General features: G+C 42.5%; 93 protein-coding genes, 1 tRNA gene and 1 riboswitch (2 of these 95 cut by a window edge). Of the genes, 49 read left to right on the forward strand and 45 right to left on the reverse strand.

Going from position 1 to position 115,343, the window contains the following annotated elements; all coding sequences use genetic code 11:
* Window positions 1-2,519, reverse strand: the 5' portion of a protein-coding gene (locus CQ839_RS04100; RefSeq protein WP_103667014.1) for a lipopolysaccharide assembly protein LapB. Its footprint begins 595 nt before the window's first position; the window shows 2,519 of its 3,114 coding nt (coding positions 1-2,519); its start codon is at window positions 2,517-2,519; its stop codon lies beyond the left edge, outside the window.
* 144 nt (window positions 2,520-2,663) lie between these two features.
* On the opposite strand from CQ839_RS04100, the gene CQ839_RS04105 reads away from it, so the two are divergent.
* Together CQ839_RS04105 and CQ839_RS04110 are read left to right on the forward strand one after the other, a co-directional pair.
* Window positions 2,664-2,918, forward strand: a complete 255-nt coding sequence (locus CQ839_RS04105) for an AbrB/MazE/SpoVT family DNA-binding domain-containing protein (protein WP_103667015.1) — start codon at window positions 2,664-2,666, stop codon at window positions 2,916-2,918.
* The gene (locus tag CQ839_RS04110) at window positions 2,912-3,286 is read left to right on the forward strand and encodes a type II toxin-antitoxin system PemK/MazF family toxin (protein WP_103667016.1); all 375 of its coding nucleotides are present in this window, start codon (window positions 2,912-2,914) and stop codon (window positions 3,284-3,286) included. The genes CQ839_RS04105 and CQ839_RS04110 overlap by 7 nt, the downstream gene beginning before the upstream one ends.
* Window positions 3,287-3,330: 44 nt before the next feature.
* Here the strand turns inward: CQ839_RS04110 and CQ839_RS04115 are convergent, their stop codons facing one another.
* On the reverse strand, window positions 3,331-3,774 hold the full coding sequence (locus CQ839_RS04115) for a gamma-glutamylcyclotransferase (protein WP_103667017.1): 444 nt from the start codon (window positions 3,772-3,774) through the stop codon (window positions 3,331-3,333).
* Between the two features lie 144 nt (window positions 3,775-3,918).
* On the opposite strand from CQ839_RS04115, the gene CQ839_RS04120 reads away from it, so the two are divergent.
* Window positions 3,919-5,814: an AAA family ATPase gene (locus CQ839_RS04120; RefSeq protein WP_103667018.1), complete on the forward strand. Its 1,896-nt coding sequence runs from the start codon at window positions 3,919-3,921 to the stop codon at window positions 5,812-5,814.
* A 128-nt stretch (window positions 5,815-5,942) separates the two neighbouring features.
* On the opposite strand, the gene CQ839_RS04125 is transcribed toward CQ839_RS04120, so the two are convergent.
* The 4 genes from CQ839_RS04125 to CQ839_RS04140 all read right to left on the reverse strand — a co-directional run bounded on the left by CQ839_RS04125 (window position 5,943) and on the right by CQ839_RS04140 (window position 10,290).
* On the reverse strand, window positions 5,943-6,233 hold the full coding sequence (locus CQ839_RS04125; protein ID WP_103667019.1) for a hypothetical protein: 291 nt from the start codon (window positions 6,231-6,233) through the stop codon (window positions 5,943-5,945).
* 104 nt (window positions 6,234-6,337) lie between these two features.
* On the reverse strand, window positions 6,338-7,162 hold the full coding sequence (locus tag CQ839_RS04130) for a hypothetical protein (RefSeq protein WP_103667020.1): 825 nt from the start codon (window positions 7,160-7,162) through the stop codon (window positions 6,338-6,340).
* 349 nt (window positions 7,163-7,511) lie between these two features.
* Window positions 7,512-8,228 carry a DUF3386 domain-containing protein gene (locus tag CQ839_RS04135; protein WP_103667021.1) on the reverse strand — a complete coding sequence of 239 codons (717 nt, stop codon included), beginning with the start codon at window positions 8,226-8,228 and terminating at the stop codon, window positions 7,512-7,514.
* 343 nt (window positions 8,229-8,571) lie between these two features.
* Window positions 8,572-10,290 carry a DUF3352 domain-containing protein gene (locus CQ839_RS04140; protein ID WP_258040619.1) on the reverse strand — a complete coding sequence of 573 codons (1,719 nt, stop codon included), beginning with the start codon at window positions 10,288-10,290 and terminating at the stop codon, window positions 8,572-8,574.
* Between the two features lie 403 nt (window positions 10,291-10,693).
* On the opposite strand from CQ839_RS04140, the gene CQ839_RS04145 reads away from it, so the two are divergent.
* Both CQ839_RS04145 and CQ839_RS04150 read left to right on the forward strand, forming a co-directional pair.
* Entirely contained in the window at window positions 10,694-11,935 is a 1,242-nt protein-coding gene (locus CQ839_RS04145; protein ID WP_103667022.1) for a response regulator, read from the forward strand.
* A 297-nt stretch (window positions 11,936-12,232) separates the two neighbouring features.
* Complete coding sequence (locus CQ839_RS04150) at window positions 12,233-13,543, forward strand: plasmid pRiA4b ORF-3 family protein (protein ID WP_181016093.1); 1,311 nt, start codon at window positions 12,233-12,235, stop codon at window positions 13,541-13,543.
* Between the two features lie 29 nt (window positions 13,544-13,572).
* Here the strand turns inward: CQ839_RS04150 and CQ839_RS04155 are convergent, their stop codons facing one another.
* The gene (locus CQ839_RS04155; RefSeq protein ID WP_103667024.1) at window positions 13,573-15,363 is read right to left on the reverse strand and encodes a proline--tRNA ligase; all 1,791 of its coding nucleotides are present in this window, start codon (window positions 15,361-15,363) and stop codon (window positions 13,573-13,575) included.
* Window positions 15,364-15,617: 254 nt separating this feature from the next.
* Window positions 15,618-17,075 (reverse strand): serine/threonine-protein kinase, encoded by a 1,458-nt coding sequence (locus CQ839_RS04160; RefSeq protein ID WP_103667025.1) that lies wholly within the window; start codon window positions 17,073-17,075, stop codon window positions 15,618-15,620.
* A gap of 146 nt (window positions 17,076-17,221) precedes the next feature.
* On the opposite strand from CQ839_RS04160, the gene CQ839_RS04165 reads away from it, so the two are divergent.
* Window positions 17,222-17,293 (forward strand) — tRNA-Lys (locus CQ839_RS04165).
* Window positions 17,294-17,493: 200 nt separating this feature from the next.
* Here the strand turns inward: CQ839_RS04165 and acsF are convergent.
* Window positions 17,494-18,573, reverse strand: a complete 1,080-nt coding sequence (gene acsF, locus CQ839_RS04170) for a magnesium-protoporphyrin IX monomethyl ester (oxidative) cyclase (RefSeq protein ID WP_103667026.1) — start codon at window positions 18,571-18,573, stop codon at window positions 17,494-17,496.
* A 196-nt stretch (window positions 18,574-18,769) separates the two neighbouring features.
* Entirely contained in the window at window positions 18,770-20,437 is a 1,668-nt protein-coding gene (locus tag CQ839_RS04175; RefSeq protein ID WP_103667027.1) for an alpha/beta hydrolase, read from the reverse strand.
* Window positions 20,438-20,857: 420 nt separating this feature from the next.
* Between CQ839_RS04175 and chlP the strand changes: the two genes are divergently transcribed.
* Window positions 20,858-22,078, forward strand: a complete 1,221-nt coding sequence (gene chlP, locus CQ839_RS04180) for a geranylgeranyl reductase (protein WP_103667028.1) — start codon at window positions 20,858-20,860, stop codon at window positions 22,076-22,078.
* Between the two features lie 72 nt (window positions 22,079-22,150).
* Here the strand turns inward: chlP and psbM are convergent, their stop codons facing one another.
* The 3 genes from psbM to CQ839_RS04195 all read right to left on the reverse strand — a co-directional run bounded on the left by psbM (window position 22,151) and on the right by CQ839_RS04195 (window position 23,872).
* Window positions 22,151-22,270: a photosystem II reaction center protein PsbM gene (gene psbM / locus CQ839_RS04185; RefSeq protein ID WP_009625880.1), complete on the reverse strand. Its 120-nt coding sequence runs from the start codon at window positions 22,268-22,270 to the stop codon at window positions 22,151-22,153.
* A gap of 135 nt (window positions 22,271-22,405) precedes the next feature.
* Window positions 22,406-23,299, reverse strand: a complete 894-nt coding sequence (locus CQ839_RS04190; RefSeq protein WP_103667029.1) for a S1 RNA-binding domain-containing protein — start codon at window positions 23,297-23,299, stop codon at window positions 22,406-22,408.
* Between the two features lie 174 nt (window positions 23,300-23,473).
* Complete coding sequence (locus CQ839_RS04195; protein ID WP_103667030.1) at window positions 23,474-23,872, reverse strand: hypothetical protein; 399 nt, start codon at window positions 23,870-23,872, stop codon at window positions 23,474-23,476.
* Window positions 23,873-24,185: 313 nt separating this feature from the next.
* Between CQ839_RS04195 and ftsH the strand changes: the two genes are divergently transcribed.
* Window positions 24,186-26,078: an ATP-dependent zinc metalloprotease FtsH gene (gene ftsH / locus CQ839_RS04200; protein WP_103667031.1), complete on the forward strand. Its 1,893-nt coding sequence runs from the start codon at window positions 24,186-24,188 to the stop codon at window positions 26,076-26,078.
* 76 nt (window positions 26,079-26,154) lie between these two features.
* Here ftsH and CQ839_RS04205 read toward each other — a convergent pair whose 3' ends face one another.
* The gene (locus tag CQ839_RS04205) at window positions 26,155-26,931 is read right to left on the reverse strand and encodes an MBL fold metallo-hydrolase (RefSeq protein WP_103667032.1); all 777 of its coding nucleotides are present in this window, start codon (window positions 26,929-26,931) and stop codon (window positions 26,155-26,157) included.
* Between the two features lie 699 nt (window positions 26,932-27,630).
* Between CQ839_RS04205 and CQ839_RS04210 the strand changes: the two genes are divergently transcribed.
* The 4 genes from CQ839_RS04210 (at window position 27,631) to CQ839_RS04230 (ending at window position 32,465) form a co-directional block, all read left to right on the forward strand.
* A complete protein-coding gene (locus tag CQ839_RS04210) occupies window positions 27,631-29,085 on the forward strand; it encodes an ammonium transporter (protein WP_103667033.1) in 1,455 nt (484 codons plus the stop codon).
* Window positions 29,086-29,683: 598 nt separating this feature from the next.
* Window positions 29,684-30,358 carry a GAF domain-containing protein gene (locus tag CQ839_RS04220; protein WP_103667035.1) on the forward strand — a complete coding sequence of 225 codons (675 nt, stop codon included), beginning with the start codon at window positions 29,684-29,686 and terminating at the stop codon, window positions 30,356-30,358.
* A 197-nt stretch (window positions 30,359-30,555) separates the two neighbouring features.
* Window positions 30,556-30,672, forward strand: a complete 117-nt coding sequence (locus tag CQ839_RS04225; protein ID WP_071590106.1) for a photosystem II reaction center protein I — start codon at window positions 30,556-30,558, stop codon at window positions 30,670-30,672.
* A gap of 74 nt (window positions 30,673-30,746) precedes the next feature.
* On the forward strand, window positions 30,747-32,465 hold the full coding sequence (locus tag CQ839_RS04230; protein ID WP_103667174.1) for an ABC transporter ATP-binding protein: 1,719 nt from the start codon (window positions 30,747-30,749) through the stop codon (window positions 32,463-32,465).
* A gap of 33 nt (window positions 32,466-32,498) precedes the next feature.
* Here the strand turns inward: CQ839_RS04230 and smpB are convergent, their stop codons facing one another.
* Window positions 32,499-32,957: an SsrA-binding protein SmpB gene (smpB, locus tag CQ839_RS04235; RefSeq protein WP_103667036.1), complete on the reverse strand. Its 459-nt coding sequence runs from the start codon at window positions 32,955-32,957 to the stop codon at window positions 32,499-32,501.
* A gap of 19 nt (window positions 32,958-32,976) precedes the next feature.
* Complete coding sequence (locus CQ839_RS04240; protein ID WP_103667037.1) at window positions 32,977-33,327, reverse strand: hypothetical protein; 351 nt, start codon at window positions 33,325-33,327, stop codon at window positions 32,977-32,979.
* A gap of 298 nt (window positions 33,328-33,625) precedes the next feature.
* On the opposite strand from CQ839_RS04240, the gene CQ839_RS25025 reads away from it, so the two are divergent.
* A complete protein-coding gene (locus CQ839_RS25025) occupies window positions 33,626-35,395 on the forward strand; it encodes a protein kinase (RefSeq protein ID WP_181016094.1) in 1,770 nt (589 codons plus the stop codon).
* A 178-nt stretch (window positions 35,396-35,573) separates the two neighbouring features.
* A complete protein-coding gene (locus CQ839_RS04250; RefSeq protein WP_103667038.1) occupies window positions 35,574-36,335 on the forward strand; it encodes a hypothetical protein in 762 nt (253 codons plus the stop codon).
* A 28-nt stretch (window positions 36,336-36,363) separates the two neighbouring features.
* Here the strand turns inward: CQ839_RS04250 and pheA are convergent, their stop codons facing one another.
* The 3 genes from pheA to CQ839_RS04265 all read right to left on the reverse strand — a co-directional run bounded on the left by pheA (window position 36,364) and on the right by CQ839_RS04265 (window position 43,182).
* Entirely contained in the window at window positions 36,364-37,200 is an 837-nt protein-coding gene (gene pheA, locus CQ839_RS04255) for a prephenate dehydratase (protein ID WP_181016095.1), read from the reverse strand.
* A 294-nt stretch (window positions 37,201-37,494) separates the two neighbouring features.
* The gene (locus CQ839_RS04260; RefSeq protein WP_103667040.1) at window positions 37,495-40,503 is read right to left on the reverse strand and encodes a transporter substrate-binding protein; all 3,009 of its coding nucleotides are present in this window, start codon (window positions 40,501-40,503) and stop codon (window positions 37,495-37,497) included.
* A 261-nt stretch (window positions 40,504-40,764) separates the two neighbouring features.
* Window positions 40,765-43,182, reverse strand: coding sequence for a hybrid sensor histidine kinase/response regulator (locus tag CQ839_RS04265; RefSeq protein ID WP_103667041.1), 2,418 nt, complete (start codon window positions 43,180-43,182; stop codon window positions 40,765-40,767).
* A gap of 268 nt (window positions 43,183-43,450) precedes the next feature.
* Here CQ839_RS04265 and CQ839_RS04270 point away from each other — a divergent pair, with 268 nt between their 5' ends.
* The 3 genes from CQ839_RS04270 to kaiC all read left to right on the forward strand — a co-directional run bounded on the left by CQ839_RS04270 (window position 43,451) and on the right by kaiC (window position 46,396).
* Window positions 43,451-44,332 (forward strand): circadian clock protein KaiA, encoded by an 882-nt coding sequence (locus CQ839_RS04270; RefSeq protein WP_103667042.1) that lies wholly within the window; start codon window positions 43,451-43,453, stop codon window positions 44,330-44,332.
* A 203-nt stretch (window positions 44,333-44,535) separates the two neighbouring features.
* Window positions 44,536-44,835, forward strand: coding sequence for a circadian clock protein KaiB (gene kaiB, locus CQ839_RS04275; RefSeq protein ID WP_009626105.1), 300 nt, complete (start codon window positions 44,536-44,538; stop codon window positions 44,833-44,835).
* Window positions 44,828-46,396 carry a circadian clock protein KaiC gene (gene kaiC / locus CQ839_RS04280; RefSeq protein WP_103667043.1) on the forward strand — a complete coding sequence of 523 codons (1,569 nt, stop codon included), beginning with the start codon at window positions 44,828-44,830 and terminating at the stop codon, window positions 46,394-46,396. The genes kaiB and kaiC overlap by 8 nt, the downstream gene beginning before the upstream one ends.
* Before the next feature lie 31 nt (window positions 46,397-46,427).
* Here kaiC and CQ839_RS04285 read toward each other — a convergent pair whose 3' ends face one another.
* Window positions 46,428-46,919, reverse strand: coding sequence for a pentapeptide repeat-containing protein (locus CQ839_RS04285; protein WP_103667044.1), 492 nt, complete (start codon window positions 46,917-46,919; stop codon window positions 46,428-46,430).
* Window positions 46,920-47,096: 177 nt separating this feature from the next.
* Complete coding sequence (locus CQ839_RS04290) at window positions 47,097-48,119, reverse strand: phosphotransferase (RefSeq protein ID WP_181016096.1); 1,023 nt, start codon at window positions 48,117-48,119, stop codon at window positions 47,097-47,099.
* Window positions 48,120-48,284: 165 nt separating this feature from the next.
* On the opposite strand from CQ839_RS04290, the gene trmB reads away from it, so the two are divergent.
* Window positions 48,285-48,995: a tRNA (guanosine(46)-N7)-methyltransferase TrmB gene (trmB, locus tag CQ839_RS04295; RefSeq protein ID WP_103667045.1), complete on the forward strand. Its 711-nt coding sequence runs from the start codon at window positions 48,285-48,287 to the stop codon at window positions 48,993-48,995.
* Window positions 48,996-49,038: 43 nt separating this feature from the next.
* On the opposite strand, the gene CQ839_RS04300 is transcribed toward trmB, so the two are convergent.
* The 4 genes from CQ839_RS04300 to CQ839_RS04315 all read right to left on the reverse strand — a co-directional run bounded on the left by CQ839_RS04300 (window position 49,039) and on the right by CQ839_RS04315 (window position 52,462).
* Window positions 49,039-49,419, reverse strand: coding sequence for a VOC family protein (locus tag CQ839_RS04300; protein ID WP_103667046.1), 381 nt, complete (start codon window positions 49,417-49,419; stop codon window positions 49,039-49,041).
* 216 nt (window positions 49,420-49,635) lie between these two features.
* Entirely contained in the window at window positions 49,636-49,800 is a 165-nt protein-coding gene (locus CQ839_RS25030) for a hypothetical protein (RefSeq protein WP_181016097.1), read from the reverse strand.
* A 735-nt stretch (window positions 49,801-50,535) separates the two neighbouring features.
* Entirely contained in the window at window positions 50,536-51,534 is a 999-nt protein-coding gene (gene trpS / locus CQ839_RS04310; protein ID WP_103667048.1) for a tryptophan--tRNA ligase, read from the reverse strand.
* Between the two features lie 268 nt (window positions 51,535-51,802).
* Complete coding sequence (locus tag CQ839_RS04315; RefSeq protein ID WP_103667049.1) at window positions 51,803-52,462, reverse strand: hypothetical protein; 660 nt, start codon at window positions 52,460-52,462, stop codon at window positions 51,803-51,805.
* Between the two features lie 218 nt (window positions 52,463-52,680).
* On the opposite strand from CQ839_RS04315, the gene CQ839_RS04320 reads away from it, so the two are divergent.
* Window positions 52,681-53,052 (forward strand): ferredoxin-thioredoxin reductase catalytic domain-containing protein, encoded by a 372-nt coding sequence (locus CQ839_RS04320; RefSeq protein ID WP_103667050.1) that lies wholly within the window; start codon window positions 52,681-52,683, stop codon window positions 53,050-53,052.
* Between the two features lie 35 nt (window positions 53,053-53,087).
* On the opposite strand, the gene CQ839_RS04325 is transcribed toward CQ839_RS04320, so the two are convergent.
* The 3 genes from CQ839_RS04325 to CQ839_RS04335 form a co-directional block, all read right to left on the reverse strand.
* Window positions 53,088-54,092: a late competence development ComFB family protein gene (locus tag CQ839_RS04325; RefSeq protein WP_103667051.1), complete on the reverse strand. Its 1,005-nt coding sequence runs from the start codon at window positions 54,090-54,092 to the stop codon at window positions 53,088-53,090.
* A gap of 17 nt (window positions 54,093-54,109) precedes the next feature.
* Window positions 54,110-54,628 carry a chemotaxis protein CheW gene (locus tag CQ839_RS04330; RefSeq protein ID WP_103667052.1) on the reverse strand — a complete coding sequence of 173 codons (519 nt, stop codon included), beginning with the start codon at window positions 54,626-54,628 and terminating at the stop codon, window positions 54,110-54,112.
* 61 nt (window positions 54,629-54,689) lie between these two features.
* The gene (locus CQ839_RS04335) at window positions 54,690-56,261 is read right to left on the reverse strand and encodes an ATP-binding protein (RefSeq protein WP_103667053.1); all 1,572 of its coding nucleotides are present in this window, start codon (window positions 56,259-56,261) and stop codon (window positions 54,690-54,692) included.
* Window positions 56,262-56,622: 361 nt separating this feature from the next.
* Between CQ839_RS04335 and CQ839_RS04340 the strand changes: the two genes are divergently transcribed.
* From CQ839_RS04340 to CQ839_RS04370, 7 genes are all read left to right on the forward strand, one after another.
* On the forward strand, window positions 56,623-57,078 hold the full coding sequence (locus tag CQ839_RS04340; RefSeq protein WP_219817714.1) for a ubiquinol-cytochrome c reductase iron-sulfur subunit: 456 nt from the start codon (window positions 56,623-56,625) through the stop codon (window positions 57,076-57,078).
* Between the two features lie 282 nt (window positions 57,079-57,360).
* Window positions 57,361-58,065, forward strand: a complete 705-nt coding sequence (locus CQ839_RS04345) for a response regulator transcription factor (protein ID WP_103667054.1) — start codon at window positions 57,361-57,363, stop codon at window positions 58,063-58,065.
* Window positions 58,066-58,083: 18 nt separating this feature from the next.
* Window positions 58,084-58,368, forward strand: a complete 285-nt coding sequence (locus CQ839_RS04350) for a type II toxin-antitoxin system Phd/YefM family antitoxin (protein ID WP_103667055.1) — start codon at window positions 58,084-58,086, stop codon at window positions 58,366-58,368.
* Window positions 58,355-58,636, forward strand: coding sequence for a Txe/YoeB family addiction module toxin (locus tag CQ839_RS04355; protein WP_103667056.1), 282 nt, complete (start codon window positions 58,355-58,357; stop codon window positions 58,634-58,636). Before CQ839_RS04350 ends, CQ839_RS04355 begins: the two co-directional genes overlap by 14 nt.
* Before the next feature lie 228 nt (window positions 58,637-58,864).
* Window positions 58,865-60,997 carry an adenylate/guanylate cyclase domain-containing protein gene (locus tag CQ839_RS04360; RefSeq protein WP_103667057.1) on the forward strand — a complete coding sequence of 711 codons (2,133 nt, stop codon included), beginning with the start codon at window positions 58,865-58,867 and terminating at the stop codon, window positions 60,995-60,997.
* A 45-nt stretch (window positions 60,998-61,042) separates the two neighbouring features.
* Window positions 61,043-62,479 (forward strand): mechanosensitive ion channel family protein, encoded by a 1,437-nt coding sequence (locus CQ839_RS04365; protein WP_103667058.1) that lies wholly within the window; start codon window positions 61,043-61,045, stop codon window positions 62,477-62,479.
* 236 nt (window positions 62,480-62,715) lie between these two features.
* Window positions 62,716-62,925: a chlorophyll a/b-binding protein gene (locus CQ839_RS04370; RefSeq protein ID WP_103667059.1), complete on the forward strand. Its 210-nt coding sequence runs from the start codon at window positions 62,716-62,718 to the stop codon at window positions 62,923-62,925.
* A 262-nt stretch (window positions 62,926-63,187) separates the two neighbouring features.
* On the opposite strand, the gene CQ839_RS04375 is transcribed toward CQ839_RS04370, so the two are convergent.
* Window positions 63,188-63,640, reverse strand: a complete 453-nt coding sequence (locus tag CQ839_RS04375) for a MarR family winged helix-turn-helix transcriptional regulator (RefSeq protein ID WP_103667177.1) — start codon at window positions 63,638-63,640, stop codon at window positions 63,188-63,190.
* A gap of 80 nt (window positions 63,641-63,720) precedes the next feature.
* Here CQ839_RS04375 and CQ839_RS04380 point away from each other — a divergent pair, with 80 nt between their 5' ends.
* Window positions 63,721-64,419 carry a glutathione S-transferase family protein gene (locus CQ839_RS04380; protein ID WP_219817715.1) on the forward strand — a complete coding sequence of 233 codons (699 nt, stop codon included), beginning with the start codon at window positions 63,721-63,723 and terminating at the stop codon, window positions 64,417-64,419.
* A 76-nt stretch (window positions 64,420-64,495) separates the two neighbouring features.
* Here the strand turns inward: CQ839_RS04380 and CQ839_RS04385 are convergent, their stop codons facing one another.
* Complete coding sequence (locus CQ839_RS04385; protein ID WP_103667060.1) at window positions 64,496-64,945, reverse strand: hypothetical protein; 450 nt, start codon at window positions 64,943-64,945, stop codon at window positions 64,496-64,498.
* 26 nt (window positions 64,946-64,971) lie between these two features.
* Window positions 64,972-65,120, reverse strand: a riboswitch (cobalamin riboswitch).
* A gap of 358 nt (window positions 65,121-65,478) precedes the next feature.
* Here CQ839_RS04385 and CQ839_RS04390 point away from each other — a divergent pair.
* From CQ839_RS04390 to rph, 4 genes are all read left to right on the forward strand, one after another.
* Window positions 65,479-66,771: a P-loop NTPase fold protein gene (locus tag CQ839_RS04390; protein ID WP_103667061.1), complete on the forward strand. Its 1,293-nt coding sequence runs from the start codon at window positions 65,479-65,481 to the stop codon at window positions 66,769-66,771.
* Between the two features lie 11 nt (window positions 66,772-66,782).
* Entirely contained in the window at window positions 66,783-71,558 is a 4,776-nt protein-coding gene (locus CQ839_RS25620) for a WD40 repeat domain-containing protein (protein ID WP_103667062.1), read from the forward strand.
* Between the two features lie 422 nt (window positions 71,559-71,980).
* Complete coding sequence (locus CQ839_RS04400) at window positions 71,981-72,967, forward strand: IS110 family transposase (RefSeq protein ID WP_103667063.1); 987 nt, start codon at window positions 71,981-71,983, stop codon at window positions 72,965-72,967.
* Window positions 72,968-73,264: 297 nt separating this feature from the next.
* Window positions 73,265-73,981, forward strand: a complete 717-nt coding sequence (gene rph / locus CQ839_RS04405) for a ribonuclease PH (RefSeq protein WP_103667064.1) — start codon at window positions 73,265-73,267, stop codon at window positions 73,979-73,981.
* Window positions 73,982-74,015: 34 nt separating this feature from the next.
* On the opposite strand, the gene CQ839_RS04410 is transcribed toward rph, so the two are convergent.
* Window positions 74,016-74,429: a cytochrome c gene (locus CQ839_RS04410; RefSeq protein WP_258040622.1), complete on the reverse strand. Its 414-nt coding sequence runs from the start codon at window positions 74,427-74,429 to the stop codon at window positions 74,016-74,018.
* Window positions 74,430-74,805: 376 nt separating this feature from the next.
* Between CQ839_RS04410 and hemE the strand changes: the two genes are divergently transcribed.
* Window positions 74,806-75,843: a uroporphyrinogen decarboxylase gene (gene hemE, locus CQ839_RS04415; RefSeq protein WP_103667065.1), complete on the forward strand. Its 1,038-nt coding sequence runs from the start codon at window positions 74,806-74,808 to the stop codon at window positions 75,841-75,843.
* 49 nt (window positions 75,844-75,892) lie between these two features.
* Here the strand turns inward: hemE and CQ839_RS04420 are convergent, their stop codons facing one another.
* From CQ839_RS04420 to CQ839_RS04460, 9 genes are all read right to left on the reverse strand, one after another.
* Window positions 75,893-76,441 carry a hypothetical protein gene (locus tag CQ839_RS04420; protein WP_219817716.1) on the reverse strand — a complete coding sequence of 183 codons (549 nt, stop codon included), beginning with the start codon at window positions 76,439-76,441 and terminating at the stop codon, window positions 75,893-75,895.
* Window positions 76,442-76,538: 97 nt separating this feature from the next.
* Window positions 76,539-77,414, reverse strand: a complete 876-nt coding sequence (locus CQ839_RS04425; RefSeq protein WP_103667066.1) for an S-methyl-5'-thioadenosine phosphorylase — start codon at window positions 77,412-77,414, stop codon at window positions 76,539-76,541.
* 144 nt (window positions 77,415-77,558) lie between these two features.
* The gene (gene hslO / locus CQ839_RS04430; RefSeq protein WP_103667067.1) at window positions 77,559-78,494 is read right to left on the reverse strand and encodes an Hsp33 family molecular chaperone HslO; all 936 of its coding nucleotides are present in this window, start codon (window positions 78,492-78,494) and stop codon (window positions 77,559-77,561) included.
* A 238-nt stretch (window positions 78,495-78,732) separates the two neighbouring features.
* On the reverse strand, window positions 78,733-81,546 hold the full coding sequence (locus CQ839_RS04435; protein ID WP_103667068.1) for a cyclic nucleotide-binding domain-containing protein: 2,814 nt from the start codon (window positions 81,544-81,546) through the stop codon (window positions 78,733-78,735).
* Window positions 81,547-81,636: 90 nt separating this feature from the next.
* On the reverse strand, window positions 81,637-82,089 hold the full coding sequence (locus CQ839_RS04440; RefSeq protein ID WP_103667069.1) for a fasciclin domain-containing protein: 453 nt from the start codon (window positions 82,087-82,089) through the stop codon (window positions 81,637-81,639).
* A gap of 78 nt (window positions 82,090-82,167) precedes the next feature.
* Window positions 82,168-83,484: a CO2 hydration protein gene (locus CQ839_RS04445; protein WP_103667070.1), complete on the reverse strand. Its 1,317-nt coding sequence runs from the start codon at window positions 83,482-83,484 to the stop codon at window positions 82,168-82,170.
* Window positions 83,485-83,497: 13 nt separating this feature from the next.
* On the reverse strand, window positions 83,498-84,112 hold the full coding sequence (locus CQ839_RS04450; RefSeq protein WP_103667071.1) for a Uma2 family endonuclease: 615 nt from the start codon (window positions 84,110-84,112) through the stop codon (window positions 83,498-83,500).
* Window positions 84,109-85,662 carry an NADH-quinone oxidoreductase subunit M gene (locus CQ839_RS04455; RefSeq protein ID WP_103667072.1) on the reverse strand — a complete coding sequence of 518 codons (1,554 nt, stop codon included), beginning with the start codon at window positions 85,660-85,662 and terminating at the stop codon, window positions 84,109-84,111. The genes CQ839_RS04450 and CQ839_RS04455 overlap by 4 nt, the downstream gene beginning before the upstream one ends.
* A gap of 14 nt (window positions 85,663-85,676) precedes the next feature.
* A complete protein-coding gene (locus CQ839_RS04460; protein WP_103667073.1) occupies window positions 85,677-87,512 on the reverse strand; it encodes an NAD(P)H-quinone oxidoreductase subunit F in 1,836 nt (611 codons plus the stop codon).
* 202 nt (window positions 87,513-87,714) lie between these two features.
* Between CQ839_RS04460 and CQ839_RS25035 the strand changes: the two genes are divergently transcribed.
* The gene (locus CQ839_RS25035; protein WP_181016098.1) at window positions 87,715-87,879 is read left to right on the forward strand and encodes a hypothetical protein; all 165 of its coding nucleotides are present in this window, start codon (window positions 87,715-87,717) and stop codon (window positions 87,877-87,879) included.
* Window positions 87,880-87,926: 47 nt separating this feature from the next.
* Here the strand turns inward: CQ839_RS25035 and clpS are convergent, their stop codons facing one another.
* Complete coding sequence (gene clpS / locus CQ839_RS04465) at window positions 87,927-88,235, reverse strand: ATP-dependent Clp protease adapter ClpS (RefSeq protein WP_103667074.1); 309 nt, start codon at window positions 88,233-88,235, stop codon at window positions 87,927-87,929.
* 229 nt (window positions 88,236-88,464) lie between these two features.
* Between clpS and ldpA the strand changes: the two genes are divergently transcribed.
* The 11 genes from ldpA (at window position 88,465) to CQ839_RS04520 (ending at window position 100,818) form a co-directional block, all read left to right on the forward strand.
* Window positions 88,465-89,517, forward strand: a complete 1,053-nt coding sequence (gene ldpA, locus CQ839_RS04470; RefSeq protein WP_103667075.1) for a circadian clock protein LdpA — start codon at window positions 88,465-88,467, stop codon at window positions 89,515-89,517.
* A gap of 101 nt (window positions 89,518-89,618) precedes the next feature.
* On the forward strand, window positions 89,619-91,361 hold the full coding sequence (locus tag CQ839_RS04475; protein ID WP_103667076.1) for a R3H domain-containing nucleic acid-binding protein: 1,743 nt from the start codon (window positions 89,619-89,621) through the stop codon (window positions 91,359-91,361).
* A 163-nt stretch (window positions 91,362-91,524) separates the two neighbouring features.
* Window positions 91,525-93,327, forward strand: coding sequence for an ATP-binding protein (locus CQ839_RS04480; RefSeq protein WP_103667077.1), 1,803 nt, complete (start codon window positions 91,525-91,527; stop codon window positions 93,325-93,327).
* 430 nt (window positions 93,328-93,757) lie between these two features.
* Window positions 93,758-94,141, forward strand: coding sequence for a response regulator (locus CQ839_RS04485; RefSeq protein ID WP_103667078.1), 384 nt, complete (start codon window positions 93,758-93,760; stop codon window positions 94,139-94,141).
* Complete coding sequence (locus CQ839_RS04490; protein ID WP_103667079.1) at window positions 94,138-95,679, forward strand: response regulator; 1,542 nt, start codon at window positions 94,138-94,140, stop codon at window positions 95,677-95,679. Before CQ839_RS04485 ends, CQ839_RS04490 begins: the two co-directional genes overlap by 4 nt.
* 167 nt (window positions 95,680-95,846) lie before the next feature.
* The gene (locus CQ839_RS04495; RefSeq protein ID WP_103667080.1) at window positions 95,847-96,587 is read left to right on the forward strand and encodes a phycocyanobilin:ferredoxin oxidoreductase; all 741 of its coding nucleotides are present in this window, start codon (window positions 95,847-95,849) and stop codon (window positions 96,585-96,587) included.
* A gap of 819 nt (window positions 96,588-97,406) precedes the next feature.
* The gene (locus CQ839_RS04500) at window positions 97,407-97,925 is read left to right on the forward strand and encodes a phycocyanin subunit beta (protein ID WP_103667081.1); all 519 of its coding nucleotides are present in this window, start codon (window positions 97,407-97,409) and stop codon (window positions 97,923-97,925) included.
* An 84-nt stretch (window positions 97,926-98,009) separates the two neighbouring features.
* Window positions 98,010-98,498: a phycocyanin subunit alpha gene (gene cpcA / locus CQ839_RS04505; RefSeq protein WP_103667082.1), complete on the forward strand. Its 489-nt coding sequence runs from the start codon at window positions 98,010-98,012 to the stop codon at window positions 98,496-98,498.
* Between the two features lie 165 nt (window positions 98,499-98,663).
* Window positions 98,664-99,482 carry a phycobilisome linker polypeptide gene (locus tag CQ839_RS04510; RefSeq protein WP_103667083.1) on the forward strand — a complete coding sequence of 273 codons (819 nt, stop codon included), beginning with the start codon at window positions 98,664-98,666 and terminating at the stop codon, window positions 99,480-99,482.
* 95 nt (window positions 99,483-99,577) lie between these two features.
* Window positions 99,578-100,441 (forward strand): phycobilisome linker polypeptide, encoded by an 864-nt coding sequence (locus CQ839_RS04515; RefSeq protein ID WP_103667084.1) that lies wholly within the window; start codon window positions 99,578-99,580, stop codon window positions 100,439-100,441.
* Between the two features lie 149 nt (window positions 100,442-100,590).
* Window positions 100,591-100,818 (forward strand): phycobilisome linker polypeptide, encoded by a 228-nt coding sequence (locus CQ839_RS04520; protein WP_103667085.1) that lies wholly within the window; start codon window positions 100,591-100,593, stop codon window positions 100,816-100,818.
* 138 nt (window positions 100,819-100,956) lie between these two features.
* On the opposite strand, the gene CQ839_RS04525 is transcribed toward CQ839_RS04520, so the two are convergent.
* Window positions 100,957-101,403 (reverse strand): hypothetical protein, encoded by a 447-nt coding sequence (locus CQ839_RS04525; RefSeq protein ID WP_103667086.1) that lies wholly within the window; start codon window positions 101,401-101,403, stop codon window positions 100,957-100,959.
* Between the two features lie 145 nt (window positions 101,404-101,548).
* On the opposite strand from CQ839_RS04525, the gene pyrE reads away from it, so the two are divergent.
* The gene (gene pyrE, locus CQ839_RS04530; RefSeq protein WP_103667087.1) at window positions 101,549-102,109 is read left to right on the forward strand and encodes an orotate phosphoribosyltransferase; all 561 of its coding nucleotides are present in this window, start codon (window positions 101,549-101,551) and stop codon (window positions 102,107-102,109) included.
* Window positions 102,110-102,311: 202 nt separating this feature from the next.
* On the opposite strand, the gene CQ839_RS04535 is transcribed toward pyrE, so the two are convergent.
* Entirely contained in the window at window positions 102,312-103,121 is an 810-nt protein-coding gene (locus tag CQ839_RS04535) for a prohibitin family protein (protein ID WP_103667088.1), read from the reverse strand.
* A gap of 192 nt (window positions 103,122-103,313) precedes the next feature.
* Window positions 103,314-108,281 carry a WD40 repeat domain-containing protein gene (locus CQ839_RS04540; RefSeq protein WP_103667089.1) on the reverse strand — a complete coding sequence of 1,656 codons (4,968 nt, stop codon included), beginning with the start codon at window positions 108,279-108,281 and terminating at the stop codon, window positions 103,314-103,316.
* A 199-nt stretch (window positions 108,282-108,480) separates the two neighbouring features.
* Between CQ839_RS04540 and CQ839_RS04545 the strand changes: the two genes are divergently transcribed.
* Both CQ839_RS04545 and CQ839_RS04550 read left to right on the forward strand, forming a co-directional pair.
* A complete protein-coding gene (locus tag CQ839_RS04545; RefSeq protein WP_103667090.1) occupies window positions 108,481-108,972 on the forward strand; it encodes a DUF4079 domain-containing protein in 492 nt (163 codons plus the stop codon).
* Between the two features lie 213 nt (window positions 108,973-109,185).
* The gene (locus tag CQ839_RS04550; RefSeq protein ID WP_103667091.1) at window positions 109,186-111,624 is read left to right on the forward strand and encodes a hypothetical protein; all 2,439 of its coding nucleotides are present in this window, start codon (window positions 109,186-109,188) and stop codon (window positions 111,622-111,624) included.
* A 173-nt stretch (window positions 111,625-111,797) separates the two neighbouring features.
* Here the strand turns inward: CQ839_RS04550 and psb32 are convergent, their stop codons facing one another.
* Entirely contained in the window at window positions 111,798-112,502 is a 705-nt protein-coding gene (gene psb32 / locus CQ839_RS04555) for a photosystem II repair protein Psb32 (RefSeq protein ID WP_258040623.1), read from the reverse strand.
* 965 nt (window positions 112,503-113,467) lie between these two features.
* On the opposite strand from psb32, the gene dnaN reads away from it, so the two are divergent.
* Both dnaN and CQ839_RS04570 read left to right on the forward strand, forming a co-directional pair.
* Entirely contained in the window at window positions 113,468-114,622 is a 1,155-nt protein-coding gene (gene dnaN / locus CQ839_RS04560; protein ID WP_103667093.1) for a DNA polymerase III subunit beta, read from the forward strand.
* A 470-nt stretch (window positions 114,623-115,092) separates the two neighbouring features.
* Window positions 115,093-115,343, forward strand: partial view of a DUF3769 domain-containing protein gene (locus CQ839_RS04570; RefSeq protein ID WP_103667095.1) — the 5' portion only. 1,777 nt of this gene lie beyond the right edge of the window; the window shows 251 of its 2,028 coding nt (coding positions 1-251); the start codon lies at window positions 115,093-115,095; its stop codon lies beyond the right edge, outside the window.

A 115,343-nucleotide genomic window follows, 5' to 3' on the forward strand; every position in this document is an offset into this window, starting at 1 on the left:
AATTGAAAAGCATAGCCCAAGCTGTTGTAAGCTAATGCAAATTTTGGGTCGAGGTTGATCGCCTGTTGATAGGATACGATCGCTAATTCGTATTCTCCTTGTGCTTTGTAGACACTGCCCAATCCGTTGTGGGAATTGGCATATTTTGGGTCGAGGTTGATCGCCTGTTGATAGTATGCGATCGCTAATTCGTATTCTCCTTGTGTTTGGTAGATATAGCCCAAATTGTGGTGGGGAGTGGCATATTTTGGGTCGAGGTTGATCGCCTGTTGATAGTATGCGATCGCTAATTTGTATTCTCCTTGTGTGTGGTAGACACCGCCCAAATTGTTATGGGGATAGGCATGTTTTGGGTCGAGGTTGATCGCCTGTTGATAGGATGAGATCGCTGATTCATACTGTTCCAACTTATAATAACTAACACCTAACTCTCGCCATCCAAGGGAATTGTCAGGATTTAATGTAACAGAACTTTGATAAGCAGTCTGAGCTTCAGTCGATGCAACTGGTTCTCCTTCTTTCCAAAGAAATTTATAGCCAATTGCGCTAAATTCTTCTGCTAAATCTTTTTGTAAATGGGGTGCAGTTTTAGGAAGTTGCTTTTCTACTTCAAGATATATCTGTAGAGATTCTGAATATTTCTCAAGTTGACGAGACAAACTGCCTTGTTGGAGTGAGAGAATCAACATACATTCAGTTTTATGATCGCCATCAAGCCAACCCCGTTTTGCTAACCTCTCCAACTCATCCAGCAAAACCTTCCGACTATCAGGATCGAACGAAGAGTAACCCAAATCTTTGCTAAAGATTTGCAATCGCTTCTTGCTATCCCCATCAAACCGCACCTGAAACGCCTCAATAACCCCCAAAAGTTGCTTTTGCCAATCGCGGTCATATTGCCAACTCTCCACAAAAAGCGGCACAGCATAGCGCCAGCCAACCTCCACATCTTGCCAAAACTTAAACTGCACCAAATCCAACAAACCATTCGCAATCCGATCCGACTCGAAATAATCCGCCGTATCCGTAAACTCCTGAGTCCATTCACCCAAACGCGGTTCCAAATAAGCCACAGCCCGATCGCTCAACTCCCGCACCATAGATGACTGTCCCGCCAACCCACAACGCAGATAATCTTGCAAAAAGCTCTCTAGCTTGTCATGCAACCTAATGCCCTTACCCTCCAACAACACAAACGAATGCCTTGCCTTCAGCGATCGCATCTCTGGCTCAAGGTCATTCACCCCCAGCATCGCCTTTAAAAGCTCATTATCAGGACGGCGCATCATCGCCATTGCATACACCGCCTTTTGGTCATGCTCATCCAAGCAATACCGCAAAAAGCGATCGCTCGTTGCCCTGACCACCGCCTCACGGGGCGACTCATCATCCCGATCCGCCGATGGAGCGCTGAGAATCGTTGCCAGCTCGATCCCCTGTTGACGCATCGCCGCAATTTGCTGCACAACAAAGGGAATCCCCAAACTAAACTGCTTAACCGACTCCGCCGCCTCATCACTCAGAGGCACATTGATCTCAGGATGTGCGAAATATTCACTCACCTGCTCCCGACTAAACTCACTCATCGGATAAACATAGAGATTTTCCGAAAACACATCCCGATAGCCCTGAAAATAATCCTGAAATACTTTTTTGCTATCCGCCAGATTTTGCCGACCCGCGATCGCCCAAACCACACGCCGCCCCGCCGCCTTAATCACCATCCGCAATACGCGATCGCACTCAAGGCGATCGACAATCTCATAGGTATCCAACAAAAGCACCAAGGGTTTCTGCGCGGAAATCGTCTGTAAGCCATGCCCCAAAGCCTCAGCCAATTGTCGATGGGGAGTCGCAAAAATCCTGCGTTCCTCCAAGGACAACTTCTTTTTCATCAAACCCACCAAAGCACTCACCGCCCCATCTGCGATCGCCTCATCCACCTTGCCATCTCCTGCCCCCAGAATCGCCTCCACCTGTGGCAATTTCCGCAAAGCGCCCAATGACCAACTCAAACCTTTTTTCAAAATCGGCGCATATTCCGCCCCCTCTCCCTGCCTTGCTTGCAGTTCCTTATCCACCTTCTCCTCAATTTGCTTCAGCGTTTTCTCCACCTGCCGATATTTCTCAAAAATCCCCTCGCGTCCCTTACTTACCGCCAAATAAATCGTCTCCAACACCGATTCAGGACGAATTGATTCATGTCCCACATTCAGCGATGGATACTCATTCTTTGCCTCTTCCCAATCCAATCGCAAAACGTCAAAGCAATTAGGAAACTCTTTCGCAGCCAATTCACAAAACCGCCTCCCCAAACTAGTTTTCCCCATCCCCCCTTCGCCATAGAGCAAGAAAATATGCGGCGAGGTGCCAACCGCTTCTTTCTTCGCAGATAAAAGTTTTGCTGCTGTGGGAAAGTTCTGCGAGAATAACCGCGAAACAGCATTTGGTTGAAGCGATCGCAACACCTCCCGAAATCTTTTCTGCTCCTCAGTCCTCGCCAAAAAGATTCTTGTCATAGCTCGGCATCCTCCACATCTGTTGCTATTCTAACGAAAACTTTTACCGATCAAGCTAATTGCAGTTTTTCTAAATAGATCTACAGATCGCACTGCAAAATGTTTATACTTATGTTTAAACATAGAAATATAAGTATAAACCTCATGACCGAAGCAATACTAGATATCAAAACATGGGGAAATAACTTAGGAGTACGCTTACCCGCCGCAATCGCCCGTGCCGCCCACCTAAAAGTCAACCAGCGCGTGCGCCTCTCCGTAATTGACGGAGTAGTAATTATTGCCCCAGTTCCCAATCCTCCATTAACCCTCGAAGAACGCCTCGCCCAGTTTGACCCCGCTCGACATGGCGGCGAAGTCATGACAACCGCACAAAAGCTAGGCGCAGAAGAGTGGTAAAAGCCGCCAAAGATTGGATACCCGATCGCCAAGATATTATCTGGATTGATTGCAATCCACAGGTCGGCAAAGAAATGCGAGACATTCATCCTTTTTTGGTGCTATCACCACGCATATTTAATGACAAAACCGCGATCGTGATTGGCTTACCAATGACGACGGCTGCATACAATGCTGACAACCCCTTTGCCATTGCTGTAGGTAAAGCTTCACGCAGTAAAGCGAGTAAAACTAGCTATGTTCTCTGTCATCAGCCCAAGTCCTTTGGCTGGCGGCTCCGTGGAGCCAAGCCTCATCCACTGAGCAAATTGGATAACGATTTGTTTACGCAAGTATGCGATCGCCTAAATCAAATCATTCAACTATAGGAAATCAAAACCCAAATAAATAAAGGCGGCGCAGAGCGCCGCCTTTATTTATTTGGGTTTTGATGTGTTAGACCACTCCAACATCCATCAATTTGAGCAATACCTCCAAACTTGGTGACTTGTTCTAAGGTCATCAAATAGGCCCACGAAAAACCTAGTGAATTTCCTTCCACATCAAAAACTTCTATCTGTTGACGATTATATACATTCTCAGCAGCAGCGCGATCGCACTGATAATCTTCCAAATCATCAAGTGATTCCAAAATGCTGATATCTGGAAATGAGAGTAAATATCCATGAACTTGTTGATCACCCAAAATCATCGCAGGATAGCCCATCGGCAGCGCGAATAATTCACCATAGGCGATCGCCTGTTGCTCAGCGATCGCTTTACCCGCACAATATTCTGCATAATTTGCTTCATTGGGTTTGAGTGTGCCATAGACAAAAACATGGCATAGGTCGGAAGTTGGAATATTTGCTGTCATAATATTTTCGTGTTCGTGGGCTGAGCGAAGTTGAAACCCGCTTCTACTTTATGCTGATGCGATCGCGCCTGAATCAACGTTAGAATCAGCGCTAACATAGAATGTAACCGCTGCCCAGAAGATTATCAATAGGAAACTGCATCGATGAGTAATGACAAAGATAGTTTTAAGGACAAATTTGCCTTTAAAGTCGAGGGCTTGGAATCTCTAGTGGATGAGGTCAAGCAGTTACTAAACCTCGATCAACTCATCGATCTGGCGCAAAAATTAGACGAAAAGCAGAAAGCTGGCGAAATACATACAGAAGTAAATGTTACTTCACGCCCATTATCGAGTATTCCCCGACGCGGTAATATTCCTCGATCACCTCGTGCTGCTACGGCAACAGGTGGGAGTAGCGAAGTTACATCTCCCGATATCGTCAAACCCGAACCAGCAAAAGATAATTCTCAAAATGAGAAACCACTAGCGATCGCAGAGTTAGTAGGCGGTTTAGGAGATACCTTAGCGCAGTTACGTGATTTAGTCGAAATTCCCCTAAAGCGTCCTGACATTCTAGCTAAACTGGGACTAGAACCACCTAAAGGCGTTCTGTTAGTTGGTCCCCCTGGAACTGGCAAAACCCTCACGGCGCGATCGCTTGCCAATTTGTTAGGCGTAAATTACATTGCGATCGTCGGGCCAGAAATTATTAGTAAATACTATGGTGAAGCGGAAACTCGCCTACGACAGGTTTTCGAGAAAGCGGCAAAATCCGCACCATGTTTGATTTTTATCGATGAAATTGATGCTCTCGTTCCCAATCGCGCCAATGTGGAAGGAGAAGTGGAAAAGCGACTAGTGGCGCAGTTGTTAGGCTTAATGGATGGATTTGCCGAAACTAAGGGCGTGATTGTCTTGGCGGCAACCAATCGACCTGATGCGATCGATCCTGCATTACGTCGCCCAGGCAGATTCGATCGCGAGATTATTTTCCCGATCCCCGATCGCAAGGCTCGCCGTGAAATCCTCGAAATTCATACGCGATCGATGCCTTTGACTAGTGATGTCGATTTGGAAGATATCGCCGATCGCGCCTATGGCTATGTGGGAGCCGATATTAAGGGACTCTGCCAAGTAGCGGCAACTAATGCACTACGGCGACAAGTGACAAATGTTGCCGATATTCCCGACAATCTAGATGTGAATCGGGAGGATTTTGAATTTGCGCTCAAGCAAGTCCAACCCGCCGTATTGAGATCGCTACAAATTCAAGTTCCCAAAGTGCAATGGTCAGAGATTGGTGGACTCACCAAAGTTAAGCAAACTCTCCAAGAAGCGGTCGCTGGGGCATTGGTCGATCCTGCACTCTATGCCCATACTCGCGCCAAGGCTCCTCGCGGTGTGTTGCTCTACGGTTCTCCTGGAACTGGCAAAACTTTACTCGCCAAGGCGATCGCAACTCAAGCCCAAGCGAATTTTATCTCCGTTGCAGGTTCAGAACTATTGACAAAATGGGTGGGTGCTTCCGAACAATCAATCAGACAGTTATTTTCCCAAGCGCGTCAGGCTGCTCCCTGCGTCATCTTTATTGATGAGATCGATACGCTTGCACCTGCGAGGGGCAGCTATCAAGGCGATAGTGGCGTTAGCGATCGCGTGATTGGACAGTTACTTACAGAACTTGACGGATTGCAATCTGCCGAGGGACTATTAGTAATTGGCGCAACTAATCGCCGTGATTCTATTGATCCTGCTCTATTGAGATCGGGGCGTATCGAACTACATATGATGGTAGATTTACCCGATCGTGATAGTCGGAGTTCGATTTTAGAAGTGCATAACCGCGATCGCCCCCTTGCAAACAATCTCAATTTAGACATTTGGGCAGAAAGAACAGAGAATTGGAATGGAGCCGATCTTGCTTTCTTAAGTAATCGTGCTGCCATTTTTGCGATTCGTCGTCATCAGCGTGATGCTAGTGATCTATTAGAAAATTTGCGGATTACAAATGAGGATTTTGAACAGGCTTTTGCGGAACTTGTAGAACAACGAGAATAAAAAGACAGAACACAGATTTAGACGGATTAGAAGATGACGCAGATTTTTATGGCTGTAGATATAGCGCAAAGCGCTGTAAATAAAAATCAGTGAAATCTCAAAATCCGTCTAAATCTGTGATTCTGCCTTCAATATTCAAATACCCAAATTGCCCAACCTTTTTTGATGACCGTAATCACGTAGGCAGCCGAAAGACGACTCGTTATTTTTTCTACTTCTGTCCAGTCAAAGCTAGTACGAAATAAGCTGTAGGTCAACCCGTTATAGGCGATCGCAGCTACGGGCTTATCCAAATCTTCAACCTTAATATGGTGATATCGAACTTCCGCAGGTGTAATCACAAAATTTGACTTTTTCCCTCCCAAACGAAATAACTCATCTTCATCTAAAGTATTGTTTTCATCTTTGTTATCTTTCATAGAGGCATTTAATCACTTGCAGGTATTCTCCTACTTTAACTTACTTGTCCTTGAGTCTGAGGTGAAAAACAGATTTTCATTCAAAGTAATTCTAAGCGACACTTTTAATAAAAATCTGAGGTTGATTCTTGCAATTCAGTCATTGCCTTCTGGACATCGATCGCTATTTGTACAGTTGCAGCAAAAATGCGTCCATATTCCTTTGCACGATTATTGATCTGGATGGATTCAAACGCATTTAAATCAATATCAAAACGCTCGGGATGAAAGTCTGGATGTTCTCGTAAAATCCGTTCAGTTTTCAATGCCCGCACAATATCATTGCGTGTCATTCTCAAAGCTGCGATCGCTGATTCTCTAGACTCTAATTTAATCGGATTTCCTGCATCTTGTAACTGATCAAATATGTCAATATCACGGATAGTCTTATTGCATTTATCAACCTCAACAAATAGCCGTAAAACAACTGATGGAATACCTTTTCGTCGATGAGAATCTTTTGACTTTCGCCATTGTTGAAATATTAATCTGATCAGCAACAAAGCCAAAATTCCACTAGCGATCGCAAATCCAAGGCATAGCAGAACTATACCTAATGGCGCTCCTGTCAGAACATATAGCGAAAAAATAGCTGAGCCTATGGACACACTAAAGAAAAGTACAGTTACTTCAACAAATTCGATCGCTAAACTCAATGCCCCCAATGTCAAACTAATCAAAAAGATAATTCCCATGATCCGTAATGGTGGCAAAAAAATACTGGCAAATGAGATAAAGTTAAGCGCGGCAATTCCCAAGGCAATCGCGCGATGGGTCTTGATCTGGCGGGGGGTTAACTCCATTGATGGCAAAATCTGTTGGCGATTAAACCCTGTCAAGTCTAATAGTTCCGCTTCCGAAATTAATAACCGTTCTAGATCTGCTCTCATAATTATCGCCACCATTGTTGTTCTCAGAACAGGCGAGGGGCTATATTTAGCCCCTTTTTCAATCTTAAAGAAACCATTTAAGAACTTCTTGCTGTGGTCAAAAGCTCTAAGAAACCATTTAAGAATTACTTCTTACGTTCAAAAGTTCTAAGAGATCCCCCTCAATCCCCCTTAAAAAGGGGGAAGAATTTAATTCTCCCCCCTTTTTAAGGGGGGCTGGGGGGGATCTAGACAATTCTTAAATGGTTTCTAAAAGATCATCCTGAATCCCCATTTGTAAGGGAGCTAGACAATTCTTAAATAGTTTTTAAAAACCTAGCGGAGCAAGGTTTTTTAAAAAGATTAAACTCTAACCTAGTAGATGAATATTACTAAAAGCAATTTCATAGTTTTTGGTTTGACCTTGTTCGTTAGACTGTACGATTTGCTTGGTCATCACATAGTAATTGCCCATCTTTTCGTAGATATCTTCAAAACGAGCTTGACGAACGATCTCATCATTCATCGGATTACGGAACACCGCAGTATAGAGAGAAGAAATATAACCTTCGCCAGTATCCAAATGTCCGAGGTGATTAATCACAAAGCCAATGCGTCCCATAACACGGCTAACCATCGAGATCTCTTTGCCACGGACTTTGTAGTTTGATCCCATCGAGTCCCCAGTAACCAAGATCTCCACGGCTCCTGATTCATCGGAGGCACCAAGGTTAAACGCTGATTTACCATGAGCTTCTTCAAAGGTTTTACGCTTGCGGTGAGTTACCACATCGCGCAGTTGGTTATATAGCCATTCTTGACCTTCGTCAACAGAAACCGTTTTTTCTTCGCCGCTAGGGGTGCGGGTAGTGCGATCGATTAGTTGTGGCTCATCCATGCTAACTTCAACGGATAGATCTGGATTGATACTTGCCTTGCCAGTACGGGCTACGCCATCGATCGCAACAGAGACATCGGCAGTTAATCCTGGGAAATTGCTGTCCCATGTATAACGATTTTCGTAAGCAGCCTGAAATAGGTCGCGGGCGCTAGTATCGGAATGAGTATTTGGTGCAGTTGTAACCATTTTTTTAAAGGCAATATTGAGTATCTTTAATATTTTACGTTCTGCTAGCCTTGAAAAAGTGATATTTTTATGACAGACCACCAGTCAGCAAGAACTCAAGTTCTTGGCTAAAATCTAAAGTTATCTAAAGATAACTGAACGAGCTAAACCCATTGAAGCTGATTTTAGCAGCGATTCTCATTATGCAACCAATTTTGGTGTTTCCAGCGCCTTCGGCGCTGGAAACACCAAAATTGGTTGTTTGAAAGCCCGCCAACGGCGGGCTTTCAAACAACCAATTTTTATAATGAGAACTGCTGTAGTTTTAGCTCTTAGCCCGCGCACTTGATTACTGGGCAGTATCCTAGTTACCTGGGGTGGGTTTAAGCGTAAACAAGAAGTCTAGGCGAGTAGTCTTGGCATCAACATTCGTGGATGTCACAGCAATACCGTTAATTGCATCAAGTACAGAACGAATTTCCGTAAAACTAGGGTTAGATTTGACTTCAGGCGGTAAAAGGCGATCGGCAAGGGAGAGCGCAGTAGTCATATTCAGATAGAAGTAACCACCATTGGACTTAGGAATATCTGTAGTTAGAATTTTGAAAGAACTACTTTCAGGTAAATTGTTGGCAGGTTTAGGAACAAAGGTATCGGCAAGATCGCCCATAGACCAAAAAACAAAATTATTATCTAAGGTGCCGCGTGTTGCCCAGTTAGTATTGCCGATCGCCCAAGCAATTACCGATTTATCACCAATTTGTTTTGGTTTTAGATCTACTCCTTTAGGCAACAGTCCTCCAGAATTTGTTTGAGCGACCTTATCAATTTTGTCAAGCGCAGTTTTGGCAGCATTCTGATCACTAGCTTGGGCGATCGCGACAAATCCAAACCCAGGATTTGCCAAAATGCCCTGATTGTTGGGAATAGCCGCGATCGCAAATTCACCATTCATCCATTTGAGAATATCTTGCTCAAGATCGAGTTTCGTACTATCTTTTACAGCCTTACGAATTTGCTCGATTAGTTGCGTAGAACTTGCATTCCCTTTAGCTTGAGTAACTAGCGATTGCCAAGATTGATAAAGATTTACACCCGAAACTAATAAAAAGGTTTCCTGTGGCAAGAGATTGAGAACCTTTGCATCGTTATTGGCGAGGGGATTAGAATTATTATTTTTGAGATAAGTGTTAATCTCAAAACGCAAACCTTCTTTCTGAGTACCACCTGTCAAAGTCATCGCATCCAGTTCTCGCTTTGACTGTGCGATCGCCGCTTCGTTGAGATTGAGATTAGCTTGAGAGCCAATAAACTCTAGTGCAACATCGCCATCTAAATACACTTGGAGCAGTGGCTCGACAATTTTGGTTTGATTGGTAGCACCATAAATCTTGGCAAAAATCGGCTTCTTAGCAAGGGACGGATTGCTGCCTTTATAAGTGTCGATCGCTTGTTGAATTAAGAGTGGGCTAGTAGCGATCGCTACATACTGCCCACCAATATCCGCAGTTACCACACTGTTATTGGGATCGCGGGTGGGTGACTCGTAGTAAGTAAAATCTTTGTATTGCTTGGCGGTAAACTTCGCCCCCTGTTGCGCCAACGCTCCACGATATTTTGTCAAAAAGGCATCGGATTTGCTTTGATCACGGGTTGGGGCAATTACTAAAGTTGCCGCAGGTGCTTGTGGCTGCGCGGCATTAGGCACAAGCGCTGTAATGATGTAACCCTCTAGCCAAGGTTGCACATCGCGACTATATTCAGTTTTACTCTGGACTAGTAAAGAATTTAACGGCGATTTGGTAATGCCGTCACCAATCAGCTTTTGTGAGGCAGGCGTACCAAATTGCGCTAGTTTATTCCAAGGCTCAGATTTGGTATTAAAAGCCATTACCACTTGCGCCTCTTGGGGGATCACTGCCGCCGCACCTAAAATGCCTTTAATTGACTGCGATCGCTGAGTAAAATAGAAATACGCACCCCCTGCTCCTGCGGCAATCACAGCCGCTCCAATACCGATATACATCAGCATTGTTGATTGTTTTTGTTTAGCAGATTTATTGATTTTAGATGACTTCGACATGGGTATGGAATAAACCTAAAAGTTGCAAGATGTTGAGCGCCAAGTCTCAATCAAGATACTACAGAATCGGGCATAAATAATAAGAGCGCCAATCGCTATGTAAAATTAGTTTCTGATAAAATCAGTTGACATATAGCTTTTTATCAAGATTATTTTGTTTTTTCAGATCCTGCCACATTAAAAGCCCAACTTAAATCTAAATTACGAGAGTTGATGTCTGAAAATTCAAAAAACGATTTGACAATGAGAATTGCTGTATTCTTTTGAATATAGCCTTGTCGAAAATAAACTTTTAGGAATAAGTGAGTTTTGTAATAGCAAGCTCATCTTGATCTTTAAAAAGCAGACTTTTTCCGATTTAAAGCTAAAAAGCTCAACTTTATTTAAGACGCATAGATGACACATGGATACAGATAATCTAGCCGTTTATAGCCTTGTTGAACAGTTGCGCGGCTATGGTCGCAAACAGTTTACTGGCAAGCTGGAACTCCATAGTGTCAAAGATTACAGATGGAGCATCTATTATTGTCATGGGAGGTTGGTTTGGGCTTCGGGGGGAGCGCATCATCACCGACGTTGGCGCAGACTGATGGCACAATACAAGCTACAAATAGACTTTAATAAAATTTCTTTCCGCTCTATCGAGGAAATTCGACTCTGGGACTACCATGTGTTGGTAATCCTAATGAAACGAATGGTCTTAACCCGTGAGCAAATCACACCAATTATTGAAGGTTTTGTTCAAGAAGTATTGTTTGATATTATCCAATGTGCTGCGAATGAAAAGATTACCTACTACTGTGATTTTGAGGATGAGATTACGCCAGTGATTTCGCTGATCCATGCAGAAAATGCGATTGATAACGCCCATCAAGAATGGTTAGCTTGGCGCAAATCTGGAATTGCCGATTTTTCACCAAATCTTGCACCTTGGATCAAACGCCCATCCCAGCTAAAGGAAGAAGCTTCAGAACTCACTTACAAAACACTGATCACCATCCTTGATGGTAGGAGATCGCTTCGAGAGTTATCGACCTGGATGAAGAAAGACCTATTTAATCTCGTACAGTCGTTAATGGCATATTATCATCGAGGCATGATCGGACTTGTGGAAGTTGCGGATATTGAATCTCCAGTTTCGAGTTTTTCACCAAATGAATCTTTAGGAAATAAATCTACTCAGTTGGTTGAGGAAACTCAAGCTCCGACTAAGCTAGATCAAATCGCAAGACCTCTCATTGCCTGCGTGGATGATAGCAATCAAGTCTGTGCAACAATAGAACAGATTGTTGGAGCATTTGGATTTGGATTTCTAGGAATTCGAGATTCTATTAATGTATTACCATTGCTAGTTGAACATAGGCCAGAGCTGATTATTTTAGATTTGGTGATGCCAATTGTTGGTGGTTATGAACTATGCACTCAAATTCGCCGTATGCCAGAGTTTAAGGATACGCCTATCCTGATTTTGACTAGTAATGATACATTTGTTGATCGGATTAGATCGAAATTTGTCGGCGCAACAGCCTTTATGTCGAAAACCGCTGGTAATGACAAAATTGGGGAGCAAATCAAGAGATATCTACTTCCTTTTGATAAGGATCTAGAAGAACCATCCCCAACTGATTCAACAGATACTTATTAGCTGATGTTATGTGGATGGAATTCCTGCGATATCTAAATTATTGGGTAGGGGAATGTTTCCCTATAACGATAGCAGTAAGAGATTCATCATCTGAGTTCCGCATAGCATCAGTTATAGCAAAACACAAAGTGGCGCGGCCATTTTGTGTTTTTAAAACCCTTACAGAGTTTGTTTTTTAATTCGCAGAAATGTTGTCACACTTTTGTGAATTGGTATTACTAGCTAGTTTATTAAGGATAAGAATCTATGTTTAATTTGTTTGATCTCTTCCCAATTGAAAATCAAAAAAAGGAGCCTTTGTCTGAATCATCAAAGCAGTTGCTGAGCCAACAGATATTCACAACCAATCAACCAAACGCAATTGTGCAAGATTTTGAGGCGTTTATAGAGTTTCTGCAACTTCATAAGGTCGAAGTCAGTGCTGCTCAAAATGCGATCGCGCCGAAATACCTCGCAGATATCAATGAACGCCTTAGTCACCCAACCAAAATCGACTTTCAGCGACCTAGCCAAAAATCTTATCCTTATATTCATGGACTCTATTTGCTTTTGCGTAGTTCTGCGATCGCACAGGTGCAATTAGACAAAAAGAAGAATATACTGCGCATCGATCCGCAAATTCTCCAGTCATGGCAAGAGCTAAACGACACCGAAAAGTATTTCAATCTTCTTGCCACATGGATCTTCTACGCTCATGAAGGCATTATGGACAATGCAAGTAGATCTTTGAACGATTGGTGGTATGTATTTAATTTTTGGAAAGAGTTGCCTACAAAAGGTTTGAATTTCACCAGTTCTAAAGATGAAGACTGGCTGAGACGGTTGAAACTGCATAATGTAGCTTTGTTGAATTTATTTGGATTTATTGAGGTAAAAGATACTGAGCCTTTAGAAGGAAAAGGATGGCGAATTACCAAGGCTGAACCACTCCCTTTTGGGACAGCCATGATGCATTTGTTGCACTCAACTGATTGGCAGAGAGGAATGTTTCTCGAATATGAAGAAGAACTTGAAGAAGAGCGATCGCTTGGCATAGATGTTGTTGTTCAGCAATCTACACCCACGGAGATATTACAAGAGGAATTTCAAGCCCTAGATTTATTTACAGCATGGCAGAACAATTTGCAGTTGCCTGAACCTAAATCTCAAGATGGTATCTTCGTTTTTAAAGTGTCCATTCAACTGCATATTCAAAAATCCAAGGATAAATTTTCTACAGAGACCGTCTGGCGTAAGATTGCTATTCCTTCTCATCTCACAGTCTACGATTTTAGCTCGGCAATTCTCAAAGGTTTTGATTTTGCAAACGATCATCTACATCAATTCACCTATAAAGATCGTCAAGGCTTCATCAAGAGTATTTATCATCCTTATACTCAATATGAAGAAGATGCCATCTTTACCGATAAAGTTTTGCTGAGAGATTGGCAAATTAATATTGGCGATCGCATTACCTATGTATTTGATTTTGGCGACTGGTGGGAGTTTAATGTGGTCTTAGAAAGTATTGACGAGCCTGATCCTAAGATTAAGAAAGCAAAGGTGATCGACAAAAAAGGCAAGGCTCCAGAGCAATATCCTGATTCTGATGATGAAGAGAATGAATAAAAGAAAGCGGCGCTTTGCGCCGCTTTCTTTTATTTGAGTTCGTTTTGTAAGTATTCGACAACTGATTCGATTTCTACTAAAGTCGCAACCTTTGTAGCGCGATTGACGATTTCGACCTTGCCATCTGCGATCGCTTTGCCAGTAACCACACGATAGGGAATACCGACAAGATCGGCATCCTTGAACTTAACGCCAGCTCGTTCATCGCGATCATCAAGCAATACTTCGACACCCGCAGCATCAAGAGCCGTGTAAAGCCTTTCGCCAACATCCATTTGCTTAACATCGCCCACATTCGGCACAGTGACGATCACATGGTAAGGTGCGATCGCCTTATTCCAGATGATGCCATCTTTGTCGTAGGACTGCTCAACGGCGGCTTGCGCGAGGCGAGATACACCTAAGCCATAGCAACCCATAACTAAAGGCATTTCTTCACCTTGCTCGTTGGTGAAGGTCGCTTTCATAGCCTTGGAATATTTGGTTCCCAATTGGAAAATATGACCAACTTCGATGCCTCTGGCAGTTTGTAAGATTTGCGAAGGATCATGAACAGCGCGATCGCCAGCTTTTGCTTTATCAAGATTCACCACTGTGGGTAATGTAAAATCCTTACCCCAATTTGCGCCGACAACATGATAATCAGCTTCATCTGCACCCGTGACAAAATTTTGTAAATACTCAACGGTGCGATCGGCTAAACGCAGGAACTTATTTACAACATTTGAGGTTGGATCAATATAGGAGTCTTTAAGACTTGGTGCGATAAATCCTACAGGAAGTTGAGAATGCGCCCATTTCTGTTGAGATTCAGCATCAGCAACTTGGAGGTTAATAATTGCTTTACCGCCATAATTGTCTGCCAGCTTGGTCAGTTCATTTTGCAATTTCACTTCATTAACATCGCGATCGCCTCGAATGCTGACTAGCACTAAAACTGTTGTGCCATTGTCATAGACAACTTGATAGAGAACCTGCTTGACAACTTGTGTGGGGTCGCATTTCAGTAACTTGCACACAGTCTCGATAGTTCCCTTTTTCGGGGTATGCACTTTCTCAAATTTATCAAAATGCGAAGGTACAGCATCAGGTGGTAAAGATACTGCTTTCTCGACATTAGCGGCGTAGCTGCTATCTTCGGTAAAGAGAATGTCATCTTCTCCAGCTTCAGCAAGCACCATAAATTCTTGCGAACCCGAACCACCGATCGCACCTGAGTCAGCCTCGACTGCACGGAATTTCAAACCACAGCGATCGAACATCTTGCGATAGGCGCGATCCATTTCGTAATATGTTTCTTTGAGGCTTTCTTCAGTGCTATGGAACGAGTAGCCATCCTTCATGATGAATTCGCGCCCACGCATCAATCCAAAACGAGGACGAATCTCATCGCGGAACTTAGTTTGGATTTGATACAGATGCTGCGGCAGTTGGCGATAGGAGCGAATCATATCTCTAGCGATCGCCGTAATAATTTCTTCATGGGTTGGGCCTAGACCGACTTCACGATTTGCGCGATCGGTGAGGGCAAACATGATCCCTTCGGCTTTGGTGTAGGTATCCCAACGCCCTGACTCTTGCCATAGTTCCGCAGGTTGTAGTTGCGTTAATAGGCATTCTTGCGCCCCTGTGTCATTCATCTCTTCGCGGACAATCGCAGAAATCTTTTGCAGGACGCGCCACATAAGCGGTAAGTACACATACAAGCCTGCTCCCACGCGCCTGATATAGCCTGCGCGGAGTAGTAATTTATGACTTGTGAGTTCTGCTTCGGCGGGATCTTCGCGTAGAGTGACCCAGAGCATTTGAGATAGACGCATATTGCTGGAGATGTTCGCTAGGGATAGTCGCTAGAATTTCGTTAATCTATATAACGGTGATTCTGCCTGTCGATCATATCAGGACTTGTATCCTTGGTGTTGTGGGCACTGGACTGTTAAAGAGGTATGAGTCGCTCACAGTATGTCTGAGCAAGTTTTTCACGGCTTTGCACTCAATTACCATAAATCCTGACTGGATAAACCTTGTAGCTATTCATCACTTCTTTAGAAACCAGTACCTATATCAATACCGACTATTTTTTCTTGTCGCCCTTTTTAGAGGGAAGTTCGCGCTGTATAGGCAAAATTGGACGTTCATTAGGGCTGAGTTCAATTGCCTTGGAAAAAGCGGCGATCGCTTCTTTCTCTCGTCCCATACTTCTTAGTAATAATCCTTTCGCTCCCCAAGCGTCGGCACTGTTTGGCTCTAATTTTATCGCCTCTTCTACCTTTGCCAAGGCTTCTTGGGGTTTGTTATTGCGATTGAGGATCAGCGCTTGGGCAAGTAATTCTTCAACGGATAAGGGAGTTGGGGATGCGGTTGGGGAAGGCGTAGCTTTTGGAGGTGTTGGTGGAGAGATCGCAGGTGGAGTCGCTGAATTGATCACGACAGGACTATTAGGAACTTCGGGTGCATTCTTTGCAGTTTTGCTAATGATTGCCATGACGATTAACAGTAACAAAGCCACTCCACCTGTAATCCAAATCCAGAGCTTCGGTGACTGGCGATTTGTTGCTGCTAAAGGGACGGTATGGGAAGAACTCGGATGATTTTGTGTCTCTGACAATTTTGTTGCAACTTGCGGGGACGTGATGAGAGTTTCTGTATTATTGGAGAGATGGTTGCTATTACTAATAACTGTTGGTAAATCATGTTCTGTAACTTTAGGCAAAGACTCGATCGCCTCTAGCACTTCTGAGGCAGTCTGATAACGCTGGCGGAAATCATAGCGCACCATTTTGTCGAGAATATCCAGAAATTGTGATGAATAAGTGCCCTGAATGCGATCGCGCCAGACTAATTCGGCAGTATCAGGATGCTCATCAAACAAACGTGGCTCCGCACCAGTAACTGCTTGGATTGCCATCATCCCTACAGCATAAATATCACTACTAAAGCGCGGCTTGCCATTGAGCTGCTCAATGGGCATATACCCAGGGGAACCGATCGCGATCGTCAGATTTGTATTTCCTTGCGGGTCAACTGCCAGACTGCCAATTTCTTTGACTGCACCAAAATCGATCAGGACAATTTTGCGATCGCTATTACGTCGGATCAAGTTAGCAGGCTTAATATCACGGTGGACGACATTGCGATCGTGGACATATACCAGTATTTCTAAAACTTCATTGAGCAAGGCGATCACGACGGATTCAGGCGATCGCTTGCCACTACTGATCTCCTGTGTAAGATCAGTGCCATCAGCAAATTCTTGGACTAGATAAAATTCTTCGCCTTCTTGAAAGTGGGCGAGTAAACGCGGAATGCGATCGTGGGAACCCAAGGAATAGAGCATTTCTGCCTCTTGATCAAATAAGCGCTTGGCGGTTTCCAGCACAAAAGGCTCGTTGGATACAGGCTTGAGTTGTTTTACCACACAGGTAGGATGCGTCGGCAAATCAATATCTTCAGCCAGATATGTTTGCCCAAAGCCACCCCCACCAAGGTGACTAATAATTTTGTAATGCCCTCTAAGTATTGTGTTTAGCACATTTTCTCTGCGGGTTATCGCTAAAAATTTACAGTCATTATCGCAAAGACTTACCAGCTACAGTTTTATTATTGCAAATTTTATTATGAATTTATGCAAACATTTGCTAGTATATAAATCGCTCTTTGAGCAAACGAGTAAATTTAGGGTGACTGGCGCAGTGGTAGCGCATCGGACTCTTAATCCGCTGGTCCTGGGTTCGAATCCCAGGTCACCCATTATCAAAAAAAGAGTTGTAGCACTTCGCGCTACAACTCTTTTTTTTGACCAGATCCCAACAAAGAAAAGCGAGTGCTTTGCACTCGCTTTTCTTTGTTTAGGGCTTAACCAAAAGAACGCAACGTAAGGGCAATTCATGAATTGCCCTTACGTTGCAGTGCGGGTTTCAAGTCATTTTGCGTAAGTCCTATTTTTGTGATTAGAGAACTACACCCTTAGGAGCGGGAATAGAAGGTTGTAAATACATCGTCAAGAACTGTACGCCATTATTTAAAAGGTGAGGCAGCTTCTGAATCTTTTTCATCCATTCAGGAGAATTGGATTCATCGATTTTTACTAGCTTGGCATTGTTCTCTTCGCACTTTTTGAGACAATTCCAGAACTTAGGATTTTCCATGTTGATGATTACAGGGAAAGCCTTCGCAGCATCGCGATTGGTTTCACGCAATACTTCATCAACATATTTTCTCGTATCCATGCCGATGGATTCATAGAACTCATTACGGACACAGATATCATTTAGATACATCGTCGCAAATACTGATAGCAAGAAGAACTTGCTCCAGAGCTTAGCTCTAAGCCCGTTAATATTTTTCTTGTCGCTACGAAGCAGTAAACTACAGAAATCACCATGACGGCTCTCGTCTTGGCACCAATTTTCAAAGAAATTGAAGATTGGATAAATCCGATATTCAGGATGAGCAAGGAAATGTTGGTGAATCTTGATATAGCGCCAGTAGCCAATCTTTTCGGATAGATAGGTGGCGTAGAAAATAAACTTCGGTGCGAAGTAGGTATATTTCTTGGTTTTGGATAATGTCGAAAGATCGAGTTGGAGATCGAAGTCTGGCATTGCCTTGTTTAAGAAACCAGCATGACGGGCTTCGTCACGGCTCATCAGGCTGAAAATTTCAGCCATGAGTGGGTTCTTGTCTTTGATTTTGACAGCAATTTCTTTGTAAAGGAGAAAACCAGAAAATTCTGAGGTGCAAGATCCTTCGAGGAATACACGAAAATGCTCTCTCACTTTTGGATCGATATGATCCCATGACTGATTGAAATCAGCAGTGCGGACAAAGTGACGACGATTGTAGTCAAATTTGAATTCTTCGAGGATCGCTTCGTAATCTGGTGTGAGATCGAAGATTTGCATCTTCGCCATTGCTTCAAAGTCTGTAGTGTAGAAGCGTGGGGTCAAGATACTATCACGTCGGCCAGTCCCATTAACCTTTTGTTGGTTTGACTGGCTTACATCGGGTTTAGAAGGAGTAGCTACCATAGTCTTGTGCTGTTCTCTTTTACTTTATTTGGGGCTGCTAAAGGATTTTGTTGATAAATTGCAGTTTAAATACCTATCTGACTGCCTATTTTACGACTAGTCTCTAATTTATGGGTAGTTATATCTAGAAAATAAGGTTTGCTTGTTAAGAAAAATTAAGCAATTCAAGTTCGGGCAAAGCCCGAACTTGAATTGCTTAATTTTTGATCGCTGCGTCAATTGTTTCGATGGTGAGCGATCGCAACAAACTCACCTGTGCTGAAGGCGTGGAAATATTGGCAAAATATGCGGGTGTAAGGTAATCAGCAAAACTAGTTTCTTGAACTAGATGGGTTTTGAAAAAGGCAACACTCAGCATCTTGAGATAATCCTGCGACTCGATCGCACTTGAACCAGCCAAAACATTACTGACTTCAGGACTGAGGCGATCGCTTGATGTTATTGCCGTAACCGCAGTATGACCAGCTTTATTTAGCAATACTAAATATCGATTTGGAGCAGTCAACCATGTAAAAGGCACAATTTGCTCGGAAACCACAGGGGCAAAGGTATCATCTGAACTGCCAACTATCGCGATCGGGACAGTGATTTTGCTCAAAGCCGCTTTACCCAAAACATGACTAGTCACAGGGTTAACAGAGATCGCAGCTTTGATACGTGAATCCCCTAATTTGTAGGTTTGGTTTGGTAAACCTAGTGCCACGCATTGCAATAACAGCGAAGCATTCCACTTATATTTACCTTGACAAGCTTCCGCCAGATCAGCGAACTGGATTTGGGCATCACTGACTAAAGCGAGAGCCGCATAGCCACCAAAAGAATGTCCAACCATGCCCACGTTTTGCCAATTGATGTTAGTTGCCTGTGGAGACTTCTCTAGGTAATTTAGTACCGCAGTTATATCCTGTGGGCGCTCAATAAAGCTCTCTGGTGGCGCAATCTCACTTGCTGCACCAATAATCAATTTATCTAACTGCTCCGCACTACTATTTGGAGAAACCGTCAGTACCACCGCAAACCCATAGGATGCAAGATGTTCGGAAAGATAGAGCAATGGCTCGCGGTTAGAGATTAGCCCAGGATAGATAACGATCGCAGGTATGGGTTTAGACTTATTAGTAAGTTTTGGGACAAATAAATAAAAGGGGATTTCATAGCGATTATCCAGTGCTGGCGCTTTGAGGCTATAACGTTCCCATGGATCTTTACCTTGATCCCGCAAATCAGCTAACTCAATCGGTGAAGGTACTGGCGTTACCGCTCCAGCTTGCTTGGTGGCTTCAGCATTAACCATTTGCACAACTTTTTGGGTGTTTTGCAACAAGTCGCTCAATTCACCAACTGTTTGTAGCCCTTCTTGAATATCGAAATAAATATCTGATGTGGGGAATTTTCTCAGGAAGCTGAGTAAAGATAAACCGTTCTGTTTGTCGGCTGTTGCCAAAACTGCGGCAGCACGGATGGCCCGATTACCCGATAGATTTGGACCAGTTTTAATAAAGTTTCCTAAGATATCTAATGCTCTTTCCCCTTGAGATGTGTATAAGAATCTCGACAATAGTGAGACAGGTACATCGGCTCTCTCTGTGAGGATGCGCCGAAAGTTTGCCATGTCTGGTGCAGAAATATAACGCGATGCCATGTCCAGTGCACCACGTAACTCGCCAGTTTTAGAAAAATTCTCTAAGTCATCAACAGATACAGAAACTTCAAAAATATTAAATCGGAAATTGACGGTTTCTGCTGCTTCACTAGGCTTAGCGATCGCCCCTGCCCCGATCGCACTCAGCAAAATCATTAGAGCCGCTGATCTAGGAGCCAAGCGGCGTGAAATATTTGTGATCTTGTCCGTGAGATATTTCATATGTAGGTTTATCAGTGAGATATCTCCTAGAAACTAGCACAACATTCACAAAACCCAGAAAATAGCGGTAATGATCTAGCTATTTAATTACTACGTTGCAACCTCAACCTCGAACATAATAAATTTCATCAAAGCGTTTCTTTGCAATGCTTTGATGTAATACCAAAGCACAAAATGGCTACGACATTTTGTGTTTGTAAAACCCTTGCTGGGTTTGGGTTTAATTCACAAAAGTGTCTTCACACTTTTGTGAATTGGGATGAAGGAGTAAGAGGAATACTGAGCATTCCTCTTACTCCTTGGCAATACATAAAACAATACAAATGTTAATATTCATCAATTTCGCCCCAAACCCTCTGGTGGCAATGCTAACATCCAAAGAAGTTAAACCTCGATTAAATAAAGCTTTAGGAGCGCATTTTGACATTACGAGTTGCTGTTGTAGGCGGCGGGCCTGCGGGTTCATGTGCTGCTGAAACACTTGCCAAAGCAGGAATTGAGACCTACATATTTGAGCGTAAACTGGACAACGCCAAACCCTGCGGTGGAGCAATTCCTCTATGTATGGTTCAAGAGTTTGATCTGCCTGACGAAATCATTGATCGCCGAGTCCGCAATATGAAGATGATCTCTCCCAGCAATGTGGAAGTAGACATCAAGCTAGATAATCCCGATGAATATATCGGTATGTGCCGCCGCGAAGTTTTAGATGCATTTTTACGCGAACGCGCCGCTAAACTTGGTGCAAATCTGATCAACGGTCGCATTCTTGATATCAAAATTACCGAAAATGGTAAAAAGCCTTACGTTCTCAGCTATTCAGACTTTGCTGAAGGCGGAAACGAAGGGATCATGCGTAGCCTCGAAGTCGATCTGATCGTCGGTGCTGATGGTGCGAACTCAGTTGTCGCTAAAGCAATGGATGCTGGCGACTATAACTATGCGATCGCTTTCCAAGAACGTATTCGCATTTCTCCAGAAAAAATGGAGTACTACAAAGATTTAGCTGAGATGTATGTTGGCGACGATGTTTCGCCCGACTTCTACGCATGGGTATTCCCCAAATATGATCACGTTGCGGTTGGGACTGGCACAATGCACAAAAACCAACGCATGATCAAGAAGCTTCAAGCAGGCATCCGCGCCCGTGCTTTGCCAAGGATCGAAGGTGGCGAAGTGATCAAAGTCGAAGCGCACCCAATTCCTGAGCATCCAAGACCTCGTCGTGTCGTTGGTCGGATTGCTCTCGTTGGCGATGCGGCTGGCTATGTCACCAAGTCGAGTGGCGAAGGTATTTACTTTGCCGCTAAGTCGGGTCGGATGTGCGCCGAAGCGATCGTGGAGTTTGCCGAAGCAGGCAAGCGCATTCCTACCGAAGCTGATCTCAAAGTTTACATCAAGCGTTGGGACAAGCAGTATGGCTTGACCTACAAGGTTCTCGACATTCTTCAGAATGTGTTTTACGCCACCAACGCCACCCGCGAAGCCTTTGTGGAAATGTGTGCCGACAAGGATGTGCAGAAGCTCACCTTTGACAGCTATCTCTACAAAACCGTCGTGCCAGCCAATCCTTTCACACAGTTGAAGATTACCGCTAAGACGATCGGCAGTTTGCTCAGAGGCAATGCATTAGCTCCCTAACTTAAAAAGGAGTCGCAAAGCGACTCCTTTTTAAAAATAGAAAAAATCACAGCTCTAGGGCTGTGATTTTTTCTATTTGCTGCTTTGACCTTCTTCGCGGCTAGATGTTTGAATATATAGCGTCAGCAAGAAGACGGTAGGTACAAATACTGCTAGAACAGTTGCGAGAAGACCGAGAAAATTAGTTTCCATAAATTTGACTTTAATTACTTAATTTTAAATATTTCGATGGCTGCTAATATTCTAAGTTCAAAATTGATTAGTCTTACGAAAAAATTAAAAAAGCCAAAAAGAAGGTGACGCAGAGCGTCACCTTCTTTTTGGAGATTAGGCTTCCCAGAGTTTGCTGATATTTTTTTCGAGACGCTCTTCGGCTTCAGCAAATACTTGCGCTGAGTTATCGAGCATTTCACCTGCATGAAGCTCAAGGATTTTAGTAGATAGAGCAATGCGATCGCGTGACTCATCGATATCGACCACTACAGCCTTGATCATGTCATTGATTTGAAATACACGAGTAGGATCGCTAACTGGCTTTTGGCTCATTTCCTTAACATGTAACAGCCCTGAAACTCCAGCAAACTCCACAAATGCCCCAAAAGGACGAATATTGGATACTCGACCTGTAATCAGTTGGCCCTTAGCAAGTTGGTTCATCGCCGCAAGTTTGGCGGCTTGGCGGTTAGATAGCACCAGCTTTTTACGGGTTTCGTCAGCTTCTAAAACCATCACAGGCAACATTTTGCCAATCAGTTTAGCGAGATCTGAGGTGTCAGAAAGATGCGATCGCGGTACAAAGCCTCGTAAACCAACAGAGTCAACGATTACACCGCCGCTGTTTGTGCCAATTACTCGACATTCAAAGACTTTCGACTCTGCTTGGTAATCACGGAGAGTTTGCCAAGCTTGCTTGAATAACAAACGGCGAACTGATAGCTTCACTTCACCATCAGCATTTTGACTACTAATGATCAGAAATTCGTACTCATTACCGATCGGGAAAGCATCACCATTAGAGCGCGAAGCACCACTAAGAGTTGCTTCTTCGATGGGAAGGAAACCTAAAGACTTTGCGCCAATATCGACATAAATGCCACTACTTTCAACTGACACAACCTTGCCCTTCACCGTTTGCCCAACGGCAAATTCGTAGTTATGTTCGGCGAGGGCGTTGGCAAAATCGTCGGCAGAAAATGGCTGAATATTTGTTGTGGCGTTCATGGATATGAATATGCGTAGCGTTGCTTGCGTGTATTTTATTGTAATTGTCTCATAGCGCTATAGAGAATATGAAGTAAATCTATCTTTCTCTAGAATTGCTACGCTTCTTAACATTAAACCCCAAAAAATAGAGCGGCGCGAAGCACCGCTCTATTTTTTGAGGTTTATCGATCGCTATATTTTATTGGTGACTTTTTGGCGATCGCTGATCATATAAATGATAAACAGTATGACTATTACCAAATCAATGATCACCGCAGTTCCTGCTTGACCAAGATATTGTCTACCGTAAATCAGCACCAAACTAACGAAGGTCAGCTTGCTAATAATTGAAATAGCCACAATTAATGAACGATTTATGGAGTTAAATGCCCCATATATTTGCATCACTCCCACAAGAGTTATTAAAGCTCCCCAATTACGGACAATGATTTCAGAAAGCTGACCTTCAAGAGAAGCGCCAAAGAAAGAATTCAGTGCTGCTTGTGGTGCGATCGCGGCATAAAACAATGTACAAGTCAGCAAACCAGACACAAGCATAATCCACTTAATCTTGTCAGCAACCCAATTCATTGTTTTTCCTTTCTAAATAAAGTTTTCATCTAGCTGTCGCCAGTTAATCTTGCACTAAAACCCAGAAGAATAGTTACGGCGCAACTATTCTTCTGGGTTTTAGTGCAATGCAGATTTTACTTAGGACATAAAACCCAAATAAATAAAGGTGGCGCAAAGCGCCACCTTTATTTATTTGGGTTTTGCTTTGTCCAAGCTATCTCTTGCATTGATATATCCGTATAACAGGTATTGAGCTAATGCATTAGACTAGATAAATAGTTAAGTCAACCGATTACCGCATCGACGGGGCAATAAGGAGCGACAGGCAGTGATGTCTTCTGGAAAAAAAATCTTTTTGGCAAACTTTTGGCGGCGCGTCAAAACAACGGTCGTAAGTTTAGCCATATTGCAAAGTGTAGCGACAACCTTACCAGTATCTGCACAAACTACTGATACTGAAAGCACTGTGACCATCGGCTACACCGAACTGCTTGCAAATGTGAAAGAAAATCGAGTTCAAAAAATCGATTTAGAAAGCAATGGTCTAGCGGCGGAAGCAGTTTTGAAAGATGGGCGCAAGGTCAGGGTTGACTTACTTGCCCGTGATGGCAATACCGAGTTAATGAAGGCATTACGCGAAAATGGTGTCGATACAGCAGTGAAAGCACCACAGCAGCCAACCTTAATTTGGCAACTGGTGAGTACATTTTTTGTGCCCATGCTTTTGATCTTCATATTGCTAATGGTGTTACGTCGCCTCAGCAATGCTCCTGGAGGGCCTGGGCAAACTCTCAGCTTTGGCAAGACTAAAGCAAGATTCTCGCCCGAAGCAAAAACGGGGATCATGTTTGAGGATGTGGCGGGGATTGATACGGCAAAGGAAGAATTACAGGAAGTCGTTACATTTCTTAAACAGCCCGATCGCTTTACGGCAGTTGGCGCAAAAATCCCCAAGGGCGTATTGCTAATTGGCCCACCAGGGACAGGTAAGACTTTATTAGCCAAGGCGATCGCAGGAGAAGCGGGGGTTCCTTTCTTCTCTTTGTCAGGTTCAGAATTTGTAGAAATGTTTGTGGGCGTGGGGGCTTCCCGCGTCCGCGATTTATTCCAAAAAGCCAAAGATAATGCTCCATGTATCATTTTCATTGATGAAATTGATGCAGTCGGTCGGCAACGTGGATCGGGCATCGGCGGCGGCAACGATGAGCGTGAGCAAACTCTAAACCAGATGCTCACGGAAATGGACGGATTTCAAGGTAATTCAGGCGTGATTGTGGTTGCTGCAACTAATCGTCCTGATGTGCTAGATAGCGCTTTACTAAGACCAGGTCGTTTTGATCGCCAAATTACGGTGGACTATCCCGACTATAAAGGTCGTCAAGAAATCCTCAAAGTCCATGCCCGCAATAAAAAACTTGAGGAAAGTGTCTCTCTTGAATCAGTAGCTCGTTTGACTCCTGGGTTTGCAGGTGCAGACTTGGCTAACCTGTTAAACGAAGCAGCAATCTTGGCGGCACGTCGTTATAAAGAGGCGATTGGGGAACTAGAAATTGCCGACGCGATCGATCGCATTACCATTGGTTTAACCATGAAGCCAATGCTCGATAGCTCCAAAAAACGTCTGGTTGCTTATCACGAAGTTGGTCATGCCTTGGTAATGACCTTGCTTAAGAATGCATCTTTGCTCGACAAAATAACCATTGTGCCCCGCTCTGGCGGTATCGGGGGATTTGCTAAAGGTGTGCCCGATGAAGAGTATGGACTGGAATCGCGATCGCAGATTCTGGACACAATTACGATGATGCTCGGTGGTAGAGCTGCCGAAGAAGTAGTCTTTGGCGATGCCGAAATTACTACAGGCGCATCGGGCGATTTCCAGCAAGTCGCAAGGCTGACGCGATTGATGGTGACTCAATTTGGCATGTCAGACTTGGGTTTAGGCGCACTCGAAAGCGAAAGCGGCGAGATCTTTTTGGGACGCAATATGATGCCTCAAAATGATTATTCGGTCAAACTAGGCGATCGCATTGATCGTCAAATCCGTCAGATTGCCCAAAACTGCTACTACACTGCCAAGCGCTTAATCGAAGAAAATCGTGACTTGTGCGATCGCCTAGTCGATATTCTGCTAGATGTAGAAACTTTAGACGGCGAAGAGTTTCGCAAAATCGTTGCGGAATACACGAAGATACCCGAAAAGAAGACTGCTTCAGTCAAGTTCTAAAACAAAAAAAAGAATGAGCGCTGGGCGCTCATTCTTTTTTAAAGAGATTTAAAGGGAGCGCTAAGCGCTCCCTTTTTTATGTGACGGCTAATTTTTGGAGCTTTACTTCAAAGCGTTCCCAAGGTTTAGGCTCGATCACCTGTGTGGAAATATTATTTTCTGTAAATAGCGATCGCAGAGAATCCATCGTTCCTTCTGCCTTCAGGATATTTAGCAAGAAACCGCTATAGGTCAAATCACCACCTGCGGCAGTTGGCAACATCACTTGAGGCTTGAGCCATTTTGCAACCTGTACAGCACCTTGCTGCCCTTTGATCACCGTACCAATCAGAGGCAATTTCAAATCAATTGTGGGTGTGATCACCACGTCCACAGGCGCAAATTCCTGAATTGCAGCCGCATGATAGCCATGTGGTTCGTAATAAATAGAAGTTCCTTCTACGAGATCTTTCAAAATATACCCATTCTCAAAAGTATTTGGGCCAATGGGCGAACCCAGAACGGCTCTAATTTCTAAAAGATTGGGAATGCTAAATACTTCACCATGGGCAAGAGCTGTAACTTGCCTATAATCCAGCCCCCTAACCAGCTTGGCAGCACTCGGTGAAGCTATTACAGGAATTTGGCGATCGAGTTGTTTAAGTGTTGCGGGGTGAGCGTGATCTGGCAAGCCCTGCGACAGCAAAATCAAATCAATATTTTTTGGGATTTCTCTTGGTGTCCGTCGCTCAGATTTGAAAAACCACGCAGCATTACCAAACATCAGTGCATCAACTAGCCAAGGATCAAGCAAGATCCGTTTGCCTGCAATCTCGATCAGCCAAGAATTACTGTCTAGCCATGTTAGGTACATAGTTTTTTGCGTTCGTAAGTTTCTAAACAATATTGTAACGAATTGTTTACGATCCAAAAGATAGAGACTTAGCAAAGCGCAGTTTCTATCTTTTGACATAAAAAACCCGCAGGAGGCATTCTTGCGGGGAGAAATTATGTAGATACGTCGCTAGTGAGTAGAGTATCTTCCTTTTTTCTGCTTTTAGTGGTGACTCAAGTCACATCAAGACTGCGATCATTAAAAATCATTCTTGTGACATCGATCACACATACTGGTAAAAAACTTAGCCACTCGTTACAGACCCATAAGGTTGACTGTACTTATCGACACTTTTGCAGATCATCCTTTAAACGTATAAGAAAGTAGGGCTAAACTTACGTCTATTTGCAAAATCAACTTTACTGTTATTTCTCTAGCGATCTCTAACAATTTGATTAAGGGGATAAGCGATGGATTACCAAATTTTAGGGGAATAAAGCTTTATAAAAAGCATCAACTGATCGAATCGTCATCTTAAATGATTAATCTCGTTGATGTTTTCAGTAGCAAGGCACAATTAAATATAAAATCCCAAAACCTGCCCTGACTGCTATACAGACGGGATAGGTTTTGAATCTGTTTATTTATTATGCCGAGGTACTTAGCAGCCAATCTACAATCTTCAAGACAAGATTTAAATGCTCAGCAATCTAAAATAGTGGTGTATATATCTAAATCATGGCAAAAGTCACAACAAAAAGAAAAAATTATTTGGCGCGTTTTTTAGCGATCGCCATTGGAGCAGCAATATTTGCCGCATTTACGCCGACGATTGCCCATGCGATCGAATCTCCCACGCTCGAATCTTTGAGCAAAACGACTAATGAACTGCGATTGTCAGTTGACACGGGTTGGGTATTAATCACTGGGTTTCTAGTGTTTTTCATGCAATGCGGCTTTGCCATGCTAGAGGCGGGACTAGTCCGACAAACGGGGGTTGTGAATACATTAGCCGAAAACTTTGTTGATGCTGCAATTACACTCTTGGCATGGTGGGTTACTGGTTTTGCGATCGCCTTCGGTACAACTAGCAATGGTTTTTTTGGGACAGACGGGTTCTTTTTAAATAACGCATTAACGATCAGTAATGGCGCGATCGAATATGCAATGGGGGCGGGCGGTTCGACTGCGCCAGTTAGTACATTCACCCTTTTCTTTTTTCAGTTTGCTTTTTCCGCAACCGCGAGTACGATCACCACAGGGTCAATGGCTGAGCGGACTGATTTTAAAGGCGACTTAATTTACGCCTTTATCATGGGAGCTGTAATGTATCCAATAGTCGTGCATTGGGCTTGGAACAATGGTGGTTGGTTATATAAACTCGGTTTCCATGATTTTGCAGGAGATGCTGCCGTACATACTGTAGGCGGCTGGACAGCTTTAGTTGGTGCATATATTCTCGGACCTCGCCCTGATCGAGTATGGGGGCAAATCCCACCAGCACATAACCTTGGCTATGCGACCATTGGCACGATGATTTTGTGGTTTGGTTGGTATGGGTTTAATGCTGGTTCAACCCTGACGCTTAGTAATCCTGGACTAGCGGGATTGATCGTTGTCAATACGACTCTAGCGGCGGCGGCTGGTGCAATGACTGCATTTCTCTACATTTACTTTCGCATTCGTCAGTGGCACTTATTCTGTGGACTAAATGGCTCACTCGCTGGTTTAGTCGCGATCACGGCAGGCTGTGCTTATGTCATGCCTTGGGCGGCAGCTTTAATTGGCGCAGTAGCTGGTGTGATTGTACTTATTGCTGTAGATGTTATTGAATGGTTTGAAATTGACGATCCTGTTGGCGCATTTGCGGTGCATGGCGTATGCGGCATGATGGGCATAATCTGTGTTGGCTTATTTGGACACCCAGCATTAACGATGAATAAAAAAGCTGGTCTATTCCTAGGAGGTGGCTTTGATTTGCTAGGAGTACAACTCGGTGGTGAAGTAGCGATTATCATCTTTGTTGTTATATTCTCATTTTTGATGTTTGGCGCACTCAATGCTGTTGGAATGTTACGAGTCAATCCTGAAGCCGATCGCATCGGTATTGATGTTTACGAGCATGGTGCATCGGCTTGGCCAGATGTCTATCCCATCGACGATTTGCAATTTGATGACGAAGAAGAAGACTAAAGAAAATAAAAGCCACCGTTTCGCGATGTCTTTTATTTTCTGTCGGCAATTCTCATCATAAAAATCTGTTTTGCTGCTCTAAAAAAATTAATACCAATCCTCAAAATGGCAACATTTTGAGGATTTAAGAAACCATTTAAGAATTGTCTAGATCCCCCCCAGCCCCCCTTAAAAAGGGGGGAGAATTAAATTCTTCCCCCTTTTTAAGGGGGATTGAGGGGGATCTCTTAGAGATTTTGACCGCAGAAAGTAATTCTTAAATGGTTTCTAAAACCCTTACCGAGTCTAATTATTAATTATCGAAAGTGTACTCATACTTTCGATAATTAATAATTAGATTCACAATTAGAAGCCATGACTTTCTGTTTTTAGTATTTTTCTGATGTGATTTTGCTAGTATTATTCGGAAAGCTTGTGCTGCTAAGACTAAATTCCCAAAACTTTGTTTTATACCAATTATCGAAAGCGTAACTACACTTTCGATAATTGGCATAACCAACCCAGTAATTTTTTTGGACGCTCAAAATGGCAATGCCATTTTGAGAATTGATATCATTTTTGCTGAGTAGGACATAATTTAAAGATATTGACAACATCCATGAATCCTGATTTAGGTTCGCAACCAGAAACATCTGAAGAGAATTCCCCCTCAGATCCTCAGGGCTTAGTAGAGCAACTGCATTATTACAAATGCTTGCTCAATGATCTGTTGTCTTTATCGATGTCATTATCCAGTACTAATGACTTAAGAGCTTTTTTCGAGTCAGCCTTAGCAACAACTCGAAAAATGACAGCAAGTGACGCAGGTAGCATTTATTTAATTGATCGCTCTGCCCCAGTCCATACAGTCTGCTTTGAAGTTGCTCAAAATGACTCACAGCCTGATCGTTCACTAGTCAACTTTGCCGTACCGCTAAATCAAGATAGTATTGTCGGCTATGTGGCGATGACAGGCGAGGCACTGAATCTATCCGATGCCCACAATTTACCAGATGATGCGTTATATCAACACCACAAGACTTTTGATTATGATATTGAATATCGCACCCGCTCTGTTTTAGCAGTTCCCATGTTTGATTCGCAAAAAAGCACGATCGGGGTTTTTCAGTTAATAAATCGTAAAGTTAAAGATATTTCTATTACAGTCGAGAATGTTCAAGAAATCACTCTTCCTTATTCAGCTTTAGATGAAAAACTATTAAAGGCGATCGCCTGTCAAGTATCTCTATATATTGAGCGATCGCAGCTTTTAGGACAAGTCTTTCCAGTTTAAAAGCATCATTGCAAATGATTTCTTTTGATCGTAAATTGCTAAGCTCCGCCAGAATCATTTCGCTTAATCATCAATTTTAAGTATTTATACTCAAAAGCAAAGAGCTGATCTTAAGGAAGTATAAGGAATTCCCATCTTTTCCTATAAGATTGAACATAGGATAAATTCTTAGATATTTATACGGAGATTATTTATTTATGCTCACTTTAAAAATAGTGGTCTACATCACTGTCATATTCTTTATCAGCTTGTTCGTATTTGGCTTCCTCAATAGTGATCCATCTCGCAACCCAGGTAACAGGGATCTCGAATAGTGATCAACACTTCCAAAGCTAGCTCTGCCAAATCTCAACCTTTAAAGCTTGTCAAAAGTAATGACTGGCGATTGATGTTGAGCTTATTGCCATACGCAAAACAAAATTCTAAACAGCTTGTCATATCGCTGCTTTTACTTGTGCCCTTATCGATCGCTAGTGCCGTTCAGCCAATTCTGGTACAGCAAGCTATCGATGGGCCAATTAAAAGTGGCGATTTGTTGGGTTTGCGATGGGTTTGCTTAGTTATTTTAGTAACGATCGCAGTCCGTCTTGCGTTTCAGTCTTGGCAGGGCTACTTGGTGCAAGAGGTCGGACAAAAAATCACGGCGGATATTCGCACTGATTTGTTCCGTCACGTTACGTCCTTATCAACTAGCTTTTTTGATCGCACACCCGTTGGCAAATTGATTACACGCTTAACTAGTGATGTCGAAGCGTTAGGTGATGTATTTGCTACTGGGGCAGTGGGTGTCCTTAGCGATTTTGCTGCGATCGGGACAATCGCGATATTTATGTTTTTGTTGCGATGGGATTTAGCGCTGCTGCTTTTAGCAATGGTTATCCCAGTTACAGCATTAATTGTTTATTTTCAGTACGAGTATCGCAAAGCCAATTTCAAAGCTCGCGATCGCTTGTCGGAACTCAACTCAATTCTCCAAGAAAATATTATTGGCGCGAGTATCGTTCAGCTATTTCGTCGCGAAAAGTTTAACTCCGCGCAACACCTCAAAGTCAATCAGCAATATGTAGCTGAGGTAAACCGCACGGTTTTTCATGACTCAGCCGTATCAGCAACACTGGAATGGATCGCTTTAGTAGCGATCGCAGGTGTTCTTTGGTTAGGCGGTGGACAAATTGTCCAAAAGAATCTTACATTTGGTGAGCTTTCTGCTTTTGTCTTGTTCTCGCAGCGCCTTTTTGACCCAATTCGTCAACTAGCCGAGAAATTCACTACAATTCAAGCAGGATTTACGGCGGTTGAACGTATCAACGCTATTTTGCAAGAACCGATCGAAATTCGCGATCCTGAATATCCCAAAACTCTTCCCCTTGATGGCACTGGCGAAATTTGCTTTGACCATGTGTGGTTTGGCTACAAGCCTGATGAATATGTCCTTAAGGATGTTACCTTCACCCTCAAAGCAGGTGAAAAAATTGCCCTCGTTGGCCCCACAGGTGCTGGTAAAAGCTCAATTATTCGGCTGTTATCGCGTCTTTACGAACCAACTAAAGGCAGAATTTTAATTGATGGCATCGATATTCGCGAAATTACCCAAGCGGAATTAAGACGTTGCGTTGGTGTAATTTTGCAAGATGCCTTTTTGTTTTCTGGCGATATCAAAGACAACATTACATTGGGCGAAGACTATGCGATCGAGCAAGTGGTTGAAGCTGCCGAACTGATGAATGTTGATCGCTTCATTCAAGATCTACCCGAAGCCTATGCAACGCAAGTCCGAGAGCGCGGTACAAATCTCTCTGGTGGACAAAAGCAATTATTAGCTTTTGCCAGAGCCGCCATTCGTGATCCTAGAATTTTAATTCTAGACGAAGCAACGGCTAGCCTTGATGTCAGTACCGAATTCTTGATTCAACAAGCCTTAGATAGACTTTTGATTAATCGCACCACAATCATCATTGCCCACCGTCTATCGACGATTCGCAATGTCGATCGCATTCTCGTACTCAAGCAAGGCGAAGTGGTTGAAGCTGGCTCTCATGAGCAACTAATCGCCAAACAAGGTTTGTACGCAAGTCTCTACGAATTAGAAATGATGGCAACCCATTAAAAGCAAAAACGGCGCATTGCGCCGTTTTTACTTTTAATGATTTTTCATGACTCGTTCAATTTCGCGTTTATCATCGCGCTTTTTCATGTCTTCGCGTTTGTCATGCAATTTTTTGTTGCGCACAACAGCCAGATCAACTTTAATCCAGCCTTCTTTTTGGTAAACCTTGAGCGGTACTAAGGTTAGACCCTTTTGCTGGACTTCAGCAATTAACTTGCGGATTTCATCTTTATGTAATAGTAAGCGGCGAGTGCGCGTAGGCTCATGATTAAAATACACACTAGTAGTGCGGTGCGGGGGAATATACATATTTAGCAGCATGATCTGCCCCTTACGCACAATCCCATAAGCGTCTCTTAGATTTGCTTGCCCCCCCTTGACTGCTTTTACTTCAGTACCAAGTAACTCGATACCCGCTTCATGGGTTTCGAGAATTTCGTAATTAAATCTAGCTTGCCGATTCTCGGCGAGTACACGATAGTAATTTGCCATTTATTCCCATTGATACTGTCTAATATCCTGATGTAACTTCTAATAGCTTCCATTCTGGACTGTCACAGAATGCTTTAGAAACAAGATCAGAGATACTGTGACAGTGATTATTAAGCCGCAGAGGCAACTCGGCATTTTTGGTGACGCTAGTTAATTTTGCTTGATTACCTTCAATCTCAGAACGGTGTATCAAGACTTCTACCGTTACCATTTTAGCAAATGAGGCATTAGTCTCTATTTCTTGCGCAATTACATAGTCGTCGGTTTCATAGGTAATTACCAAACTACAAGATTCCAACGTTTTAATAATCGTTGAGTGTAGGTTCTCGGGAGCGATTTCAACTAAGAAATGTTGAGTATATCTAGCCATAAATCATCAAAACAACTGGTTCGGCTAGCAGTTTACTAGTCCTTGTCTACAAACTATCTCTAAAAAGCTATATGTCTATTCTGTGCCATGCCATTTTTTGACATTAACACCTTAATTTCAGTTATTAGGCATTACAGCTTATCCATCATAAACCAAGGTGTCGTTAAATCGTGAAGCATGAAATTTCTGAGTCTGCTGAAAGCCAAAAATAGAGGTATCACAAACACCTCTATTTTTTGGCTTTTATGTCCTAACCGCCTTGGCGGTTGCTATATTTATTGCAGAGATGGAGTCAAGCATGATTGGTCAATTACTTGATGGACGCTACCGCATAGCTAGCAAGTTGGGTGAGGGTGGATTTGGTCATACTTATCTAGCCCACGATACGCGCATCCCGAATGAGCCGCTTTGTGTGGTCAAGCATCTCAAACCTGCCAGTAGCGATCGCGAATATCTAAAAATCGCAAATCGATTATTTACCAGTGAGGCGCAAACCCTTGCCCAGTTGGGTAATCACGATCGCATTCCGCGTTTACTTGCCTATTTTGAGGAGGCGAGTGAATTTTATTTGGTAGAGGAATTTGTCGAGGGGCGATCGCTAGAGTTAGAACTAGTGCGCGGCTATCGGCTTAGTGACCAGCAAGTTTTTCAGATATTGGATGATTTGTTAAGCATTGTAGAATATACCCACAGCCACGGCGTAATTCATCGCGATATCAAGCCAGATAATATTATTCGTCGTCGATCTGATGGCAAGTTGGTGCTGATCGATTTTGGCGCGATTAAGCAAGTGCAAACGCAGATCAATCAAGAGGGGCAGACTGCGGCGACGGTGGCGATCGGGACTTTGGGATATATGCCCAGTGAGCAAGCTCAAGGTAAACCGCGACCGAACAGTGATTTATATGCGATCGGGGTAATTTGTATTCAAGCCCTGACGGGTTTGCCACCTCGTGAATTGCAAGAAGATTATCAAACAGGGGAATTAATTTGGCAGCATCTTGTCCCCAACAAGTCGGGATTAGTCGATGTGCTAGCCAAGATGACTCGCTATCACTACAAAGACCGCTATGAATCAGCGACTGAAATTCGCAAGCTTTTGGCAACATTAGGCGATCATCAATTACCAAATCAACCAGTAAGTAACGCAGCAAATGGTCTCCAGTCCACCATTGTCAGTGTAAATAGCAATAACAACAGCGATTTGGGTACAGAATTATTGTCCAATAGTCCGCCGACTGTCCCTCCAACAGAAGTCTATAAACCGATCAAACCATTACCAGCTCCAACTCCTCCAATCCCTACTGTTGCTGTAAATCGCCATCCTGCACCTGAGCAGCTATCTCCACAAACTGTGCAAGCCTATGCTCCACAAACCAATAGTAATGATGGTAGTAATCGCAGTAAGAAAGGTTTATGGATTGCGGTTTGGAGTGGAGCTTTTGCCACAGCGATCGCGATCGGTGTGGTGCTTGCAACTCAAAAGCCAAATCCTCAACCAATTGCTGAGAAGACCTCTACTAATTCTTCTAACAATGCTGCTATTACCCCAAGTCCTAGTGCGACAACTGCTATACCTAGTCCACAAGCATCTATTGAACCTACGGCTAGTCCTACGCCATCTCCTACAGCCAAAGCTTCGGTTAGTCCTACGCCCAAAGCTTCGCCAAAAGTGCCGATCGAGCCTTTGTCTGAGGCTGATGCCGTTGCGATCGTGAATAATTTGGTGGCTAGTAAAAATCAAATATTTGCCCCACCTTTTGATCGTCAATTGCTAGCTGAACTAACTACAGGTGAAGCCTATGAAAAGCGCAAAGGGTCGATCGATTGGTTGCAGAATAATAATGCTTTTTATAGCTATGGGGAGTTTACGGTCAGTCGAGCAGGATCGTTTGGTATTCAAGATAATCAAGCGAATATAACTGTGGAGATCTTTGAGAGTCCGACACTTTATGTCAACGGCAAAATCGATCGCACGCAGTCCCAGCCATCAAGAGGTAGGTATATTTGCACGCTAATTTTTGAAAATGGCAAATGGAAAATTGCGACTCTGACAAAAGCTAATTAAAAGAGAATGGGACGCTTTGCGTCCCATTCTCTTTTATAAAGATGAAAAGAGACGCAAAGCGCGGTCTTTCATCTTTTTTTGTAATTAATTTCCTAGAGCTTTATGGGAATAGTAATAGAAGGGTAGCGAAAAGAAGTTAGCTTTCTGAATATTTCGATTTAAATGTTGGAGCTTTGCTATGTTGTATGCATCAAAAACTGTGATATCTGTGAAAACTAGCGATCGCGAAGGTTTAATAGGAGCGATCGAACAATCAACACTGCCATTGCAAAATACTGTTGGCGTAAGTTTACTATTGGTCTTGCTATGGGGAGCGCTCGGCGCGACAGTCTTTCACTACTGGCAATTGCGAAAAACCCGACAGCTATTGAAGATTGAAAGGCTTAAGAACAACGAACTTGGCAAAAAACTCAAACTAGCACTGCATACTATTGACGAGAATGAGCGTAATCCTGATTTGATTCATTCTCGCGATTTCAATCTTGACTATCTCAGCATGAGAATGGAGGAGCCGCATTTTTGTGAAACTATCTTGGCTCAGATGAAATTAAATCTCCGTCAAAAAGTTACACCCGCATTGATGCCAAGCGAAGAAGACAGTGGCAATGCCCGCAAGGTCGATGTTATTTTTGATGTGGCTTATCAACCTGAAAATCACGAGGATTCGCAAATTCGCACACTTTTTCGTATCCATGTCAAACTAGCCAAAATCCCTACTAATGGCTCACAAAGTATTCTCAAGGAATTAGCAATAGGTTTGGAAAATTTTGTGGTTGCCTCGGACGCTAATCGAAATTGGCAGCCTACGATTCAGGGACGACTAGCGGTGATTAGTTGGGATCAAACGGCTAAGCCAACACCGTTATTAGTAATCGAGCAAACTAATGAAGGCACAAATGTGTTGATGCGAAATAAGCGACTTGCCCAATCTAGAAAATAAAAAAGTGGGCAAGAGCGTCCTTCTTTTGTTAGGTAATGACATAGCTACCAAGAATTTTAAGATTTTCGGTAACAGCTTGGAGATCTTGTAAGGCTTCACTGAAGTTAGGATCGTCGATCGCGGCTTCGATGTCGAGGAAGAAAATATATTCGCCCAGAGATCGCTTGGTGGGACGGGACTCGATGCGGCTCAGGTTAATTTGGCGATCGGCGAATACTAATAGAGGCTTGACTAAGGCTCCTGGCATATTGCGTTTGAGACTAAAGGCAAGCGATGAATGTGTGCCTTTAGTCGTCGGTGCAGTGCGCCCTAAGACTAAAAAACGGGTGCAATTATCGGGTTGATCGTTGATCGGAAATTTCAGAACTGGCAAGTTGTAAATTTCAGCGGCGCGTTGTGATGCGATCGCAGCCACAGTCACGTCTTCAGCGACAATATGTAATCTATCAGTGTTGGAGTCAGTGGCAATTTGTTGAACATCTGGTAAATGGAGTTCGAGCCATTGTTGGCACTGGGCAAGGCTTTGTGGGTGGGAATAGACAACTTTGATGTCTGTAAGAGCTTGAGCACGGGTTATCAGTGCATGGGCGATCGGCAAGACGATCGCTTGTTGGATTTGCAAAGATTCCGATTGCCAGAGACTGTCAAGGGTCATGGTTACACCACCTTGGATCGAATTCTCCACAGGTACTACCGCAATATCAACATTGCCCTGCTCGGCAGCATTAATTGCATGGGGGATGGTGTGATAAGGACACATCTGCGCAGGATCATGCTCTAAGTCTGGATGACTCAGCTGTAAATATTGCAAAGCTGCTATTTCCGAATATGTACCTGCGGGACCAAGGTAAGCAACCGTTGTCATGATTAGTTCAGATAAAATTTAACCCCAAACATATACGCCGTCGTAGACGACAGCGTATATGTTTGGGTCTTGATTATATAAGTACCTCGGCGTAATTAAAACCTAGTCTCAAAACCTGTGCCGCCTGCATAGCAGGCGGCGCAGGTTTTTGGGATTTATATTTAATTGCGCCAGCTTATAAGAATTCCCAAAAGTGTCGGCACACTTTTGGGAATTAAAAGAACAAGTCCAGCAAGGGTTTTAAAAGCACAAAATGGCTATACCATTTTGTGTTTTGGTATTACTTAGCGATCGCTATACTGAAGAAGAGACGCTTTGAGTGCCCTCTTTGCTTAATTCCAATATTTCTGGTCTTAGTTGAGACTTACTATCAAGCAACATATAGGTATCCATTTCACCCCTACCCTTGATAAATATTTTGCCACGATGCCAGAAAGTATACTTGTCTTTGAGTAACTCGTAGGTTGTCTGCGTGACTTGAATGCCTCCTGCTAAACCATGAGATTCCATCCGACTAGCGATATTGACAGCATCCCCCCAGAGATCATAAATAAATTTACGGATACCTATTACGCCTGCTACAACTGGCCCAGTGTTAATTCCAATTCGCAAACGGAAGATAGTATTATCTCCTCGTTTAAAATTGGTAATGGCTTTTTGCATAGCTAAAGCCATCTCTGCGATCGCTTCCGCATGATCGGATCGAGAAGTAGGCAATCCTCCAACGACCATATAGGCATCACCAATAGTTTTGATTTTTTCTAATCCAAACTGATCGGCAAGCATATCAAAAGAAGAGAAAATGCCATTGAGCATAGTCACTAAGTCATTAGGAGAAACTTGCGAAGAGAGGGCTGTAAAGTCCACAATATCCGCAAACAATATAGAGACATTTTCTGATCTTGACGCGATCGCATTATTATTAATCTTCAGTTGATTGACAATCTCTTTTGGCAAGATATTGAGTAACAAACTTTCAGACTTTTCTTGCTCAGCTTTGAGAGCTTGTTCCGCTTTCTTTCGCTCTGTAATATCTTGAACAAGTCCTTCAAAAGAAATAAAGTTTCCTTGTCCATCATAGTTAGCTTTAGCATTAATCAAAACCCAAATGATACTGCGATCGCTTTTATAAACCAAAGCTTCAAAGCTATTTACTGAACCATAAGTTTCAATTTGATGTAGAAATTCTTGATAACGATGTGATTCAGTAAATAGCCGATATGGATCGACCGCCACTTCAGCCATTAGTTGTGTAGGCGTTTCATAGCCATAGATATGCGCAAGCGCAGGATTAGCGTTGATATAACATCCATCCGTTTGCGCCTGAAAAATCCCCTCGATCGCATGTTCAAAAATGCTGCGATACTTCTCTTCCGCTTGGCGAAGGGATTCTTCGATCTGTTTTTGATGACTAATATCAATAATCACGCCATCCCACACCGTATCACCATTTTGATTGCGATGGGGCTGAGAAATAATTCTCACCCATTTAACTTTCTTAAAGAAACTAGAAACTCGATATTCATGCTCAAAAGTCGTCATATTTTCGGCTGATATTCTTACCATCTCACTGAGTGCTGCACGATCTTCAGGATGAGCCATATCAAATACCCATTCCAAATGCTCAGTAAACTCTTCAACGGATATACCAAATATTACTTGAGTGCGAGGGCTGATATAAGGCATCGATACTCTACCATCAGGATGTAATACCGCGCGATAGACCACCCCTGGCACATTGTCAGCGATCGCAGAAAGTCTTTGCTGACTTTCTCGAAGAAGTACTTCTGCTTGCTGACGATCCGCCGCCTCATTTTGTAAACGTTTGATCGTCTTTTGTAATTGGAGCGTGCGTTGCTCGATGCGCCGTTCCAATAATTCATTGGCATCTCTCAACTCGCCTTCAAGATTTAATAGCTCAGATTGCGCTTTGAGTAAGCGCTGATTCGCTTTAAACATTTTGGACATTGCTGCGCGAGTAATTTCAGGAGCAAGTTGGTTACGACCTTTACCCTGACCACGGCTTAATAAACGTGTAATTGTAAATTCCAGATCTTGAGCTTCTTTTTCAAATTTCCAACCTCGCTGAATACCTTGGGCAATTTCCGTAAGCATCTCAATAACTACAATTGATTGGTTTGGATTTAACTCCTCTGCTCCCAACCAAGGCAGTGGATTAATCGGATCGACTGTGTATAAAATTTCAAATTTTCCTGTCAAATTAACTTCTGCAACCCGACAGGCAGTGGCAATATGATGGTTGAGAGACATCATCATTCTGCCAGCAGGAGCTGAACAGATCTGAGCATAGACAGCATTACGAACTGGTAACACATCAAAGGTTTGGGCAGTCTCAACTGCTTTTTTCCACAAAAATACTTGAGTGTAGGCGGCTTGCATTACCGCATTAACTGCTAGCTGCTCCTGCTCAACTCCAAGCCAAATAGCGGCTTTACGCAAGAAATCTTGATTTTGGGATGATTCTAAGCTTTGGAAATAATTGGCACAAGCAAGATGACCTGAGATCAAAGATGGGTCGATATTTTGGATGAGTTGCTGTAGTTCCACATCCGTGAATCGCATTGATAAAATAGGAATATCTTGGGCTTTAATTCCAGCTTCGGCATATTGCTGTAAAAAAGCTACTGACTTTTCTGCGCCCAATGTACTAATGACAGCATCAGGACTAATATGCTTTATTTTGGCAATAATATCGCCATAATCGGACATATTGTGAGGTACAGAATCTTCACACAATATCAAGCCATTTTGCTGCTTGATTTGAGCGTTAATAATCTTATTAACCGTACGCGAATAAATTCCGTCGGTTCCGAGTAAGTAAATGTTATTCCCTTTGTTTTGGAACAACCAATTAACTGCTGGTTGTACAACCTGATTGGGGCAAGCACCAGTATAAAATACATTCTTATAAGATTCTAAACCTTCGTAATAATAGGGATACCAAAGTTGAGCTTGATGCTTTTCTAGAATGGGAATAATACTTTTTCGAGATGAAGATGATCCGCCACCAAATAAGTTGCTAATATTCAATTCTGATAGCAGATATCGAGCTTGTACCGTAATGTTGTAGTCATTAGAAGCGATATCTACAACAATTGGTTCGACAAGTCTTCCTAATATGCCGCCCGATTGATTAATCTCTGCGATCGCCATCAAGGTTAAATCTTTAACCAGATCGTCGCCATTGCCAAGACTGGCACTCGGAAAGTGCATCACGCCGACTCGTATGACTTCAGTCCTACTATTACTCTCAATATTTAAGGACTTAGCCTCTCGATTCATTTGTCGATACTCCCAACCTTAAACTTGATATATCTACTGAGAGGCAGCACTTAGCGCCGCCTCTCATTTACTCATTTTTGATTTCTATAAAGAAATTGACGATCTCTCTTTCATTCTTAGCTAAACAATCATGAAATAAGTTAATAATAGCTAAATAATATAATACCTCTTAAATCTAGCTCGATCTATCACCAGATATGTTCCGCGAAATGGCTCAAGATCTACATATAACAATCATAAATCTACAGTCCATTTACAAAATCAGCGATCGCGGTTAGCGCTTGCTGTATTCACAAAAGAATGTGGAACGACATAACATATAGCATTAGTAATCGACTGATGTAAAGACAATAAAATCTCGCTTCTAGCTGTATCGGCATTGTCTAAATCTAGGCTCATGCAGTCATGTAAATTCAAGTTTATAAATCGATTTTGGAGCCAATTAATTTCAGTGAGCGCTGACTTGGTGATGATCAAGATTGGCAAATTGGGCAGCAACTCTAAATGGCTAAGCTCTTCTAGATACTGCAACAAAAACTGATTGTCGCCATTAAGAAGAACCAAATCTGGCTGCCAAATTTTGGATAATGCATCCCCCTGAGGCAAGTCTTCAGCTTCTAGTAGACAATGACCAATCTCTTGGAGTAAGCCAATTACAGATTCGTCCAGATTGTGGTTTAAGTATAATAATTTGAGAGATTTCGGAGCCGCCACATAGTTGGGCAGAAATGCACTAAGTTCTTCCGCTTTGATCGGCTTGATCAAAATTCCATCTGCTTGATGAGAGTTAATCTTTGGTTCATTAGCATGTTTCATCATCACTACACGAATATGCTGCGTTATTGGATCACCCTTGAGTAAAACTAAAACATCCCATCCCGATAGCATTGGTATATTTGAACTTAACAAAATTAAGCAAGGCTGCAACCGTCTTGCTTTTTCTAAAGCTTCAGTTCCCGATCTCGCAATTACTACTTGATAATTGAAATCCGCCAGAGTATTTCTCAGCCAATCCAAAGCATCTGAAGAAGTTTCCACAAGCAATACTAAGCGTCCATGACTAATGTCAATACGCTTTTCAAGCTGCTCCAATTGAATATGCTTACGACTAGTCTCAGGAGGCAACAAAATTGTAAACTGGCTGCCCACATCCACCTGTGAAACAAAGGTAATATCTCCACCATGCAAACGAGCTAGATGTCTGGTTAATAGCAAGCTTGATCCTGTCCCTTCAAAGCGTCGAGTTAGGACATTTTCAACCTGTTGAAATTTTTGAAATACTAAGCTTTGTTTATCTTCAGGAATGCCAATCCCTTGATCCCAGACAGTGATTGCAAGCCAACCTTCCCACCATCGCACCGTAACCCCTATTTTAGGAGTGATAGATGGGACATCATCAACTAATTCCGATGGGAAAAAACTAAATTTAAAAGCATTGGAAAGCAGGTTTACGAGCATTTGCTGCAACCTAGTTTCATCCGCATAAATTGTTTGCACCGTTGGATCCATATCTAAATGAATGTCCAGTTCCCAATCTTCCTCAAAGTTATAGTTTCGGAAAATTGTGGAATCTTGTTGGACGAGCTTTTTAACCTGTTGGATACTTTTTTGGCAAATATCTTTTACCAAAACAGTCTCGGCATATAGTTCTAGCTGTCCAGACTCGGCTTTGGCAAGGTCAAAAATATTATCGATAATCGAAACTAATTGCCGACCGCTTTGATGAATCATCTTCACATAGCGACTTTGGCGCTCATTCAGCTCTCCAAAAGTGTTATTACTCAATAAACTCGCAATCCCAATCACGGAGGTTAAGGGCGTTTTTAACTCGTGATTGATACAGGTCAAAAATTCATCTTTGACTCTACTTAGCCCTGCTAGCTCTTGAGCCAGATTTTTTTGAGCCGAGATGTCGTAGGCGATCGCTAGATCCATGCCTTTCAGACTGCCTTGTAGAGCCACACTAATTACTTGCCAAGTGAACGATGAACCATCAGTAGTACAGAACTGGTGAGTTACTGGTACATTTGGTGCGAGTACTTGGGGACTATTATCAACATGCTGATTAGTCGATATTTTGCTAGTAGTCTCAGCTATTGGAAATATATATGTCTCAGCATTGTTAGGTAAACTTTCGTGTAAACTATTGCGCCATGCGGAATTCATACCCACAATCGCCCCATCGCGATCGCTGACCATCACGGGTAGGGGTAATTGATAGATCAAGGGTAACAACAGAGAGATTATAGTTGGGCTTTGACTTTGCTCAGATTGCATCAGCGATCGCAATAATTTTGAGACTTCCAAAAGCGCCGTAAATTTGCCATTGTCATCAACTAAAGCCCATATTTCCGCAGAATGTCGATATTGCGAAATTCTTTGCAAAAAGTCAGATGTAGTCATCGAAATCGAGATCGCAGGTAATGGCTCAAGATCAATATCTTCTAATGCGATCGAGGGCGCAACAAACGCGCAATTATCTGTCTGAGATTGCCAATTTAATAAACATCTTGCATTAAATAAACCCTGCGGCAAATCGTTTTGATCTAACACCACAACATTAGACCATCCTTTTTGAAGAAAGCTTAACGCCTCAGCAGTATGTGTGGGCAGTCGGCAAATTGCTACCAGCGACTGTCCATATATCTCTAAAGACTGATTTAAGATGAGGGAGTCCATATGCTGAAACGCCTACGGGTTATAGTTAGTACAGCACTTTCTGAAAGACCGAACTAATAAACATCTAGGAAGTGTTGCTTTGGAACACTTCCCAAATGTTTATTAGTTCGGATTTTAGCGAAAATTACTCTAATTGTCATTGATCACTAACAGCTTATAAATTTCTATATAGTTACGATCATCAATTTCACATGGTTTCGTCATTTAAGTGCGAAAATAAAGCTTAAGATAAAATCCCAGCCATTCTAACCACCAATACCAATAGCCAGTGCCTGTTATTTCTAATCTACAAGTATGCTGTTTGGTGGATCAAGCTAATGTAAGCCAAACAAAAACTACTCTTGCAAAGTTTTTGCCAGAAGATCGATACACCGTTACAGTTGTTTGCGAATTAGAAGCACTTGTAAGTTTATTAACAAAAACTCCAAATACTCAAGATTGTCTAGTTATATTTAAAAATGTTATTCGAGATGTCGAGACTGTCATCGATCATCTTGGGATGTTAAACATTTTTATGCCTACCATCCTAATACTAAAAGATCTTTATGAACAAGGCGAACCTCACTATGAACAGAGCGAATCAAAAGACTTTTATCGGGCGAGTATCAGTATTAATCTTGATCAACTTCAAGATCTACCAACAATTATTGATCAAGCGATCAACACTTTTATTAAGATTTCGCCACAAGTTAGACACCAAGTCTATGTCAATATTCCGCGCAGTGATGCTTCCGAATCTTTAAGTGTTCAACAACAAAGGTTATCTAAAAAGCTGAATGAGAGATTGGGGTATTTGGGGGTGTATTACAAACGCGATTCACGATTATTCCTGCGCAACTTATCTCCTGAGGATAGGAAAGAGTATAGCGATCGCTTAAAAAATATATATCGATCAATCATCCTAGAATATTTTTTAGAAAAGAATGAGGGGCTAAATCAAAAGATTGATGAATTTGTTAACCTCTCATTTTTTGCTGATATTTCAGTATCACAAGTTCTAGAGATTCATATGGAACTGATGGACGAATTTGCCAAGCAATTAAGACTAGAAGGTCGAAATGATGAAATTTTACTAGACTATCGAATTACGCTAATTGACATGATCGCCCACCTATGTGAGCTATATCGTCGATCTATTCCCCGATCCTAAAAAAATCATTGTATAGCCACATTAAACTTATAAAACATCTTTAAGATTAATATCCTTGGTCTATTGCAACTCTTGAAACTCTACATATCTTTTGTCTAAACTTTGCTTATGTCCCCCTATACCACAAGAGCAAATGCAAAGATTTATTCTATAGAAGTTTAAGAGATACGTTATAAATAGCCGACGCAACCACAATTAATGAAATGATTCGTAAAACTTACGTCCTAAAACTCTACGTCGCAGGCAACACGCCAAATTCGGTGAGAGCACTGAAAATGCTCAACGATATCCTTGAGAAAGAATTTCAAGGAGTTTATACATTGAAAGTCATTGATGTGCTTAAAAATCCGCAACTAGCTGAAGAAGATAAGATCCTTGCTACTCCCACCTTAGCAAAGGTTTTACCGCCACCAGTTAGGAAAATTATTGGTGACCTGTCTGATCGCGAAAAAGTTTTAATCGGACTAGATCTACTATATGAGGAATTAATTGGCAATGACTAGCCCATCAATTGAAAAAAATAACGATAGCAGCGAGACGAAAAGACAAGAGCTCGGTGTGCAAAAGTTGCGCACCATGATTGAGGGGTTAGATGATATCACTCATGGAGGGCTACCCAAAGGGCGATCGACTCTTGTCAGTGGGACATCTGGTACTGGAAAAACTCTTTTGTCAATGCAGTTTCTCTATAACGGCATTACGGGCTTAGACGAGCATGGCGTATTTGTTACTTTTGAAGAATCACCCTCTGACATTATTAAAAATGCCCATAGTTTTAATTGGGATCTCCAAAAACTGATCGATGAAGGGAGATTATTTATACTTGATGCTTCTCCTGATCCTGAAGGTCAGGAAGTAGTTGGAGACTTTGACCTATCAGCACTGATCGAGCGCATTCAATATGCAATTATCAAGTACAAAGCCAAGCGGATCTCCATTGATTCGATGACTGCTATCTTTCAGCAATATGACTCTCTAGGCTTAGTTCGTCGCGAAATATTTAGGATTGTCGCCCGACTCAAGTCTCTGGGCGTAACCACTGTCATGACCACTGAGCGCGAATTAGAATATGGGCCTGTAGCAAGATTTGGCGTAGAAGAATTTGTTTCCGATAATGTAATTATTTTAAGAAATGTCCTTGATGGAGAACGTCGCCATCGTACTGCCGAGATCCTTAAGCTACGTGGAACAACCCATATGAAGGGCGAATTTCCATTTACGATGACCAGCAAAGGAATTAATATATTTCCCTTGGGGGCAATGCGTCTCACTCAAAAATCATCTAATACCAGAGTTTCTTCGGGCATTATTACTCTTGATGAAATGTGCGGTGGTGGCTATTTTAAAGATTCGATCATTCTTACAACTGGGGCAACTGGTACGGGTAAAACCCTGATGGTTAGCAAGTTTATTGAAAATGGTTGCGAAAATGGTGAACGGGCGATTTTGTTTGCCTATGAGGAATCCCGCCAACAGCTTACGCGCAATGCTTCATCTTGGGGAACGGATTTCGACAAATGGGAAAGTTCTGGCTTATTAAAAATTATCTGTGTTTACCCTGAGTCCTCAGGATTGGAGGATCATTTACAGGTAATTAAGTCGGAGATTGAGACATTTAAGCCCTCTCGTATTGCGATCGACTCACTCTCAGCATTGGCTAGAGGTGTAAGCAATAATACATTCCGTCAATTTGTAATTGGGTTAACAGGCTATGTCAAGCAAGAAGAAATCACGGGTTTATTTACAAATACCACTGATCAATTCATGGGTTCACATTCGATTACAGAGTCACATATTTCTACAATTACAGACACGATTATTCTGTTGCAATATGTAGAAATCCGTGGACAAATGTCGCGAGCAGTGAATGTGTTTAAGATGCGGGGATCGCGCCATGATAGCCGTATTCGTGAATATGTCATTACCGATGAAGGTGCACAAATTAAGGATTCATTCCAAGGATTCGAGCGGATTTTGAGTGGATCACCAACTAGGGTATCTGTGGATGAAAAATCAGAGCTATCGCGGATCATTCGAGGTGTGTCAGTTGAGCCTTTAGAATAAAAAAAAGGAGCGCGTTGCGCTCCTTTTTTTATTAACAACCTAGAGATTCGCGAGTATCAATACCTGTTTTTGAGTTTGTGCCAGATGCGTTATTACAGAGTTTCTTTAATTGTTGAACATCTAGCAGGGCATTGGTGAAATCTGCACCAGTGACATCAACATTATCAAAGGTCGATCGCAGCATATTGGTATCAGCTAAGATTGCGTCACTCAAATCAACATTCTTAAATCTCGTCACATAAGCTATTCCCGAGCTAAAATCACTTCCATGTAGATTGGCTCCATCTAATAAAACGCCATTGAAGAGTGCGCCTCGTAAATCAGCATTTGTAAAATTTGCATCTTTTAAGGTGACGCTAGTAAATTCAGCCCGAATTAAGTTTTTGCCAGAGAAATCTTGACCTTCTGCCTTATTGAGGATTGAACCAGTGACACTAGAGGAGCTAGCGGCTTGGACTGACAATGGCATTAAAAATATGACTGTCGCTAAGATGATGCTGGTAATAAATCGCCAATATTTCATGATTTATTGAGAATAGTTTGGGATAGTTTTTCTTTTGTTAATAACTATTAAATCTCAATTATAGTCAGCCTTGTTAACTGTTCCTGCATAAAACCCAAAAGAGAATGGCGGCGCTTCGCGCCGCCATTCTCTTTTGGGTTTTAGCGCAAAGCGCTTTAATTCGAGCATTGTTATAAATTAAAAAGGTTTCCAGTCGGGCGATCGCAACATCTTAAAATGCTCAAAACGTTGGTGGAAGTAACTAGCATCGAGTTTGCTGTGATTGTGCACGATCGCGGATTTGACACTGATCGCCCATGACCAAATCTGCGCTACTTGCATCAAGGGTTGCATACATTTTAATTCAATATCTTCGAGAGTCTGAGCCGACTGATAGCCATGCAAAAAAGCCTTGCGAACGCTAGGACTAATACCAGCTTGTAAAGTCACTTGTAAAAACTTGGCTATGTCAAATGATCTCCAACCATAACCACATTGATCAAAATCAAATAGGGTGATTTCGTTGGTGTCAGTAAAATGCACATTGCCGCTGTGGGGATCACCCCAGCAGATACTCCAGATCGGGAAAGTTTGTGGAAGATGTCTGATTTGTTCTTTGATTTGGGCGATCGCATCATTCATATACGATCTTGCTGAACTATTCAAAAACGGTGATAAGTCATGTAATGAGTCATCAAGTAAATATGCGATCGTCAAATGGGGGCGATCAATATGACAGTGAAAGTTTTGGGCAGTGCCATGGAGCTTTGCTAACGTCTCTCCTAATTTTTGCGCTTGAACTTTATTAAGATCTCCAATAGCGACTTGACCTGCGGCATAAGTAAATAAAGCTGCATAGCGTTTACCTTCAAGGGCTGGAATCTCGATCGCTAGTTGACCATCATCAGTTGTGAGTGGGTAGGCAACAGGAATATAATTTCTATGCAAAAACGCTAATAATTCTAATTCAAATTCGATTTCCGCTTTAGAGCGCCAATGGGCATGGGAAACTCTCAGGACATAGCGGCGATTACCTGCTTCCACCAGATATATGTCGCTCAGTCCCCGCATCCAGAATACACAACTGGTAATTTCGCCCACATCATATCGGCATAACACTCTATCTACCAATGCTTGAGGTGCAAGGGTGGAATAGGTTATGGGGAAAAGATGGTCAGACATATTGGCGACATGCTTTAGAGACCAATCTGCGACAGGCATAGCATCGATAATTTGATGAATTTTTAGCTTTATTCAGATATATCGCAGACTAGGGATCAAAAGTGTTTACCAAAAACCAAAAGTCGTTTTTTGTCAGTTACTTGGACAAGATAGCAGCTGCGGCGCAAAGCGCCACAGCTTCCATCTGAGGTATTCTTAAATACTATGCAAAATTCCTCAACGCCCCCACCCAATCCATCCGCAAACGAAATCATTGTCAACATTAGCAATGAAAATGTGTCGCGGCGAGCGCGTGTACGTGAACACGTTAACCCATTAGCCAAAAAATATAGTGTTGCGATCGCCCCACCAATCTGGGCAGAAGTTTATGCTGATTGCTCGAAGCCACTCAGTTTAGATATTGGCTCGGCTAGGGGACGCTATATTTTGCAAATGTCACAGCTCAAGCCTGATTGGAATTTTTTGGGTTTAGAAATTAGGGAGCCGCTAGTCGATCGCTGTAATGAGGTTCGTGACGAATTGGGGTTAAAGAATCTGCATTACATTTTTTGTAATGCTAATGTGTCGCTATCAGGGCTATTAACTAAAGGATCATTGCATGAAGTCACAGTCCAATTTCCTGATCCTTGGTTTAAGCGTCGCCAACAGAAACGCCGAGCCGTCCAGCCCGAATTAGTGGCGACTTTAGCAGAGTTACTTGTGTCTAATGCCGATGTATTTTTGCAGTCAGATGTTTTGGAAGTAGCTGAAGATATGCGTCAACATTTTGATGCAAATGATAGTTTTATTAATCTGGCTGGGGCAGGAAACTTTGCCGATGATTCGATTTTCCCTGAGCATATTCCCACTGAGCGCGAAAGTTCAGTAATTTCGCAAGGTCTGCCAGTTTATCGCGCTTATTTCAAACGGAAATAGACTGTTTCTCATAAAAAAGCGGTGCTTCACACCGCCTTTTTTGTTATTCAGCTGGTTTCGGTGCATGAAGCCCAATGGAATTCCCTTCGGTATCGAGAATTAGTCCAATAAAACCTGGGTCACCAATATCGGTTGTGGGCATACAAACTTTGCCGCCACTGGATTCTACCCGTTCGAGTGCTTGCTCTAGGTTCTCAACAGTACCCAAATTTAGGTAGATCAAAGCACCAGTTGTGGAAGGCGTTAAGCGATCGCTTTTGACAATCGCGCCACCAACACCTTGGAGATCGTTAGGGAACATAGCTTGTGGTTCTCCCATAAATTCCGATTTATGGAACTCTGTTGCCAACACTGTGCTGTAAAAGTTTACGGCCCGATCAAAGTCAGTTGAGGGGATCTCAAACCAGTTAATTACGTTATGCATTTAAATTCGTCTTTAATATTAGACCTTATACAGGTTAATGCAGCTCCTATGGAGTAACAAGTGTTTTCAATACAATTTAATATTTGAAAAATGTACGAATATCATTTAATAAAGTGGTAAATTTTATCGCGCTTATTTCAAATGTAAATAGGTTTCATATTTCAATTGCCTACTTTACATGGCTTACTGAATCTTTAAAGAATCGGTTTGAATACTTTAAATAAGAAAGATCACACTGAATTCTATTTCACCTAGTTGAGCCGTTAATGCGTCTAAAGCTTGCCCCGCAGTTTTCCCTTCAGAGTGTTTATCACCTGCAAGGTCGCGATATGATTTTTCACCTTTAGGATCAGAAATTGGCAAAATTGATACGGTAGCCATACTTTCATCTCAAAGTTACTCCTATAATTTTAGTCTATTTGCTTCGACAGTCCCACCCAGTTAGACAGCCTCCAGTTAGTAAAACATAAATTATTAGACTAACAAAAACAATATTAAAATTGTAAAGGACTATTATGTAAATTGATGACAAGCCAAATGTTGAAGCTAACACCCATTGGATTTTCTGTTCAAGACTTTGATGAATGCACAAACATTGCATACAGCCAATTGGAAGAGTAATAAAAACTACAGTAACGGCATTGTATGCATAAATATACGGCAAAAAAAACACGATCAGTAAACTGATAATTGCGCCTCCAGCAGATGCTAGTGTCCACCATTTCAACCCAGTAAAAAATCTTTTTAACGCTAGCCACTGAGCTAATGGAATAATTGAAACCAAGAGGATAGAAGCAACAAAATAAAAGGGATAGTAGTAAGGACTACGACTAGAATGAAGCGCCCAAGATACAGTCATACTAAATGCTGCAAATATTATAGATAATACAAATCCCAAAAAATTATTTAGTATCCACGTTCTTAAGATATCTAGTTTAGATTTGGACATTATTTTGGTTAACAAATAATTTGTTGGGAAGTTTTTTGTCGCTATAAATTGGGCTTTGTTTTGAATACCAATTCGTTCTAATTAGAAATATTTAAACATTGGTTTAGTTTAAAATCATGTTTAAATATTTCTAATGTAAAAGGTTTTTAAAAAGTGGTTTGACAAACTTACAAAGGGGGTAAATAACCCATTGCATCTTTGACAGAATTGAGGGTTTTAAAAGCAGTTTTAAAAGCTTTTTCACGACCTTCTTTTAATACTTGATCTAAATAGCCAGACTCTTTGACCACTTCATTATATTTAGCTTGAATTGGCTCAAGATGAGCGATCGCAGCATCAGTCAGCACATTCTTAAAATCACCCCAACCGCGCCATGTCGCTGCTTCGGCTTGCACTTGCTCCTTAGTTTTATTCGCAAAAATCGCGTATAAGCCGAGTAGATTATTTGCTTCAGGGCGATCGCTATCATCAAAAGCTAACTCACGCACTGCATCGGTTTTACACTTCTTGATTTTCTTGGAGATCTCATCGGGTTTGTCGAGCAAATGAATCCGACTCATTTCTGAAGGATCGGACTTAGACATTTTTTTTGTGCCATCGGTGAGGCTCATCACCCGCGCCCCTTCTTTGCGAATTAAGGGATTAGGAATTTTAAACACAGGTTGAAAGCGATCGTTAAAACTTCCTGCAATATCCCGCGTTAGTTCCAAATGTTGCTTTTGATCTTCACCGACAGGCACTAAATCTGCTTGATACAGCAAAATATCGGCTGCCATCAGCACAGGATAGTCCAACAGCCCCACGCCCACATTTTCGCCTTGCTTGATCGCCTTCTCTTTAAATTGGATCATCCGCTCCAACCAGTTCAGCGGTGTGATGCAGTTAAGCAGCCAAGTTAGTTCAGCATGTGCCGAAACATGGGACTGCACAAAAATCGTAGAAATACTTGGATCAATACCACAGGCGATATATAGGGCGGCAATATCGCGGGTATTGCTAGCTAGAGTCTTTGGATCATGGGGAACCGTGATCGCATGTAGATCAACCACACAAAAGAAATTTTCGTAATCAGCCTGAGTCTCTACCCAGTTGCGAATTGCCCCCAAATAATTGCCAATGTGAAGGTTGCCAGTCGGTTGTACGCCAGATAGAACTCGTTTTTGCATGGGATTTTCAGATCATAGAGAGAACGCAAAGCGTTCTCTCTATATATTTAAATTACAGGTTGATAATGTATAACACCATAGAATGAACGCGAAGCGCTCCCTCTATATATTTACAGAAATTTCCGATCAAACGAACTACAAGAAATTTTTTAAAAGTGTTGCTTCGCAACACTTTTAAAAAATTTCTTAGTTTGGGTTTGAGAGCAAAGCGCTGTAGGTTACAGGTTGATAATGTATAACACCATAGAATGAGCGCGAAGCGCTCATTCTATATATTTAGGTTACAGGTCGATAATGTATTTACAGGAACAGGGGAGGGGAAAACGACTGCTCGACAAAAAGGCAAACTGACTTTTCCTAAATCCTGCTCAAAAGCTTTTGGTATTGTACCAATTAGCGTTTCGACTATACTTTTGCGCGGATCGGATGGCGCGACTTGATAGATCACACTCAGGACATCATCAGGAAACCAAGCCCGAACGAGATTCAGTAACTCTGGTGCAGTCAGGGCGCGATCGCGATTATCAGGAGTTAATCTAATCCCCACTAAGCGATCGCTTTCAAAATAAATATTGGCAGTAAAGCCCCTAACATAAACCAACTTGCGATCGGGCAATGCATACAAGCCCTCGCCACCTGGTTGCAACTGGTGCATCGTATATTCATCGCGATGAATCGTCGCGATCGCAGCCCAGTTATTATCCTGAGCATACTTAAAAAACTGCGGTTCTAACATGCCCAAATGTAGAGTATCAGGCTGTAAAGGTGGATGTGCTCTTGTCTGGAGACTGGGTAATGTTCTTATTGTGCCTAATTTTTGATTGCCAGCATCATTTGATCTCGCCACAGGAGCAAAGGCGATCGCACTGAAAAAGCTTGCCGCGATCGCGCTACCAATTGATATACAAAAGTTAACTCTAGTTGCCATACATGCACCTAATACAGCATTACTGAAAATGGCTTGTTTTTTCTGTTTCTACTTTAGCAAAAATTCTTGTTTGTTGTGACAAAAGCAAGACAAATTAACCCTAAGAGATAGAGTTAATGCTTTGGATTATCTCTACCTCTTAGGGTTTTAAGATAAAGTGGTGTAGCGGTTTCATGCTATAGGTAGTAACTAATAGTTTCTTGGTATTTTGTTAGATCATGTCCCTTAACCCAGAGTCAGAGTCAGATCGTGGGAAAAATAAAGCATCCTCTAAAAGTTTTGAGGCAATGCGAAAATTCTCCGAAAAATACGCAAAGAATACAGGCACATTCTTTTGTGTCGATCCTAGCGTAACTAATGCCGTTATTGAGGGCTTGGCTAAGCATAAAGAAGAGTTAGGCTCTCCTCTATGTCCCTGTCGCTATTATGAAGATAAGGAAGCTGAAGTCAAAGATACCTACTGGAACTGTCCTTGTGTGCCAATGCGCGAACGCAAAGAATGTCACTGTATGTTGTTTCTGACCGAAGATAATCCTTTTGTTGGCACGAAACAAGAACTAGAATTAGTTGAAATTGTCTACGATGCCTAAATCCTAAAAAATAGAGGTGATGCTTTGCATCACCTCTATTTTTGATTGCTCGATCGCACCCAACATTCCTTTCCAGATTGAGCAAGTTCTAGAGATTTGGATACAGTTTCACCCAGATTCTGCCATGTCACTTTCTGATCAAAAAGTAATTTACTGACTTTAGCTAAAGCTTGCTCTCTTTCATAACGAATTTTAGAGAACATCAGGGAATCGATGTTTTTATAACTGGCATTACGCGCTTCTAGCATCGACTCATGCACAATAATGGCAACTTCCGAGCCGATATTCATTTGTGCATGATAGCGCAAATGACCAAGTCCTTTTGTTGATGTGGCATACAAGGGCGGTAGACGATTTAAAGTTCGTGCTAGTACATCTTCTAGCCGAATAAACCTCAGATCGGATGGAGGAAAACTTTGTGCTCGGTTTTGCGCCATTCTCATCACCAGTCGTTCTAAAGAATGGACTAACTGATGAGATTCCAGCATATAAACGTCATATTCTTTTTGTTTAGATTCAGGGGCTACACTGCTTTTTTGCTTAGACTTAGATTTACTAAGATACATTTGTGAACTCGTCTGTCGCTGCCCAAAAGAGCCATATTTACTTACACGCGGCGATAAATTTCCAGAATTATATTTAGCGATCGCATTTTCTAAATTATCTTCTAATGCCTTGGGCAAATCACACCACATGAGATTTGTCCAACCTAGCTTGTTTTGAGCATCCAGCAAAGCATAGGGTGCATTGGCTACTTCAATATCTTCCAGCGGTTGAGGCTCCCGCAAAGGATCGCGACGCACTCCTAACAATGCTTGACGAGTTACCTTAGTAATATCGGCTTGAATAGCAGTACATTCTTCTCTCTTGTTTCGCAACCCAATCTCTGTGGATGCAAACATAGATGGCAGACGATTTAAAGCATAGGCAATCACCTCGTCAACATTATATTTATGTCTAATCCCACTGCCTAAGCCCTGAATTTGAGCAATAGCTTCTCTATAAACAAATTCAAGCAGAACATTGCGGCAGGATTCCATTTTTCGGATAGATATAATTATGAATGTAAAATTGTAGATTGCACAATATTTTCAGCTTTTAGTAAATAAGAAAAACCTCCCTTCTCACTAATATATCCTTTAAGATATGGTCTCAATGTATTTGGTACAAGGCTAATATTTTGCTCAAAGCTGCCATTTGGGATATGAACAACTCCCAAAATTTTAGGCACGATCAAAGCCAGCGAGAGTTGTTGGGCTGATGTCAGAATTACTTCATAGAGTCCAATATTTTGATCTAGTGGTTGCAAACCCAATAGCATTGCTAAATCGATCGCCCAATAAACTCGGCGACGACGGCTTAATATACCTAAGATGCAAGATGGTTTATTTGGCACAGGCATAATGTGAGATGCCTTGAGCGTCAAAACTTCTTGAGTAAATTCACTTTCAAGTAAGCCAATAGTTTGCGGATCGATCACAAATTTCAGACAAGTATCAAGCCCTGACTCTTGCTGGACACTCATCTTTTCCTCTTGAATGTGATCGACACTTTGTGGAAGTGTTTGCATGGACATATGTCAACTTTAGTAAACATTAACCATGTATAGCGATCAGAGTAATCGTTTGTATTCAGCATTATGGCTGCTTGCGTCCCCATCTTTCGATCGCAGTCTGAATTTGCTCGACCTTAAATGGCTTGGCAATGAAATCATTCATCCCTGAGGCAAAGCATTTGTCGCGATCGTCCTGCGTCGCATTAGCAGTAATTGCAATAATTTGAATAGATTGGTTTGACGAAGTTAGGTTAGATAATTCAATTTGCCCACTTTCCTCCATAGCTCGAATTTGCCTAGTTGCCTCTAAGCCATCCATCTCAGGCATCTGCACATCCATGAAAATAAAATCATAGGATTGTTTTTGGATGGCTTCTAATACTTCGATTCCGTTTGTAGCAATATCAATACCATAACCCATCTTCTCAAAAAGACGATTTGCCAATTTCTGATTGACAGGATTATCTTCAGCAAGCAAAATCTTGAGGGGAATTTGTGCAGCTAATTTGGGGATGTTACTAGATAAAGCTTTGTTCTGATTACTCTCGGCTGGGCGCTCTGAAGACACATCTAATCCATGATCAACAATTTCTATGGCAGGATATCTTTTCGTTGCAACGGGATAATAGGGAATCGCAAATGAAAATGTTGTACCTTGATCCAAAATGCTCTCAACCCAAATATCACCACCCATTAAGCTGATCAGCTTTTGACAAATGGCTAATCCTAAACCAGTGCCTCCAAACTTACGGGTTATAGAAGAATCAATTTGCGAAAACGGTTTAAATAATTTATCTAATTTGTGAGGTGGAATGCCGATGCCAGTATCTTTTACAGCAAAAACAAGTTGATTGTCTTGATACTTTCTGATATCAATAGTGACTTCGCCCCCAGAAGAAAATTTAATTGCATTCCCCACCAGATTGACTAAAATTTGCTGTAAATAGTTAATATCTCCTTCAATTAGTGGAGAAACCTGCGGATCAATTGAGTAGTGGACTCTTAAGGATTTTTCCCTAGCCATGAAGTCAACTAAACTGAGCACAGTCTCAATACATTCTCTTATTTCAAAAGGCTGTAATTCCAAATCGACTTTTCCTGATTCAACCTTGGAAAAGTCCAAAATGTCATTAATCAGCATTAATAGCGCTGCACCACTAGTATTGATTGTTTCCACATATTCGCGTTGCTCTGGCTCTAGGTGAGTATCTAGCAACAGATTAGTCATACCAATCACGCCATTCATCGGGGTGCGAAGTTCATGGCTCATTGTGGCTAAAAACTCAGATTTCGTTCGGGCGATCGCTTCCGATGTCTCTTTTTGTTGTTGAAGTTCTATTCTTAAAATATTAGTCTTGATCAAGTCTTGAATGGTGAGAAAGCCAACTTTGACCACCATGTAGACAAACAAAGCGCCAAAAAAGAAGATAACTCCTGTGAGAACCAAGATGAGCCATTGGATTTTCAAATAGAACAGTATTAATACCCCAAAATAACCGAAGAGGAAGAAAACCATCAGCGATCGCAATATGTTCCAGTTCTGGCGATATTTATTGTCTTGAATCAAAGCCAAAATCTTTCGTGTTTCTTTAATCGCAAGAAACATCACAAATCCGCCAAGGACGATTAAGACAATAGTAAAAATATCGCTCATGCTCTTACAAACTTAGGCAGACACAAGTATATACTTACGACCTATCACAAACCTTAATCTAATACCAAAACACAAAATGGCGTAACCATTTCGTGTTTTTAAAACCCTTACTGGACTTGTTTTTTAATGCCCAAAAGTGTGACGACACTTTTGGGCATTGGTATAAATAGCAAATTTTAAATAGCGATCGCTATACTAGTTATACCAAAACACAAAATGGCTGCGCCATTTCGTATTTTTAAAATCCTTACTGGGTTTGGTTTTTAATTCACGAAAGTATTGCCACACTTTTGTGAATTGGTATTATCTAGACTGAGTTAATGTTTGCACTAAATATTTAGCTAACGCACAGAGAACACATATGAATCTGAATCGCCGTAAGTTACTTTCTTGGTTTGGTTTAGGCTGGTTGGCTAGCCTTCTGCCTTCGTCGTTAATTGGATGTAGTGAAGCTGCTCCTCCTACTGCGTCAGTACCTACATCAGCACCTGAAAGTGTAGCTGCTGCACCTAGTGGTAATTTCAAAGCGATCGGTACAGTTGCTCAACTGGACAAAGACAAGGTTTTGGTTTCCTCAGACAAAAAAATTGCTGTGGTACGCAATCCTAATGATGCAACAAAGGTCTTGGCTGTTAATGCTTCATGCACTCATAAAGGCTGCACAGTAGTGTGGAAGTCGGCAAGCACAGAATTTGTATGTCCTTGTCATGATGCTAAGTTTGCCGCTGACGGTGCTGTACGCCAAGGGCCAGCTGATAAACCCTTACAACGCTTTACTGCCAAAATTGAGAATGGACAAGTACTGGTTAGTGCATAACTAGTTAAAAGTTCTGCTTTACGAGACTTTTAACTAGTTTTTGTTTTTTGTCTTGTGTCAAAGCGCCGTAATAGAGCTATAGAAAATAAAATCCAAAGTTGTTGCGAATTCGGTTACAACTTTGGGTTTTTTGATTTCTCTCAGTATTATTCAGTGAGTGGTAGCGCTCCGCGCTGCTACTCGTTTCTTGGCGTTTTACGGCAACGGCATAAATGATTTGGGATTGCTATATATTGGTAGATATTGCGATCGCAAAATAACAGCATAACTATAAGGATAACTATGTCAGGACATATCCTGCTTGTGGATGATGAACCAGGTCTGAGAGAGGCGGTGCAAGCCTATCTCGAAGATAGTGGCTTTGCAGTGCAAGTTGCTAACAATGCGCGAGACGCATGGCAACTACTAGAGCAAACCACACCAGATCTCGTGATTTCGGACATCATGATGCCGCAGGTGAGTGGGTATGAATTTCTAAAGCAAATGCGTGAAGATGTGCGCTTTTTAAATTTGCCTGTGGTGTTTTTGACAGCCAAGGGCATGACCAAGGATCGCATCGAGGGCTATAACGCAGGTTGTGATGCCTATTTGTCTAAACCTTTTGATCCTGATGAACTAGTAGCGATCGCGGAAAATTTGATCGCCCGTCGAGCGATCCAAGCAGTTACAGCTAATAGTAATACTTCAGAAATAACAGATCTGGCAGGTCAGCTTGCAGAAATCAAGGAATTGCTGAAAGAGAAGGCAGCGATCAAGGTTAAGGTGACCCCACCACCGATCAAGATTGAGTTTACACCTCGTGAACAGAGTGTTTTAGAGCTTGTAGTTGAAGGCTTGATGAATAAAGAAATCGCTAAGCGCCTTGGTACAACTATTCGGAATGTTGAGAAATATGTCAGTCGTTTATTTAGTAAAACTGGTACTAGCAGCCGTACCGAGTTGGTTCGCTATGCGTTACAACATGGCTTGATTGAGGCTTATTCATAAAAAAGCGAGGAAATAAAGATGATTACTGAAACAACTCAGGCGCAGATTAATGCAGATTTAAACGTATTACTGGATCGTGTTGTCAATGATAGAGAGATTATCTATGTCAAAAGTCAAAGTGGAGAAAATGTTGCTTTGATTGCTGCTGACGAATTACAAAGTTTATTAGAAACTATGCATCTTCTGCGATCGCCCAAAAATGCAGAACGTCTTTTAAATGCTATTAATCGTGCTAGAACCAGTTCTCATTTTCCTCAGTCACCTGATGATTTACGCAAGGAGCTAGGACTTGCCAAAGAATAATTCGCCTTTACCGAGAGAGGCTATTTTCGATCAGGATTTCCGTGTAGATTTAACGCATTGGATATCTGTTGATCGCAAGGTTGCTTTGAGAATAATGGATCTGGTTGATGTAGTCATGCGAGATCCATTTAGTGGGATTGGTAAGCCAGAGCCTTTGAAGTATCTCGGTTCGGGTATATGGTCTCGCCGTATTAATCAAGAACATCGCTTGGTGTATTTAGTTGAGACTAACTATATTAAATTTTTGCAATGTCGATATCACTATTAGCAAGCGCTTTGCGCTCCAATCCTAACCAACACATTTTTTAAAAGTGCTGTAAATAAACACTTTTAAAAAATGTGTTGATTCATTCGATTAAAAATTGTTGTATGTCCAGTGAGTTATCCACTAACATTTTTCTAGAAATTTCTAACCTAAAATACATTGCTCTTAATATTGAACTTAGGGATGAAAAGTACTAGATACTGTTCATCCCTGAGCTTATAAATTTTTTATATGCAATGGTTTAAATTTAACTGGCTGAGTATTAAGTCGAAACTGATTGTAATGCTGCTAACCGTGAGCAGTAGCTCGATCCTCGTGACTGCATATCTGGGTTATCAAAGCGGGAAGTCCAATTTGACCGATCGCGTATTTAATCAGTTAACCAGTGTGCGGGCTTCTAAGGCTTATCAAATCGAATCCTATTTCAAAACAATTCGCAATCATATTCAAACGCTGAGTAATGATCCTTCAGTGGGAATAGCGATCGCCGAATTTACGAATGCATACCGACAGCTTGAAACTGTGCCATTACCAGTCGATGCATCGTCAAAACTTACTGCATATTATCAAAACGAATTTCTGCCCAAGTTAGCGCAAACAGAGCAAGGTTCTCCTGTTCTGAATTCATTTTTACCTGAAGCGATCGCGAGTAATTATCTGCAATATCATTACATCGCCAATAATTCTAATCCTATTGGCAAAAAGCATCTCTTAGACAAAGCCAATGATAGTAGTGAATATAGTCGCCTCCACGGTCGTTATCATCCGATCTTTCGGAATATTATTGAGAAATTTGGTTACTATGATTTGTTCCTAATTGATCCTGATGGCAGAATAGTTTATACAGTTTACAAAGAGACAGATTTTGCTTCTAGTCTCACTGTTGGTGCTTACAACGAAAGCAATCTTGCCCGTCTATTTGCCTCAGTACGCCGTTCTAAAGAAAAAGACTATGCGCGGATTATCGATCTGGAGTCTTACGCTCCTTCCTATGGTGCTCCAGCCGCTTTTATTGCCGCTCCTATTTATAATCAAGATAAATTTATCGGCGTTCTCGCGATTCAAGTACCTGTTGATGAGATTAATAATGTGATGACAGGTAATCGCAAATGGGAAGCTGATGGCTTAGGCAAAAGTGGTGAAACCTATCTAGTTGGGCCAGATTACTTAATGCGATCGGTTTCGCGATTTTTGATTGAAACACCTGAAGAATACTTAAAAACTCTAGTTGCTTTAGGGGTAAATAACGAAACAATTAATCGGATTCGCCAATACAAGACCTCGGTTTTGGCTCAAGCTGTCAAGACTACTGCTGTTGAGGAAGCGATGATGGGTAAGCAAGATATTAAAATTATCCGTGATTATCGTGATATTCCTGTCCTGAGTTCTTACTCGCTGTTACAAATAGAAGGATTAAAATGGGCAATTCTCTCAGAAATAGATTTAGCAGAAGCCTATGCTCCGATTTATGATTTTGAAAGACAGTTAGTAATTTCGGCAACTTTGCTAATGTTGTTAGTAATTTTATTGGCAATGGTGATGGCTTCTTTATTTGTGAAGCCGATTAATCAATTAATTACCAGCGCTCGTAAAGTGGCTGCGGGGCAATTGGATGCGATCGCAGTTTTAGAAACTGAAGATGAATTTGGAGAACTCGCGCAATCTTTTAATTTAATGGTGTCGAGTTTGCACGATCAGACCGAATTAGTCGAAGAAAAAAATCGCGAAAATGAGCAATTGTTGCTAAGCATCTTTCCTGCGGCGATCGCTAAACGTCTAAAACAAGGTGAAAAGAATATTGCCGAAAGTGCTTCTAATGTGACGGTGCTATTTTCTGATTTGACGGGCTTCTCGAAGTTGTCAGATTCTCTTACAGCTTACGAAATTGTCAGCATTCTCAACGATCTAGTCACTAGTTTTGATGAAACCGCCGATCGCTTTGGCATGGAAAAAATCAAAACCATTGGTGACAGCTATATGGCAGTCTGTGGTCTGTCGGTTCCCTATCTCGACCATGATAAACGAGCGATTGATTTTGCGCTAGAAATGCAAGCGATCGTGCGGAGGTTTAGCCAAGAGCGTGGATTCAAATTGAATATCAGCTTAGGGATTAACTCAGGCGATATCGTTGCAGGCATCGTTGGCAGAAATAAATTTATCTATGATGTTTGGGGCGACACGATTAATATTGCTAGCGCTTTAAAGTCCGCCTGTCCTGAAGGTGCAATTTTAGTTTCTCGAGATATTTACAATCGTCTATGTGACCTCTACGAGTTTGCGCCACTAGCCACCAAAATCGAGGATGGGGAAGTTATTTTGGAAGCGTGGCATCTCAAAAGCACGATCAAAATTAAACCAAGTTAAAAACATGACAAATCCATGTTCTTAACTTCAATTGGAAATCTCAACATGTTGCAACCTAGTACCAATCATTTATTTATTTCGGCGATCGCTTTAATTGTCGGATTGGCTCTGTCAGTAATTATTCTGGGCGAAGTCATCTATCGCCTACAACACCGCCGCCGCCCCCTTGCAGCCACATTACAAGTAGTGCGAAACTTGGTACTACCAATGCTCGCGTTCATGCTGTTTATTCAGTATGTGTTGCAACGTCCTGCTGATGATGACATTGTTAAAAGTGTCCAAACTCTATTTTGGATTTGTGTACTGCACGCGGCTTTATCGTTACTGAATGCGATCATTTTTGAGCAAGCAAAAGCTGATACTTGGCGGGCGCGAGTTCCTAAACTCTTAATTGATTTATTTCGATTGTTTTTAGTACTTTTGGGAGTAGCGATCGTCCTTGCGAAGGTCTGGAATGCTGATCTCGCAGGATTAGTCACAGCCTTAGGCGTTAGCTCGATTGTGATTGGTTTAGCACTTCAAGATACTCTCGGCAGTGTCATGTCAGGTATTGCATTGATATTTGAGCGGCCATTTTCTGTTGGTGATTGGCTGGAAGTCGATGATTTGACGGGACAGGTGATAGATATCAATTGGCGAGCCGTGCGGTTGCAAACCTTCGAGCGCGAAATGGTGATTATTCCCCACAAGCTGATTGGCAATGCGATTATTCGCAACTTTAGCCGTCCAATCCCTATTCATGCAGAACGAATTCGTCATGGGTTTTCCTATAATGATCCGCCCAATTTAGCAAAACATGTCCTATTGACTACGGCTCTGGAGACAGAAGGCATTTTAAAAGACCCAGAGCCAGAGATTTTTACCATTTCCTACGATGACTTTGCGATTACCTACGAAGTAAAATTTTTTATCGATGACTATAGCAATATTGAAAGTATTCGCGATCGCTTTATGAGTCGGATCTGGTATGCCGCCCAACGTAACAACCTGACAATTCCTTTTCCCATTCGGACTCTTTATCATTTCAATGGGCCAACCTTACAGGCTAAGGGAACTACCAAAAAATTTACTGAAAGCCTGCAATCTGTACCTGCCTTTGTACCATTACAAAACCCTGATTCTGTTGCCGATGGTATTGATTTACAACATTTTGGCGCGGGTGAGAAAGTAATCTGGCAAGGAGTCAACAATAATGCGCTGTATATTGTGATCGCTGGTACGGCGATCATGTCCGTCAGCGATCGCGAGCATATCGAACATGAGCTATTAACAATCAAGACTGGCGAGTTTTTTGGTGAGATGACGCTTTTTTCTGGTGAGCTTAGTCCGATATCAGTAACTGCGATCGAGGATTTAGAAGTGATGATGCTGTCTGCTAATGCTGTTAATCAAATGATCGATCGCCAGCCTAGTTTTGCCCGTGAAATAAGCCAGATCTTAGAAACTCGCCGTCGTGTGGTAAATACAATTCAAAAATCGTGAACCCAAGAATTTATTGGCGGTGCAAAGCACCGCCAATAAATTCTTGGATTTTGACTTGACTACTAGCTTCCAAGCCAAGAATAAATGGTGCAGGGCTTTGCCCTGCACCATTTATTCTTGGCATACCTCTTTGTATAGGCAAAGTAAAGCTTCTAAGCATACCTTTAGCTAGATTCACACTTTGAAACACTTTGTTATATTTCTTTACATAAGGAATTCACACATAGGACAAAGCAATGAGCAACAGTTATAGAGTCGATGAGCGCGGTGTTCTCAACAATTTCGCAGTTGAGCCTAAGATGTATGTTGAAGAAACCCAAAAAGCTGGTTTTACACCTTACGCAGAATTGTTGAATGGAAGATTGGCGATGATTGGTTTTGTATCTTTGCTAATCCTTGAGTTTTCTACGGGGCATGGGTTGGTTTGGTGGCTTGCTAACGTATAAGCAATGACCGTTCCTAATCAAAATGTTTGAGATAAAGTAAAAACGATTATTCGACCCTACCTTTTGGTAGGGTTTTTTATTGCAAAAACCAAAAGAGAGTTGCGGCGCAAAGCGCCGCAATTCTCTTTTGGTTTTGAATTTATTACGAGAGAGTTTAGCCACACTTTCGGGAATTGGGATAAGTAGCTAAGCAAAGTTAAATTAAAAACCCGAACATCTGTACCGCCCGCTACGCGGACGGTACAGATGTTCGGGTTTTTAATTATGCTAATTTACTTAATAACCGATCGCAGATTTGCTGTAAGGTTCTCGCTTCATCATCTGAGATGTGGCTAGCAAAATACTCGGAAATCCCCTCTGCATAAACTATCCACATTTTTTGTTGCATTGCTAGACCTGATTCTGTTAAGACAGCATAAGTTCCCCGTCGATCATTGGGACAGGACTTGCGATAGAGAAAGCCTGCATTTTCAAGGCGATCAACAAGGCGGGTTAGATTGCTGCGACTTAATAGAACTTTTTCAGCTAACTCACTCAATCGCAAGGAGTAATCAGGAGCTTCTTTTAGTGTGAGCATTACGTCATACCATTCCAACGGCGGCAGCTCGGCTTGAGTGATTTTTTCGGCAATGCGATCAAGCAACTTGCTATGGACGGTCAAAAGCGATCGCCAAGCTAAATTTCGTAAAGGATCTAAGGCTAAATTAGTTGACATGTTAACAGTATGAGAAAAAATCGTTGCAATTGCAATTAAATATGCTAAATTAATATTAGTTGCAATTGCAATTAATGCAAATGCAACTATATTCAAATATTAATAACACTCTTGTCATGTTGCCTAAACTCAAACTGATTAGCCATATTCTTTGTCCCTATGTACAGCGATCGCTAATCACCGTCATCGAAAAGCAAATACCTTGCGATCGCGAATATATTGACCTTGGCAATAAACCAGACTGGTTTCTTAAAATTTCGCCACTCGGCAAAGTTCCTCTTCTACTCGTTGATGGCGAAGTCCTATTTGAATCTGCTGTAATTTGTGAATATCTTGATGAAATCACCCCAAATTCTCTACATCCACTAGATCCTTTAACAAAAGCTAAACATCGCTCTTGGATTGAGTTTGGATCAAATCTACTTGCAAAAATTGCGGGATTCTATGCGGCTAAAGACCAAGAGACTTTTGAAACAAAACGTTTGGATCTAATCGCAAATCTAGAAATCCTCGAAGCTCAATTAGATGCATCTCCATTTTTTGCTGGTGAAAAGTTTTCACTGATCGATGCAGTCTATGCGCCCATCTTCCGATACTTTGTCACCTTTGATCGCTATCAAAATTTTGGCTTTAGCGATCGGACTCCCAAGATTAATGCTTGGCGCAAAGCCTTGTTGGAAAGACCATCTGTACAACAAGCAGTTTCTGAAAACTATTACGATTTATTAGATGAGTTTCTCAAAAAGAGAAATAGTTTTTTAAGCGAGTTGATGAATTAGTAAGGTGGGCAATACCCACCCTACTAAATTCTTGTTCCCTCCCTTTTGCAAGGGGAGGGCTAGGGTGGGGTAAGTATTATCTAATGTATGTTTCTAAGGAAGGTTGAAACTCTTCCCAACGGCGGCTGACTTGCTCGTAACAGTCGGGTGGAAAGATTTTTAGATTTTGGAATAGATTTATTTCGAGATGCTGTTCCATTTTCATGAGCAGAACAAGTTCTTGGGCTGGGGCGTAGTTACCAACTGCATGTACAAGAACTGTGATCAATTCTTGATCGAGAGAAAAAGCTTGAATTGAAGTGATTAATTCTTGTTCAGCAATAAATTGGGATTTAAATGGAGTAACTTCTAAGCCTGTGTTACTGGGAGCGATCGCACTGCGATCAATATCACAAACTACGACTCCTCGACCATTCTGCAAAAAGCCTTGCCATGCCGAATAGCCGATCATCATTAGGTTTGCGTGAATAAAGCTTTTTTGCCAATAGCCAAAATTGCCTTGCCAGTCGCTATCTTTTAACTTCATCTATTACCTCGTAGATGTAGATTTATGGATTTGAAATGAGCTTCGGCGGGCGTTCTGACTCTTTCTGCTGATCAACAGAAAATCACAGTTGCGGGACAGCGTTGGATTTGCACCAATCTTTCCCCATTACTTTTAGTGACTGCTCCTCACTAAAACCGAAAGCTGAAGTAAAAGTATAACATTAGGACTTACATAGCCCTGCACTCAAGTGCGGGCTAAAAGCTCAAACCCGTTGAAACGGGTTAATTTAAACTATTCTGTAGTCCACTTCAGTGGACTTGAGCTTTGAGCCAAGAACTTGAGTTCTTGGTTTATTTGCGTAAGTCCTAACATCTATGGGGATTGGCGATTTTTCATAGGCTGGTTTAGACAAAAACACAAAATGGCTTTGTCATTTGGTACTTTTAAAACCCTTACTGGGTTTGGTTTTTAATTCGCAAAAGTGTTAGCACGCTTTCGTGAATTGGTATTGCATCCGCTATATTAGGATAGGCGGCATTTGATATGGCTCATCCTCATCCTAAAATCCGACTATGGATCTTGAACTTTCGCGATTTTATAAGGCTTGCAACCCGACGCATCCTCTTGATTCTAGTAATGAAGAGGATCGCAGCTATTATGTTGATCTCTCAACGGTGCGGGGTGAAAAGTTAATTGAAAGTTTATCTCGTAAGATTGTGAGGATTTCACCCGATGAGTCAACCTGTCAGTTATTTACAGGACATATCGGCTGCGGCAAATCGACAGAGCTTTTGCGGCTGAAGCATGAACTGACCGAGAAAAAGTTTCATGTCGCTTATTTTGAATGCGATCGCCAGTTAGAACTGAGTGATGTCGATGCGAGCGATATTTTGTTAGCGATCGCAGGACAACTCAGTAATGGGTTGGAAAAGGAAGGGATCAATATCATCCCAGAATATTTCAAGAAATTGTTTGGCGAACTGAAGGATATTTTGCAAACCAAGCTCGATCTGAGTGCAAACTTTAAGCTGTCAGTGGGGATTGCCGAGATTACGGCTCAAGCCAAGAATAGCCCGTCATTGCGTCGGCAAATGCGCGAAAGATTGGAATCACGCACCAATAGCATTATTACTTCCATTAATAAGGAGTTACTGGCTCCTGCAAAGGAAAGACTGCAAGCTGCTGGCAAGAAAGGCTTAGTAGTGATTGTGGATAATCTCGATCGCATTGAAAACCGCATCGATCTTAAAGAACAGTCAAGGGCGGGATATTTATTTGTCGAACGGGGCGATCAGTTGCGGGGTTTGGATTGCCATGTAGTTTATACGGTTCCATTGTTGCTAACTTTTTCTAATGATGCTGCGATCGTGACGAGTCGATTTGGAACCGATATTAAGACTTTGCCAATGGTTCCTGCAAGATTAAAGGACGGCAGTGAGTGTGAGGCAGGAATGGCGCTACTCAGACAAATTGTGATGGCGAGGGCATTCCCAAAGGTTAATTCCGTCCAACGAATTAATAGTGAATTTGTGAACAAAGTATTTGATTCACCTCAAACTCTCGATCGCTTATGTCAAGCTAGTGGTGGTCATGTTCGTAATTTATTTCGACTGCTATATGGTTGCCTAGAGCAGGACGATCCACCGATTACGTCTAAGTTGGTCGAGAGTATCATCGCTAAGGAGCGGAATAATAAAATCAAAACAATTACTGAAGATGAATGGGAACTAATTGCGAAAGTAAAACAGGATAAGAAGGTAAGAGGTGAGTCAGAGTATCAGACGCTGATCAAGAGCCAGTTTGTGTTTGAGTATGAATATCAAGGTGATAGTTGGTTTGATGTAAATCCAATTTTGGATGATTAGAGGAAAGTTCGATGAGCGATCGCACCGAAATAATTGCAGATAATAATCGCGATGCATTACGTCGATTGACGAGAATTGTGACGCGATCGCAGGGATTTTCATTGTCGATCGCTTTGTGTAACTATCGCGTATTGCAGGAGCGCGTATTGCAGGACTTGCGATCGCAATTAGCAGAAAACAACTTACCAGAAACTGCGATCGCCATACTTGAACTGAAACCTGATGCTAAGACTTTACTTGCACCGATTCAGGTATTGATGGGAGAGGTGAATCAATTGCCAGCCGAGCAGAAGCCCAAGGTATTAATGGTTTTGGGATTGGATGCGGTTACGGAAATCGAAGTGGTTTTGAAATCGGCGAATCGAGTACGCGAGGAATTTGCTAATTGTTTAGAATTTCCGATGCTACTGTGGCTGAACGATCGCACTCAGGATATTTTGACCCGAGAGGCGAGCGATCTGGCGAACTGGACGACAGCAGGGGCGATCGAGTTTCAGCTTGAGACAGACGAACTAAAGATACTGCTCCAAGAGTCAACGGAGGAGATGTTTGAGCTTTTTCTGAATCTTAGCAATCGTAAATCGCTACAAACTGCGATCGCAAGTGGTTTACAACAGTTTGAACTAAGAACTGCGGTGACAGAATTAGAAACAGAAAGTATTATCGATCTAGAACTGATGGCAAATCTCGATTTTGCTTTTGGTTGTATTGCTTTTACGGAATCGCAAATAAATCAGGCAAAGGAACTGTTTCAAAAGAGTTTAGGATTTTGGAAAGGTGGAAATCAGCTTAAACAAGCAATTTGCCTATTGCAGTTAGGGATGTGCGATCGCGCGATCGCTTTTCGTAGTCGCTTCAATAAAGAGCCATTTTATCGGACATCGCAGCAATATTTTACGCAAAGTATCACCATTTTTCGACAAATAGAACGCTGGGATCTCGTTGCCGAATATATTAATTTTTTGACAGTAACGGTAGAAGAGCTAGCAAGTTTAGAATTCTCTACCCTATCGCATCACAATCAAGTAAATGATAACTTGTGGGAGGAACTAGAATCCCTTGCTAATGAGGCATTAGTACTACATCAGACTTATCCCAATCAATTACGAGAGGCTAGCGATCGCGGTATTCTTGCCGCAGTCAGACTAGTTAATGCTGACTATGCATCTGCAAAACAGTTTGCCGAGTCAGCACTGGCTCTCTATCAGGATGCGGAATCTCTCAAACTCCCAAATCTACCATTTTCAGAACGCTATATCTATGGAAAATATGAGCTTTGGCTAGCCAAAGCCTTAGCAGGAATGGATGACAGACAAGGTGCGATCGCTAGATTAGAAGGGGTACGCGATCGCTGGCGACATCAGTATGACGCTAGGGTATATGTGGCAGTCTTGGAGGAATTGCGATCGCTCTATACATCGGCAGGACTATATCTCGAAGCCTTTGAAACGAAGCAACATCAGCGATCGGTGGAGCAGCAATATGGGCTACGTGCCTTTATTGGGGCAGGAACGCTAAATCCTAAAAGGGAAGCCAGTAATCCTGATATGTATGCTTCTGTATCGTTTAAGAATGATGGCATTGCTCAAGAGATTGAGGCTTCAGGTCGAATGCCAGATGTGCAGAACTTAGCCGATCGCATTGGTCAGGCGAGATTTCCCTTGACGGTGATTCATGGTGATTCAGGGGCGGGGAAAAGTTCGATCCTTAGTGGTGGCTTGGTTCCTGCGTTACGCACAAAGGGAACAATTGATGGGAGGAAGGTTTTAGTTTTTGCAATCAAAAATTATAAAGATTGGAGTGCGGAAGTCAAACGCAAGTTACAAAAGTATTTTGGCGATCGCCGTCCCGATCTCGATCCGATTCAGCATTTCAAGCACAATATTGATGAGAATTATTTGACAGTTTTAATATTCGATCAGTTTGAGGATTTCTTTTTTAAGAAGGAAGATTTTCGCGATCGCCTGCCGTTTTATAAGTTCCTCAAGGCTTGCTTGCATACGGATTTTGTGCGGGTGGTGTTGTCGCTGCGGGAGGACTATCTGCATTATTTGTTGGAATGCGATCGGGCTGTGGATTTGGAAAAAGTGGAGAATGATATTCTCGGTAAGCAGGTGCGGTACTATTTGGGGGATTTTACGCAGGTTCAGGCGCGGCAGGTGATCGAGACTTTGACTAGGCGATCGCAGTTACGTTTAGAGCCTGAGTTGATCGATCGTCTTGTGACGGATTTGAGTGGTGAGCAGTTGCGGATTTTGCCAATTGAGTTGCAGGTGGTGGGGGCGCAGTTGGAGTCGGAGAATCCGCCTATTTCTACTCTTCAGCAATATCTGGCTCTGACGGGTAATGCTGCTGAGAATAAGGGACGTAAGCCGAGTGAGGTTTTGGTGGAGCGGTGGTTGGAGAATGTGGTGCGGGACTGTGGGGTGGCGAATCAGGTTTTGGCGGAGAGGGTGTTGCATGCGTTGACGGGGAATGAGGAGAAGCGTCCACAAAAGACGCAAGCGGAACTTGCGAGTGAGTTGTTGGGGGTGGATTCTAGTGAGAGTTTAGAGGTTAGATCCCCCCTACCCCCCTTGCAAAGGGGGGCTTTGGATTCTTTAGGCAGTGTAGATAACTCAGTCCCCCTTTTTAAGGGGGATGCCGAAGGCAGGGGGATCGAGCCTCTCAACGAAGCAGAAAATCTCTCGCTGGTACTAGCGGTTCTCGTTGGCTCTGGGCTTGCTTTTCGGGTGAGTAGTTCGCCTGATGACCGTTTTCAATTAATTCATGATTATTTGGTGAGCTTTATTCGCAAGAAGTATGAATTTGGGGTAGAAAAAGAGCTAAGACTAACAAGGGCACAGTTGCAGATAGCGCTTGCAGAAAAGGATCAGGAACTGAAACGGGCGGAAATTGCGGAAATAGAAGCGATGAGCATCTCCTGCGAGGCTTACTGGCTGGCGCATAAAGAGTTAGAAGCGATGATTGCAGGTGTGAGAGCCGTGAAGCGGATCTTCGAGCTTGATATTCATAAAATCGTTCCTAATTACACTCAAGGCAGAACCTTCGGGCGGCTTTGGGACGTTGTTTATAATATCCATGAATCTAACCGCTTAGAAAGGCATAGCAACGTGGTTAGGAGCGTTGCCTTCTCACCAAATGGCAAAACTATTGCTTCTGGCAGTTTTGACAACACGATCAAATTATGGAATCTGGAAGGTAAGGAACTGCTTACCATCACAGGGCATAGCGGTTGGGTTATGAGTGTTGCCTTTTCGACCGATGGCAAAATCATTGCTTCTGGCAGTTGTGACAACACGATCAAATTATGGAATCTGGAAGGTAAAGAACTGCGGACTCTATCGGGACACATCAATAGCGTTTTTAGTATTGCTTTCTCACCTGATGGCAGAACCATTGCTTCTGGCAGTTGTGACAACACGATCAAATTATGGAATCTGGAAGGTAAAGAACTGCGTACCCTCACGGGGCATAGCGGTTGGGTTATGAGTGTTGCCTTTTCGACCGATGGCAAAACCATTGCTTCTGGTAGTCGTGACAACACGATCAAATTATGGAATCTGGAAGGTAAAAAACTGCGGACGCTATCAGGTCATAGCAATGGGGTTATGAGCGTTGCTTTTTCGACCGATGGCAAAACTATTGCTTCTAGCAGTTATGACAACACGATCAAATTATGGAATCTGGAAGGAAAAAGAATGAAAACACTATCAGGTCATAGCAATGGAGTTGTGAGTGTTGTCTTTTCGACCGATGGCAAAACCATTGCTTCTGGCAGTTATGATAACACAATCAAATTATGGAATCTGGAAGGTAAAGAACTGCGGACTCTATCAGGGCATAGCAATTGGGTTTGGAGCGTTGCCTTTTCGACCGATGGCAAAACCATTGCTTCTGGCAGTCGTGACAACACAATCAAATTATGGAATCTGGAAGGTAAAGAACTGCGGACTCTATCGGGTCATAGCAATTGGGTTTGGAGCGTTGCCTTTTCGACCGATGGCAAAACCATTGCTTCTGCAAGTAATGACAAGACGATCAAATTATGGAATCTGGAAGGTAAAGAACTGCGGACTCTATCGGGTCATAGCAAAGAGGTTACGAGCATTTCCTTCTCACCTGATGGCAAAACCATTGCTTCTGGAAGTCATGACAACACGATCAAATTATGGAATCTGGAAGGTAAAGAACTGCGAACTCTATCGGAGCATAGCGATGGGGTTTTGAGCGTTTCCTACTTTCCTGATGGCAAAATCATTGTTTCTAGCAGTAATGACAACACGATCAAATTATGGAATCTGGAGGGGAGAGAACTGCGGACTCTATCGGGGCATAGCAATGGGATTTTGAGCATTGCCTCTGCACCTGATGGCAAAACTATTGCTTCTGGCGGTCGTAACAAGACGATCAAATTATGGAATCTGGAAGGTAAAGAACTGCGGACTCTATCTGGGCATAGCGATGGGGTTGCGAGTGTTGCCTTCTCACCTGATGGCAAAACCATTGCTTCTGGAAGTTTTGACAACACGATCAAATTATGGAATCTGGAAGGTAAAGAACTGCGGACTCTATCTGGGCATAGTGATAGGATTTTGAGCGTTGCCTTCTCACCCGATGGCAAAACCATTGCTTCTGGAAGTGGGGACAACACGATCAAGTTATGGGATGTCGATCCAGAGTTAGCGATTTCTGAAGCCTGCGATTGGCTACGTCCTTACCTTACCAATAACCCTAATGTTTCTGAAAGCGACAGACAACTTTTGGAAAGTCCCTTAGGGGCGTAGCATTTGCACCACAATCTTGAACACCAACAGATAACTCCAATCCGCAAATGCTACGCCCTCTCCGCTTTCACCGATAAATTGTCCCTGCGTTGTGAGGTTTTGGGCAGAGCATTCCCGAAGGAAAGTTGTCCCCAAATTTTATAAATCGCTTCGGGAATGCTCTGCCCCTTGTATCTAGGAGGAAAGTTAAAGGATAACATCTTTGCTAAACTCCAAAAAAGCAAAAGCAGAGATAAACTCGTTCTGCCCCTAGGGACACCAAGCCCGTAACGTAGATAGAGTCGTCTCTGCTCTAACAGTGGAAACAAGTAAAAACTGGACAGTATCAGAGGTCGCCCCATGGGTAAACCTGCATTCACAAGGATAGTTCAATACCACTGATTGCTTGATAGACAAATCTAGCAAGAGGACTGCAACCCCCAATGAACAATAATAATGAAGTATATGATGTTTTAGGAATAGACATCAGCAAAGCCAAATTTGATGTTGCACTAATTCAAGGTAACGCCAAAATCAAGAACAAAGTATTTGCCAATAATCCTGAAGGATTTGCTGAATTACAAGAATGGCTCAACCTTCAAAGTATCACAAATTTACATGGCTGCATGGAAGCCACCAGCACTTACGGCAATGCTTTAGCTAGATTCTTAGTAGGATTAGGGTACAAAGTAAGTATCGTTAATCCATCACGCCCCAAAGCCTTTGGCAAGAGTGAGTTAAGTCGCACAAAAACAGACCGTGCTGATGCCAAAGTTATTGCTAGATTTTGTGCTGCCTTAAAACCTGCACCATGGACACCACCAGCATTAGAAATTGAGCAACTCCAAGCATTGGTACATCGTTTAGATAGCTTAACTGCTATGCAGCAGCAAGAGCAGAATCGTCTTGCTACGGCTGACCCAATTTTGGTTGAAGCAATTAACTCTCACATTGATTTTCTCAAAGAGCAAATTGAGATGACCAAGAAATTGATACGTCAGCACTTTGATCAATATCCTCATTTGAAATCTCAACGGGATTTGTTGACTTCCATTCCTGGTATTGCTGAACTGACCGCAACTGTATTACTGGCGGAAATTCGTGATATTTCTGCTTTTGATACTGCCGATCAATTAGCTGCTTTTGCGGGTTTAACTCCCCGTGAGTTCTCTTCTGGTTCTTCGATTCATGGTAAACCACGTTTATCGAAAATTGGTAATTCCCGTTTGCGTAAGGCTTTGTTTATGCCTGCGATTGTGGCTCGTCGTTATAATTCGCCGATTGCTGCTTTCTGCGATCGCCTTACGGCTAAGGGTAAATCTAAAATGTCTGTCATTGGTGCTGTCATGCACAAGCTGTTACGACAGGTCTTTGGCGTTCTCAAGTCTCAGCGTTCTTTCGATCCTAATTTTGTCCAAATTCCCTCTTGACTTTTTGATACTCAAGACAGTATCTACCAAATTTTCCCTTTTTCCATTTTCCTTTAATTTGTCCCTACATTGCAAGGTTAAGGGCAAAGAATTCCCAAAATAAAGCGATCGCAAAGTTCTATCTATTTGAGATTCCGTCATCCACAAAATCGGGTCGTCCTAAAAAGGCAAAGCTGTAGGCAAATATCCAGAAGGCTGTTGAAGAATAAAGCAATGCCTTTTTAGGACGACACAACCGATAGAAGCAACTGCTTACGATATGATTGGATAGATTTTACAAACAGTCAAACCGTGATCATGAGTGATTTACCGATTATCCAACGTCCTGACGGGAGAGCTTGGGATCAACTGCGTCCTGTGCAGTTGCAGAGGCACTTTACCAAAGCACCTGCGGGTTCAGTATTGGCAAAATTTGGTGATACCCAACTGATCTGTACCGTTAGCATCGAAGAAGGCGTACCCAAATTTCTCACTGGTAGTAATCAAGGTTGGCTGACTGCCGAATATCGGATGATGCCTGCGTCAACAATTCCGCGTCAACAGCGTGAATTTATGAAACTATCAGGACGCACTCAAGAAATTCAAAGATTGATCGGTCGCAGTCTCAGAGCTGCGTTAGATATGACCGCGATCGCAAATTATACATTTACCGTGGATATTGATGTGCTGCAAGCCGATGGTGGCACACGCACAGGTGGGATCACAGGTGGATTTGTGGCTTTAAAAGCAGCCTGCGATCGCCTACTCAGTGAAGGCAAAATCACCAGATCTCCTATTAAGAAAGCAGTAGCGGCTGTATCGGTTGGTTTGTTAGATGGTTTGCCAATCTTGGATCTAGATTACAAAGAAGACGTTGCTGTAAGCGTTGATCTCAATGTGGTCATGGACAGCACAGGGAAATTGATCGAGGTGCAAGGCACTGGCGAATCTGATACATTCTCGCGATCGCAGCTTAACCAAATGCTAGATGTCGCCGAAAAGGGGATTGGGGAATTGCTGAAAATACAACTATAAAAGCTATAAAAAAGGGGCGCAAAGCGCCCCTTTTTTATAGCTGCTTGAGATAACTTAATAAATCTGCCATATCCTGCGGACTTGGCTGAAACTGCGGCATTGGTGGAGTTTCACCACTTACAACTTGCTTAACTATACGTGCATCAGACTTACGATCGGATACACCATGCAGATTCGGGCCCACTTTGCCATTAGCCCATTGCCCATGACAAGCCACACAGTTCATCACAAAAATCGAACGTCCCTGCACGGGATCTCCTGATAGATTTAAAACTGATTGAGTATACTGATCGATTGGCGGTCTCAATATCCAGAAGATAATTGCGATCGCGACGATAACAAAAGTGACAGCGATCGCTATGCCAGTTTTTAGAGACGACTTTGCCTCAGACGATTGCAAGGCTTGCTCTGATGTCGTATCTGCAACCACATCAGTATCCTTTGTCAAATTTGCCCCTTCATTAATCACTGTTTTTAAACCTAGCCATTATTTAGCCAAAACTTTTACTTAGTAAGGTTTAATCAAGAATTAGTTTTTTGGTAGCGCGGCTTCGTCGCGCTACCAAAAAACTGATTCTTGATTTTCATAGCTTAAGTATTAATAACATATCTTAAAGAAAGTATAAGTAATCAAATCGCGATCAGAGGTTAAATAAAGCCTAAATTTGGACATGAACCGATGGCTATCTCTAGGATTTGGCAATGACGAATAACCATCGGGGCGACAAGTGCCCCACTTGTCTTTATTGGTGTCTGGTACGTCACGTTCTATAATTCAAAGGCACAATCATAAAAAAGTTTAAAAACACAGGAAAGAGTTGATTATGGGAGGAAATGATCGCTTGCTAAGGGCAGCAAGAGGTGAAGTACTGGATCGTCCACCAGTATGGATGATGCGCCAAGCAGGAAGATACATGAAGGTGTATCGTGATTTGCGCGACAAATATCCAACGTTTAGAGAGCGATCGGAAATCCCTGAACTCGCCGCCGAAATTTCTTTGCAACCATTTCGCGCTTTTCAACCCGATGGCGTGATTATGTTCTCCGATATCCTCACTCCACTTACAGGTATCGGCATTAACTTTGACATCATCGAAAGCCGTGGTCCAATTATCGAGTCGCCAATTCGGACTCAAGCTCAAGTAGACGCTCTCACCGAATTTGATCCCGACACCGCCGTTCCCTTTATTCGCAAGATTTTAAGTGCGATCAAAGAAGAAGTTAAAGATCAAGCAACTATTCTTGGCTTCGTGGGTGCACCTTGGACATTAGCCGCCTATTCAGTTGAAGGCAAAGGCTCTAAGGATTATTCTGTAATCAAAGCTTTGGCATATAAAGAACCAGCAATCATCCATAGCTTTTTGACTAAAATTGCCGAAATGGTCGGTACTTATGTGATCCACCAGATCGAGTGTGGGACTCAAGTCGTCCAAATGTTCGACTCTTGGGCAGGACATCTTTGCCCAACTGACTATAAAACTTTTGCACTGCCTTACCAAAAGATGGTTGTCGATAAGGTCAAGGCTAAGTATCCCGATACCCCACTGATCCTTTACATTAGTGGTAGCGCGGGTGTCCTAGACCTAATGCCTAAGTCTGGTGTGGATATTGTCAGTGTTGACTGGACAGTTGATATGGCAGACGCGCGCGATCGCATTGGTCATCACGTTCCTGTACAAGGCAATCTCGATCCTTGCGTTTTATTTGCAGAGCAAAGCTATATTCGCGAACGCATTCTCGAAGTTGTCGCTAAAGCTGGAAACAAGGGACATATCATGAACCTCGGACATGGCATTTTGCCAACCACTCCTGAAGACAATGCCCGTTTCTTCTTTGATACAGTCAAAGGACTTGGCTCTTAAAAAAGTATCTCTAATAAAAAAGCCTCGCTTTGCGAGGCTTTTTTTGTTTTTAATTTGGATGATCGCTACTAGGTAAACTATAAGGATCAATACCATTTTGTTTAAGCACGGACTCAAAATAATCGCGCTCACGACGGACATCATCATCTAGCGCAAAGCCTTCACCCAAAACAGCTAGAGCCTTTTCTAATTGCTGATTTATTTGAGATAAGCGAGCATTTCTTTCCTGCTCAGTACGTGTGATCCCAAAAGCATTATCAAAACGGCGTTCTAAAGATTCAGTGGTTAGAGTCACTGTCATCATTAATGCCAAACGATTACCGCGAAAGCTTTCCCAAGACCAATAAAGTACAACTAATTCTAAAGGTAATCCTCGAATTCGGGTCTGACCTTGCGAACTGCCGTCACCAATTTCAACAATAAAGTTTTCTGGTTTATAGTCATCAGGAAAGTCGCTAGGCAAAAAGTCGAAAGTGCCTTGCACCTCTCCTAGTAAGCGTTTAAACACTTTTGATTGCAAAAAATCGAAAGTGCCTCTGGCAGGTTTGCCAATACATTCATTCAGCAGCTTGACTGAGAGACATCCGATAACTACCATCGGGTAGCATAAAGGCTTCAACAGATAAACTCCCGATCGCTATAATTGCACGAGTTGCTTTAATTGATTCGCTCATAAAATTTATCGTTGTCAAGCTTTACAGGTACTTTTGCAAAATCACTTTTAAGCGATCGCGACTTGCGTCAGACACCTTACTCAAATCCGTCAAGATCGAAGTTTTCAAAGCATGATGCGCTTCAGATCTTGGGGGATTAGCCGCAATTTTTGCTACAGCGTTTTGAATTACGGTTTGTGCATTGACCGCATTTTTATGTAAATTTTGGATGATCATCTCCACAGTTACACTTTCATGATCATCATGCCAACAGTCATAATCAGTGACTAATGCGATCGTGGCATAGGAAATTTCTGCCTCGCGGGCAAGCTTTGCCTCAGTGACATTAGTCATGCCAATGACCTTAGCTCCCCAACTACGATGGAGTAGAGATTCTGCCTTAGTCGAAAAAGCTGGCCCCTCCATACAAAGATAAATTCCCCCTTTATGTACCTTGTTGCGCCCTAAATCTACTGCTTCTGCGGATGATGCTAATACTGCGAGAAGAGATTTGCAAATTGGCTCAGCAAAGGCAACATGGGCAACAACTCCTTCCCCAAAGAATGTAGAGATACGGCTAGTGGTGCGATCGATAAACTGATCGGGTAGGACAATATCTAGAGGTCGGGCATATTCTTGTAAGGAGCCAACTGCTGAGGCAGAAATGATATATTCCACGCCTAAACTTTTAAGAGCGTAGATATTGGCGCGATAGGGGACTTCTGTGGGGAGCAAATGGTGCGATCGCCCATGTCGTGCCAGAAACAGCACAGGAGTTCCAGACAATTTGCCATAGATAAATGCATCTGAAGTTTTGCCAAAGGGAGTATCAATATTAATTTCTTGAATATCAGTCAGAGCCGACATTTTGTAGAGTCCACTGCCGCCAATAATGCCAATTTGTGCGTTAACTGTCATAGTTTTTTTTAAGATTATGCGAATTGATAGATGACCGTAGGGTGCGTTAGCCACAGCGTAACGCACCCTATTCAACCTTTGATGGTGCGTTACGCTGAGCTAACATACCCTACAAGAAGGATTTTGGACTTCTTCGACAAGCTACTAGGTATTTACAACCTGTAAATCAGCAATTAAATTGCTTAACTGCTCGGTAGTAGCATGATAAACCTCACCACAGAAATGACAAGTTGCTTCTGCACCTTTGTCCTCGGCAATCATCGATCGCAAATCTTCTTCACCAAACATTTTCATCGCTGCTAGCACTCGCTCCATCGAGCAAGGACAACTAAATGTGACATCTTTACTCATTGGCAAAATATCGAGATGCATATCGGCAAATATCTCAGTCATCACCTCTGTGATCGCTTTGCCTTGGAGTAGCAAGTCCATGAATTTTTGCGTATCACTTTTGGCATCCAGTTGGCTCAGCAAATCTTCTTGAGAAAGGTTGGCTGTCTTCGCTGCCCGAAGCGTGGCTTTAGGCATAATCTGCAATAAGATTCCAGCGGCAACCTTTACGGGAGCGTCGTCACGATCTTGCTCAATTACTTCCGTAAGCATGAGCTTAGAATAAGTTTGCTCAGACGAAGCTAAGTACCATGCAACATCATTGGCGATATCACCCGCAATTAATTCGACGGTGCTGCTGTAGGGTTCACCATATCCAACATCGCGCATAACTTTGAAAAAGCCTGTATGCCCAATGCCTTGGCTAACGTTTTGTTGACCATCAGCAAGGGGAGGTAATTCAAATTTGGGGTTGGTGACAAAACCGCGTACTGTCCCATCAAATCCTGCATCGGCATAGACTAAGCCCAGTCCACCATCACCCGCAATTCTGACATTGACTCTGGCTTGAGCTTGCTTCATATTTGAAGCAAGCAACAAGCTGGCACTCATGGCACGACCAAGTGCTGCCGTGGCAACCGCTGATAACTGATGGCGGCGATGAGCCTCATTAAGGGATTGGGTAATATTCACGCCAATGACACGGACTCGTCCGTCGGCGGTGAGGGCGCGAATTAAGCGATCGTTCATGAGATTTTTCTAACGGTTGAGTATTCAATAGAGCAGCACAGGCATTACCTGATCTAGATCTCCATGTTATATCAAAGCTCAAAACAGCTATGCCATTTTGGGCTTTTAAAAATCTGAAACAGCTAAATACTCCCTTCCCACCAAAGAAATAGACATCAAAAACCAAGAATTAGCGTTGCGGCGCTTCGCGCCGCAACGCTAATTCTTCACTGGGAAGGGAGTAGCTCTATGGAGAACTCTATATAGACTGGAACGATCGCATAAATTTTTGGAGTTGGCGGCTTTCTAGCTCTAAAACACGACGGGCAAAATCTCGATCGCGATCTAGAAAAGCATCAAAGGCATCCACAGGAACCGCCAAAATTCGCGTAACCTCACTATCAGCAATAATTGTATTTTGAGAATCACTATGGGCTAAAACCTCTAGCTCATCTAGAGTTTGTCCAGACTTAAGATGCTCAACACGCACTACCTCACCCTGCGAATAGAAATTAATCTTCGCCGAGCCAGTGATTACCAGCAACAACTCACGACAAGTATCGCCTGCTTCCGTAATCACCTCATTAGTCGTAAAGGCTCTCACCTCAGCGCGATCGGCAAGTCCCACCAATGTCTCACCATGCATTCGATGGAAGAAATCGCTATTAAAGAGATGCGCTACTTTCTCTAACATCGGAAATGCCGTGAGCGGTGGGGAACTCTCAGACAGCGAGAGTACGATCTTAGCCGTCTCCTGCACTAAGCTCGAAGTTTGCAGACTGTAATTACGGGCGATCGCCTTGCTTTTCTCAAGATTCAGTTGGGCGGTGATATACAAACAAGCAGCTTGCATCAAAGGATTTTGATCATCCAGTAAAGGCTCTAGCGATCGCAAAATCTCCTCAATCGAATAATCGATCTGGCAGACAGTTGCTTGTCCCTGCGATGGATGTAAACATTGAAGTATCTCTAGAGATAAGCGATCGCTCCAGTTCTCAGATTCTAAGGCTTCCACCAAAACTGCTGGCGCTAATTGCCCTAACTGTTGAGCAATTGCGATCGCATTGGCATCATTTGGAAAAGTCTCTAGAGTTCCTAAAATAGTGCGAATAATTAATTCCTTTTTGTGAGTAATGCTATCCCACAAAAGTCTCAGCACAGTCTGATGCTCTTGGATGATCGGCTGATGTAAAGCGCGATAACAGAAAATCAAAGATGGCAACTGAGCGACTAAAAACTCGGCTCTACGCAGGTTTCCTGTTTCGGGGGAAATGCCATCCAAAATCCAAGCTTCTTCCTGCGGATTAATCGCATATTGGCGGCGTAAGGCTCGCACTTGAGCTGAGTTTTGTTCAAGTAAAGTATCGGAAGAGTTATCAAACTGTTGCTTTTGCAATAGCATCAATCGCTCCATCGATTTGCGATAGCCTGTCAAGCGAATTTGATTTTCTAGACTACGTTTATGATCAGGGTTTAGCAACTGTGGATCTTCGATGCCTAGTTCTTCTAGTACTTCACGGTGTTCATCATCAGTAATTCCGAGTTCTTGGCGTAATTGTTGCAAGACTTCTAAACTGCTGGAGGAATCGACATATCCTTCTTCCAAGGCTTCGCGCACCACTCCTTTATAGGCAGTGTGGCGCTTTTCTCTAGTGAAGCTAGGCAAAACCTTTGCCAAGATATAAACTTCATGGGTATTCAAATCGCTGAGCGATCGCCCTTCTAAAAACTGGGAAACATTAAGTTGCAACTTCTCTAATTGCTTACGGAAGCGACTGGCTAAATTCTCCCGTGAATAGAGGTCGGGGCTACGCTGCCAAGTTTTATACACCCAAAGCGTACTGAGCAGAACTAATCCCAAATCATAGATGTATTGCCCCCAAAGTGGCATCAAAGCGACTAACGGGCGACCGCCAAAAATAAAGAAGAAGTTGAAAATTGTAAATGTACAAATAGTAAAAATACGATGACGAATGACTTCTCTAGATAGATTGAGATGGCGATCGCCACTGTAAATCCTGATCCTTTTTTCAATCCAGCGACCTAATAAATACCCAACTGCGGTAAAAACGCCCAGCGTTAAAGGGACAGCAATTAATTTGGGAATACTAATCGCTTGCCCAAATAGATAGAACCCTGCACTAAACAAGGTTGCCAATTGATCCGTCTGCCTTGCCCATGCACCAGAGAAATAATAATCCCAATTACCTGCATAGAGATAGTAATAGACAAAATAACCAGTCACTAAACCCACATAACCATATCTCAGCAAAGATTCTTCAGGCTTGCTCAAGCCATCCCAATACACCCGCTCAGAGTCGATATCCAAACAAGGATTTTGACAAGCCACACAGGCACTTTGCTCTTTACCATCGGGCATTACAGTTCGACACATCGATTGCGTAATCAACTGATCGCTAGTGTGAGCACTGCTGCTAAATAGTCCCCCTGGTTCACTGTAAACGCGCTGTACAGGAGCCATCGGACAAAAGTAATTGCACCAAGATTTGCCACCGTAGAGATAGCCAACTGCGATCGCAGCAGCAATCGTCGTCAATATCCATAGAGCGAGAATTAAGCGATCGGCATTAAAAAATAAAATCCTGCCACATAGTCCCGCAAATAACCAGCCAAACTGCACATAGGGATAGTTTTTACCTAACCAAGAGTCAGGCTTTACCTTGGCTAACTCATAGCGAACCTTGCCAGTTTTGGCATTTTCGCGTTTAAATTGACGCTGCCAACCCAAGGCGCGAGGGATTTGCGATAAAAATGAGAGCGGACAAATCCGCCGCCATACCTCATGCCCAAATACCAACAAAATGAAGATCGCCGCAGGGACAACTGCTCCCCAGAATACGGTTGTGCCAAGGGCGTAGGGTTGTTCTACTAAGCAGTTACCTTGTACAGAGATGCAACTATCAGTTAACCTTAATGGACTCCAAGGATGGTTGGGGACTGTAAATTGAGGAGACCAAGGATCGTAGAATAACGACGCGATGATCAAAAGCCATGCGATCGTTAAAATCCAGCGAATCAAATGCATTCGCCGTTCAGATAGCTGTCCAAACATAAATAAGTTTTTGATAAAGAATTGAAAAAAGTTCCATACAAAAAAGGGTTAAGAATCCTGCTGTACAGGATTCTTAACCCTTTTTTGTGATTACACCACACCAACTTTGCCTGATTCCATAATTGGGTAAAACCAGTGGGGACGCATGAGCATGACATTATCAATTACATGGATCACGCCATTATCAGCTTCGATATCAGCAGCTATCACCGTGGCATTATTTGCCTCGAAGCTTTCTTCGGAGACATCAATATCAATTTGTGTCCCTTCTAAAGAAATCAACGATTTGACACCGATTAAATCTTCTTTTTTATATTTTCCTGAGACAACATGGAAGGTTAAAATCCTTGCTAGTTGAGGAATATTCTGGACTAATGTGGTGATTGTTCCATCAGGCAATTTGGCAAAAGCATCATTAGTAGGCGCAAACACGGTGAATGGACCTAGGCTTTGTAAGGCTTCCACTAAGCTTGCAGCAGAGACAGCGGTGACTAGTGTAGAAAATGCTTCGTTACTAACAGCAATATCAACAATTGTGGTCATATTTAATTCCTTTAGTTTGTGATTTTTAGAGTTTAGGGCGGCGCTTCGCGCCGCCCTAAACTCTATATTTTTAGATAATTACCGATAATTCTGATCCTGAATCATTGCTATTCTGGCAGCCTTATCCATGCCATATTTAGGATTGCAGAATCGATTCAGTTGCCCTTCAAAATAATGACGATTTGCCAAAAGATGTTTAGGATTAGGATCATCTAAAGGATAAAGCAACGCCGCTCTTCCCGCCTGAATTACAGCCGAAGTAACGTTGTACATCGATCGCTGAAAACTGACAGCTAACTGAATTAACATGTCATCTTCACCGCGACAATGCTGTTTGTAATAGTCCACCAGATATTGTGGCAAGAAATGATACATGTCTTGATGCAGCAATGTGGGCGGAATACCTGCGGAACCAACGGGGAACTTATCCGCATATAAAATCCCATAGTGGAAATCATTCTGATCGTTAGGAATTTCGTGGGCTTGGGCATTGTAGGACTTTGTGCCACGGAATGGGGAAGTGCGGTAAAACACTGCCTCCACATAGGGAAAAGCTGCCTCATAGAGCCAAGTAAATCCCTTAGATTTGGGGACAATATCAATCCATTCATCGCCAATCTTGACGCGGTGATAAATGGGACGACCTGCGATCGCAAAAATCCCATTTACCAAGAAATCCATCGCATCGGGCACGCCCTTAAAGCCACCTTCATCGTAAATATCCGACATCTCAAAGAACACGGGAGCCATGATTTCCCAAAATAGCCCAAGAACCGAAGTCATGGTTGACTGACGACATTGCTCTAGGAACATATCAGGAAAAAGCTTGTATAGTCCCAACATCACAGGGTTATTTTTAAAGAAAGCCCGAATGGCGCGATCGGCATTCTGCTTATATTCTTCAGAATCCATGTAAGGCTCTAACTCACCGCCCATGCCTCGATGCCAGAGCATTGCCCGCATACATTCTTCCGCAAACTCCATATTGATGCGATCGTGATAGAGATGATGAAAAATCTTGGGGATTTTGGCTTTGAGTTCTCCCTTATCCATGAAGTCTAATAATTCCTGATGCGCTGTCGCATATCCACGCCAGAGACGCAAATCAGCAGTATCGCCAGCATAGTGATTAGGCAAATCTAAATATTCTTGGGGAAGAAAATATTTAAAGGCAGGAATTGGCTCTAAAAATACTTGTTCAGCTATGTATAGTAAATCCCGCCAATAGAAATCCATCGGTACAGCATATGCTTTGTAAAGTCCGATAATCTGCATGAGATTCTCAGGCGTATCAGGCAACATCGATCCACCTGCTTCGAGGCGATGAATGACTTCTGCGTAGGGATGTGTGGAAGGCGGTAGTTTGGTTGTGGTTTCCGTTAAAGTAGCTGTCATCGTTGATTACCTTTTATATATCTAAAATTGCTTCTAAAATTGCTTCTGAACTTGCTTCTGAACTTGCTGCTAATAAATCGACATCTTCATAAATTGCATCAATGGAAATCTGGAGATTTATACTTTGCAATTCGATCAATTCTCCTACGGTATAGGTTTGCAGTACCCAGAACTTCTCACTGCGGCGAAATACTTCCACACGCTGTTCCCATTGGCTGATCAATACATATTCCTGTAATGATTGGATGGTTTGATAATTAGCAAACTTAACACCGCGATCCTTTGACTCTGTTGATTCCGATAGCACTTCAATAATTAAACAGGGATAATTTTTTTGTTTTTTATTGAAGCGATCGCGTTCATCACAAGTCACCAAAAGATCGGGGTAATAGTAAATCTTTTTTGAAGCAATGTTTAAGCGCATATCTGAAGGAAACAGCTTGCAATCTTTACCACGCAAATGATTGGAAAGTATCACAGTTAAGTTAGTGGTGATATCAACATGATTCTCACTAGCTCCCGCCATCGCATAAACTTGCCCATCGATATACTCATGCTTTTCTTCTTGCTGTTCTTCCCATCGCAAATATTCATCGGCAGAGAAATAGTTCTGAGGTACGGCAATCATTTTGGATCTCTCCTAAACGCTAAGGCTATTTTCTCATAGGTTGAGTGATTGCTGTCTTCATTGACGAGACTTGTACTAGCCACGATCGCAGTTTCAGGAACACGAGCGATGATCTGAATTGCGCTTACTTCGCTCCAACGCACTAACCAAGATGGTTGCACACCTAAAATCACAATTAATGCAGTCAAAATCAGCGCTGGCAACTGCTCAATACCTGACACTTTAGGGTAGTAAGCGGTGTGGTTATCCAATTTGCCAAAACAAGTACGATTGAGGAGAATCACGAAATAAACGGCGGTAAGTCCCGTACCGATAATCGAGAAGATTGTGGGGATTGGGAATTTGCTAAAGCTACCTTGAAAAATCAAGAATTCAGAAATGAATCCAACCAACCCAGGAATACCTGCACTTGCCATACCGCCTAAGATTAGTAAGGCACTGGTAGAAGGTAAACCGCGTATGGGATTAAGTAAGCCATTTAGAACATCTAGATCTCTTGTGCCGACTTTCTCTTCAATCACACCAACTAAATAAAACAGTAGGGCAAGCACTAAGCCATGACTCACCATTTGAATGATCCCACCGACCATACTTAGAGGTGTAGCGGCAGCAGCAGCGAGGAGAATATAGCTCATATGACCGATGGAGCTATAGGCAACCATGCGTTTGATGTCCTTTTGCGCGATCGCAACCATTGCGCCATAGAGAATTCCTAAGCCTGCCCAAACTGCAATCCAAGGTGATAGTAAAGCCCAAGCATCGGGGAATAAACCTACACAAAAGCGAAACAAACCGTAGGTTCCTAATTTGGCAACAATACCTCCGAGCATCATTACCGTTGGGGTTGTCGATTCTACATAGGCATCTGGGAGCCATGTGTGGAATGGTACGAAAGGAGCTTTAATCGTAAAGCCGAGTAGCAATACAACTAGGAGCGTGACTTGAATCTCAATCGGTAATGACAGAGTTTGTAATGTCGCATAGTCAAAAACTGGAGTAGGATTGGCAGTTAGCCATCCTAAAGCTAGGAATCCAACTAAAACGAGAATTCCTGAAATAGCAGTGAAGATCAAGAACTTCATCGCTGCGTAACTACGTTGTCCACCACCCCAAACAGCGATGACTAAATAGAGAGGAATTAACTCTATTTCATAAAACAGCACAAACAGCAGCGTATTGGTCGAGAGAATTGCTCCGCTTACACCTGCATGAATTAATAGCATTAATACATGGAATAGTGTATTGCGTTCTTTGATCTGCCGATCGCAAAAACAAACGATCAACCAAGTGAGCAATCCATTCAAAACCACTAGTGGCAAAGATAGCCCATCAACGCCAAGGCTGTAGTTTAAGCCAAGATTTTCAAGCCAAGGTAAATTTTCTGTTAATTGGAAAGAAGAAATCTTGATGTCAAATTGACGCAAGAGAATGAAATCAAGAATTAAGATCGCCGTCGCAACAATTGCCGATCCTTTTTTGACTTGAGTTTGTGGAAGAAAGGCGATCGCTAAAGCCCCGATCACAGGCAACCAAATTAGAGCGCTGAGCATAGTGTTATTCCAGATTAAAGAGTCCGATTGAACAGTAATAAAAGTAGAACTCCAATGCCGACCATAATCGTCAGTGTATAGAGCTGCAACTGACCAAAAGTGCTGTAGCGGAGATTTTGACCACTAAATAGAGTCGCTAATCCAAAGAAGTTACCTACACCATCGACAAAAAAGCGATCGAACCAGTACATCGCTTTTGACACACCATCTACTAGTCCGACAATCGTGACCTTGTAGAGTTTTGGCGTGTAGAAATCATTGGCAAAGAAATTCTGTAAGCCTAGCCAAGGTAAAGTTACAGGCTTAGGTACTTGCTGATTGAGATAGAGATAGCCACCTGTAGCAAGACCAGCAACACTTGAGCCGCCTAGAAGAAGTGCATCAGGACTAAGTATCAGATTCCAGTCAGGGATAACTCCCCAAGCCGTAAGCATTTGTGGAACATGCAATACTACACCTGCCATTACAGTCATTGGTAAGACAATCAGCCATAGAGGTTCTACGGATCTTTCGGTCATCTGCTTGGGTTTACCACCCCAAATCAGCCCGAATACACGCATAAGACTGAATGCCATCAAGCCATTAATCAATAACAGCAATTCCGCTAAAGCGGGATTTTCTTGCCAGAGATAGGAGAGCAAATCAACCATAGCCAAGAATCCACCCAATGGCGGAAATCCAATCAATCCGATCGCACCCACTAAAAAGCAGATTCCCGAAATCGGACGGCGGCTCCATAGGCCACCCATCAGAGTTAGATCTTGACTAATGTTGTTGGAAATAATGCTACCTACTGACATTAGTAAGAGCGCGATCGCTAGAGCATGGGACAAAATCAAAATATAGGCACTATGAGTATCGCCAGTACCAACGGAGATAAAGATTAGCCCCATAAAGGCACTGGTTAGATATGACAGAGAGCGTTTCACATCTATCTGTCCAATCGCAATTAGCGTTGCACCTAATGCTGTTGCCGCACCAACGGCAATGATCGCCTGCTGTGTAAATGGTGAAAGCGCAAAAAGAGGCTGTAATTTGATCAGTACCCAAGCACCCGTAGCGACAACTACCGAGTTACGCAGCACAGTACTTGGTAAGGGGCCTTCCATCGCCTCATCTAGCCAAAGGTGCAAAGGGAATTGAGCGCATTTCCCCATGGGACCAACCATCAGAGCTAGGGTGACCAAGGTTATAGTCGTTGGGTTAACATCAGTATTCTTAGCCCATTCCGCTAGCTCAGTAAAATTCCAAGATCCAGCTAAGGGCAGTAAACCAACTACGCCCACCAATAAAAATAAATCTCCAACTCGCTTAGTCAAAAATGCATCTCGCGCCCCAGTTACTACCAGCGATTGGTTGTACCAAATTCCGACAAGCAGGTAAGTTCCAAGGGTCAAAATTTCGAGAATGACATAGCTAAAAAATAAGGAATCACATAGAACCAAGGAACACATCCCTGCTTCAAAAAGTGCTAGTAGCGCATAAAAGCGACCCCAGCCCCAATCCATTTCCATGTAACCGACTGCATAAATCTCGGCGAGCAGGTTAATCCCAGTGACCAAGATGATCGCGCCAATAGTTATTTCTGAAACCTGTAGGTCGATTGTAAAGTCTAGTCCTCCGACCGTGAGCCAGGGAAAAGATAATAAATGTGCTGGCTGTCCCCAAGCTACAGTCAAAGCGACGATCGCATGAACTAATGAGCAGAAAGTCATGAAAATATTGATGTAGCCTGCTGGTCTGGGTCCCGTTTTGCGCGTGATGCTAGGAAACCAGATGATCGATAGCATTGCTCCTATCAGGGAATAGCAGGGAATCAGCCAGATCGTGTCCAGCCAGTTATTTATCATATTAAGTCTATCTATTTACAAAAGATCATAATTAAATTTCTATGATTATTGCAAAGATATCTCTAAATGAAAATAGGGGCAACCATCAGTCTTTATCTATGGTTATTATAAGATAATTCTAAAATGCAAAAATTGTGTTGCCAAATCCAAAACTTTAATTAGGACTTATAGCAATGTAGAGCTTGCTGAATGGCTCCACAACATGGCAGACTTCTCAAATCGTGACTTCATTGATTTTGATGGGAAACGATTCTGGAAGAAGTTTGAGCAGCTTCAAGCAATTCATCCCGAATTTGGTCATTACCGCAATTTGTTTGAATCCTCCTTGAAAGAATCCATTACCAGTTCATCTACCAATGCTTCATAAACCCACCTCTTAAAGCTAAGCCACCCCCAAAATCACTGAAAGCACCTTTACTCAGCTTCGAGAGGAGCCATCGTTAAACCTGCTTGCTTCAGTTGAGCATGATAAAGCTCCGCTTGCTCCATTGGTCCCACCCAGACGATCGCTAGACCTTCAAAATGTACTTGATTGGTCAACTCCCAAGCCATCTCTTCAGTCATGTTTGGAATATATTTCATCAAGCATTCAGAAACATGCTCAAAGGTATTGAAATCATCGTTTAACACAATGACCTTATATTTAGGGTAAGGCTTGCGTACTATCTCCTTCACAGTATCTTTAACTTTTTCAGGGGTTTGAACAGCAGCAAATATAGCCATAATTTCAACTCATGCTTTACATCCTGCATTATCGCAAAAAGCGATCGTAGTTGTGTATTTTCAAACCTAAACGAGAGGGGCTGCGCTTTGCGCAGCCCCTCTCGTTTAGGTTTTGGGGCACTTGCACTGCGATAGCAATAACCAGCAATGGTTTTAAAAACGCCAAATGGCTTAAGCATTTTCTGTTTTGGTATTAGCTACAGCGTGGCAACCACGATAATATAGAAATATGGAACTTGAAGCTCTCCGATCGCACCAGTGGTTTAAGCTCATTTGTGGTGCGAGTTACCAACATTTACCCGCAATTCGCAATCTGGCGATGATTTATACATTGGCAGGAGCTGATTGTATTGATATGGCTCCCGATCCAGCCACAATCGCTGCCGCCAGAGAAGGAATTGCCGCTGCGATTAAGTTAGAGCCAACCGCGATCGCGCCTTTAGTAATGGTCAGCTTTAATGATGGCGAAGACCCACATTTTCGGAAAGCATTTTTTGATCCTGAGCTTTGTCCAAGTGATTGCAGCCGTCCATGTGAAAAAGTGTGCCCCACCACAGCAATAAAGTTTAGTAATGATTACAATGGGATCATGCCAAATCTTTGTTATGGGTGCGGTCGTTGCTTACCGCTATGTCCAGTGCAGATTATTCATACCCGCGAACAGGTTTATGTCCCTGAGAATATTTTTGATGAAGTACTTAACCAGTCAGTTAATGCGATCGAAATTCATACACAACCCAATCGCACCAAAGAATTTGCCGCGTTTTGGCAGCGCTTGAGTCCGATTATCCCCAAGCTCAAGCTAGTAGCCGTCAGCTTCCCAGATTGTGAAGATCTACGTGATTACCTCATGTCTTTGCTCGAAGGTATGAACCCCAAGCCGCGATCGCTGATTTGGCAAACCGATGGCAGACCAATGAGTGGCGATATCGGGGATGGCGCAACTAGAGCAGCTTTGCAACTAGGGCAGAAAGTGCTGGATTTTCAGTTACCCCTTGGCTTTGTGCAACTGGCTGGTGGTACAAATGCGAGTACTGTACCGAAGCTGCGCCAAGCAAACATCCCAGTAGCTGGCGTAGCCTATGGCAGCTATGCTCGTAAAATCGTGATGGATTTTCTAGAAGGTCTGGGAGAAGAAATACCCGATCGCCTCGAAGATCGTCCTTGTTTACTCTGGCAAGCTGTTGCGATCGCCCGTCAATTAGTTTCGCAAATCAAAGATCGATCCCCCCTAGCCCCCCTTAAAAAGGGAAAAGAAAAAGAAGAAAGTTCTCCTTCTTAAGGAGAACTTTCTTCTCCCCTCTTTCTTAAGGGGGGCGGGGGATCTAAATCTACGCTTATAGCTCAAACTTAAAACCTAACTGTAAAACCTTAAAAAGCCTAATGGACTCCATCCGCAAGCAAGTTACAGACAACCTCGATCAACTTCTAGATATTTTGCCTCCACGCATTAAAAGCAGCATTGAACTCTGCGGCGGGTTAGAACAACTTGTCGAAATTGTGATGGACTTAGGCAGGTTGCCAGAAGCGCGTTATTTTGACAGCACCAAATATCTAACCGATGACCCGATTACCAAAGAAGATTTGGCGCTTTGTGTCAAGCAAGTTGGCGAGTTTGGCGGCGATAACCGCGCAGGTATCGAACGCACACTCCACCGTATCAGTGCCATCCGCAACCGCAAAGGCGAAATCATCGGGCTAACCTGTCGGGTTGGTCGAGCTGTCTATGGCACGATCGCTATGATTCGTGACTTAGTTGAAACAGGTAAATCGATTTTGCTGCTGGGCAAACCTGGGATGGGCAAAACTACGGCTCTGCGTGAAATTGCCCGTGTGCTTGCCGATGACCTGAATAAGCGCGTCGTCATTATTGACTCATCCAACGAAATTGCTGGCGATGGTGATATTCCGCATCCTGCGATCGGACGCGCCCGTAGAATGCAAGTATCTCAGCCTGAATTGCAACACCAAGTGATGATCGAGGCGGTGGAAAACCATATGCCTGAAGTAATCGTCATCGATGAGATTGGTACTGAACTCGAAGCATTAGCAGCAAGAACGATCGCAGAAAGAGGTGTGCAACTAGTTGGCACAGCTCACGGTAATCAACTCGCCAATTTAATTAAAAACCCTACCCTCTCGGACTTGATCGGCGGCATTCAATCTGTCACCCTCGGCGATGAAGAAATGCGGCGGCGCGGCTTGCCTCAAAAGAGTATTTTAGAGCGCAAAGCCCAGCCAACTTTCGATATTGCTGTAGAAATGTGGGAGCGCTATCGTTGGGCAGTTCATGACGATGTAGCGGGAACCATTGATATGCTCTTGCGCGATCGCGATCCAGGTCGTCAAATTCGGGCAGTCAGTGATGCAGGCGAAGTGACTACTACCGAAGAAAAGCCAAAAAATCCTGAAGTGATGCGAAATCCTGCGGTCAAAGGTTGGCGAGCCACAGGCAAGATCAAGCCCATTCCCCTCGATCCACAAGTACAAATGCGATCGGAATTAGCTGATCTGTCTAGCAAGATTAGTAATTCGACCGTAGCCGAACCAAATGAATCTGGCGACGAAGATGAAGAAGAATTTGGCGATATGTCTTCCTATGTTGCCATGCGAGAGCGTTTTGGAACGCTGAATGTCTATCTCTATGGAGTCAGCCGCCATCAAACTGAACAGGTGGTGCAATCGATCAATTTACCGATTGAGATTACCAAGGATCTTGATGAAGCAGATATCGTGCTAGCTTTGCGATCGCAGATTCGCACTAGCTCCAAAGTCCGTCAAGTGGCAGAAGCGCGGCAGATTCCCATTCATGCGATCAAAACTAGTACATTGCCACAAATTACTCGCGCCTTACGCAGGATTTTGCATATTGATGAAAGTCCTGCGGATACGATTAGCGACTTGAATATGTTCGCCTATGGCGACTCTGAGGATGAAATCGAAGCCCTCGAAGAGACAAGGCTAGCCGTTGAGCAGATCGTGATTCCTAAGAGTCAGCCCGTCGAGTTATTGCCCCGTTCATCGATTATTCGTCGGATGCAGCACGAACTAGTTGAACATTATCAACTGCGATCCGAAAGCTACGGCTCGGAGCCAAACCGACGTTTACGCATTTTCCCTAATTAGGAAATTTCCAAGAGAACGTATAGCTATTGTGTAGGGGCAGGTTTTGGAATAACGCTATGGAGAAACCATTAACTTGTGGCTAAGCCTACCCCTACAGGCTGGCTGCACCAATCACTATCTATCATACAAACAAGCATAATTAAGCTCCAATTGAACTCTCACAATGGCTAAACGCAAGCGTTCTAATTCTCGCCCAGCAACTCAGCCACCTGTCACCAAAGAACCTCTCACGACTCAAAACCATGAGCACGATGAGCTGTGGCGACAAAGGCAATGGGTGAAGTTGTTTGCCGAAGTTACACTTAAAATCCGTCAGTCGTTGCAGTTCAAGGAAATCTTGCGGGCAACAGTAACAGAAGTACAGCGAATTTTGCAGGCTGATCGTGTACTCATTTATCAAGTTTTACCCAATGGCACAGGACGCGCCATTAGCGAAGCAGTTCTACCCGACTACCCCAAGATTCTCGATTTAGAATTTCCTGAAGAAGTCTTTCCAACTGAATATCAACAACTTTATGCTGAAGGACGAGTAAGGGCGATCGCAGATGTACATGATCCAAAGGCAGGATTATCAGAATGCTTAATAGAGTTTATTAATCAGTTTCATATCAAAGCCAAGTTGATTGTGCCAATTCTGCAAAATTTTAATTCCCATCAACAAAATGAAGCGCTTGCGCCTAACCAATTATGGGGATTAGTGATTGCTCACCATTGCGATCGACCTCACCATTGGGACGATTTTGAATTGGAGCTAATGCAACAACTTGCAGATCAGATCAGCATTGCCTTGGCTCAGGCACAGTTATTAGAACATTTAGAAGAAATAGTCGAAGTTCGCACTGCCGAATTGCAAGAAGTCAACCGTAGTCTTCAGCAGGAAATCAATGATCGGATGCAAGCTGAAGCCGCATTAAGACGAAGCGAAGAGCAGTTGCGCCTAATCACCAATGCTCTACCAGTGCTAATTGCCTATGTCGATCAACATCAACGCTATCGATTTAATAACAAAGCCTATGAAGACTGGCTAGGTCAATCACCAGACGATATTTATGGCAGTAAGATCAAAACCGTTTGGGGTATCGAATGCTATGAACGAATGAAAGTCTATGTAAAGTTAGCTCTAATGGGTCAGGCAATTACCTACGAAAATGAAATCACTTTAAAAGATGGTCTTCCCTGTTCAGTCAATGTTACCTATATTCCCCATCTGGATGAACAGAAAAAAGTCATCGGGTTCTTTGCGCTGACGAGTGACATTAGCGATCGCAAAGCGATCGAGCGCATGAAAGACGAGTTTATCGCTGTGGTCAGCCATGAATTACGCACGCCCTTAACATCTCTGCATAGTGCTTTAAAAATTTTGGCGACGGGACGCTTAGGAAGTCTGTCTAGGGATGGCAAACAAATGCTAGAGATCGCTGATGACAATACAGAGAGGTTGGTACGTTTAGTCAATAATGTCCTCGATTTGCAGCGGATTGAGTCAGGGGAAGTGAAAATGGAAAAGCAGATCTGCAATGTCTCGGCTTTAATGATCCAAGCAACGGAATCTATGCAACCAATGGCTCAACAGCAGGGTGTCGTTTTGGCAGTAAAGCCAATTGATATCAAGATTTTAGTTGATTCAGATTACATTGTTCAAGCTCTTACCAATCTCCTCAGCAATGCGATCAAGTTCTCAACAACTGATGGCACGGTTTGGCTAACCGCAGAGAGCAAATCGAATACAGAAGTACTATTTTCAGTTCGCGATCAAGGGCAAGGAATTCCATCGGATAAGCTAGAAAGCATTTTTGAAAGATTCCAGCAAGTGGATTCCTCAGATTCAAGGCGCAAGGGCGGAACGGGGTTAGGACTGACCATCTGCCGAAAGATCATTGAACAACATGAGGGCAAAATCTGGGCAGAAAGTACTCTCGGGGAAGGTAGTACTTTTTCGTTTACATTGCCATTATTGACCATATAAACGAACTATTTACGCCCAACCAACCTCATTCACCATAAGTAGCTAGGCATAATTAATTACATACCCAAACCCTTAAAGTTGAGCCCCTGCGGGGCTCAACTTTAAGGGTTTGGGTAATTTGCACAAGTACTTATTCACCATATACGAGTCTTTATAAAACTTTGGGCGCACAACTATGATCATTTGCGATCGCAACTGTATCCCCTGATGGCTTAATCAAAAATAATCCTTCCGATACTGTCTATAGCAAAAAAGAGTTAGCTAGTACAAACCAAAACCAGAAGATGAGTGGCGGCGCGAAGCGTCGCCACTCATCTTCTGGTTTTATGTCCTAAGCAAAGCTTACATTGCTATACACATCCGCCCTGATGGCACAAAAAGCACAAATGGATTCATAATGAAAATTACTGTTTATAGCTAACAGAGTGTCATGCCAACTAAACGGATTTTGATTGTTGATGATGAAGAAAGCATTCAAACTGTTGTACAGTTTGGTATTCAGATGGTCGCTGATTGGGATGTATTAATTGCGAGTTCGGGACCACAAGGGATTAAAACGGCTTGTGATCAAAGCCCTGATGCTATTTTGCTAGATGTGATGATGCCAGATATGGATGGTATTGCCACATTTAAGGCTCTTCAGGCCGATCCACAAACTGCCCAGATCCCTGTAATTTTCTTAACCGCCAAAGCCCAAACATCGGAGAGAAGGCAGTTTAATGATTTGGGGGTCAGTGGTGTGATTACAAAACCTTTTAATTCCCTTGATCTCCCTGATCAGATTGTAAAAATGCTGGATTGGGAAAAGCCATGAAAATATTACTAGTAGAAGATGATGATGTATTAATTGCCGTCCTAACTAAAAATCTAACCGAAAATCACTATATTGTGGATGTAGTCAAAGATGGGGAAATGGGTTGGACTTATGGTTCGACCTTTGATTATGACCTAATTATATTAGATATAGTTTTGCCAAAGCTTGACGGAATCAGCCTATGTCAACGCTTTCGTACTGAAGGATATACAACTCCAATTCTATTACTCACTTCACAAAATGCTAGCACTGCCAAGGTCAGCGGATTAGATGCGGGAGCCGATGACTATGTGGTTAAACCTTTTGATATTGCCGAATTAATTGCACGGATTCGAGCCTTACTGCGGCGAAGTAATGCAAGTTCTTTTCCTGTACTAGTTTGGGGAGATTTACTACTAAATCCTAGTACCTGCGAAGTTTCTTACAATGATCATTCACTGACACTCACGAATAAAGAATATGAGTTGCTAGAGCTTTTGCTGCGAGATAGTCAGCATTTACTCAGTGCCGATGAAATTCTCGATCGCCTCTGGTCTTCTGATGAGTTTCCCTCAGAAGCGACGGTGCGATCGCATATTCGGCGATTGCGTCATAAGTTGGTAGAGGCAGGTGCGCCTTCAGATTTTATTGCGACTGTTCATGGACGTGGCTATTACCTCAAAGCGCCAGATAAGTTGGCTGAGGTCGAAATACCAAGCGCAATTGAGTCTGCTAGTCCCAGTTTACTTAAGTTAGCCCAATCAAAGTCTCAAGATAATCAACAGAAGCAGTACTTAGAATTCTTAAACCAACTTTGGATAGACACCAAGCCAAAAAGTATTGAACAATTAGAAGTATTATTTCAAGCTGTCAGGAAATTACAATCTGGTGAACTGGCTCCACAATTACAAGCGCAGGCTCAACAAGTAGCTCACAAATTAGCTGGGACTTTGGGAACTCTTGGCTTGACGATCGCGATGCAATTGGCGCGTCAATTAGAAAATTTGCTCGCTAGCCAACCTTTACTAAAAAAACAACAGTTAGAAATTTTAGAGACCTTGGTAACTTCTTTAGAAGAGTCAATTCAAAATACGCATCTGATTCAAAGTGCTCCAATGGGAGCGATCGCTGATATATGCTCCTCAAAATTTGAGTTAGATCATTCTCAATTTGGAACCAAGGTGATGATTGTCGATGATGATGTCAATTGTTTGCGATCGCTACCTAAGCTCCTTAAGCCTTGGGGCTTTAAAGTAACGACCTTAGCCGATCCGCAGGAGTTTTGGACAGTGTTGCAATCAGTATTGCCTGATGTCTTGGTATTGGATATCAATATGCCTGAAATCAATGGATTTGAACTCTGCCAATCTCTAAGGAGCAATCTCGACTGGCAGCGTTTACCAGTTTTATTTCTAAGTGTGATGGCAGATGCAAATACTCAAAACCTCGCTTTTAGTGTGGGTGCAGATGACTATCTATGCAAACCAATCGTGGGCATCGATCTAGCAAGTCGGATTCATAATCGTCTGCAACGAGTTAAATCTTATCAAAACAGATAAATGGTTCACCAAGTGAACCATTTATAGCTATGCCCAATATTGGCAAGGAGGGCGAAGCCCTCCTTGCCAATATTGGGCTTTTAATTGCACATATTTTGCACGAAAAATCAGTCATGGTCAGACAATAAATACTTTTTTTAATTCACATATATTGAGATAGAAATCGCATGACTCAAGCCACACAAGCGTCGCTGCGAGAGCAACAGTATCCCCTCATTCACGATTTAGCTAATTGTATCGAATCTGTATGGCGGGAAAACTTAGATTTATCGGATTATCAAGTTCCAGAAGACCTCGGCTATGTTGAGGGTGCATTAGAAGGTGAACGCTTAGTAATTGAAAATCATTGCTACAGCACACCTCAATTTCGGAAGTTGCATTTAGAACTAGCCAGAGTTGGTAGTGGATTAGATATTCTGCACTGTGTGATGTTTCCTAATCCTGAATATGGCATTCCCATTTTCGGAGCCGATTTAGTCGGAGGACGTGGAAGTATTAGTGCCGCGATCGCAGATTTATCTCCCGTGCATCCTGAACGCGCATTACCTCGTAGCTACCACAACGCTTTGTCGAGTTTACCTGAGATGCATTTTGAGCAGACTCGTGAGCTACCCCAATGGGGCGATATCTTTTCAGATTTTTGTTTGTTTGTGCGTCCAATGGGCGATCGCGAGGAGGCTGCCTTTTTACAAAGAGTGCGTGATTATTTGACTTTGCATTGTCAGCTAGCGGTGGCAACTGAGCCGTTAACGACTTCTGTGGAAATCGATCAAATTTTGGCGGGTCAGCGCTATTACTGCGAGAAGCAACAGCAAAATGATAAAACGCGCCGTGTTCTCGAAAAGTCTTTTGGCACAGAATGGACTGAGCGCTACATGACGACAATGCTGTTTGATTTTGCCGCCTAAATCTAGAGCTTAGCTATCAACAATTTTGCAGCAATAAATTTGGAGAGAAGTAATAAATACTTCTCTCTTTTTTGTTTTTAAAGCTGAGATTAAGATCCCCGAATTTTTGTGTGACTAGCAAAAACAGTCTGTAATTGCAAAGAAAAATTCGGGGATCTGGGAATTTCATAGCTATCAATCCGAGATCTAATTGTGCATTCTTAATGACGAGTTGCTCCCAAGAGATTCTGAAGAATAAGCAAGCGATCGCGCTGAAACACAAATAATTGTTAAGCAGATTATGTCGCAATGTTCTTAACAATTACCGATCTATCGGTTTGATTCTTAATTTCCGAAAGTGAAGTCACACCTCACAAACTGGCATTACGGGCAATTCCTATAAATGAGAATGGCTAAAAATATTAGTTTGTTATCAATCTTTATATTAAGAAATAAGATCAAATAAAACGAATACTTTACAATTACAAATTAGGTAGAAATCCCTAGAGCGATTGGCTGATAAAGGCTTGCAGAACTCCTCCAAATTTTAAATTAATTCCATAAACAACACTTCTTGGTTTGCACAAAATCTGCACAAATTAGTTGTTTTAATCAATTCAATCCCAAAGCCATTGAACGACTGAACTGGAAACAGTTAAGGTTTAGCTCTCTTAAGTAAATTGAATAGATTGGTTATCATTTAATTCAATTAAGACTTAGGAATCTATATATCTTGAAGATATTTTTTGCAGATATAAATTGCAATTTGATATCACAAAGTAATAGATAGGGTTGGGAGTCATAACAAAACTTATATATTAAACAAGGAGATTCTTTAGAATGCTAGATGCTTTTACTAAAGTAGTTGCCCAAGCCGACACTCGTGGTGCTTTTGTATCTGATTCACAAGTTGACGCACTAAAGCAATTGGTTGCTGATGGAACCAAGCGTTTGGACGTAGTTAACCGCATTACCGCAAGCTCTTCATCCATCGTCACCGACGCAGCTCGTGCTTTGTTTGAAGATCAGCCTCAATTGATCGCTCCTGGTGGAAATGCATACACCCATCGTCGTATCGCTGCATGTATGCGCGACATGGACATCATCCTTCGCTATGTAACCTACGCAGTATTCTCTGGCGATGCTAGCGTTTTGGAAGATCGTTGCCTCAATGGTTTGCGTGAAACCTACAGTGCATTGGGCGTTCCTGGTGGATCCGTAGCAGTTGGCATCGAAAAAATGAAAGCAGCAGCGATCGCACTTGCTAACGATCCTAATGGCGTAACCCGTGGTGATTGCAGCGCTTTGATGTCTGAACTCGCTGGCTACTTCGACAAAGCAGCAGCAGCAGTAGGCTAATCATTAATTTCTTAAATTAATTTTTCCTTTGTCTTTTTTTCCTTTTCAAAAAATCTCATATAAATTCCTAGAGGTACATTAAGTATGAAAACTCCTTTAACAGAAGCCGTCTCTACAGCCGATTCACAAGGTCGCTATCTTGGCGTTCCTGAAATGCAAGCTGCATTTGGTCGTTTACGCACAGCGGCTGCTAGCCTTGATGCTGCTAAAGGATTGAGCGCTAAAGCTTCCAGCTTGGCCGAAGGTGCAGCAAATGCTGTTTACCAAAAATATCCCTACACCACCCAACAGTCTGGCAACAACTTCGCTTCCACCCCTCGCGGTAAAGCAAAGTGCGTTCGTGACATCGGCTACTATGTCCGCATGATCACCTACTGCTTGATTGCTGGTAGCACTGGTCCTATGGATGACTATCTAGTAAGTGGTTTGACCGAAATCAACCGTGCATTCGATCTTTCTCCTAGCTGGTATGTTGAAGCTTTGAAATCAATCAAGGCTAATCATGGCTTGAGCGGAGATGCAGCTTTGGAAGCTAATTCCTACATCGACTATGCAATCAATGCACTAAGCTAATCGGTTTTCTTCTAGTGATAATGATTGGCAGCACTTCGCTTCGCCGATCATTATCCTAAAATGTTAAAGCATATGAAAACCCCGAAAACGGTAAGTACGCCCTGCGGGGAGTACTTACCGTTTTCTTTTTAAAAAAAATTGTTAAAAAAATTTGGGAGCTTAAATATGACAAGTTCTTCGGCAGCAACCCGTTTAGGGTTCGAGCCTTTTGTAAATACTTCTCCTGTGGAGTTGCGGGCTAACTGGACTGGAGCTGATGTTATCGCCGTAATTACTGCGGCTAATCGGCAGGTTTTTGGTAACGATCATTTGATGGCATCAGAGCGCCTAGTTGGTGCTGAGTCTTTACTTGCTAGTGGCAGTATCTCGGTACGCGATTTTGTCCGTGCTTTAGCTCAGTCAGACTTGTATCGGACAAAGTTCTTTTCCACAGTTCCAAATACTCGTTTTATTGAATTGAACTTCAAACATCTTTTGGGACGCGCTCCCAATGATGAAGCCGAGATCTCAGAACATCTCGATCGCTACATTGAACATGGATATGAAGCAGAAATCAATTCATACATTGATTCGGCTGAATATCAAGATAATTTTGGCGAGTCGATTGTTCCCTATTTCCGTGGGTTTGCATACCAAACTGGACAGAGAACCGTAGGGTTTACTCGCATGTTCCAGATTTATCGTGGCTATGCCAATAGCGATCGCACTCAATCCAAAAACAAATCAACTTGGCTAAATGAGGAGCTCGCACAGAATGCAGCTAATCCAATTCGTACGCCCCACTATGGACAAGCACTAACTGGTACTACTGGTGATGATCGCGGGCAAATGTATCGTGTACGCGCTATCCAAGCCGATAACGGACGGACTACCCAAATTCGCCGTAGTGTTAGTGAGTACGTGGTTTCCTATGACCAACTTTCACCAACTCTACAAAGGTTGAATAAACGTGGAAGCCGCATTACGCAGATCTCTCTAGCTTAATGTATTAACGTAATTTGTTAAAATTACTGCAAAGAGGTAATTTTAACAAATTGCGTTTGATTTCAATGTGCCTAAATATTAAAGGAGAATAAAATATAGTGATTACCAATGCTGCTTCCCGTTTGGGAATTTCTGCTTATAGCGATAGCAGTCCAACAGAACTCCGTCCTAATTGGACACCAGAAAATGCCAAGATTGTTATTAATGCTGTCTATCGCCATGTGTTGGGCAATGACTACATCATGGCATCAGAGCGTTTAACCGCCCTTGAGTCCCTGTTAAATAATGGTCAAATCACCGTTCGTGAATTTGTGCGTGGAGTAGCGAAGTCGGAATTGTACAAAAACAAGTTTCTCTATCCTAACTTTCATACCCGAGTGATTGAGTTGAACTTCAAGCATCTATTAGGACGAGCTCCTTATAATGAAGCTGAAGTAATCGAGCATCTAAATCGCTATCAAAACGAAGGCTATGACGCTGATGTCGATTCTTATATTGATTCAGCCGAATACGAAGCTAATTTTGGAGATTCGACCGTACCTTACTATCGCGGTTTCGAGAACAAAGTTGGCGATCAAACCACTGGCTTTACCAGAATGTTCCAACTCTATCGTGGCTACGCCAATAGCGATCGCTCTCAAATTGGTGGAAATGCTTCTAGATTAGCTGCTGAACTCGCTCAAAACAGTGCTTCTGCGATCGTTGGAGCTTCTGGCAGCAACGATGGCTGGGCTTACCGCTCGGCAAAGGGGGCAATGGCTACTCGTGCTTTTGGTCGCTCTTCTACAGGTTCAGGCGATCGCCTTTACCGTATCGAAGTGGCAGCAGTTTCTCTCCCTAGATATCCTAAAGTGCGCCGTAGTAACCGCGAGTACATCGTGTCCTATGAGCAGTTGAATAGCACTTTGCAACGCATCAATAAAATGGGTGGCAAGGTTGCCAGTGTAACGACTGTTTAAACTACCTTATTTTTTGTTTGCACATGAGTGTGTACTCATGTGCAAACAAAAAATAATCCTATTGGTTTTGAGTTTTCATATAGTATGTGTATCTACAAGGTGCGCATATTAATCAATTTCAACCATCTATATATTGAAAATTTGTTTTTATGATACCTCCAACTTCAACTTCAGATACTCGTTTCTTTGTTTACGAGGTCGCAGGTCTTAATCGCTATCAGCAACCTGACAACACTAATTATGTTATCCGCCCTAGTGATAATGTTTTTATGCAAGTTCCTTATAATCGCATGAATGAAAAAATGCGTAGTATCACTCGCATGGGTGGCACAATTGTGAGCATTCGTCCTCTCAATGAGCATTTGTCAGAAGGCTAGTAATTTATAGCTCTTTTGGGTTTTGAGCAAAAAGTGCCAAAATCCCCAACAATAAAGGCAGCGCTAAGCGCTGCCTTTATTGTTGGGGATTTTATTTTAAACTCAACACAAAAAACTTAATTTGGGTAACTAAACCAATTACCACAAAGCAGGAACAGGACGCGATGGTACTGTTGGCTCAAATCTAGGCGTAGGAACCGCAGCAGCAGGTTCTTCAGGAGCAGCACAAGCATTAAAACCTTCACTCAGCAAAGATGAGCAATAAGGACTTGGCAAATCACGAGTGCGAATAGTCGCATCGCTAAGAGTTTGCAAGTCAATCATTTCTCGATTCATCGCTCGAAAAGCGTTAGATTGACGCTCAATCCATTGATCCCTAAAGGGTGATTGAATATAAGCGTTAGGCAAATTAGGATCAGAGGTCATATCCAAAACTTTGTTCTGTGCCTGAGGATAGGTAGCAGGAAAGTTTCGAGGAAATTGCTCTTGATCCGTAAATGTGGGGTCAGCTAAAGCAGCACCACTAGCCAGCAGCGTCGAAGCTGCAACTAATGATGAGGCAAGCCACGAGAACTTAGTACTCATATAAATATGCATCCTCACAGTTGGACGCTGACTAATGTAGCAGATCCAGTCATAAATTGACTGGTTTTAGAAAATTGGGCGTATGTGTTAAGCGATCGCTATACACTACAAAAGTATTTATAAGCTCAACAAAAAAATCAAAATTGTGGAACATCCAAATCGTGAAAAGTTACTGGAACTATTTTGCCGTCTTGCTTACAAGAGTGGAGACTTCACCCTATCTTCTGGGCAAAAAAGCACCTATTACATTAATGGAAAGTTAGTCACACTGCATCCATTTGGGAGTTTATGGACTGGACAAGTGTTATTGGAGATGTTGCCAGTAGGAACAGGCGCAGTCGCAGGGCTGACATTAGGTGCTGACCCAATCGTCAGCGCGGTAAGTGTCGTCTCAGCCTATGAAAACAAGCCAATTCCTGCGTTGATTATTCGGAAGCAACCGAAAGGGCATGGGACAGCAGCATGGATTGAGGGGCCAGAGCTTGCGCCAAATACAAATGTAGTAGTACTAGAGGATGTAGTCACCACGGGGCAGTCAGCGTTATTTGCAGTTGAAAAGTTACGTGATGCAGGTTATACAGTAACCCATGTATTAACGCTAGTCGATCGCCAACAGGGTGGAGCTGAGCTTTATGCCAAAGAGGGGTTAAAGTTTGGCGCAGTATTTGATATTAGCGAAATTCAGAGTTACGCGAAGGTACTGTAATTAGAACGTTTGGCGCTCAACATAAAACACAAAAATATGGCGGTGGGATTAGCCCGCCGCCATATTTTTGCGATCGATTATTTTGTACAAGCCCTTATACCAATTCACTGAAGTAAGCCATCACTTCAATGAATTTAAAAACAAACCCAGTAAGGTTTTGAGATTGAAGAAATGGCGTTGCCATTTCTTCAATTGGTATTAGTTACTTTTGAGATTTTGTAATATCTAAATTAAGAAATGGAACTGCACCATTTCCTCCCAATACTTGGGGAAACTTGCCATCCCATTTTTCGATCGCTTGTTTCTGTAACAACTCTGATGTCAGTGTTTCACGCAAAAGTCGCTGTGCTTCGGCTTGTCCCTTAGCGCGGTTGATCGTGGCTTCAGCTTCTTGTTCGGCTTCTCTAGCAATATATACGGCTCGCTGAGCACGTTGCTCGGCAATTTGCTTTTCTTCTACCGCTTTAGAAAACTCAGTCGAGAAATTTAAATCAACGACACTGGTATCTAAAACAATAATGCCGTACTTACTTAAGCGCTGACTCAAAGCTTCATCAAAATCTAGCTTTAGTTCATCACGCTTAGTGATCGCCTCTTCGACGGTGCGTCTTGCTGCGGCGACCTTAAAAGATTCTTGAGTTTGCGGTGCGATAATTTTGGAAACAATATTTTGCAAAGTACCTTGAGTACGACGAATAGTCACGACTTCAATCGGATCAAGACGAAAGTTAATCGCAAAACTTGCCGTAAGCTGTTGCAAATCCTTAGTCGAGCTTTGAGCTGGGACTTCAAACTTCTGCACAGTCAAGTCATAAACATCGACTTGAGAAATTACAGGCGGCTTAAAATGAACTCCTTCGAGCAATACTCCATCTTTGGCTTTTCCCAATATGCTCAAAACGCCTGCTTCGCCAGGATTGATAATTATAAATGAATTAAAACTGATAACCGCTAGAATTCCTACTATGGCAACTAGGACTAAGGATTGCCAGCTAGTTTCTTGGTCTTGCATTACTTTTTCCTATGATCTGTGGCTTTCGATCATATCTCATTATAAAAATTGGTTTTGTTGAAAGTACGTCGCAGCAGCAATTCTCATTATAAAAATTGGTTTTGATGAAAGTCCGCCGCTGGCGGACTTTCATCAAAACCAATTTTGTTGTTAGCAGCGCCGAAGGCGCTGCTAACAACAAAATTGGTTTTGTTATTGCTTACAGATTTGCTTTTGCTCTAGAGGTAATGTTGGCGTAGATTCAAGATAGTGATCAAGTAAATTACAACCTCGTTGGACTAATTCATTAAAATTTAATGTCTCCGCATTCCATAATTTAAGGGTATTGTCTCGACTCGCTGAAACAATATTTTTGCTATCAGGGCTATAGGTTAGAGCATAAGCCTCTGCTGTATGTCCAGATAGAATTTTGAGTAACTTGCCACTAGCACGATCCATGATTTTGATAGTTTTATCCGCATTTGCCGTAGCGATCGCCTTACCATCGGGACTAAAAGTCATCCCATAGATCCAAGAATCAGCCGTAACCATGATCACTTGTTCCAGAACGCCTGTTTGAGCATTCCACAATTTTAATTTGCCATCCTTACCAGCCGATCCAATTTGTTTACCATCTGGGCTATAGGCAACCGCCAGACCTCCATTGCTATGTGCTTCCATCGTATGGATATTCTGACCATTGTTCACATTCCAAATTTTCACGGTTTGATCATTACTTGTCGAGGCTAGGGACTGGCTATCAGGGCTAAAGGCGATCGACCAGACAGTCCCTGTATGTCCTTCCAACACATGCAAAAGTTGCGGATTGTCATCATCATTCCATTTCCATAGTTTAATTTTTTTATCCCATCCAAGGGTCGCTAAAATCTTTTGATCTGGGCTAAAGGTGGCATAGATCAACTTCGCTCCATGAATATTGAGCGAATGCAATAGCTTGCCTGTGGCACTATTCCAAATCTTTACGGTTTGATCATCACTTGCCGTGACTAGCTTCGTTCCATCATTATTAAAACTCACCCCATAGACTGTATCTTCATGCCCTTTGAGTTCCTGCCTGTAAGTTCCATCAGCATTCCAAAGACGTACAGTCTTATCAACACTGCCAGAAGCAAACATTTTCCCGTCAGGATTAAAAGCAACTGACCAAATACTACTTTTATGTCCATACAAAGTATTGAGTAATGTAGCTTTGAGATCCCAGAGCCGCACTGTGCGATCTTTACTAGCTGATAGAAGATATTGACCATCAGGACTAAAGTTAACGTCAAAGATGCCATCGGTATGTCCACCTAGCTTCATTTCTAATGTTCCATCAGAGTTGAGGATTTGGATCGAACTATCTTGAGAACCAAGCGCAATCCGAACGCCATCGGCACTGAAATTTAAGCTCAACACATCAGTTGACGTTCCTTTCAATGCCCGCACAAATTGAATTTGACGATTCTGATCCTTAATTTGCCATAGCTTCACGGTTTCATCTCTACCCGAAGTTAACAGTTGTTGACCATCAGGATGAAACTTCACACTGAAAAGTTCTTGATCATGGGCGATCGCACTTGTGAGTAAGTTACCTTGCAAATCCCAGAGTGCGATCGTGGTGTTTTTAGCCGTCACAATCAAGTTGCCATCGGGGCTAAAACTTGTATCTTGAATAGACCCTGCTTCTTTCTCAGAAGATTTATTGCCAACATTTTTAGGGTTTAATGTCAGCATCTCAATGCCGCGATCGCTATCCCAAAGTTTTACTGTGCCATCCTTACTGCCAGTCAGTAATCTTTTACCATCAGGATGAAAGTTTACCCTCAATATGTCATCTTGGTGGGCATAGAACTTGCTAATCAACTTACCAGACTCAGTATCCCAAATCCGCACACTTTTGCCTTGCCCTGTGGATGCAATTTTTTTGCCATCAGGGCTAAAACTTAAACCTCGAATATCCCTTGCGTGCAAACCAACTAACTGCGTGATCAATTTACCATTACGTTGATATAGATATACGCTTCCATCAAAACTACCAAGGGAAAGAATATTACCGTCAGGACTAAATTTCGCAGCATAAAATGGAGCATCTCTTTTTTTAGAAAAAAACCGATAGCGCTCACGGATGTTATAGACAATGGTTTGCAGATTTTCAAAGGTTGACTGGGTAATTCTAGTTTTATCAGTTCCTTCATCCGTATATTTTAACTTTTTCGCAGATTGGACAATTGTCGCTAGTGATTCCAATTGGCGATTGAGCAAAAAGCTGGAGTTTGCTGAAGAAATCAAAGCTTCAATTTCACCAAACTCCGCAAGTTGACGCTGACGATTTGCTTGAAAGGCTAAACCTGCCATTACAAATAAGCCCAGAACTGTTCCCACTAAGGCAAACTTAGTAAGACGACTAAGGTTAGCTTGGCTACGCTGAGCCGAGAATTGAACTTTACGCAACTCATTTAGTAAGCCCGTTTCTTGATTAGCCCGAATAAATGAAACTAGGTAGTCATGGACAAGTTGATAGCGATTGCTCGGCACTTCAGGCAATTGGAAGATTAAACCTGACCCAATTAAAATCTCTAAAACTAGATCAAGATCTTCAGTATTGCTTGAGTAAGACAGTAGCCCTGTTCGCAACTCATTGTGAGTAAGCAATGGGCGCTTACCTTGCTCATCAGTGAGCAAAATCAATACCTGTTGAGCAATAAAGGACGCATTACCACAAGCTTGTATTACCTCTTCGACTGATTGCTCAACAAGGCGTTGTTTAGATCCCGCCGCCTGATAAGCCGAGAGGGTGGTGATATTACGATCTTGAAGTTGAGAGCCAACTAGTTGTAGTTCGATCGGGCGCACAGATCCGCGATCGCCTGCGAGATCGCGCACCAACGCATCCACAAGAATCGGCTCAAGCGGAAAATTGGCATGTTCAGTAAGATTTTCGATCAGCGATTTAGCGTCAGAGGGGGAAAGATTCCCTAATGCATAACGAAAATTACGGCTTAAGATATCAACTTCTGGATAGGCTGCCTCTAGTTCTAAGAGCAAATAGAGATAGTCTTCACGGAGTGAAATTACTATTTTTAGTAAGGGAATTTTTAGGCAATTTTGCCAAAAGTCAATAAAAACTTGCCTTTCTTGTGGTTGAGGACAAGTAGAAAAGAATTCTTCAAATTGGTCAAAAATTAAAACAACCTGAGTACCATTTGCTGATAATTGTCTAAGTTTGTACAATAGATTGAGAACATCGCGATCGCCATTTTTACGGCGCTCGATCAATCCATTCGATAGCGTATCGACCTTACTCGAAACATTTGCATCAGGACTGAGGTTGGGATAAATGGCAAGAGAGATCGCATTGATCCAATTGGTATAAACATGAATCTCGATCGGTAATAAATCTTGACCTGAGAGCGATCGCTGCAATAGTGCAGGAATCAGTCCAGCGTTGACCAATGAACTTTTGCCAACTCCTGACTCGCCATGAATTACGGTTAACTGATGCTCAATTGAGAGAATCCTTTCCACTAAGCGCTCCACATCTTGAGTCCGCCCCGATGCTGCGATCTCACCTGCATTAACATCAACCCTTCTCGCATCTAGCTCGGCAATACTGGAATTAGGAGAAAGTTGTTTCGGTTGCAAAGTACCAGCTCCGACAAAGGCTCTCAGTCCATATTGCTGCTCTAGAGAACGCTGTCTTTGCTTTGCTTTAAAGGCTTGGAGATAACGCCCTTGGGCAAAAGCAATATCATGAAAAGTATCAAGGAAACGAATATAAAGCTTTGGTTCATCATTAATATCAAAGCTAGCAATGGTTGATTCAATTACATTTGAAGCAAGTTCTAGTTCTTTAAGCTGAAGATAGCTCTGGGTGAGTAAGAGTTGGTATTGACCTTGCTGAATATGGCGCATCCGCAACCAATTCTGGGGCAGGCTTTCTTCATTAAAATCAGGAACTTGATCTAACGTGGCAAGTGCTTTGGATGCATAATTTTTAACTTGCTGCCACAATCCTCTTTCGACAGCAATTTTGGCTAAGTATCCATAATCTTGAGCAAGTTCAAGAGGGCTCTGCTGATGCAGTAGCAACAATGACTCAATCCATATTTTTAGTTCTTGCCATTGCTTAAGTTGTTCGAGGACACCACTATAGGCTCGGCTATATTTAGCAATTAAGTCAAACTGATTTTCTTGCTTAAAAGCAGCGATCGCTTCTTGAAAAAAATGTTTGGCTTTGTGCCAAGAATCTTGAGTCTGTCGCCCATTCACAAAGGAGTTATGCCACCACAAATTCCCTAAATAAAATAAAACAATCCCACTCTCGATCAGGCGATCGGCTTTTTGCCAATAGGCCAGACTGCACTGATAATAGATTTGAGAAACACTATGTACTTCACCCTGAGATTCTTCATAAACATCACTAGCCATTGCTTCCTCTGTTCGCCACAATAACCTCCCAAGAGCAAAGTCTAATTTTGCTTCTAATTCTAGAGAAATTTCTTGAGCATTTTTGTACTGAGAAATTCTCAGTTCGCGTCTTGCTAATTCTAGTTCACTATAGGAGAATGCTTCACTATCAGCATCGATTTTGGTGTCTTGCCAAAACAAGGGAATTTGAGGATCTCTGGCAATCTCAAACAATCGATCTACTTGTTGATGAACTTCTGCATCTAGTTGTTCATGACTCAATCCAAATTTGATCGGTGGCGCTGCCAAATTTGCCAGTTCAGGAGCTTTAATCCACAATTGTTGAATCTCACGATCATTCAGCCACAATACCAATGGAAAGTTAATTTGCTGCTTGAGGCGATCGCGAAATAGATTAGCTTCTAAAAATAAATCTTCTAAATGTTCGGGTCTAGTTTGCTCTAAGCCCAAACACATCAAGGCAGATATATGCTCAGTCTGACCATCACGCCAAAGATTTTGCCCAAAACCTTGCAATTTACTATAGAGAGTCTCAGGGGCTTCCTGCCACCAAAGCTCACGATAAGTAGAGCCTGTTTTTGAGCTTAATGATCTCAAAAGTTTTTGTCTAAGACTGCGGTAATTACAGTTAACAATAATCAGCGAAAAAGAGCCCTGAAATAGATTGATCGCTCTAGCTAATGTCTCTAGCGATCGCCCATTGAGAGAATGTGCGTCTTCCACTTGTTTGATCGACTGTTCGATCTGAATCACTTGTCTCGTTTTACCGCGATTACAATACTGTCATTTATACAGACATACTACTACAGACATAGTTGCCACTGAAACTCACAAGATTAGAAGCGCTGCAAAGCGCTTCTAATCTTGTGAGTAAAAAACGCTACAATTGTTAAAAATTGTAAAGACTTTTACGATTTTTAACAATTTTCCCATCTAAAATTACTCCAAATCTATGACTGAATTTGCTACTAAACTCGTTGAGTCACTCCAGCCAATTTCCGATCGATTTAAATCCCTCAATGTGCCAGAACCAGTCACCCATTGGGGACATCCATTTTTTATGGGGATCGTCATTGTGGCTATGGGATCTTTTGTGGCAATTTCAGGATGGCGCAGCCGCACTACCGCAGATCCTGAAGTTGCAACCAAAAACAGAGCCGATCATCGTAAGGTTGCACCGCTCATGACCGTATTCTTGGCTACAGGCTACACAGGCGGATTGCTGTCCCTTGTCATGCAAGGGAAACCACTGCTAGAGAGTCCCCATTTCATTACAGGCTCAGTGGTATTAACTTTGCTAGCGATCAATGGCGCAATTTCACTCACTGGTTTTGGTGGTAATCAGCCATTGCTTCGCAATGCTCATGCCTATCTAGGTAGTGCGATCGTGCTGCTTTTAGTTGCCCATGCCTTTCTAGGACTGAAGCTCGGTCTTTCTATATAACTGATGTTACGTAGAACGAAGATGTCAAACCTCTGCGTAACATGAGTAAATTACCCAAACTTGTAAAGTTTGGGTTTGATCGAAAACTGCTTTAAGACCAAAGATGTACCGCTTCGCGATACATCTTTGGTTTTAATTGCTATACAAGCCTAGATGGGTTAGTATTTGCGATAACTAAGCACACCTTACCGCCTTAACACGCGATCGCCGAATATGGAAAACTGGGAGTTTTTGCTACAACGCAAAGGTGACAAGTCCTGGTTGCCCTTAGAATCTCCAACTGTAGAGATCTTGGAAGGGCAGTACCGACTTGCTGCACGCTCTGCTTTAGCAAATGCGCTAGTTGGGATTGCGATCGCCTATCGCCCTCTCGCAGATGTGCGGCATCAACCCCTGCAACAAAAAATTGCCAAACGTATCAGTCATGATGGGTTGCTGATCGTCATGCCTTACACCAACTTTGTACCAGGGATATGGCAGATTGATTGCATAGCTACAGAATCTGACCGAGAATCTGGCTCAGAATCAGCTAACACCAACTTAATCCCTGCATGGAAAAAAACAGTAAAGTTTGATGTAATTCAAATCTCTGCAGAAGCTAGCTTCGACTGGCAATATAACGAAGTTGAAGAAGATTTAGAAACGCCTACCGAACTTGCCAATGAATCACATACTAATGCATTAGGAATCATCCAAACTGAGCCAACCCCTCTAATTTATAGCTCACCAATTCTTGATATTGCTGAGCAAAGATCAACTGAACTCGTCGAATCGATGTTTGAGGAGTTTGCACTCTTTAATGATGAGGACGAAGAAGAAGTTGATGGTGATTCTCAAGATCTAGAATCAGAAACAGAATCTCTGGGCGATCGCCCTAATCTAATAGGACAGGTAGAAGCATATGGCTCAAACGTTTTAACAGACGGAGATGCACCACCACGTATTTTATTACGTTTAAAGCAGCCTCAATATATTCTTAATGAAGACAATAGCTTCAATCTCACAGGAGAAGTCTATGCTCAAGGGGAAATCGAGGTGAGTCTCAAAGATCCACAGACCCTTGATATCGTCGTAAATCAACGCTTCGTGATCGCTAATTCTAGCGATCGCAATCCAGCAACTGGCGCAACGTCCTTCACTTATCAGATCATTGTGCCGCCACCTTCAGAGATACAAGTTCTGATTGGTGAAGTACAAATCCATCCCCAGCAAGACTTTCAACAGGATAGCGATTTGTATGTGACGCAACAAGCGATCGCGGTTTCCTATCCTGCTTCACGAGTTCTGCCCGAACTCATTAAAGAAGCCCAGAAATATTCTCCCCAAGAACCAACTCTCAGTTCTCAAAACACAGAAACATCTAGCAATCAGCCTAGTTACCAACAATTTCCACAGAGTTTTCCACAGGTATCAGCACCAACAGAAAATCAACCTAGAAGTCTATCAACAAAGCCAAAGCCAGCCAATTCACTTAGTCTTCCACCTATACCTTCTAACAAGACTAAAGCTAATCAGGGAGAGGAATTAAAACAACAAATACCTACCAATTCTTTGTCATTACCACCTTTACCATCTCTACAAAATAGGACTATTAATCAAGCTTATAATCCCCCTAATTCTGAAATAACCGATGATTATTCTCAAAGTTTTCCACAGGAAGACGCAGACAGTCCGCAGGAAATCGAGTCGGGATTTAATCTAACAAATATTGGTGATTTAGCTGATAGCGATCGCCAAATTCCATCAAACTCTGAAGAAGAACCAGAGCTACTTTACAGTTTTGAAGAAGAACTTCCCCAAAACTACGAAGAGCTTCTAGAAAATCTGCCAAGTCCTCATATTCAGTCTTCCCGTAATCGGAGCAATAGTTTTCTCAATAAGCTACAAACTCTATCTGCCGATGCGATCGCTGTCCAAAAAGCCAACCAACGCACCGAAGAGCTATTGCTTGACACCTTTGCTCCCAGAGATCCTTTGCTAGCAGATGATTTACCAAGTGCTTCTACTAGTGCCATTGATCTCGACAACCCCGAACAACCTCCCCGAACGATCACTGAGGCTACCAGCCTTGCAGAACTAGATCTCGAACTTGATGTTGAGCTTGATCGGTTACTAACACCTGAATCTGATTTAATTCTAAATGAATATGTTTGGGAAGACCCCATTGATTCCAACACTTTCCCAATTAGCACTGTGTCAAGCCAAAATTCCACTGCTGCCACTTTGTCTGAGACTGCCCAAACTATCCGCAATATTCAAGAATCTTCACCACAGGCTTTATCGGATCAAGAGCCAATTCCCATCCCTGAAATCATTATTCCTACAGGTGAGCTAATTTCAGGAACACCGATGCTAGTAACCGTACGATTACCTGCGCTTGCTCCTAAATTCTTTGTAAAATTCTGGATCAAAGATTTGCAAACGCGGATGATTGTCGATGGGCCACGTTGGCTATTAGATTTTAGTACTGTTCCCAATGCCGAGTATATCGAAACTCGCACGAACATCTCGATTCCGCTCAGTAGTATTGATGTTTCTTTTGAAGCGATCGCGATCGAAGCCCAAACCCAACGCGAAAGTCATAAAGTGAGGGTCACTCGCGCCGTTACTCCACCCAACTTGGCTCAAGACAAAGATTTTGATGATCCATAAAAAGGCTGGATTTGCACTAAGGGACTTACACAAAATAATCGATCCCCAAAATATAGCGGCGGGCGCAGCCCGCCGCTATATTTTGGGGTTTTATAAGGATCATTTTTTCTTTGGAGTTCCCTAAACTCAAAAAGAAAGAGCCGATGCAAAGCATCGGCTCTTTCTTTTTGAGTTTAAGGTTGGCTTTGCAACCAGTAATAGGTTGCCATTGGTAACAGCGTTGCCAAAACCAGCAAAATAATAACCACCACATTCGAGGAACTTGACTCAGTTTCCTCTCTAGTAGCATAGTTACTTGTCTCAGTCTCTTCCACAGCTAATAGAGGCGCACCAGGGTCAGGGTTGCCCTTCAGAACTGTTTCAAGACGTGCAATTCCCTCATTTATAGCTTGATTATAGTTTGCCTTACGCGCAGGATAGAGCATCGTCTCATCAGCAATACTATTGGCAATGCTATCAGGTAAGACTTCCTTTACCTTTGTGCCAGTCTGAATGGCGGTACGATGGTCTTCTGTAGCCATAAATAGTAATACTTGATTAGCTTTCTCTGCTTCAGAAGGGAACCATTTATCAAATAATTCCGCCGTGAATTCTGATGCAGGTTGTCCTAGATCAATACGGCGAATTGCCACAACATGAACTTCGATGCCCGTCAATTCTGCTAATTTCTCAGCTTTGCTGACGATCGCACTTTTAGTCGAAGTACTTAATACCTCAGAATCATCAATCACCCAAGTCTGATCAGTCAGCGTCTTAATTTCGGCTAAGTCTGGAATATCGGATACTTGCAAAGCCCAGACATTACCAGTCAATAAATTAAAGCTAATTAGTAATGCGATCGCCCCAAAACATAGGCGGTAAAATAAATTTTTAAGCACAATTTTAAACACAATTTTTAAAACTAATTTTTAAAACTCAATTCAAGCAATTTCACTTTTCATCACTATATCAATCTGCAAGGAATCGTAGAGAAAATTTGGAGATCGTCTTTAGCAACAACAAATTATCTTCAGCAATATTTCCGATTTCGCGGGGCAAAAAAAAGCTTTCAAGATCACTAATCAAGTCCCAACCAAAAAAATTACAAAAACAGCAAAAGCATCATAACCCTTAATAAATTCTTGTTATTTAAGTATTATTAAGATTTCACCAATAAATTCCAAAAGAGTTTTCTATGAACATTCTGGGTATAAATCTGTTGATAAACATATATGTTTATTTTGAGCCTGTGGATAACCTGTGGATAACTAGAGCCTTTCTGTGGAAAAGCTGGCAATATCTGGGGAAAACTTTTAAATAAATGTGGAAAACTTTTACTAGGTATTTATACCCTGTGGAAAACTAGCCACTTTATCCACAGGGTTTTCCACAGGCAAAAACAGCTAGAAGTACTGTTGTATATAGTTTTCTTAGAGTTTTCCACATTTTCCACAGCCCCTACTACTACTATTAAAGATTTTTTATTCTTTAGATAGTAATAATTAGAGCAAGTGAAAAAAATATGAGAATATAAATTTGGATTTTGGTATTGTAAAAAATTCCAACGATGGTATGATTGGCTTCCACAAATCAAAAAATCAAGAGTAAAAAGCTTTTCAGAAAAATTTTCTAAAGTAAAATTTTGTTTAAAGTCTGCTCTCAACAAATATCTGCAAAGTGATTTTAAATACATTTGCTTTTTATTAAATCTTAAAACCTCAAAAAATCCTCAAATTTTGGAATCTTCTAGAATTTCCCCTCACAAGCCTTACCTGCATTTTTTAGAATCTAATTTATTCAAAATTTAGTCTTGCCTCGTCGATATCACCACTCAGTTTAGAAATTAGAAAATTCCTGTCAAACTATGCGACTAGTCTGTCCCCAAAACCAACTCGCTGCTAATCTTGCCCTTGTCGGTCGTGCGGTCGCATCTCGTCCCACTCATCCAATTCTGGCAAATATCCGATTAGATGCTGATGGCTCGAATCAAAGTCTTGGCATGACTGCTTTCGATCTCAATCTGGGTATTCAGGTCTCGTTTCCTGCTCAAGTTGTAGAGGCGGGATCGATTACCCTGCCTGCAAAGTTACTTAACGATATTGTGTCGCGTCTCCCCGATGAAGACATCACAATCACTGTGGACAAGGACAACACGATGGTATCGATTGTCTGTGGATCTGGTCGCTATCAAATGCATGGTTTGCCTGTAGAAGAGTTTCCTGAATTACCTCAAATTGGCGAAGATGGCGAAACTACCTATTTGCCAGTTGAGTCGATGCTGAGCGGTTTGTCATCAACCCTGTTTGCGACTTCTGCTGATGAGACCAAGCGGATTCTGACGGGTGTACATCTGACAGCTACTGCCGATCGCTTAGAGTTTGCGGCTACCGATGGACATCGCTTATCCGTGGTGCAGACAGGATTTTTGGATGCCGATGAGCCTCCTGTGACGGGGGATACAGTGACTACTAATCTGGAGGTGACGATTCCTGCTAGAGCTTTACGCGAGCTAGAACGAATGCTCAACCAACAAACAGAGGGGGCGATCGCAGTTAAGTTTGATCGTGCCAATATGATTTTCCAAAGTGCTAATCAAATCTTGATTTCTCGCTTGCTAGATGGTACTTATCCCAACTATCGCCAATTGATTCCCAGCCGCTTTGATCGTCAAGTTACAGTTGAGCGCAAATTGTTTTTATCGGCTCTAGAACGTATCGCTGTATTGGCTGACCAAAAAAATAACATTGTCAAAATTACAATTGACTCGACAGGGCAAGAAATTTCTCTCTCGGTTGAAGCGCCAGATGTTGCCGCTGGACGTGAATCTCTACCTGCTCAAGTTTCGGGTGAAGATGTGGAAATTGCTTTTAATGTCAAATATTTATTGGACGGATTAAAGGCTCTGCCGAGCAATGAAATTCAAATTCAAATGAACAATCCGACCAGCCCTGCGGTACTTGTACCAATTGGGGCAACCAAAATGACTTATTTGCTTATGCCTGTGCAAATTCGTAGCTAATTTCAAACCTACAGCAATTTGCTTTCAAACTCGCCACAAACAAGAATATATATAAGACAAATCAAAACCCAAGAATTGATTGGCGGCGCGAAGCGCCGCCAATCAATTCTTGGGTTTTATGTCCTAGTACACTTGGCGACAGCTATAAAACCCATTGCGAGGCTTCGCCCTTGTGACCCGTTTTATACCAATTCACAAAAGTGTGACAACACTTCTGTGAATTAAAAACCAAACCCTGTAAGGGTTTTAAAGACACAAAATGGCTGCGCCACTTTGTGTCTTGGTATTACTGTGAGTTTGAGCGATAACTGCTGTAATATTTGGTGCGATGAGCTTTGCCCACCGCACCAAATATTGGGGTTGAGAGTAAAAGCGATGTAAAGGCATCGCTTTACTTTCTCGGTTTTATGTCTTAACTTTACTGTCGATAGCTATATCTCAGAGAAAAATCCTGTAAACTTAGTTGAAGTATGGATTTCTTACCACTGCCTTCAACTCAACTGCCACCTAGCACCTATGCTGAGGTGAGACGGGCTAGCTCTAGCCAAACGTTGTCGTCCTCGTCAGCGTTTAATGGTCGTATTTCTAGATTGCCTACTGAATTGCCACTAGAGGTGCAATCTCAGCTAAAGCTTTTTTTAGATACCTTGCCAGATCCTGATGCGATCGCCCAGCAAGTCAGAGCAACTCTGATCTCCCAAGCTGGCCCGATCAAGCCAAA

Source organism: Pseudanabaena sp. BC1403 (assembly GCF_002914585.1).
Taxonomy (GTDB): domain Bacteria; phylum Cyanobacteriota; class Cyanobacteriia; order Pseudanabaenales; family Pseudanabaenaceae; genus Pseudanabaena.

What these genes read in the sequence shown, in the direction of transcription:
- CQ839_RS04105 (WP_103667015.1), top strand. Translation starts at nt 2,664, where the DNA reads ATGACCGAAGCAATACTAGATATCAAAACATGGGGAAATAACTTAGGA.
- CQ839_RS04115 (WP_103667017.1), bottom strand. Translation starts at nt 3,774, where the DNA reads ATGACAGCAAATATTCCAACTTCCGACCTATGCCATGTTTTTGTCTAT.
- CQ839_RS04120 (WP_103667018.1), top strand. Translation starts at nt 3,919, where the DNA reads ATGAGTAATGACAAAGATAGTTTTAAGGACAAATTTGCCTTTAAAGTC.
- CQ839_RS04125 (WP_103667019.1), bottom strand. Translation starts at nt 6,233, where the DNA reads ATGAAAGATAACAAAGATGAAAACAATACTTTAGATGAAGATGAGTTA.
- CQ839_RS04130 (WP_103667020.1), bottom strand. Translation starts at nt 7,162, where the DNA reads ATGAGAGCAGATCTAGAACGGTTATTAATTTCGGAAGCGGAACTATTA.
- CQ839_RS04135 (WP_103667021.1), bottom strand. Translation starts at nt 8,228, where the DNA reads ATGGTTACAACTGCACCAAATACTCATTCCGATACTAGCGCCCGCGAC.
- CQ839_RS04140 (WP_258040619.1), bottom strand. Translation starts at nt 10,290, where the DNA reads ATGTCGAAGTCATCTAAAATCAATAAATCTGCTAAACAAAAACAATCA.
- CQ839_RS04145 (WP_103667022.1), top strand. Translation starts at nt 10,694, where the DNA reads ATGGATACAGATAATCTAGCCGTTTATAGCCTTGTTGAACAGTTGCGC.
- CQ839_RS04155 (WP_103667024.1), bottom strand. Translation starts at nt 15,363, where the DNA reads ATGCGTCTATCTCAAATGCTCTGGGTCACTCTACGCGAAGATCCCGCC.
- acsF (WP_103667026.1), bottom strand. Translation starts at nt 18,573, where the DNA reads ATGGTAGCTACTCCTTCTAAACCCGATGTAAGCCAGTCAAACCAACAA.
- CQ839_RS04175 (WP_103667027.1), bottom strand. Translation starts at nt 20,437, where the DNA reads ATGAAATATCTCACGGACAAGATCACAAATATTTCACGCCGCTTGGCT.
- psbM (WP_009625880.1), bottom strand. Translation starts at nt 22,270, where the DNA reads ATGGAAACTAATTTTCTCGGTCTTCTCGCAACTGTTCTAGCAGTATTT.
- CQ839_RS04190 (WP_103667029.1), bottom strand. Translation starts at nt 23,299, where the DNA reads ATGAACGCCACAACAAATATTCAGCCATTTTCTGCCGACGATTTTGCC.
- CQ839_RS04195 (WP_103667030.1), bottom strand. Translation starts at nt 23,872, where the DNA reads ATGAATTGGGTTGCTGACAAGATTAAGTGGATTATGCTTGTGTCTGGT.
- ftsH (WP_103667031.1), top strand. Translation starts at nt 24,186, where the DNA reads ATGTCTTCTGGAAAAAAAATCTTTTTGGCAAACTTTTGGCGGCGCGTC.
- CQ839_RS04205 (WP_103667032.1), bottom strand. Translation starts at nt 26,931, where the DNA reads ATGTACCTAACATGGCTAGACAGTAATTCTTGGCTGATCGAGATTGCA.
- CQ839_RS04210 (WP_103667033.1), top strand. Translation starts at nt 27,631, where the DNA reads ATGGCAAAAGTCACAACAAAAAGAAAAAATTATTTGGCGCGTTTTTTA.
- CQ839_RS04220 (WP_103667035.1), top strand. Translation starts at nt 29,684, where the DNA reads ATGAATCCTGATTTAGGTTCGCAACCAGAAACATCTGAAGAGAATTCC.
- CQ839_RS04225 (WP_071590106.1), top strand. Translation starts at nt 30,556, where the DNA reads ATGCTCACTTTAAAAATAGTGGTCTACATCACTGTCATATTCTTTATC.
- CQ839_RS04230 (WP_103667174.1), top strand. Translation starts at nt 30,747, where the DNA reads ATGTTGAGCTTATTGCCATACGCAAAACAAAATTCTAAACAGCTTGTC.
- smpB (WP_103667036.1), bottom strand. Translation starts at nt 32,957, where the DNA reads ATGGCAAATTACTATCGTGTACTCGCCGAGAATCGGCAAGCTAGATTT.
- CQ839_RS04240 (WP_103667037.1), bottom strand. Translation starts at nt 33,327, where the DNA reads ATGGCTAGATATACTCAACATTTCTTAGTTGAAATCGCTCCCGAGAAC.
- CQ839_RS25025 (WP_181016094.1), top strand. Translation starts at nt 33,626, where the DNA reads ATGATTGGTCAATTACTTGATGGACGCTACCGCATAGCTAGCAAGTTG.
- CQ839_RS04250 (WP_103667038.1), top strand. Translation starts at nt 35,574, where the DNA reads ATGTTGTATGCATCAAAAACTGTGATATCTGTGAAAACTAGCGATCGC.
- pheA (WP_181016095.1), bottom strand. Translation starts at nt 37,200, where the DNA reads ATGACAACGGTTGCTTACCTTGGTCCCGCAGGTACATATTCGGAAATA.
- CQ839_RS04260 (WP_103667040.1), bottom strand. Translation starts at nt 40,503, where the DNA reads ATGAATCGAGAGGCTAAGTCCTTAAATATTGAGAGTAATAGTAGGACT.
- CQ839_RS04265 (WP_103667041.1), bottom strand. Translation starts at nt 43,182, where the DNA reads ATGGACTCCCTCATCTTAAATCAGTCTTTAGAGATATATGGACAGTCG.
- kaiB (WP_009626105.1), top strand. Translation starts at nt 44,536, where the DNA reads ATGATTCGTAAAACTTACGTCCTAAAACTCTACGTCGCAGGCAACACG.
- kaiC (WP_103667043.1), top strand. Translation starts at nt 44,828, where the DNA reads ATGACTAGCCCATCAATTGAAAAAAATAACGATAGCAGCGAGACGAAA.
- CQ839_RS04285 (WP_103667044.1), bottom strand. Translation starts at nt 46,919, where the DNA reads ATGAAATATTGGCGATTTATTACCAGCATCATCTTAGCGACAGTCATA.
- CQ839_RS04290 (WP_181016096.1), bottom strand. Translation starts at nt 48,119, where the DNA reads ATGCCTGTCGCAGATTGGTCTCTAAAGCATGTCGCCAATATGTCTGAC.
- trmB (WP_103667045.1), top strand. Translation starts at nt 48,285, where the DNA reads ATGCAAAATTCCTCAACGCCCCCACCCAATCCATCCGCAAACGAAATC.
- CQ839_RS04300 (WP_103667046.1), bottom strand. Translation starts at nt 49,419, where the DNA reads ATGCATAACGTAATTAACTGGTTTGAGATCCCCTCAACTGACTTTGAT.
- CQ839_RS25030 (WP_181016097.1), bottom strand. Translation starts at nt 49,800, where the DNA reads ATGGCTACCGTATCAATTTTGCCAATTTCTGATCCTAAAGGTGAAAAA.
- trpS (WP_103667048.1), bottom strand. Translation starts at nt 51,534, where the DNA reads ATGCAAAAACGAGTTCTATCTGGCGTACAACCGACTGGCAACCTTCAC.
- CQ839_RS04315 (WP_103667049.1), bottom strand. Translation starts at nt 52,462, where the DNA reads ATGGCAACTAGAGTTAACTTTTGTATATCAATTGGTAGCGCGATCGCG.
- CQ839_RS04320 (WP_103667050.1), top strand. Translation starts at nt 52,681, where the DNA reads ATGTCCCTTAACCCAGAGTCAGAGTCAGATCGTGGGAAAAATAAAGCA.
- CQ839_RS04325 (WP_103667051.1), bottom strand. Translation starts at nt 54,092, where the DNA reads ATGGAATCCTGCCGCAATGTTCTGCTTGAATTTGTTTATAGAGAAGCT.
- CQ839_RS04330 (WP_103667052.1), bottom strand. Translation starts at nt 54,628, where the DNA reads ATGTCCATGCAAACACTTCCACAAAGTGTCGATCACATTCAAGAGGAA.
- CQ839_RS04335 (WP_103667053.1), bottom strand. Translation starts at nt 56,261, where the DNA reads ATGAGCGATATTTTTACTATTGTCTTAATCGTCCTTGGCGGATTTGTG.
- CQ839_RS04340 (WP_219817714.1), top strand. Translation starts at nt 56,623, where the DNA reads ATGAATCTGAATCGCCGTAAGTTACTTTCTTGGTTTGGTTTAGGCTGG.
- CQ839_RS04345 (WP_103667054.1), top strand. Translation starts at nt 57,361, where the DNA reads ATGTCAGGACATATCCTGCTTGTGGATGATGAACCAGGTCTGAGAGAG.
- CQ839_RS04350 (WP_103667055.1), top strand. Translation starts at nt 58,084, where the DNA reads ATGATTACTGAAACAACTCAGGCGCAGATTAATGCAGATTTAAACGTA.
- CQ839_RS04360 (WP_103667057.1), top strand. Translation starts at nt 58,865, where the DNA reads ATGCAATGGTTTAAATTTAACTGGCTGAGTATTAAGTCGAAACTGATT.
- CQ839_RS04365 (WP_103667058.1), top strand. Translation starts at nt 61,043, where the DNA reads ATGTTGCAACCTAGTACCAATCATTTATTTATTTCGGCGATCGCTTTA.
- CQ839_RS04370 (WP_103667059.1), top strand. Translation starts at nt 62,716, where the DNA reads ATGAGCAACAGTTATAGAGTCGATGAGCGCGGTGTTCTCAACAATTTC.
- CQ839_RS04375 (WP_103667177.1), bottom strand. Translation starts at nt 63,640, where the DNA reads ATGTCAACTAATTTAGCCTTAGATCCTTTACGAAATTTAGCTTGGCGA.
- CQ839_RS04380 (WP_219817715.1), top strand. Translation starts at nt 63,721, where the DNA reads ATGCAACTATATTCAAATATTAATAACACTCTTGTCATGTTGCCTAAA.
- CQ839_RS04385 (WP_103667060.1), bottom strand. Translation starts at nt 64,945, where the DNA reads ATGAAGTTAAAAGATAGCGACTGGCAAGGCAATTTTGGCTATTGGCAA.
- CQ839_RS04390 (WP_103667061.1), top strand. Translation starts at nt 65,479, where the DNA reads ATGGATCTTGAACTTTCGCGATTTTATAAGGCTTGCAACCCGACGCAT.
- CQ839_RS25620 (WP_103667062.1), top strand. Translation starts at nt 66,783, where the DNA reads ATGAGCGATCGCACCGAAATAATTGCAGATAATAATCGCGATGCATTA.
- CQ839_RS04400 (WP_103667063.1), top strand. Translation starts at nt 71,981, where the DNA reads ATGAACAATAATAATGAAGTATATGATGTTTTAGGAATAGACATCAGC.
- rph (WP_103667064.1), top strand. Translation starts at nt 73,265, where the DNA reads ATGAGTGATTTACCGATTATCCAACGTCCTGACGGGAGAGCTTGGGAT.
- hemE (WP_103667065.1), top strand. Translation starts at nt 74,806, where the DNA reads ATGGGAGGAAATGATCGCTTGCTAAGGGCAGCAAGAGGTGAAGTACTG.
- CQ839_RS04420 (WP_219817716.1), bottom strand. Translation starts at nt 76,441, where the DNA reads ATGGTAGTTATCGGATGTCTCTCAGTCAAGCTGCTGAATGAATGTATT.
- CQ839_RS04425 (WP_103667066.1), bottom strand. Translation starts at nt 77,414, where the DNA reads ATGACAGTTAACGCACAAATTGGCATTATTGGCGGCAGTGGACTCTAC.
- hslO (WP_103667067.1), bottom strand. Translation starts at nt 78,494, where the DNA reads ATGAACGATCGCTTAATTCGCGCCCTCACCGCCGACGGACGAGTCCGT.
- CQ839_RS04435 (WP_103667068.1), bottom strand. Translation starts at nt 81,546, where the DNA reads ATGTTTGGACAGCTATCTGAACGGCGAATGCATTTGATTCGCTGGATT.
- CQ839_RS04440 (WP_103667069.1), bottom strand. Translation starts at nt 82,089, where the DNA reads ATGACCACAATTGTTGATATTGCTGTTAGTAACGAAGCATTTTCTACA.
- CQ839_RS04445 (WP_103667070.1), bottom strand. Translation starts at nt 83,484, where the DNA reads ATGACAGCTACTTTAACGGAAACCACAACCAAACTACCGCCTTCCACA.
- CQ839_RS04450 (WP_103667071.1), bottom strand. Translation starts at nt 84,112, where the DNA reads ATGATTGCCGTACCTCAGAACTATTTCTCTGCCGATGAATATTTGCGA.
- CQ839_RS04455 (WP_103667072.1), bottom strand. Translation starts at nt 85,662, where the DNA reads ATGCTCAGCGCTCTAATTTGGTTGCCTGTGATCGGGGCTTTAGCGATC.
- CQ839_RS04460 (WP_103667073.1), bottom strand. Translation starts at nt 87,512, where the DNA reads ATGATAAATAACTGGCTGGACACGATCTGGCTGATTCCCTGCTATTCC.
- CQ839_RS25035 (WP_181016098.1), top strand. Translation starts at nt 87,715, where the DNA reads ATGGCAGACTTCTCAAATCGTGACTTCATTGATTTTGATGGGAAACGA.
- clpS (WP_103667074.1), bottom strand. Translation starts at nt 88,235, where the DNA reads ATGGCTATATTTGCTGCTGTTCAAACCCCTGAAAAAGTTAAAGATACT.
- ldpA (WP_103667075.1), top strand. Translation starts at nt 88,465, where the DNA reads ATGGAACTTGAAGCTCTCCGATCGCACCAGTGGTTTAAGCTCATTTGT.
- CQ839_RS04475 (WP_103667076.1), top strand. Translation starts at nt 89,619, where the DNA reads ATGGACTCCATCCGCAAGCAAGTTACAGACAACCTCGATCAACTTCTA.
- CQ839_RS04480 (WP_103667077.1), top strand. Translation starts at nt 91,525, where the DNA reads ATGGCTAAACGCAAGCGTTCTAATTCTCGCCCAGCAACTCAGCCACCT.
- CQ839_RS04485 (WP_103667078.1), top strand. Translation starts at nt 93,758, where the DNA reads ATGCCAACTAAACGGATTTTGATTGTTGATGATGAAGAAAGCATTCAA.
- CQ839_RS04490 (WP_103667079.1), top strand. Translation starts at nt 94,138, where the DNA reads ATGAAAATATTACTAGTAGAAGATGATGATGTATTAATTGCCGTCCTA.
- CQ839_RS04495 (WP_103667080.1), top strand. Translation starts at nt 95,847, where the DNA reads ATGACTCAAGCCACACAAGCGTCGCTGCGAGAGCAACAGTATCCCCTC.
- CQ839_RS04500 (WP_103667081.1), top strand. Translation starts at nt 97,407, where the DNA reads ATGCTAGATGCTTTTACTAAAGTAGTTGCCCAAGCCGACACTCGTGGT.
- cpcA (WP_103667082.1), top strand. Translation starts at nt 98,010, where the DNA reads ATGAAAACTCCTTTAACAGAAGCCGTCTCTACAGCCGATTCACAAGGT.
- CQ839_RS04510 (WP_103667083.1), top strand. Translation starts at nt 98,664, where the DNA reads ATGACAAGTTCTTCGGCAGCAACCCGTTTAGGGTTCGAGCCTTTTGTA.
- CQ839_RS04520 (WP_103667085.1), top strand. Translation starts at nt 100,591, where the DNA reads ATGATACCTCCAACTTCAACTTCAGATACTCGTTTCTTTGTTTACGAG.
- CQ839_RS04525 (WP_103667086.1), bottom strand. Translation starts at nt 101,403, where the DNA reads ATGAGTACTAAGTTCTCGTGGCTTGCCTCATCATTAGTTGCAGCTTCG.
- CQ839_RS04535 (WP_103667088.1), bottom strand. Translation starts at nt 103,121, where the DNA reads ATGCAAGACCAAGAAACTAGCTGGCAATCCTTAGTCCTAGTTGCCATA.
- CQ839_RS04545 (WP_103667090.1), top strand. Translation starts at nt 108,481, where the DNA reads ATGACTGAATTTGCTACTAAACTCGTTGAGTCACTCCAGCCAATTTCC.
- CQ839_RS04550 (WP_103667091.1), top strand. Translation starts at nt 109,186, where the DNA reads ATGGAAAACTGGGAGTTTTTGCTACAACGCAAAGGTGACAAGTCCTGG.
- dnaN (WP_103667093.1), top strand. Translation starts at nt 113,468, where the DNA reads ATGCGACTAGTCTGTCCCCAAAACCAACTCGCTGCTAATCTTGCCCTT.